General features: G+C 56.5%; 113 protein-coding genes, 1 other RNA gene and 1 other annotated feature (2 of these 115 running past the window's edge). Of the genes, 65 read left to right on the forward strand and 49 right to left on the reverse strand.

Going from position 1 to position 111,939, the window contains the following annotated elements; genetic code table 11:
- Positions 1-837: the 5' portion of a sensor domain-containing diguanylate cyclase gene (locus tag ELK40_RS09195; protein ID WP_127732765.1), read on the reverse strand. 192 nt of this gene lie to the left of the window's left edge; only the first 837 of its 1,029 coding nucleotides appear in the window; it begins with the start codon at positions 835-837; the stop codon falls past the left edge of the window.
- A 309-nt stretch (positions 838-1,146) separates the two neighbouring features.
- Here ELK40_RS09195 and ELK40_RS09200 point away from each other — a divergent pair, with 309 nt between their 5' ends.
- Both ELK40_RS09200 and ELK40_RS09205 read left to right on the forward strand, forming a co-directional pair.
- The gene (locus ELK40_RS09200; RefSeq protein ID WP_111965569.1) at positions 1,147-1,401 is read left to right on the forward strand and encodes a DUF333 domain-containing protein; all 255 of its coding nucleotides are present in this window, start codon (positions 1,147-1,149) and stop codon (positions 1,399-1,401) included.
- Between the two features lie 80 nt (positions 1,402-1,481).
- Positions 1,482-1,787, forward strand: a complete 306-nt coding sequence (locus ELK40_RS09205; protein WP_045401563.1) for a periplasmic protein — start codon at positions 1,482-1,484, stop codon at positions 1,785-1,787.
- On the opposite strand, the gene ELK40_RS09210 is transcribed toward ELK40_RS09205, so the two are convergent.
- Complete coding sequence (locus ELK40_RS09210) at positions 1,788-2,132, reverse strand: DUF488 domain-containing protein (RefSeq protein ID WP_115874786.1); 345 nt, start codon at positions 2,130-2,132, stop codon at positions 1,788-1,790.
- Between the two features lie 101 nt (positions 2,133-2,233).
- Between ELK40_RS09210 and ELK40_RS09215 the strand changes: the two genes are divergently transcribed.
- Positions 2,234-2,941 (forward strand): CTP synthase, encoded by a 708-nt coding sequence (locus ELK40_RS09215; RefSeq protein ID WP_127730432.1) that lies wholly within the window; start codon positions 2,234-2,236, stop codon positions 2,939-2,941.
- 31 nt (positions 2,942-2,972) lie between these two features.
- Here ELK40_RS09215 and ELK40_RS09220 read toward each other — a convergent pair whose 3' ends face one another.
- Positions 2,973-4,160: a CynX/NimT family MFS transporter gene (locus tag ELK40_RS09220; protein WP_115874788.1), complete on the reverse strand. Its 1,188-nt coding sequence runs from the start codon at positions 4,158-4,160 to the stop codon at positions 2,973-2,975.
- Positions 4,161-4,259: 99 nt separating this feature from the next.
- Here ELK40_RS09220 and ELK40_RS09225 point away from each other — a divergent pair, with 99 nt between their 5' ends.
- A complete protein-coding gene (locus tag ELK40_RS09225) occupies positions 4,260-5,051 on the forward strand; it encodes a helix-turn-helix transcriptional regulator (RefSeq protein ID WP_127730434.1) in 792 nt (263 codons plus the stop codon).
- Here ELK40_RS09225 and ELK40_RS09230 read toward each other — a convergent pair.
- Positions 5,035-5,481 carry a DUF441 domain-containing protein gene (locus tag ELK40_RS09230; RefSeq protein WP_024908579.1) on the reverse strand — a complete coding sequence of 149 codons (447 nt, stop codon included), beginning with the start codon at positions 5,479-5,481 and terminating at the stop codon, positions 5,035-5,037. The genes ELK40_RS09225 and ELK40_RS09230 overlap by 17 nt on opposite strands.
- A gap of 144 nt (positions 5,482-5,625) precedes the next feature.
- On the opposite strand from ELK40_RS09230, the gene yoaI reads away from it, so the two are divergent.
- The gene (gene yoaI, locus ELK40_RS09235) at positions 5,626-5,730 is read left to right on the forward strand and encodes a small membrane protein YoaI (protein ID WP_111965575.1); all 105 of its coding nucleotides are present in this window, start codon (positions 5,626-5,628) and stop codon (positions 5,728-5,730) included.
- 20 nt (positions 5,731-5,750) lie between these two features.
- Here the strand turns inward: yoaI and ELK40_RS09240 are convergent, their stop codons facing one another.
- From ELK40_RS09240 to yeaG, 3 genes are all read right to left on the reverse strand, one after another.
- Positions 5,751-6,251 carry a YbaK/prolyl-tRNA synthetase associated domain-containing protein gene (locus ELK40_RS09240; protein WP_111965576.1) on the reverse strand — a complete coding sequence of 167 codons (501 nt, stop codon included), beginning with the start codon at positions 6,249-6,251 and terminating at the stop codon, positions 5,751-5,753.
- Positions 6,252-6,349: 98 nt separating this feature from the next.
- Complete coding sequence (locus ELK40_RS09245; RefSeq protein ID WP_127730435.1) at positions 6,350-7,633, reverse strand: YeaH/YhbH family protein; 1,284 nt, start codon at positions 7,631-7,633, stop codon at positions 6,350-6,352.
- A gap of 74 nt (positions 7,634-7,707) precedes the next feature.
- On the reverse strand, positions 7,708-9,642 hold the full coding sequence (gene yeaG / locus ELK40_RS09250) for a protein kinase YeaG (protein ID WP_008500713.1): 1,935 nt from the start codon (positions 9,640-9,642) through the stop codon (positions 7,708-7,710).
- A 430-nt stretch (positions 9,643-10,072) separates the two neighbouring features.
- Between yeaG and ELK40_RS09255 the strand changes: the two genes are divergently transcribed.
- A complete protein-coding gene (locus ELK40_RS09255; RefSeq protein ID WP_115874791.1) occupies positions 10,073-10,819 on the forward strand; it encodes a MipA/OmpV family protein in 747 nt (248 codons plus the stop codon).
- Positions 10,820-10,897: 78 nt separating this feature from the next.
- On the opposite strand, the gene ELK40_RS09260 is transcribed toward ELK40_RS09255, so the two are convergent.
- Both ELK40_RS09260 and gapA read right to left on the reverse strand, forming a co-directional pair.
- Positions 10,898-11,782 carry a D-hexose-6-phosphate mutarotase gene (locus tag ELK40_RS09260; RefSeq protein ID WP_127730437.1) on the reverse strand — a complete coding sequence of 295 codons (885 nt, stop codon included), beginning with the start codon at positions 11,780-11,782 and terminating at the stop codon, positions 10,898-10,900.
- Positions 11,783-11,855: 73 nt separating this feature from the next.
- Positions 11,856-12,851 carry a glyceraldehyde-3-phosphate dehydrogenase gene (gapA, locus tag ELK40_RS09265; RefSeq protein ID WP_014831506.1) on the reverse strand — a complete coding sequence of 332 codons (996 nt, stop codon included), beginning with the start codon at positions 12,849-12,851 and terminating at the stop codon, positions 11,856-11,858.
- A 340-nt stretch (positions 12,852-13,191) separates the two neighbouring features.
- On the opposite strand from gapA, the gene msrB reads away from it, so the two are divergent.
- Complete coding sequence (gene msrB, locus ELK40_RS09270; RefSeq protein WP_008500710.1) at positions 13,192-13,605, forward strand: peptide-methionine (R)-S-oxide reductase MsrB; 414 nt, start codon at positions 13,192-13,194, stop codon at positions 13,603-13,605.
- A gap of 41 nt (positions 13,606-13,646) precedes the next feature.
- The gene (locus tag ELK40_RS09275) at positions 13,647-13,925 is read left to right on the forward strand and encodes a YeaC family protein (RefSeq protein ID WP_111965579.1); all 279 of its coding nucleotides are present in this window, start codon (positions 13,647-13,649) and stop codon (positions 13,923-13,925) included.
- Between the two features lie 45 nt (positions 13,926-13,970).
- Here ELK40_RS09275 and pncA read toward each other — a convergent pair whose 3' ends face one another.
- The 3 genes from pncA to sppA all read right to left on the reverse strand — a co-directional run bounded on the left by pncA (position 13,971) and on the right by sppA (position 17,557).
- Entirely contained in the window at positions 13,971-14,612 is a 642-nt protein-coding gene (gene pncA, locus ELK40_RS09280; RefSeq protein WP_127730439.1) for a bifunctional nicotinamidase/pyrazinamidase, read from the reverse strand.
- A gap of 9 nt (positions 14,613-14,621) precedes the next feature.
- Positions 14,622-15,638, reverse strand: a complete 1,017-nt coding sequence (gene ansA / locus ELK40_RS09285) for an asparaginase (RefSeq protein ID WP_127730441.1) — start codon at positions 15,636-15,638, stop codon at positions 14,622-14,624.
- A gap of 62 nt (positions 15,639-15,700) precedes the next feature.
- Positions 15,701-17,557, reverse strand: a complete 1,857-nt coding sequence (gene sppA, locus ELK40_RS09290) for a signal peptide peptidase SppA (protein WP_127730443.1) — start codon at positions 17,555-17,557, stop codon at positions 15,701-15,703.
- Between the two features lie 167 nt (positions 17,558-17,724).
- Between sppA and ELK40_RS09295 the strand changes: the two genes are divergently transcribed.
- The 3 genes from ELK40_RS09295 to ELK40_RS09305 all read left to right on the forward strand — a co-directional run bounded on the left by ELK40_RS09295 (position 17,725) and on the right by ELK40_RS09305 (position 21,348).
- Positions 17,725-18,276 (forward strand): NAD(P)H nitroreductase, encoded by a 552-nt coding sequence (locus ELK40_RS09295; RefSeq protein ID WP_127730445.1) that lies wholly within the window; start codon positions 17,725-17,727, stop codon positions 18,274-18,276.
- Between the two features lie 116 nt (positions 18,277-18,392).
- On the forward strand, positions 18,393-19,436 hold the full coding sequence (gene selD / locus ELK40_RS09300) for a selenide, water dikinase SelD (RefSeq protein WP_008500702.1): 1,044 nt from the start codon (positions 18,393-18,395) through the stop codon (positions 19,434-19,436).
- A gap of 4 nt (positions 19,437-19,440) precedes the next feature.
- Positions 19,441-21,348 (forward strand): DNA topoisomerase III, encoded by a 1,908-nt coding sequence (locus ELK40_RS09305; RefSeq protein WP_111965584.1) that lies wholly within the window; start codon positions 19,441-19,443, stop codon positions 21,346-21,348.
- Between the two features lie 25 nt (positions 21,349-21,373).
- On the opposite strand, the gene gdhA is transcribed toward ELK40_RS09305, so the two are convergent.
- Positions 21,374-22,717 carry an NADP-specific glutamate dehydrogenase gene (gene gdhA / locus ELK40_RS09310; protein ID WP_115874799.1) on the reverse strand — a complete coding sequence of 448 codons (1,344 nt, stop codon included), beginning with the start codon at positions 22,715-22,717 and terminating at the stop codon, positions 21,374-21,376.
- A 229-nt stretch (positions 22,718-22,946) separates the two neighbouring features.
- Between gdhA and ELK40_RS09315 the strand changes: the two genes are divergently transcribed.
- Positions 22,947-23,225 (forward strand): DUF1496 domain-containing protein, encoded by a 279-nt coding sequence (locus ELK40_RS09315; RefSeq protein WP_115874800.1) that lies wholly within the window; start codon positions 22,947-22,949, stop codon positions 23,223-23,225.
- Here ELK40_RS09315 and ELK40_RS09320 read toward each other — a convergent pair.
- On the reverse strand, positions 23,185-23,601 hold the full coding sequence (locus tag ELK40_RS09320) for a pyrimidine (deoxy)nucleoside triphosphate diphosphatase (protein ID WP_115874801.1): 417 nt from the start codon (positions 23,599-23,601) through the stop codon (positions 23,185-23,187). The genes ELK40_RS09315 and ELK40_RS09320 overlap by 41 nt on opposite strands.
- 75 nt (positions 23,602-23,676) lie before the next feature.
- Between ELK40_RS09320 and ELK40_RS09325 the strand changes: the two genes are divergently transcribed.
- Both ELK40_RS09325 and ELK40_RS09330 read left to right on the forward strand, forming a co-directional pair.
- On the forward strand, positions 23,677-24,246 hold the full coding sequence (locus ELK40_RS09325; protein WP_127730447.1) for a carboxymuconolactone decarboxylase family protein: 570 nt from the start codon (positions 23,677-23,679) through the stop codon (positions 24,244-24,246).
- Positions 24,239-24,856 (forward strand): CDP-alcohol phosphatidyltransferase family protein, encoded by a 618-nt coding sequence (locus ELK40_RS09330; protein WP_127730449.1) that lies wholly within the window; start codon positions 24,239-24,241, stop codon positions 24,854-24,856. Before ELK40_RS09325 ends, ELK40_RS09330 begins: the two co-directional genes overlap by 8 nt.
- Here ELK40_RS09330 and ELK40_RS09335 read toward each other — a convergent pair.
- The 6 genes from ELK40_RS09335 to xthA all read right to left on the reverse strand — a co-directional run bounded on the left by ELK40_RS09335 (position 24,853) and on the right by xthA (position 31,028).
- Entirely contained in the window at positions 24,853-26,160 is a 1,308-nt protein-coding gene (locus ELK40_RS09335; RefSeq protein ID WP_127730450.1) for a rhodanese-like domain-containing protein, read from the reverse strand. The two genes, ELK40_RS09330 and ELK40_RS09335, sit on opposite strands and share 4 nt — an antisense overlap.
- 73 nt (positions 26,161-26,233) lie before the next feature.
- A complete protein-coding gene (locus tag ELK40_RS09340; protein WP_127730452.1) occupies positions 26,234-26,854 on the reverse strand; it encodes an ATP-binding cassette domain-containing protein in 621 nt (206 codons plus the stop codon).
- Positions 26,854-28,383 carry a thiamine ABC transporter permease gene (locus ELK40_RS09345; protein WP_127730454.1) on the reverse strand — a complete coding sequence of 510 codons (1,530 nt, stop codon included), beginning with the start codon at positions 28,381-28,383 and terminating at the stop codon, positions 26,854-26,856. The genes ELK40_RS09340 and ELK40_RS09345 overlap by 1 nt, the downstream gene beginning before the upstream one ends.
- Entirely contained in the window at positions 28,356-29,525 is a 1,170-nt protein-coding gene (locus ELK40_RS09350) for an ABC transporter substrate-binding protein (protein ID WP_127730456.1), read from the reverse strand. Before ELK40_RS09350 ends, ELK40_RS09345 begins: the two co-directional genes overlap by 28 nt.
- 6 nt (positions 29,526-29,531) lie before the next feature.
- Complete coding sequence (locus tag ELK40_RS09355; protein WP_127730458.1) at positions 29,532-30,215, reverse strand: TVP38/TMEM64 family protein; 684 nt, start codon at positions 30,213-30,215, stop codon at positions 29,532-29,534.
- Positions 30,216-30,221: 6 nt separating this feature from the next.
- Positions 30,222-31,028: an exodeoxyribonuclease III gene (xthA, locus tag ELK40_RS09360; protein WP_111965595.1), complete on the reverse strand. Its 807-nt coding sequence runs from the start codon at positions 31,026-31,028 to the stop codon at positions 30,222-30,224.
- Between the two features lie 433 nt (positions 31,029-31,461).
- Here xthA and ELK40_RS09365 point away from each other — a divergent pair, with 433 nt between their 5' ends.
- From ELK40_RS09365 to ves, 7 genes are all read left to right on the forward strand, one after another.
- Positions 31,462-32,682 carry an aspartate aminotransferase family protein gene (locus tag ELK40_RS09365; RefSeq protein ID WP_029742016.1) on the forward strand — a complete coding sequence of 407 codons (1,221 nt, stop codon included), beginning with the start codon at positions 31,462-31,464 and terminating at the stop codon, positions 32,680-32,682.
- On the forward strand, positions 32,679-33,713 hold the full coding sequence (astA, locus tag ELK40_RS09370) for an arginine N-succinyltransferase (RefSeq protein ID WP_008500686.1): 1,035 nt from the start codon (positions 32,679-32,681) through the stop codon (positions 33,711-33,713). The genes ELK40_RS09365 and astA overlap by 4 nt, the downstream gene beginning before the upstream one ends.
- Positions 33,710-35,197 carry a succinylglutamate-semialdehyde dehydrogenase gene (gene astD / locus ELK40_RS09375; protein ID WP_127730460.1) on the forward strand — a complete coding sequence of 496 codons (1,488 nt, stop codon included), beginning with the start codon at positions 33,710-33,712 and terminating at the stop codon, positions 35,195-35,197. Before astA ends, astD begins: the two co-directional genes overlap by 4 nt.
- The gene (gene astB / locus ELK40_RS09380) at positions 35,184-36,509 is read left to right on the forward strand and encodes an N-succinylarginine dihydrolase (RefSeq protein WP_127730462.1); all 1,326 of its coding nucleotides are present in this window, start codon (positions 35,184-35,186) and stop codon (positions 36,507-36,509) included. The genes astD and astB overlap by 14 nt, the downstream gene beginning before the upstream one ends.
- Before the next feature lie 10 nt (positions 36,510-36,519).
- On the forward strand, positions 36,520-37,485 hold the full coding sequence (gene astE / locus ELK40_RS09385; RefSeq protein ID WP_127730464.1) for a succinylglutamate desuccinylase: 966 nt from the start codon (positions 36,520-36,522) through the stop codon (positions 37,483-37,485).
- 338 nt (positions 37,486-37,823) lie between these two features.
- On the forward strand, positions 37,824-38,318 hold the full coding sequence (gene spy, locus ELK40_RS09390) for an ATP-independent periplasmic protein-refolding chaperone Spy (protein ID WP_047651943.1): 495 nt from the start codon (positions 37,824-37,826) through the stop codon (positions 38,316-38,318).
- Between the two features lie 297 nt (positions 38,319-38,615).
- Complete coding sequence (gene ves, locus ELK40_RS09395; RefSeq protein ID WP_115874816.1) at positions 38,616-39,173, forward strand: environmental stress-induced protein Ves; 558 nt, start codon at positions 38,616-38,618, stop codon at positions 39,171-39,173.
- Here ves and cho read toward each other — a convergent pair.
- Both cho and nadE read right to left on the reverse strand, forming a co-directional pair.
- Entirely contained in the window at positions 39,151-40,029 is an 879-nt protein-coding gene (gene cho, locus ELK40_RS09400; RefSeq protein WP_115874817.1) for an excinuclease Cho, read from the reverse strand. The genes ves and cho overlap by 23 nt on opposite strands.
- A gap of 114 nt (positions 40,030-40,143) precedes the next feature.
- The gene (nadE, locus tag ELK40_RS09405) at positions 40,144-40,971 is read right to left on the reverse strand and encodes an ammonia-dependent NAD(+) synthetase (protein WP_111965602.1); all 828 of its coding nucleotides are present in this window, start codon (positions 40,969-40,971) and stop codon (positions 40,144-40,146) included.
- Positions 40,972-41,203: 232 nt separating this feature from the next.
- On the opposite strand from nadE, the gene osmE reads away from it, so the two are divergent.
- From osmE to chbG, 7 genes are all read left to right on the forward strand, one after another.
- The gene (gene osmE / locus ELK40_RS09410) at positions 41,204-41,548 is read left to right on the forward strand and encodes an osmotically-inducible lipoprotein OsmE (RefSeq protein WP_010430142.1); all 345 of its coding nucleotides are present in this window, start codon (positions 41,204-41,206) and stop codon (positions 41,546-41,548) included.
- Between the two features lie 281 nt (positions 41,549-41,829).
- Positions 41,830-42,147 carry a PTS N,N'-diacetylchitobiose transporter subunit IIB gene (gene chbB, locus ELK40_RS09415; protein WP_008500676.1) on the forward strand — a complete coding sequence of 106 codons (318 nt, stop codon included), beginning with the start codon at positions 41,830-41,832 and terminating at the stop codon, positions 42,145-42,147.
- A gap of 79 nt (positions 42,148-42,226) precedes the next feature.
- Positions 42,227-43,585 (forward strand): PTS N,N'-diacetylchitobiose transporter subunit IIC, encoded by a 1,359-nt coding sequence (chbC, locus tag ELK40_RS09420; RefSeq protein ID WP_032657878.1) that lies wholly within the window; start codon positions 42,227-42,229, stop codon positions 43,583-43,585.
- A gap of 47 nt (positions 43,586-43,632) precedes the next feature.
- Positions 43,633-43,980, forward strand: coding sequence for a PTS N,N'-diacetylchitobiose transporter subunit IIA (gene chbA, locus ELK40_RS09425; protein WP_111965604.1), 348 nt, complete (start codon positions 43,633-43,635; stop codon positions 43,978-43,980).
- 29 nt (positions 43,981-44,009) lie between these two features.
- Entirely contained in the window at positions 44,010-44,828 is an 819-nt protein-coding gene (chbR, locus tag ELK40_RS09430; protein WP_127730466.1) for a transcriptional regulator ChbR, read from the forward strand.
- Positions 44,829-44,937: 109 nt separating this feature from the next.
- Positions 44,938-46,293 carry a 6-phospho-beta-glucosidase gene (locus ELK40_RS09435; protein WP_127730468.1) on the forward strand — a complete coding sequence of 452 codons (1,356 nt, stop codon included), beginning with the start codon at positions 44,938-44,940 and terminating at the stop codon, positions 46,291-46,293.
- A gap of 11 nt (positions 46,294-46,304) precedes the next feature.
- Positions 46,305-47,054, forward strand: coding sequence for a chitin disaccharide deacetylase (chbG, locus tag ELK40_RS09440; protein WP_127730470.1), 750 nt, complete (start codon positions 46,305-46,307; stop codon positions 47,052-47,054).
- A gap of 88 nt (positions 47,055-47,142) precedes the next feature.
- Here chbG and katE read toward each other — a convergent pair whose 3' ends face one another.
- Positions 47,143-49,392: a catalase HPII gene (gene katE / locus ELK40_RS09445; RefSeq protein WP_127730472.1), complete on the reverse strand. Its 2,250-nt coding sequence runs from the start codon at positions 49,390-49,392 to the stop codon at positions 47,143-47,145.
- A 203-nt stretch (positions 49,393-49,595) separates the two neighbouring features.
- Between katE and cedA the strand changes: the two genes are divergently transcribed.
- Positions 49,596-49,835 carry a cell division activator CedA gene (cedA, locus tag ELK40_RS09450; RefSeq protein ID WP_024909438.1) on the forward strand — a complete coding sequence of 80 codons (240 nt, stop codon included), beginning with the start codon at positions 49,596-49,598 and terminating at the stop codon, positions 49,833-49,835.
- A 49-nt stretch (positions 49,836-49,884) separates the two neighbouring features.
- On the opposite strand, the gene ELK40_RS09455 is transcribed toward cedA, so the two are convergent.
- From ELK40_RS09455 to hxpB, 3 genes are all read right to left on the reverse strand, one after another.
- Complete coding sequence (locus ELK40_RS09455) at positions 49,885-51,276, reverse strand: L-cystine transporter (protein ID WP_111965608.1); 1,392 nt, start codon at positions 51,274-51,276, stop codon at positions 49,885-49,887.
- 127 nt (positions 51,277-51,403) lie between these two features.
- On the reverse strand, positions 51,404-51,994 hold the full coding sequence (locus ELK40_RS09460) for a metal-dependent hydrolase (protein WP_115874823.1): 591 nt from the start codon (positions 51,992-51,994) through the stop codon (positions 51,404-51,406).
- Between the two features lie 101 nt (positions 51,995-52,095).
- Positions 52,096-52,767, reverse strand: a complete 672-nt coding sequence (gene hxpB / locus ELK40_RS09465) for a hexitol phosphatase HxpB (protein ID WP_127730474.1) — start codon at positions 52,765-52,767, stop codon at positions 52,096-52,098.
- A gap of 148 nt (positions 52,768-52,915) precedes the next feature.
- Here hxpB and ELK40_RS09470 point away from each other — a divergent pair, with 148 nt between their 5' ends.
- Complete coding sequence (locus ELK40_RS09470; RefSeq protein ID WP_023311291.1) at positions 52,916-53,452, forward strand: YniB family protein; 537 nt, start codon at positions 52,916-52,918, stop codon at positions 53,450-53,452.
- 36 nt (positions 53,453-53,488) lie between these two features.
- Here the strand turns inward: ELK40_RS09470 and ELK40_RS09475 are convergent, their stop codons facing one another.
- From ELK40_RS09475 to pfkB, 3 genes are all read right to left on the reverse strand, one after another.
- The gene (locus tag ELK40_RS09475; protein WP_024909435.1) at positions 53,489-54,349 is read right to left on the reverse strand and encodes a fructosamine kinase family protein; all 861 of its coding nucleotides are present in this window, start codon (positions 54,347-54,349) and stop codon (positions 53,489-53,491) included.
- 105 nt (positions 54,350-54,454) lie between these two features.
- Positions 54,455-54,745 carry a type V toxin-antitoxin system endoribonuclease antitoxin GhoS gene (gene ghoS / locus ELK40_RS09480; protein ID WP_115874825.1) on the reverse strand — a complete coding sequence of 97 codons (291 nt, stop codon included), beginning with the start codon at positions 54,743-54,745 and terminating at the stop codon, positions 54,455-54,457.
- 106 nt (positions 54,746-54,851) lie between these two features.
- Positions 54,852-55,784: a 6-phosphofructokinase II gene (gene pfkB, locus ELK40_RS09485; protein ID WP_127732767.1), complete on the reverse strand. Its 933-nt coding sequence runs from the start codon at positions 55,782-55,784 to the stop codon at positions 54,852-54,854.
- A gap of 295 nt (positions 55,785-56,079) precedes the next feature.
- Between pfkB and ELK40_RS09490 the strand changes: the two genes are divergently transcribed.
- Entirely contained in the window at positions 56,080-56,838 is a 759-nt protein-coding gene (locus tag ELK40_RS09490) for a YdiY family protein (RefSeq protein WP_111965612.1), read from the forward strand.
- An 80-nt stretch (positions 56,839-56,918) separates the two neighbouring features.
- Here the strand turns inward: ELK40_RS09490 and yniD are convergent, their stop codons facing one another.
- A complete protein-coding gene (gene yniD, locus ELK40_RS09495) occupies positions 56,919-57,026 on the reverse strand; it encodes a small membrane protein YniD (protein WP_008500658.1) in 108 nt (35 codons plus the stop codon).
- Positions 57,027-57,124: 98 nt separating this feature from the next.
- Positions 57,125-57,325, reverse strand: a complete 201-nt coding sequence (gene yncL / locus ELK40_RS22995) for a stress response membrane protein YncL (protein ID WP_348523114.1) — start codon at positions 57,323-57,325, stop codon at positions 57,125-57,127.
- A gap of 214 nt (positions 57,326-57,539) precedes the next feature.
- Here yncL and thrS point away from each other — a divergent pair, with 214 nt between their 5' ends.
- The 14 genes from thrS (at position 57,540) to selO (ending at position 70,178) form a co-directional block, all read left to right on the forward strand.
- Entirely contained in the window at positions 57,540-59,468 is a 1,929-nt protein-coding gene (gene thrS / locus ELK40_RS09505; RefSeq protein ID WP_008500657.1) for a threonine--tRNA ligase, read from the forward strand.
- Positions 59,469-59,471: 3 nt separating this feature from the next.
- Positions 59,472-60,014 (forward strand): translation initiation factor IF-3, encoded by a 543-nt coding sequence (infC, locus tag ELK40_RS09510; protein ID WP_014069901.1) that lies wholly within the window; start codon positions 59,472-59,474, stop codon positions 60,012-60,014.
- A gap of 97 nt (positions 60,015-60,111) precedes the next feature.
- Complete coding sequence (rpmI, locus tag ELK40_RS09515; RefSeq protein ID WP_003030583.1) at positions 60,112-60,309, forward strand: 50S ribosomal protein L35; 198 nt, start codon at positions 60,112-60,114, stop codon at positions 60,307-60,309.
- Between the two features lie 50 nt (positions 60,310-60,359).
- Complete coding sequence (gene rplT / locus ELK40_RS09520; RefSeq protein WP_000124850.1) at positions 60,360-60,716, forward strand: 50S ribosomal protein L20; 357 nt, start codon at positions 60,360-60,362, stop codon at positions 60,714-60,716.
- A 117-nt stretch (positions 60,717-60,833) separates the two neighbouring features.
- Positions 60,834-60,958 (forward strand) — a sequence feature (Phe leader region).
- On the forward strand, positions 60,839-60,883 hold the full coding sequence (pheM, locus tag ELK40_RS22680) for a pheST operon leader peptide PheM (protein ID WP_001386830.1): 45 nt from the start codon (positions 60,839-60,841) through the stop codon (positions 60,881-60,883). Its footprint overlaps the feature before it by 45 nt.
- Before the next feature lie 62 nt (positions 60,959-61,020).
- The gene (pheS, locus tag ELK40_RS09530; protein WP_020884406.1) at positions 61,021-62,004 is read left to right on the forward strand and encodes a phenylalanine--tRNA ligase subunit alpha; all 984 of its coding nucleotides are present in this window, start codon (positions 61,021-61,023) and stop codon (positions 62,002-62,004) included.
- Positions 62,005-62,019: 15 nt separating this feature from the next.
- Positions 62,020-64,407, forward strand: coding sequence for a phenylalanine--tRNA ligase subunit beta (gene pheT / locus ELK40_RS09535; RefSeq protein WP_127730476.1), 2,388 nt, complete (start codon positions 62,020-62,022; stop codon positions 64,405-64,407).
- Between the two features lie 4 nt (positions 64,408-64,411).
- The gene (gene ihfA / locus ELK40_RS09540; protein ID WP_003857805.1) at positions 64,412-64,711 is read left to right on the forward strand and encodes an integration host factor subunit alpha; all 300 of its coding nucleotides are present in this window, start codon (positions 64,412-64,414) and stop codon (positions 64,709-64,711) included.
- A gap of 103 nt (positions 64,712-64,814) precedes the next feature.
- A complete protein-coding gene (btuC, locus tag ELK40_RS09545) occupies positions 64,815-65,795 on the forward strand; it encodes a vitamin B12 ABC transporter permease BtuC (RefSeq protein WP_127730478.1) in 981 nt (326 codons plus the stop codon).
- 22 nt (positions 65,796-65,817) lie between these two features.
- The gene (locus tag ELK40_RS09550; protein WP_111965614.1) at positions 65,818-66,369 is read left to right on the forward strand and encodes a glutathione peroxidase; all 552 of its coding nucleotides are present in this window, start codon (positions 65,818-65,820) and stop codon (positions 66,367-66,369) included.
- A complete protein-coding gene (gene btuD / locus ELK40_RS09555; RefSeq protein WP_127730480.1) occupies positions 66,369-67,124 on the forward strand; it encodes a vitamin B12 ABC transporter ATP-binding protein BtuD in 756 nt (251 codons plus the stop codon). Before ELK40_RS09550 ends, btuD begins: the two co-directional genes overlap by 1 nt.
- Before the next feature lie 74 nt (positions 67,125-67,198).
- Positions 67,199-67,663, forward strand: a complete 465-nt coding sequence (locus tag ELK40_RS09560) for an NlpC/P60 family protein (protein ID WP_111965616.1) — start codon at positions 67,199-67,201, stop codon at positions 67,661-67,663.
- 294 nt (positions 67,664-67,957) lie between these two features.
- Entirely contained in the window at positions 67,958-68,674 is a 717-nt protein-coding gene (locus ELK40_RS09565) for an EAL domain-containing protein (RefSeq protein WP_111965617.1), read from the forward strand.
- A 61-nt stretch (positions 68,675-68,735) separates the two neighbouring features.
- Entirely contained in the window at positions 68,736-70,178 is a 1,443-nt protein-coding gene (gene selO, locus ELK40_RS09570) for a protein adenylyltransferase SelO (protein WP_127730482.1), read from the forward strand.
- Positions 70,179-70,222: 44 nt separating this feature from the next.
- On the opposite strand, the gene ELK40_RS09575 is transcribed toward selO, so the two are convergent.
- The 5 genes from ELK40_RS09575 to ELK40_RS09595 are packed head-to-tail and all read right to left on the reverse strand — an operon-like array spanning position 70,223 to position 74,997.
- Complete coding sequence (locus ELK40_RS09575; RefSeq protein WP_127730484.1) at positions 70,223-70,993, reverse strand: 3-hydroxybutyrate dehydrogenase; 771 nt, start codon at positions 70,991-70,993, stop codon at positions 70,223-70,225.
- A gap of 10 nt (positions 70,994-71,003) precedes the next feature.
- Positions 71,004-72,395, reverse strand: a complete 1,392-nt coding sequence (locus ELK40_RS09580) for a GntP family permease (protein WP_127730486.1) — start codon at positions 72,393-72,395, stop codon at positions 71,004-71,006.
- Between the two features lie 44 nt (positions 72,396-72,439).
- A complete protein-coding gene (locus ELK40_RS09585; RefSeq protein ID WP_127730488.1) occupies positions 72,440-73,621 on the reverse strand; it encodes an acetyl-CoA C-acetyltransferase in 1,182 nt (393 codons plus the stop codon).
- A gap of 9 nt (positions 73,622-73,630) precedes the next feature.
- Entirely contained in the window at positions 73,631-74,287 is a 657-nt protein-coding gene (locus tag ELK40_RS09590; protein WP_045910272.1) for a CoA transferase subunit B, read from the reverse strand.
- A 2-nt stretch (positions 74,288-74,289) separates the two neighbouring features.
- Complete coding sequence (locus ELK40_RS09595) at positions 74,290-74,997, reverse strand: CoA transferase subunit A (protein ID WP_115874835.1); 708 nt, start codon at positions 74,995-74,997, stop codon at positions 74,290-74,292.
- Between the two features lie 140 nt (positions 74,998-75,137).
- Between ELK40_RS09595 and ELK40_RS09600 the strand changes: the two genes are divergently transcribed.
- A complete protein-coding gene (locus tag ELK40_RS09600; RefSeq protein WP_164850621.1) occupies positions 75,138-76,040 on the forward strand; it encodes a LysR family transcriptional regulator in 903 nt (300 codons plus the stop codon).
- Positions 76,041-76,059: 19 nt separating this feature from the next.
- Here the strand turns inward: ELK40_RS09600 and aroH are convergent, their stop codons facing one another.
- Positions 76,060-77,106 (reverse strand): 3-deoxy-7-phosphoheptulonate synthase AroH, encoded by a 1,047-nt coding sequence (aroH, locus tag ELK40_RS09605; protein WP_008500645.1) that lies wholly within the window; start codon positions 77,104-77,106, stop codon positions 76,060-76,062.
- Between the two features lie 152 nt (positions 77,107-77,258).
- Positions 77,259-78,092, reverse strand: coding sequence for a pyruvate, water dikinase regulatory protein (locus tag ELK40_RS09610; RefSeq protein WP_023311315.1), 834 nt, complete (start codon positions 78,090-78,092; stop codon positions 77,259-77,261).
- Between the two features lie 335 nt (positions 78,093-78,427).
- On the opposite strand from ELK40_RS09610, the gene ppsA reads away from it, so the two are divergent.
- The 3 genes from ppsA to ELK40_RS09625 all read left to right on the forward strand — a co-directional run bounded on the left by ppsA (position 78,428) and on the right by ELK40_RS09625 (position 84,819).
- Positions 78,428-80,806 (forward strand): phosphoenolpyruvate synthase, encoded by a 2,379-nt coding sequence (gene ppsA, locus ELK40_RS09615; protein WP_023311316.1) that lies wholly within the window; start codon positions 78,428-78,430, stop codon positions 80,804-80,806.
- 233 nt (positions 80,807-81,039) lie between these two features.
- On the forward strand, positions 81,040-82,440 hold the full coding sequence (locus tag ELK40_RS09620; RefSeq protein ID WP_127730490.1) for an MFS transporter: 1,401 nt from the start codon (positions 81,040-81,042) through the stop codon (positions 82,438-82,440).
- 3 nt (positions 82,441-82,443) lie between these two features.
- Positions 82,444-84,819 (forward strand): glycoside hydrolase family 3 N-terminal domain-containing protein, encoded by a 2,376-nt coding sequence (locus tag ELK40_RS09625; protein WP_127730492.1) that lies wholly within the window; start codon positions 82,444-82,446, stop codon positions 84,817-84,819.
- A gap of 5 nt (positions 84,820-84,824) precedes the next feature.
- On the opposite strand, the gene rprA is transcribed toward ELK40_RS09625, so the two are convergent.
- Both rprA and ydiK read right to left on the reverse strand, forming a co-directional pair.
- An RNA gene (gene rprA, locus ELK40_RS09630) (antisense sRNA RprA) lies at positions 84,825-84,932 on the reverse strand.
- Positions 84,933-85,140: 208 nt separating this feature from the next.
- Positions 85,141-86,256, reverse strand: coding sequence for an AI-2E family transporter YdiK (gene ydiK / locus ELK40_RS09635; protein WP_045910283.1), 1,116 nt, complete (start codon positions 86,254-86,256; stop codon positions 85,141-85,143).
- A gap of 199 nt (positions 86,257-86,455) precedes the next feature.
- On the opposite strand from ydiK, the gene ELK40_RS09640 reads away from it, so the two are divergent.
- The 3 genes from ELK40_RS09640 to ELK40_RS09650 all read left to right on the forward strand — a co-directional run bounded on the left by ELK40_RS09640 (position 86,456) and on the right by ELK40_RS09650 (position 90,199).
- Complete coding sequence (locus ELK40_RS09640) at positions 86,456-89,512, forward strand: FAD-binding and (Fe-S)-binding domain-containing protein (protein ID WP_127730494.1); 3,057 nt, start codon at positions 86,456-86,458, stop codon at positions 89,510-89,512.
- On the forward strand, positions 89,509-89,919 hold the full coding sequence (gene menI / locus ELK40_RS09645; protein ID WP_023311321.1) for a 1,4-dihydroxy-2-naphthoyl-CoA hydrolase: 411 nt from the start codon (positions 89,509-89,511) through the stop codon (positions 89,917-89,919). Before ELK40_RS09640 ends, menI begins: the two co-directional genes overlap by 4 nt.
- 85 nt (positions 89,920-90,004) lie before the next feature.
- Positions 90,005-90,199, forward strand: coding sequence for a YdiH family protein (locus ELK40_RS09650; protein ID WP_003857766.1), 195 nt, complete (start codon positions 90,005-90,007; stop codon positions 90,197-90,199).
- A gap of 135 nt (positions 90,200-90,334) precedes the next feature.
- Here the strand turns inward: ELK40_RS09650 and ELK40_RS09655 are convergent, their stop codons facing one another.
- The 5 genes from ELK40_RS09655 to ycgZ form a co-directional block, all read right to left on the reverse strand.
- Positions 90,335-90,973: a winged helix-turn-helix transcriptional regulator gene (locus ELK40_RS09655; protein WP_127730496.1), complete on the reverse strand. Its 639-nt coding sequence runs from the start codon at positions 90,971-90,973 to the stop codon at positions 90,335-90,337.
- Between the two features lie 302 nt (positions 90,974-91,275).
- Complete coding sequence (gene fdhF, locus ELK40_RS09660) at positions 91,276-93,426, reverse strand: formate dehydrogenase subunit alpha (protein WP_127730498.1); 2,151 nt, start codon at positions 93,424-93,426, stop codon at positions 91,276-91,278.
- A 191-nt stretch (positions 93,427-93,617) separates the two neighbouring features.
- On the reverse strand, positions 93,618-93,896 hold the full coding sequence (locus ELK40_RS09665; RefSeq protein ID WP_023311323.1) for a biofilm/acid-resistance regulator YmgB/AriR: 279 nt from the start codon (positions 93,894-93,896) through the stop codon (positions 93,618-93,620).
- A gap of 29 nt (positions 93,897-93,925) precedes the next feature.
- Positions 93,926-94,246 (reverse strand): hypothetical protein, encoded by a 321-nt coding sequence (locus ELK40_RS09670; RefSeq protein WP_127730500.1) that lies wholly within the window; start codon positions 94,244-94,246, stop codon positions 93,926-93,928.
- 4 nt (positions 94,247-94,250) lie between these two features.
- Positions 94,251-94,490, reverse strand: a complete 240-nt coding sequence (gene ycgZ, locus ELK40_RS09675; RefSeq protein ID WP_029739771.1) for a regulatory protein YcgZ — start codon at positions 94,488-94,490, stop codon at positions 94,251-94,253.
- A gap of 337 nt (positions 94,491-94,827) precedes the next feature.
- Between ycgZ and ELK40_RS09680 the strand changes: the two genes are divergently transcribed.
- From ELK40_RS09680 to ELK40_RS09725, 9 genes are all read left to right on the forward strand, one after another.
- Complete coding sequence (locus ELK40_RS09680) at positions 94,828-96,048, forward strand: diguanylate phosphodiesterase (protein ID WP_127730502.1); 1,221 nt, start codon at positions 94,828-94,830, stop codon at positions 96,046-96,048.
- 188 nt (positions 96,049-96,236) lie between these two features.
- A complete protein-coding gene (locus tag ELK40_RS09685) occupies positions 96,237-96,965 on the forward strand; it encodes a MerR family transcriptional regulator (RefSeq protein WP_127730503.1) in 729 nt (242 codons plus the stop codon).
- Positions 96,966-97,277: 312 nt separating this feature from the next.
- Positions 97,278-97,646: a Fe-S cluster assembly scaffold SufA gene (gene sufA, locus ELK40_RS09695; RefSeq protein ID WP_127730505.1), complete on the forward strand. Its 369-nt coding sequence runs from the start codon at positions 97,278-97,280 to the stop codon at positions 97,644-97,646.
- A gap of 8 nt (positions 97,647-97,654) precedes the next feature.
- Positions 97,655-99,145, forward strand: coding sequence for a Fe-S cluster assembly protein SufB (gene sufB, locus ELK40_RS09700; protein ID WP_111965634.1), 1,491 nt, complete (start codon positions 97,655-97,657; stop codon positions 99,143-99,145).
- A gap of 9 nt (positions 99,146-99,154) precedes the next feature.
- Positions 99,155-99,901, forward strand: coding sequence for a Fe-S cluster assembly ATPase SufC (sufC, locus tag ELK40_RS09705; RefSeq protein ID WP_127730507.1), 747 nt, complete (start codon positions 99,155-99,157; stop codon positions 99,899-99,901).
- Positions 99,876-101,147: a Fe-S cluster assembly protein SufD gene (gene sufD / locus ELK40_RS09710; RefSeq protein ID WP_127730509.1), complete on the forward strand. Its 1,272-nt coding sequence runs from the start codon at positions 99,876-99,878 to the stop codon at positions 101,145-101,147. Before sufC ends, sufD begins: the two co-directional genes overlap by 26 nt.
- Positions 101,144-102,364 carry a cysteine desulfurase SufS gene (gene sufS, locus ELK40_RS09715; protein WP_127730511.1) on the forward strand — a complete coding sequence of 407 codons (1,221 nt, stop codon included), beginning with the start codon at positions 101,144-101,146 and terminating at the stop codon, positions 102,362-102,364. The genes sufD and sufS overlap by 4 nt, the downstream gene beginning before the upstream one ends.
- A 14-nt stretch (positions 102,365-102,378) precedes the next feature.
- Positions 102,379-102,795, forward strand: a complete 417-nt coding sequence (gene sufE / locus ELK40_RS09720; RefSeq protein WP_115874847.1) for a cysteine desulfuration protein SufE — start codon at positions 102,379-102,381, stop codon at positions 102,793-102,795.
- Between the two features lie 97 nt (positions 102,796-102,892).
- Positions 102,893-103,906, forward strand: a complete 1,014-nt coding sequence (locus ELK40_RS09725; RefSeq protein ID WP_115874848.1) for a L,D-transpeptidase family protein — start codon at positions 102,893-102,895, stop codon at positions 103,904-103,906.
- 60 nt (positions 103,907-103,966) lie between these two features.
- Here ELK40_RS09725 and lpp read toward each other — a convergent pair whose 3' ends face one another.
- The 4 genes from lpp to ELK40_RS09745 all read right to left on the reverse strand — a co-directional run bounded on the left by lpp (position 103,967) and on the right by ELK40_RS09745 (position 108,839).
- The gene (lpp, locus tag ELK40_RS09730) at positions 103,967-104,203 is read right to left on the reverse strand and encodes a murein lipoprotein Lpp (RefSeq protein ID WP_010430241.1); all 237 of its coding nucleotides are present in this window, start codon (positions 104,201-104,203) and stop codon (positions 103,967-103,969) included.
- 309 nt (positions 104,204-104,512) lie between these two features.
- The gene (pykF, locus tag ELK40_RS09735; RefSeq protein WP_115874849.1) at positions 104,513-105,934 is read right to left on the reverse strand and encodes a pyruvate kinase PykF; all 1,422 of its coding nucleotides are present in this window, start codon (positions 105,932-105,934) and stop codon (positions 104,513-104,515) included.
- A 377-nt stretch (positions 105,935-106,311) separates the two neighbouring features.
- Positions 106,312-107,457, reverse strand: a complete 1,146-nt coding sequence (locus ELK40_RS09740) for a PLP-dependent aspartate aminotransferase family protein (RefSeq protein WP_127732769.1) — start codon at positions 107,455-107,457, stop codon at positions 106,312-106,314.
- Between the two features lie 11 nt (positions 107,458-107,468).
- Positions 107,469-108,839, reverse strand: a complete 1,371-nt coding sequence (locus tag ELK40_RS09745) for a cystathionine beta-synthase (protein WP_127730513.1) — start codon at positions 108,837-108,839, stop codon at positions 107,469-107,471.
- A gap of 400 nt (positions 108,840-109,239) precedes the next feature.
- Between ELK40_RS09745 and ELK40_RS09750 the strand changes: the two genes are divergently transcribed.
- The 4 genes from ELK40_RS09750 to fumD form a co-directional block, all read left to right on the forward strand.
- Entirely contained in the window at positions 109,240-110,262 is a 1,023-nt protein-coding gene (locus tag ELK40_RS09750) for an ATP-binding cassette domain-containing protein (RefSeq protein WP_045910313.1), read from the forward strand.
- Positions 110,255-110,923: a methionine ABC transporter permease gene (locus ELK40_RS09755; RefSeq protein WP_008500617.1), complete on the forward strand. Its 669-nt coding sequence runs from the start codon at positions 110,255-110,257 to the stop codon at positions 110,921-110,923. Before ELK40_RS09750 ends, ELK40_RS09755 begins: the two co-directional genes overlap by 8 nt.
- A 23-nt stretch (positions 110,924-110,946) precedes the next feature.
- Entirely contained in the window at positions 110,947-111,759 is an 813-nt protein-coding gene (locus tag ELK40_RS09760; RefSeq protein WP_008500616.1) for a MetQ/NlpA family ABC transporter substrate-binding protein, read from the forward strand.
- Between the two features lie 110 nt (positions 111,760-111,869).
- Positions 111,870-111,939 carry the 5' end (the start) of a fumarate hydratase FumD gene (gene fumD, locus ELK40_RS09765; RefSeq protein ID WP_023343959.1) on the forward strand. 140 nt of this gene lie beyond the right edge of the window, so 70 of the gene's 210 nt are visible here — the first part of the coding sequence; the start codon lies at positions 111,870-111,872; its stop codon lies beyond the right edge, outside the window.

Genomic DNA, 111,939 nt, shown 5'->3' on the forward strand with positions numbered 1-111,939 from the left:
CGTTTTGAGCAGCGTAACCTGCGCGTTATCTCCGTCCTCGTGGAGCTGGCTCAGCGATGCGACCAGAAATTCATCACCGCCCAGTCGGCCGATAATATCGTCCTCCTGTTTCTCTTCCGTCAAACGCTTGCCCACTTCTATCAGGAACTGGTCGCCAGCCTCATGGCCGTAACGATCGTTAATCAGTTTGAAATCATTCAGATCGATGAACGCGATGATGGCGTTACGCTTAAGGTGCCGGGCCAGAGAAAACAGCGTGGTCAGATCTTCAAAAATGGCGCGACGGTTGGGTAAACCGGTAAGGGCATCCGTGTAGGAGTGCGCGATGAGGGCCGCATTGGCTTCGCGAAGCTGGGTTACCAGCGACTCTTTCTGAATGGACTGGGCGATCAGCCCGGCGAAGAGCTTCAGAACCTGTTCCCCGCGCTCGCTAAGCGGCTTTCTGGCCGTGCTGGTGGCGCAGAGCGTACCGTAGAGTGAACCATCCGCAAGATGGACAGGAATACTCATGTAGGTCGTAATGCCAAGCGCTTTTGCGGCTTCACACTCGGGCCAACGTTCGGGTACGTCATTGCTGAATAACGTGTCACTGTCCAGCGCACGCTTGCACAGCGTCTCGTCCCATGGGACGCTCAGACCCTCCGGGATCGTCATCTGCTTGCTGTTGCGGGCGTAGAGGATGTGCTGCAGCCGCGCCTCGATATCGACCTTCGTCAGGTAGGTCGACTCCATGTCGGTGACAATCTCCAGCATCTCCAGCAGCTGGCGAACGAGGCTTTCAAGGGACTGCTCGGTGGCAAGGGTTTCTGAAACGCGAGCGAGGATAAGATCCGACATGACGTAGAATGACTCCCAGGCAGAAGACGTCTGCATCTGCATGTTATGCTGAGTTTTGAGGCTTCAGGCATAGTAAAACATGAATACAGAAAATTTAATATATGCAGGGAGAGGGCAGCATGCGTGAAAAAAAGCCCCGTTGTTGAGAACGGGGCAAAGACATCTTGATTACGGAATGATGTTCTCTGGTCATATCGAGAACATGCCACACTATAGTGCTGAAAAGTGCAGTTAAAATGGAGAAATCATGGAGAACGCGGCGATGACCCGTTACCCTTAGGGTGTAATGACGTCAAAAGGATCAATGAGATGAGATTTCTGCTTCTGGCGCTGGCGCTTCCCCTGACCGCCTGTACCGCAAAACCCACGCCACCCGATGCGCCGAAACCGCCGCACGTTATTGGTATGGCGAACCCGGCCTCCGTCTACTGCCTGGAGAAAGGCGGGGAACAGATCCCGGTTCAAAGCCCGCAGGGCGTTCGCACCGAGTGCAAATTACCGGGCGGGGAAGTGATCGATGAATGGACGCTCTATCGTCGCGATCGTCCGCAACCCACCAGGTGACAGACGGATACCGCCTGCGATACACTTCTCTTTAGGATTAATCTTAGCCAGTTTCTGGCATTCGTTTCCGCGAGAGAAGTATGTTTCAGCTAAAACCGGGCAGCATGGCGATGATCGTGGGTGCCCGCACGGCGTCAGGCCGTCGCAATATTGGTAAATCTGTTGAACTATTTGGCCTCTGCCAGCCTGGTCTGCGTTTTGTTAACCCGGTCAACGGCGTGATGACGCAATTACCGGCCACCGCAGATCGCGCGCTTTGGCTGGTGACGGGTGATGTCTACGCCTTTGACAACCAGCACGGCTTTGCGTTTGTACGCGCCGAACATCTGATGCCGCTCACCCCGGATGAAGCGCCGCAAATTCTGGATGAACTGACGATCGGCTGATCACAGATGACGCAGCCAGTCGGCTAAGATCAGGGCGTGATTTTGCTCCGTGTTTTTGGCAGCAAAGAGCAGGGTGACGGTCTGCCTGCGCGCCAGCGTCGCCAGACGCACTCCCTCGTTAGCATGCTGCGCAAGCTCTTCCCGATAGGCCTTACTGAAGGCGGTGAAATCAATGGTTTCGCTATGAAAGGCCTTGCGTAGTTCATTCGAGGGCGTGAGCGCTTTACACCATTCGTCATAAACGAGGTCCGTTTTTTTAACCCCGCGAGGCCAGAGCTTGTCCACCAGCACCCGATAGCCGTCGTCCGGAACTGCCTGTTCGTAAACGCGTTTGCACTGAATCATGATTTCACCCTCCCAATTTAAGGTATTGTGATAATTGCAAAAGATCGGTAGTCTGAGGTTCCTTATGTTATCTGATAATACTCTGGCATAAGGAACCTTTCATGGAACACCTCCCGGTTAAAACGACGCTGCGCATTGCGCTTGTTGGCGATTACAATCCCAATGTTATTGCGCATCAGGCGATCCCGCTGGCCATTGATGACGCCGCCGCAGTCCTTGACCTCACCGCCGATTACGACTGGCTGGCCACGACGGAGCTGACTAGCCCTGAAGATCTGGTGGGCTACGATGCCATCTGGCTGGTTCCTGCCAGCCCCTACAAAAACACCGAGGCCGCTTTTATCGCCGCGCGCTACGCCCGTGAAAACAGCATTCCGTTCCTGGGCACCTGCGGCGGGTTCCAGCATGCGCTGATTGAGTATGCCCGAAACGTGCTGGGCTGGGCCGATGCGGCACACGCTGAGACGGATACCGAAGGCACCATGGTGATTGCGCCGCTGACCTGCTCGCTGGTGGAAAAAACCGATGCGATTGAACTGCGCAAAAATACGCTGATCGCCAAAGCGTACGGCAAACCGGAAATTGAAGAGGGGTATCACTGTAACTATGGCGTGTCGCCGGCGTTTGCACAGGCGCTGGAAAGCGGTGATATGCATGTTACGGGCTGGGACGATCGGGGGGAAATTCGCGCCGCGGAGCTGGTTACGCACCCGTTCTTCGTGATCACCTTATTCCAGCACGAGCGTGCCGCGCTCGAAGGGCGTCCGGTCGTGCTGGTGCAGGCGATGCTGCGCGCCGCTCGCGGGTAAAAAAGGCAGACCCGAGGGTCTGCCACACTGTTTAACGGGGCGCGATCTCCCGGTCTCGCCCGGCTAAGATGCCGCAGAGGGCCATTATCACGGCGGCCAGGGCGCAGCCCAGAAGCGGGATTTGCCAGTCTCCCGCGCTATCGTGAATTTTCCCCATCAGCGGGGGACCGCAGGCGGCGAGCAGATAGCCAATCGACTGCGCCATGCCGGACAACGCCGCCGCCTGGTGTGCAGAACTGGCGCGCAGACCGATGAACGTCAGGCCGAGGATCATCGTTGCCCCTGTGCCAAAGCCAAACACCAGCGTCCACATCACCGCCATGCCCGGCATAAACCATAATCCCGCCGCGCTTATCGCGCACATCAGCGCCACCGCGCCTGCGATCGCCCGCTGGTCTTTCAGACGGTGAAGGATCAGCGGAACGGCGAGTCCCGGCACGGCCGTAGCCAGCTGCAACAGACCGTGCACCGAGCCGGCCTGCGCTTCGCTGTAGCCGTGGCTCAGCAGTATCGCCGGCAGCCAGCCGATGATGACGTAGTAAATCAGCGAGTTTATCCCCAAAAAGAGCGTGACCTGCCAGGCGAGGGCCGAGCGCCAGATCGCGCGGTTATGTAGCGCGCCTGCGGCCGTTACCGTTGCGACGTGTTTCTGACGCCACTGGGGCAGCCAGAGCAGCAGCGCGACCAGCGGAAACGCCATCAGCATCAGCAGCGCGCCATGCCAGCCGGCGCTACCCTGTGCCAGGGGAACGATCATTGCCGAACCGAACGCCGCCGAGACGCCCATCGTCAGGGAATAGGCGCCGGTGAGCTTCGCCACCTGGCCGGGAAAATCACGCTTAATTAATCCGGGTAACAGCACGTTCCCGAGCGCAATACCGCAGCCGACGATCGCCGTTCCGGTGAAAAGCAAAGCGGCGGAAGGCAGGGAGCGAACGGCAATCCCGACGCAAATCAGCAGCAGGGCGATAAACAGGCTGCGCTCCATGCCGATACGCCGGGCAACGCCCGCGGCGAGCGGCGAGACAATGGCGAAAGCCAGCAGGGGCAGGGTGGTCAGCAGACCGGTTTGCGCCGTACTTAAGCCATAATCAAGACGAATGGTATCGAGCAGCGGCGCTGCGCCGGTAAAGGTGACGCGAAGCGTAGTGGCAATCATCAGGATGCCTGCAACCAACAGCGCGCCGTGTTTTCCTGAGGTGCGAATAGCAGTAGTCATTATGTTCTCATACGTTCAAGCGAGCGCACACAATACCCATTTTATCAGCGGTTGAAATCAGGCTAAAATGACAGTTTATCGCTAATATCGGACAAACTGATGATTGGTCTGGGACTGGAAGGCTACGATCCAGATAGCCAGTACGATGCGGCCGTCGCATTTCGCATCCGCGTGGTGGCGGAGGAACAGTATATTCCCCGACATCATCACCGTAAGGGGCAGCTGATTCTGGCCCTCGGCGGCGCAATCACCTGTGAAGTGGAAAATGCGATGCTGATGGTTCCACCTCAGTATGCCGTCTGGATCCCCGGCCAGATGCCGCACAGCAACAGGGCCACGCCGGGCGCGCAGCTCTGCTTTTTGTTTATTGAGCCGGGGGCCGTCAGCCTGCCCGAGCGCTGCTGTACCCTGAAAATCTCCACCCTGGTGCGGGAGCTGATTTTATCGCTCGCGGAAAAATCTCGTGAACAGCTGCAGCTCGCGGCCACATCGCGTCTGGTGGACGTCCTGTTTGACGAGCTGCCGCTCCAGCGTCAGGAGCATCTGCAGCTGCCCGTCTCGCCCCATCCCAAAATTCGGCTGATGAGCGAGAAAATGGCGGAAGAGCCCGCCGCCTGGCAGACGCTGGCGCAGTGGGCGAGCCACTTCGCCATGAGCGAACGCAGCCTGGCGCGGCTGGTGGTGAAAGAGACCGGTTTAAGCTTTCGCCGCTGGCGTCACCAGCTGCAGCTGATTATGGCATTACAGCACCTGATCGGCGGGAAATCGGTACAGCAGGTGGCCCAGTCACTGGGCTATGACTCTACCACCGCGTTTATCACCATGTTCAGAAAAGGACTGGGCCAGACGCCAGCGCGTTATATGGCCAGCCTGACTACGACTTCCCGATAAACAGAGAGACAAGGCCTGCCGCAATCAGCGGGCCGACCGGTACGCCACGAAAGAGCGCCACGCCCAGCACGGTGCCCACCAGCAGACCCGCCACCAGCGAGGGCTGGCTGCTCATCAGCGTGACGCCGCGTCCCCCCAGCCACGAAACAAAAATCCCCACCGCGATCGCCACCAGCGATTTCCAGTTTACGAACGAGTGCAGCAGGGTTGATGCGGGCAGCGTGCCGCTGGCGATCGGCGCCATTACCCCAATGGTCAAGATAATGATCCCGATGGTGAGGCCTTGTTTTTCTATCCACGGGAAAAAGGTATTTAACGGGGTCACGCGTACAATAATCAGCACCAGAATCGAGATGGCGACGGTGGTGTTATGGCTGACAAAGCCGAGCGCGGCCAGTGCCAGAAGAATGAGCAGAGTAGGGTCAAACATAAGGAATCCTTGCCAGAAAAATTGTTCTGTTTACTGTACGCGCAAACGCGGCAGAGAAAAGGGTTAAAAAGATTTTGTCGTTGTCATAACCTTGTCATTTACGCGGATTAAAACGAAAGCAGATATCGCAAAAGGGTCGCCATCATGAACGATCACATGTTTGTTGAAACGCTGATTATCTCCTCATCGTTTTTCGCTATTGCCGCTATTCTCGTTGCCTCCGTGCTGTTTCTGGAACGAAAAGGCTGACAGGGCGTCAGCCATCGCAGTTACGCTTTATGGAAGGTGACAAGCTCAGGACGGGCGATGCGCAGGTAATCCTGGGTATCCATAATCACGGATTTCTCCAGCAGGCCGGCGTTAAACGCGATTTCGTCAAAACGCTCGAACAGCAGCGGGTCGGCAACCAGTGCCAAATCAGGATGGAAGCTAAAGGGCGGGATAGCGCCGAAAACGCAGGCGGTCAGGGCATCGACTTCCGCCGGGCTGGCGAGGGAGGCTTTTAGCCCGCCAAAATGGCTTGCAAGCTGGCTCAGGTCAGCCTGCAGATCGGCGGCGAGGATCGCCAGAACGTGTTTTTTTACGCCGTTTCCCTTCACCTTGCAGACCAGGGCTTTTGCGCCTTGCCGCAGGTCGGTCCCGCGAATTTCACTTACCGCTTCACATTTCCCGACCGCCTCGTGCTCCATGACGCGAAACCGCGCGCCCTGCTCGGTGAGTAAGGTAATCAGTTGCTGGTGGGTTCCTGCCCCAATAACGTCATCAGTCATAACGATTTCCCGGTGATAATCCAGTATGCAGCGTTCTACATTAGCACGGGATGAGCGGGGTCGAAAGAAAACAGCCAGCGGGCTCGCTGGCTGTTGGATTATGCGTTGCTGGTAGCAGACTGCTTGTGGAACAGCTCCCTGAACACCGGATAAATATCATCCTGGTCACGGATATGCTGCATGGCAAAATTGTCGAACATCGCCTGCAGATGCTCATATTCTCGCCACAGGGTCTGGTGCGCGCGGCGGGTGATTTCGATATAGCTGTAGTAACGCACCACAGGCAGAATTTTCTTCGCCAGAATCTCGTGACACAGCGGTGAGTCGTCGGCCCAGTTATCGCCGTCCGACGCCTGCGCAGCATAAATATTCCACTGCGCCGGGTCGTAGCGCTCTTTGACCACTTCATCCATCAGCTTCAGCGCGCTCGAGACGATGGTCCCCCCGGTTTCCTGAGAGTAGAAGAACTCATGTTCATTCACCTCCTTCGCCTGGGTGTGGTGGCGGATATAGACCACCTCCACGTTCTTATAGGTTCTGCTCAGGAAAAGGTAGAGCAAAATATAAAAACGCTTCGCCATATCCTTGGTTGCCTGGTCCATCGAGCCGGACACGTCCATCAGACAGAACATCACCGCCTGGCTGGAGGGCTCAGGGCGTTTTTCGTAGTTCTTGTAGCGCAGGTCAAAGGTGTCGATAAACGGGACCCGTTCGATCTTCGCCCTCAGCTCTGCAATCTCTTTACGCAGGCGCTCCTCTTCCAGCAGTTGCGCCGGTTCCGTGTTTTCCACCACCTTCAGGCTGCTCTCCAGCTCGCGCAGCTCGCGCCGTTTTCCTGCCGTCATGGCCGTGCGTCGCGCCAGCGAATTCTGCAGCGAACGTACGACGCTGATGTTGGCGGGTACGCCGTTGGCGGTGTAGCCCGCGCGGTGGGTTTTATATTCATTAAGCTGACGATGCTGATTCTTTTTCAGATTCGGCAGCGCCAGGTCTTCGAACAGCAGGTCGAGATATTCATCTTTTGAAATCTGGAAGACAAATTCGTCCTGACCTTCACCGTCCTGGCTGGCCTGTCCCTGACCGCTTCCTGAACCACCTCCGCCGCCCTGAGGGCGCTCAATTCTGTCGTTCTGAACGAAGTGGTCATTACCTGGGTGTACGCGATGGCGCAGGCCGCCTCGCCCCTGATGAAACATCGGTTCGCTGATGTCATCGGTGGGGATGGAGACAGACTCGCCGCTGTCGACGTCGGTCACCGAGCGTTTGTTGATGGCCTCGGAGATAGACTGTTTAATTTGCGCTTTATAACGACGCAAGAAGCGCTGGCGGTTCACCGTGCTCTTGTTTTTGCCGTTAAGACGCCGGTCAATAAACCAGGTCATATACCCCCCGTACTGCATTTGCCAACTTGCATTTTGTAGGCCCGGCAGGCTCTAAGCGCCGCCGGGCACTTGTTTTAAGACGATTTACGCACGCGCAGGTACCATTCGCAGAGCAGGCGCACCTGTTTGCGGGTGTAGCCTTTTTCCATCATACGGTCGACAAAATCGTCGTGTTTTTTCTGTTCATCGGTTGAGGTTTTGGCGTTAAACGAGATCACCGGCAGCAGCTCTTCGGTATTGGAGAACATTTTCTTCTCAATGACCGTGCGCAGCTTCTCGTAGCTGGTCCAGTTCGGATTGCGCCCGTTGTTATGCGCTCTGGCGCGCAGGACGAAGTTCACAATCTCATTACGGAAGTCTTTCGGGTTGCTGATCCCGGCAGGCTTCTCGATTTTTTCCAGCTCCGCGTTCAGGGATTCACGGTCAAACAGCTGGCCGGTATCCGGGTCGCGGTACTCCTGATCCTGGATCCAGAAGTCAGCGTAGGTGACGTAACGGTCAAAAATGTTCTGCCCGTACTCTGAATAGGATTCCAGGTAGGCCGTCTGGATCTCTTTGCCGATGAACTCGGCGTATTTCGGGATCAGGTAACCTTTCAGGAACTCAAGATAGCGTTCAGCCTGCTCCTGCGGGAACTGTTCGCGTTCAATTTGCTGCTCCAGCACGTAGAACAGATGAACCGGGTTGGCCGCCACTTCCGCATGGTCGAAGTTAAATACGCGGGAGAGGATCTTAAACGCGAAACGCGTGGACAGACCGTTCATCCCCTCATCAACCCCGGCATAGTCACGGTATTCCTGATACGATTTCGCTTTCGGATCGGTATCCTTCAGGCTCTCACCGTCATACACGCGCATTTTCGAGTAGATGCTGGAGTTTTCCGGCTCTTTCAGGCGCGAAAGGATGGAGAAGCGTGACAGCGTTTCCAGCGTGCCGGGCGCGCAGGGTGCATGCACCAGCTCACTGTGGTTAAGCAGTTTCTCGTAAATTTTGATCTCTTCGGAGATCCGCAGGCAGTAAGGCACCTTGACGATGTACACGCGGTCAAGGAAGGCCTCATTGTTTTTATTGTTACGGAAGGTCACCCATTCAGATTCGTTCGAGTGGGCGAGAATAATCCCGTTAAACGGCAGGGCGGAGATACCTTCCGTCCCGTTGTAGTTGCCTTCCTGGGTAGCCGTCAGCAGCGGATGCAGCACTTTAATCGGTGCTTTAAACATCTCGACGAATTCCATAATCCCCTGGTTAGCCCGGCAGAGCGCGCCTGAGTAACCGTAGGCATCCGGGTCGTTTTGCGCGAAGTTTTCCAGCTTACGGATGTCAACTTTACCCACCAGCGCCGAGATATCCTGGTTGTTCTCATCACCGGGTTCAGTTTTGGCGATGGCGATCTGTTCAAGGATAGATGGCCAGACCTTCACCACGCGGAATTTGGTTATGTCGCCACCAAACTCGTGCAGGCGTTTTGCCGCCCACGGCGACATGATGGTGCCGAGATAGCGACGCGGGATGCCATACTCTTTGTCCAGAATCTGCGCATCTTCCTGCGGATTGAACAGGCACAGCGGATGGTCATTCACCGGGCTGCGCTCGCCGTTGGCGCTCAGCACATAGATAGGCACGCGCTGCATCAGCGACTTCAGGCGTTCCGCCAGCGAGGATTTACCGCCGCCCACGGGGCCGAGTAAATAGAGGATCTGTTTCTTCTCTTCCAGACCCTGAGCGGCATGTTTCAGATAGGAGACAATCTGTTCGATGGCATCTTCCATACCATAGAACTCTTCAAACGCCGGATATCGGGCGACCACCCGATTCGAAAAGAGACGGGAAAGCCGGGGTTCCAGGGCAGTGTCAACCATGTTTGGCTCACCAATAGCCATCAATAGCCGTTCTGCCGCATTGGCATAGGCACTGCGATCTTGCCGACAGATGGTAAGAAACTCCTGCAGTGTGAACTCTTCGTCCTTGGCAGCTTCATAGCGCTGGCGATAGTGATCGAATATATTCATGGCATGCCGTCCTTTCGTTTTTTAGCACAGGATAAGAGCCGTTCGTATGAGTAGTGGAGGCTCCCGGAAGAGAATCTCTCGCACCTCACTGCCAGAGCAGCAACCTGTGTGCCAGGTCAGACGCTAAGAACCGCAGGTGTTCAGGAAAACTCTTCTTAAATTAAAGCGTAGATGGCATTTGCAAAACTTGCATGCCCACAAAATCTACTTTCAATGACATATCAATAACTCATCCAAAAATTTCCACTGTCGTTATAAGACAAATGCACGTTTTTCATTCAGCGGTCATATAAATGAAAGCGTGTTGTCATCTGAAAAGTTAAAAATAACGGGTTAATCAGACTGATTAGCAGGCAAAAAATTTTGGGATGTACGGGAATGGCGGTTACACTTCACCCGCTGATTATTTGACTACAGGAAAGAATGGATTGTGACCAAACTCAAACTTCTGGCATTAGGCATCCTTGCCGCGACCGCAGTAAGCACCGCACAGGCGGAAAGTCAGTGGACGCTTGGCGCGGGTGTTGGCGTCATTAACAGCCCGTACAAACAGTATGACCGTGATGTGTATCCTGTTCCGGTTATCACCTATGAAGGGGATAACGTCTGGTTCCGCGGGCTCGGCGGCGGCTACTATCTCTGGAACGACAAGGCCGATAAGCTCTCCATCATGGCCTACTACGACCCAACGCACTTCAAGCCGGGTGACAGTGATAGCCACGCGCTTCGCCAGCTCGACAAGCGTAAAAGCTCGATGATGGCCGGCCTCTCATACGTGCATAACACCCAGTATGGCTTCCTGCGTACGGCCCTGGCGGGCGACACGCTGGATAACAGCAACGGCTTTATCTGGGACCTGGCGTGGCTGTACCGCTATACCAACGGTGGGCTGACTCTGACGCCGGGTATTGGTGTGCAGTACAACAGCGAGAACTACAACGACTATTACTACGGCGTCTCTAAAAACGAGTCCCGCCGCAGTGGTCTGAAAAGTTATAGTGCAGATGACGGCTGGGATCCTTACCTGGAGCTGACAGCGAGCTACAACTTCCTTGGCGACTGGAGCGTGTACGGTACCGGCCGCTACGAGCGTCTGAGCGACGAAGTGAAGGATAGCCCGATGGTCGATAAGTCCTGGGCAGGCATCTTCTCTGTGGGTGTGAGCTACAAGTTCTGATTGTGCATTAATTTAGTGCAATCTATGCATCAAAACGGGGCGCTTGCGCCCCGTTTGCTTTAGCGTGGTGCAGAGAAATTATCGCTTCACAATGCGAATCGTCTGCCCTAAACGAGACGGCTTTTCTTCACTCGCTTTCTGCGGGGTGGTCACACAGGCTGTTTCCACGCAGACAAACGTTTTATAACCCTCATCCGTCATGTCGGCCATGCTGACGGACAGCGCAGGACCCGGGTTCCAGCCCACCACGTCGCTGTGATGATGGTGGACCACTTCAATGCCGCGGTTCAGGGCAGCGTCGTGGATCACGCTGCACGCTTCCGGGTGCAGGTAGACGCGGTCGGTACGGTCAGGGAATGCCTGAACGCCGTCGCTCAGTTTGCCTTCTTTCGCGTTATCGACTTTATCGATATAGGTATCGCCCAGACCGCTCACCTTCACTGCGCTGATATCACCCACGTTGAAATAGGTGTGCAGGGCAGAGGTGGTCTCGAACTCGCCGTGAGCTTCCAGTTCGATTTCGCAGGTTTTACCCAGCTTGAAGCGGGCATACAGGGTGAAATCGTGCGGCCACAGGGCGCGGGTTTCATCATTAGCCTGCAGCTCAAAGGTCAGCACGGCGCCGTTATCGTCTTCGTTGTGCGCTTTCAGGGTCCACTGCTGGTTACGGGCAAAACCGTGAGAAGGCAAACCCTGCTGGGCTGACGGGCCGAACCACGGCCAGCAGATAGGCACGCCACCGCGGATCGCAGCCCCTTTTTTGAAGGAGGTCGCATCGCTCAGCCACAAACCTTCGGCTTCGCCTTCCGGTTTCCAGGAGAGCAGGTGAGCGCCATTCAGCGCCACGGACGCTTTAACACGCGGATGGTCAACGACGATGATATCAGCACCGTCAATCTGACGGCGGGAGAGCACAGGGGTAAGCTGTTCGACTACCGGAAGTGCAAAAATTTTATTAATCATTAAGCAATCCTCTGTCTTATAAATAAAAAAAGGCGACCGAAGTCGCCTTTTTGGATCAAGCACTCATCTCAACTTATTTGGAGATGTGAGCGATCAGGTCCAGTACTTTGTTAGAGTAGCCAGTTTCGTTGTCGTACCAGGAAACCAGTTTAACGAAGTTGTCGTTCAGTGCGATACCTGCTTTAGCATCGAACACGGAAGTGCACACTTCGCCGTTGAAGTCGGTAGAAACAACGTCGTCTTCGGTGTAGCCCAGAACGCCTTTCATTGCGCCTTCGGAAGCAGCTTTGATTGCTTTCTTAATTTCTTCATAAGAAGCAGCTTTTTCCAGACGAACGGTCAGGTCAACAACAGATACGTTTGGAGTTGGAACGCGGAACGCCATACCAGTCAGTTTGCCATTCAGTTCTGGCAGTACTTTACCTACAGCTTTAGCAGCACCGGTAGAGGATGGGATGATGTTCTGAGCCGCGCCACGGCCGCCGCGCCAGTCTTTGTGAGACGGGCCATCAACGGTTTTCTGAGTAGCGGTGGTCGCGTGAACGGTAGTCATCAGACCTTCGATGATGCCGAAGTTGTCGTTGATAACTTTAGCCAGCGGTGCCAGGCAGTTGGTGGTGCAGGATGCGTTAGAGACGATATCCTGGCCAGCGTAAGTTTCGAAGTTTGCACCACGAACGAACATTGGGGTGTTGTCTTTGGAAGGACCAGTCAGAACAACTTTTTTCGCACCAGCGGTGATGTGTTTACGCGCAGTTTCGTCGGTCAGGAAGATACCGGTTGCTTCAGCAACAACGTCAACACCGATTTCGTTCCATTTCAGGTTAGCTGGGTCTTTTTCAGCAGTAACGCGGATGGTTTTGCCATTAACAACCAGGTGGCCGTCTTTCACTTCAACGGTGCCGTCGAAACGACCGTGAGTTGAGTCGTACTTCAGCATGTACGCCATGTATTCAGCGTCCAGGAGATCGTTGATACCAACGATTTCGATGTCAGAACGTTTCTGAGCAGCACGGAAAACAATACGGCCGATACGGCCAAAACCGTTGATACCTACTTTGATAGTCATATATTCCACCAGCTATTTGTTAGTGAATAAAAGGTTGCCTGTAAAATTACAAAAACCTTACGCAGCGTCAAGCGGAATCGTGTCAATCATTGCGACAAATCAATCCTGTGACTAACGTTTGTGCGACTGACTCGCCTCACTTTCCCTTTGAGCTTGCACTCATATGGGGGCTGCGCCGGGATTTTAAAGTCCTCGCAGGATAAAAATGTGAACGTGATCACAATTGCCTGACCGCTTATTCGCGACACATAAGTTTAGATCAAAAGTGCACGCAAGGGTGTTAATGTTTTGTTAGAATCCGGGTTGAAAGATGTCTGTTTCTACAGCGAGATGTAAGCATATGTCGAACCAACGTAACCCTGACGATTTGAAAAAAAACCTCACAGAAATGCAGTTTTACGTGACGCAGAATCACGGAACGGAACCGCCGTTCACCGGGCGTTTACTGCACAACAAGCGGGACGGCGTCTACCACTGCCTGGTCTGTGATGCCCCGCTGTTTAATTCACAAACGAAATTTGATTCTGGCTGCGGCTGGCCGAGTTTCTATGAGCCGGTGAGCGATGAGGCAATCCGCTATCTGACCGACTCGTCGCACGGCATGGTGCGTACGGAAATTCGCTGCGGCAACTGCGACGCGCACCTTGGGCACGTTTTCCCGGATGGACCTCAGCCTACCGGCGAGCGTTTCTGCGTAAATTCAGCCTCAATGAGCTTCACCGATGATGAAAACGGTGACCAGATTAAGGGTTGAAAAAACGATTCAGCAAATTATTCCTTTGAAAGGGCGCGAGTGTGAATATTGATGACATGATTAGCGGCATGACGCCGGAGATTTATCAGCGTCTGGTGACCGCCGTGGAGCTTGGAAAATGGCCCGACGGCGTTGCGCTGACGCCGGAGCAAAAAGAGAACAGTTTGCAGCTGGTGATGCTGTGGCAGGCGCGCAACAACACCGACGCACAGCACATGACGATCGACACCAAAGGCCAGATGGTGATGAAGAGCAAGCGCGAGCTGAAAGAGGACTTCGGTATCACGCCGAAGCCGATTGCGACGATTAAAATGCAATAATGGTGCGGGTTGATGCCCTCTCCCACAGGGAGAGGGCGTAAAAGACTATGCCTGCGTTTCCAGCCAGTCTTCGAGCGTATACAGGGTTGCGCCTTCCGCAGCCATAACCATAAACGCCTGAGCGCTGTCCTGTGGTTGAATGTTCACCCCGCGGCAGCCGTCGGTGATGACGCTGACGGTGTAGCCAAGCTGAAGCGCATCCAGCACGGTGAACTTCACGCAGTAGTCCGTCGCCAGGCCCAGTACGATCAGCTCCGTGATTTCGTGGTGACGCAACCAGGCGTCCAGCGCCGTTTTCTGGCGATGCCCGTTATCAAAAAACGCGCTATAGCTGTCGATAGCCGGGTTTTCACCTTTATGGAACACCGCATCGATGGCCTTTTGATTCAGAAGCGGATGCAGCGCCGCGCCTTCCGTTTGCTGTACGCAGTGATCCGGCCAGAAAGTTTGCGCCAGCCCGTCGAGTTCACCCCGGGTGAAGGGCTCGACATTGTGCTGGCTGGCAAAGCTGCCGTGATTTGCCGGGTGCCAGTCCTGGCTTGCGACAACCGCTTCACCACGGGCTTTGCACCAGTCAATGAGCTTGTTGGCCACGTCAACGGTGCTGTCACCTTCGGCGACGGCCAGCGCACCGCCCGCGCAGAAATCATTTTGCAAATCGACCAGTAGCAGGGCGCGTTGCTTCATGAGACCTCCTTATTCGTCCGGGGTCAGTTCGCCGCGCAGGTTTTGCATCATCGCGCTGCGAATGGACTGAATGTCCAGATCCTGACTCAGTAAATAGTGAAGTTTAGTCAGCGTTGCCTCAACGGTCATATCGAAGCCGCTGATCACACCCGCATGCGCCAGCGCGTTGCCGGTGGCATAGCCCCCCATATTCACTTTACCGGACATACACTGGGTCAGGTTCACTACCACAATTCCGCGCTCGCTGGCTTCCTGAAGCTCTTTCAGGAACTCGCCGTTCTGCGGCGCATTGCCAACGCCGTAGGAGCGCAGGATAAGCGCTTTCACCGGCTGGCGCAGAAAGTTACGCACCACGTCCGCAGAGATACCCGGATAAATGGTCACCACGCCAATCGGTTGCGGGGTAATCGGATGCACAATCAGCTCGCCCGCGGTGTTCGGCGCAGGAGGGGTTCCCAGACGACGGATATGAATCCCGGCCTCCAGCAGCGGCTGCAGGTTGGGTGAGGCAAAGGCGTCAAAGCCGTCGGCGTGGGCTTTGGTGGTGCGGTTCCCGCGATACAGACGGTTGTTAAAGAACAGCGACACTTCGTTAATCGGGTAATTCGCCGCCACGTACAGGGAGTTCAACAGGTTGATCTGCCCGTCCGAGCGCAGCTCCGCCAGCGGAATTTGCGACCCGGTGACGATAACCGGCTTGCTCAGGTTCTCCAGCATGAAGGAGAGCGCCGAGGCGGTAAACGCCATGGTGTCGGTGCCGTGCAGGATCACGAAGCCGTCGTAATGGTCGTAATGGGCTTTAATATCATCCGCGATGTGCTGCCAGTCTTCCGGCGTCATGTCAGAGGAGTCCATCAGCGGCTCGTATTCGTGGATGGTAAAGTCAGGCATTTCCGGACGGTGGAATTCGGGCATCAGCGCAAGCTGACGCTGCAGGTGGCCGGAGACGGGGATATAGCCGTTTTCGGAGCGCTGCATACCGATGGTACCGCCAGTGTAGGCTACATAAATCGATTTCTTCTGCATGGTAGTGAATTCTTGTTCTTCAAAAGAAAAAAATCCCCTCTTCGCGGGAAGAGGGGACGGTTTTAACGGACGTTCGCGCAGGTCAGGCAAAACGCGTAACGACTCTGTGGATCGTTAAAGGCCGCAAACTTATCGCTTTCTGCCTTCATCGCTTTTGCCGCCGTGGCGACCGGCGCAGGCAGGTAAGCCTGCAGCGCCTCCGGCAGCATGGCACGTACCGAGCCGGACATGCTGTCCATGACCATATCGAAGAACGACGGTTCGTCCTGGTAATACTCGATATGCCACTGCTTCAGCTTCGCCAGTTCGGCGGCTTTCTTCACCGCGTCATCGAAGTCACCCAGGCTGTCGACCAGACCGTTGCTCTTCGCATCCTGGCCGGTCCAGACGTGGCCCTGTGCAATCTGGTCGATCTGCTCAGGCGTCTTTTTACGCGAGTCCGCGACCAGGGTGATAAAGCGATTATAGCCGTTCTCAATGCTGAGCTGCATCATCTCAGAAACTTCCGGCGGCAGGGATTTGGTCACCGACACATCCGCCAGCGGAGAGGTTGCTACACCATCGGTATGCACGCCCAGAGAATCCAGGCTGTTTTCCACGGTGTTGATCACCCCGAAGATGCCAATCGAGCCGGTCAGCGTGCTTGGGTTAGCCACGATGTAGTTGGCTGGCGTGGAGATCCAGTAACCTCCGGAGGCGGCCATTCCGCCCATTGAGACGACGACCGGCTTGCCTGCGGCGCGGGCCGCGGCCAGTTCAGCACGGATCACCTCTGAGGCGCTGACGCTGCCGCCAGGGCTGTTGACCCGCAGGACAATTGCCTTCACTTTCGGATCGAGACGAGCATCGCGGATTTGCGACGCGGTAGTATCGCCGCCCACGTTTCCCGGGGTCTCCTGACCGTCCATGATCGCACCGTTGGCAAAGACCACCGCGACGCTGTCACCATTCTCATCCGGTTTTTTCGTCGAGTAATCATACATGCTGATGGCGCTGTAATTTTTGTCCTCTTTGCTCCAGCCAAACTGTTTGCTCAGGGATTTTTCAATCTCGGCGCTGGTGCCCAGGGCATCAACCAGTTTGTTATCGAGCGCATATTTTGCGGTATCACCGTCAACCTTACGCAGGCCTTCGAGCACGCCCTGCGCGCCAGGGAACACCTGCTCAGGCGTAATCTGACGGTTAGCGGCAACGGTGCCGAGATAGTTCTGCCACAGCTCGCCAATCCAGCGGCTATCTGCTTCGCGGGCGGCAGGGGACATATCGTCGCGGATAAACGGCTCCACGGCAGATTTGTACGTACCGACGCGGAAGACGTGGGTGGTGACCTTCAGCTTGTCGAGCAGCGATTTATAGTACAGGCCGTTGGTGGCAAAGCCGTGCAGATCGACCGTGCCCTGCGGGGAGAGCCAGATCTTATTGGCGAAGCTCGCCAGATAATATTGCCCCTGGCTGTAGCTGTCGCCCACGGCAATCACCGGCTTGCCGCTGTCGCGGAACTCGCGCAGCGCTTTACCGATGTACTGCATGGAAGGCTGATCGCCACCGGCAAAATCTTTCAGATCCAGCACGATGCCGGTGATGTTGCGGTCATCTTTGGCCTGACGGATGGTATCGACGATATCGAACAGGGAATTTTCCTGCAGGCGGTCTGATGTCGCGCCAAACAGCTGACGGCTGATTACGCCCAGACGGCTGCTGGCGGAAGGTTTATCAACAATAACGCCGGTGATATCGAGTAACAGCGCCCCGCGAGTCGAATGCTGCGCCTGATTCGCGTTGCTGATGTGCATCCAGATTCCCGCGCAAACCAGAACCAGAAAAATGAAGAAGATGTTCATCACCAGGTTGCGGACGAAGTTGAGCAGTCGCCACGTCCATTTAAAGAAACCGGCAATGATTCGCCAAAGGGTTCGCATGTATTCTCCCTAACCAGAAAATGACTGTTTCCGTCGCCACTGGACGGTAATGTTGGGTTATCGTAATGACCCAACCGCCACTTGTCAGCAGGAATCGCCTGCCAGGCTGTAACAAAATCTGCCGTCGTGTTAATTTTGTGAGTAAATTTCAAGAAAGGAGTTAACCAATGGACGCACTCGAACTGCTTGTTAACCGCCGTAGCGCTTCCCGTCTGGCCGAACCTGCCCCGGCAGGCGAGCAGCTGGAGAACATTCTGCGTGCCGGCATGCGTGCCCCCGATCATGGCACACTGCAGCCGTGGCACTTCTTTGTAATTGAAGGCGAAGGCCGCGATCGTTTCAGCCAGCTGCTGGAGCAGGGTGCGGTGGCCGCCGGGCAGGATGAGAAGGGCATCGACAAGGCGCGCAATGCCCCGTTCCGTGCACCGATGATTATTGCTGTCTTGGCGAAATGCCAGGCCGACCATAAGGTGCCGGTCTGGGAGCAGGAAATGTCCGCGGGCTGTGCGGTAATGGCGATGCAAATGGCCGCCGTCGCGCAGGGCTTCAACGGCATCTGGCGCACCGGGCCGCTGACGGAGAGCGTAGCCGTACGGGAAGGATTCTCCTGTGGCGAGCATGACAAAATTGTCGGCTTCCTCTATCTCGGTACTCCGCAGCTTAAAGCCTCCAGCACCATCAGCGTGCCGGACACCACGCCTTTCGTCAGCCGTTTCTGATAACGCGCGCTAAACTGTCTGGATTCTGAGCATCTGCCGCAGAATTCAGACAGTCATACTTACCTCTTTATGGAATGAGCGCTACCATAGCGCGATTGAGATGACAGGAGACGTCCATGAGCGAGCAAACCATTCGTTTAACGCAGTACAGCCACGGAGCCGGTTGCGGTTGTAAAATTTCCCCGAAAGTGCTGGAGACCATCCTGCACAGCGAACAGGCGAAGTTTGTCGACCCGAACCTGCTTGTCGGCAACGAAACGCGTGACGATGCAGCGGTTTATGACTTAGGTAACGGCACCAGCATTATCAGCACCACCGACTTCTTTATGCCGATTGTCGACAACCCGTTCGACTTCGGACGCATTGCGGCCACCAACGCCATCAGCGATATCTTCGCAATGGGCGGTAAGCCGATTATGGCGATCGCCATTCTGGGCTGGCCGATCAACACCATCCCGCCGGAAGTGGCCCGTGAAGTGATTGATGGCGGCCGTTTCGCCTGCCAGCAGGCGGGAATTGCGCTGGCCGGCGGTCACTCTATTGATGCGCCGGAGCCTATCTTCGGCCTGGCCGTTACCGGCGTGGTGCCGACCGAACGCGTGAAGCGCAACAGCACCGCGCAGGCGGGCTGCAAGCTGTTTCTCACCAAGCCGCTGGGCATTGGCGTGCTGACCACCGCCGAGAAAAAATCCCTGCTGAAACCGGAGCACAAAGGGCTGGCAACCGAAGTCATGTGCCAGATGAACCTCGCCGGTGCGGCGTTTGCCAATATCGACGGCGTGAAGGCGATGACCGACGTGACCGGTTTTGGTCTGCTGGGACACCTCTCCGAGGTGTGTCAGGGCGCGGGCGTGCAGGCGCAGGTCTGGTATCAGGACGTGCCGAAGCTGCCGGGCGTGGAAGAGTATATTGCTCAGGGCGCGGTTCCGGGCGGTACCCAGCGTAACTTCGCCAGCTACGGTCACCTGATGGGCGAAATGCCTGAGGAGTGGCGCAACCTGCTGTGCGATCCGCAAACCTCCGGCGGCCTGCTGCTGGCGGTGACGCCGGAATCCGAAGCCGAGGTTCAGGCCACGGCCGCCGAGTTCGGCATTACCCTGACGGCGATCGGCGAGCTGGTGACCGCGCGCGGCGGTCGTCCGATGATTGAGATCCGTTAATTCGATGCGGTTGTTTATTGCCGAAAAGCCGAGCCTGGCCCGTGCCATCGCCGATGTGCTGCCTAAGCCGCATCGCAAAGGCGACGGCTTTATCGAATGCGGTAACGGGCAGGTGGTTACATGGTGTATTGGTCACCTGCTTGAGCAGGCGCAGCCGGATGTCTACGACAGCCGCTACGCCCGCTGGAACCTGAACGATCTGCCCATCGTGCCTGAAAAATGGCGCCTGCAGCCCCGACCTTCGGTGACCAAACAGCTCAACGTGATCAAGCGCTTCCTGCATGAAGCCGATGAAATCGTGCACGCGGGTGACCCGGACAGGGAAGGACAGCTGCTGGTGGATGAGGTGCTGGACTATCTGGAGCTCGCGCCGGAAAAGCGTCAGCAGGTGCAGCGCTGCCTGATCAACGACCTCAACCCGCAGGCGGTGGAGCGTGCGATCTCGCGCCTGCGCGCCAACAGCGAATTTATCCCGCTGTGCGTCTCGGCATTAGCCCGCGCCCGCGCGGACTGGCTGTACGGTATCAACATGACCCGTGCCTACACCATCCTCGGGCGCAACGCGGGCTATCAGGGCGTGCTCTCCGTGGGGCGCGTGCAGACGCCGGTGCTGGGGCTGGTCGTGCGTCGCGATGAAGAGATTGAAAACTTCGTCGCCAAAGATTTCTTTGAGGTGAAAGCGCATATCGTCACGCCTGAAGACGAGCGTTTTACCGCCGTCTGGCAGCCGAGCGATGCCTGCGAATCGTATCAGGATGAAGAGGGGCGTCTGCTGCACCGTCCGCTGGCGGAGCACGTGGTTAACCGCATTACCGGACAGCCCGCTATCGTCACCAGCTATAACGATAAACGGGAATCAGAACCCGCGCCTCTGCCGTTCTCGCTGTCGGCCCTGCAGATTGAGGCCGCGAAGCGCTTTGGCCTCAGCGCGCAGAACGTGCTGGATATCTGCCAGAAGCTCTATGAAACCCACAAGCTGATCACCTATCCGCGTTCGGACAGCCGCTATCTGCCGGAAGAGCACTTTGCCGGTCGTCATTCGGTGATGAACGCCATCAGCGTGCACGCGCCGGATCTGCTCCCGCAGCCGGCGGTGAATCCGGATACCCATAACCGCTGCTGGGACGACAAAAAGGTGGACGCCCACCACGCGATTATCCCGACGGCGCGCGCCAGCAGCGTCAACCTGACGGATAACGAAGCGAAGGTCTACAACCTGATCGCCCGTCAGTACCTGATGCAGTTCTGCCCGGACGCGGTGTTCCGCAAATGCGTGATCGAGCTGGAAATCGCGAAAGGAAAGTTTATCGCCAAAGCCCGTTTCCTCGCGGAAGCAGGCTGGCGTACCCTGCTGGGGAACAAAGAGCGTGACGAGGAGAACGACGGCACGCCGCTGCCCGTCGTCGCTAAAGACGATGAGCTGCTGTGTGAAAAAGGGGAAGTGGTGGAACGCCAGACCCAGCCGCCGCGCCATTTCACCGATGCGACGCTGCTGTCGGCGATGACCGGGATCGCCCGGTTCGTGCAGGATAAAGATCTGAAGAAGATCCTGCGCGCCACCGACGGTCTGGGTACGGAAGCGACGCGAGCGGGGATCATCGAGCTGCTCTTTAAGCGCGGTTTTCTTGAGAAGAAGGGGCGCTATATCCATTCGACCGAGCCGGGACGCGCGCTGATTCATTCCCTGCCGGAGCTGGCCGCCAGGCCGGACATGACCGCGCACTGGGAATCGGTGCTGACGCAGATCAGCGAGAAGCAGTGTCGCTATCAGGACTTTATGCAGCCGCTGGTCGGGACGCTTTACCAGCTGATCGATCAGGCGCGCAGCACGCCGGTGAAAACGTTCAGAGGGATGGTTGCACCCGGTGGTGGCGCGAAGAAACCGTTTAAAAAGAAAAAGAGCGCGGCCTGATACACCCGGCCGCACGCTATAAACCTTAAATCACACCCTGCCCAATCATCGCATCCGCCACCTTCACGAATCCGGCGATATTCGCCCCGCGCACGTAGTTGGTTTGCGATGCCTCGCCGCCGTACTCCACGCAGGCATGGTGAATATCCAGCATGATGTGATGCAGGCGGGCATCCACTTTTTCCGCCTTCCAGCCGAGACGCGCGGCGTTTTGCGCCATCTCCAGGCCGGATGTCGCCACGCCACCCGCGTTGGCGGCCTTGCCCGGTGCAAACAGTACGCCCGCTTCCTGGAACAGATCCGTCGCTTCGATAGTGGTCGGCATGTTCGCCCCTTCGGCTACCGCCTTCACGCCATTGTTAATCAGCGTACGCGCGGCGTCCACGTCCAGCTCATTCTGAGTGGCGCACGGCAAGGCGATATCCACCGGCACGCCCCACGGCTGTTTGCCTTCAAGATAGGTCAAGCCAAACTCCCGGGCGTAATCCGCCACGCGTCCATCGCGGCTAGCTTTGATTTCACACAGGCGAGCCAGCTTCTCTGCCGTGAAGCCCGCTTCATCCACCACCGTTCCGCTGGAATCAGAGGCGGTCACTACGCGAGCGCCAAACTGCATCGCTTTCTCAATCGCGTACTGCGCCACGTTACCGGAGCCGGACACCGCGACGCGCATGCCTTCAAAGCCTAAACCGTGGCGCTTGAGCATGGCCTCGGTGAAGTAAACCAGGCCGTACCCGGTCGCTTCCGGGCGGATCAGGCTCCCGCCAAACGACAGCCCCTTACCGGTAAAGACGCAGGCGCTGTTGTTGGAGAGCTTTTTCATCATCCCGGCCATAAAGCCCACTTCACGTCCGCCGACGCCGATATCACCGGCAGGCACGTCGGTATCAGGACCAAGATGGCGATAGAGTTCGGTCATCAGCGCCTGGCAGAAACGCATGATTTCACCTTCGCTTTTGCCTTTCGGGTCGAAATCGCTGCCGCCTTTCCCGCCGCCCATGGGCAGCGTGGTGAGGGCGTTTTTAAAGGTCTGCTCGAAGCCGAGGAATTTCAGAATCGACAGGTTCACGGACGGATGGAAACGCATGCCGCCCTTAAACGGGCCGATGGCCGAGTTGAACTGTACGCGCCACGCGCGGTTAACCTGCACCTGATTGCGATCGTCAACCCACGTCACGCGGAACTGGATCACGCGCTCTGGCTCGACCAGGCGTTCGAGCAAAGACATCTGGCGATAGCGCGGGTTTTGTTCAAGGAAGGGCCACAGGGTGGTCATCACTTCACGCACGGCCTGCGCGAACTCGCTTTGGTGCGGGTCGCGCTGCTGAACGTGGGCAAGGAAACTTTCCAGAGAGCGTGTCTGATCCATAGATATAAGAACCTCTTATAATAATGTTTGTATATGACTTATGCGATTTGTGTTGTTTTTTTGACTATACCACCCGTACTGCTTTGTCTGGCAAGCAGAAATTTAGGGCGAAAGGGAAATTAATGAGAGCGCGGGCGTCATAACCAAAAGCGATGACGAGATAAATTAAAGGTTCCGCGCGGGTTTACCGTTATAGTCATTATCAAGGGAACAACAGGAAGATGTGTCTATGAAACGTTATCTATTAACCGCGTTATGTCTGATCTTCACCGCTGGCGCGCAGGCTGACCGCATTCGTCCGGACGTGGAAGTGAATGTGCCGCCGGAAGTGTTTAGCTCCAGCGGCCAGAATCAAACGGTGCAGCCCTGTAATCAGTGCTGCATCTATCAGAATCAGAACTACTCGGAAGGCGCCGTGGTGAAAGCGGACGGCATTCTGCTGCAGTGCCAGCGCGACGAGCGCGCCATCAGCACGAACCCGCTGGTCTGGCGTCGCGTAAAACAATAAACGCTTCCAGCAGGGGAATATCCGCGGGGGCTAAGGCGTAGCCGAACGCCTCTTCCGGCGTACACCACGCCAGCGCGCTGTGGTAGTGCGCCGTGAGCGCACCGCTAAACGCAGGAACGTGCCAGGCATGCAGGTTGATTAACCGCTGCGAGACCTCGCGCTGGTGGCTTGCCACGTATTGCGCGGGCAGCGCTTCAATACCCAACTCTTCACGCAGCTCGCGGATAAGCGCCTCGGGCTGGGTTTCACCCGCCTCGACTTTGCCGCCTGCAAATTCCCACATGCCCGGCTGGTCGGCGTGGGCAGGGCGCTGTGCCAGTAAAATTTTGTCGTCTTTTTCGATGATGGCGGCAACGACATCGAGTGTTTTCAGCATGGTCGTCAATAATTGATGGCGAAAAAAGACATATTATCGTGCCCTTTCTCAGAGTCCAGCTATCAGGAGAAGCAGGTGAAAGAGACTACCGCCTGGGTTGCCCCTATCGAATCCCTTCCCGCCAGCCTTAAACCCATTGCCGTGATGCAAAAAAAGCATTTTGGCACCGTGCTAAATCCCACGCGCTGGTGGGGGCGCATGCCGCGTCTGTTCTGGCTGGTGGCGCTGTTCGTCGGTTTTCTGGAGCGTCGTCGCGCGCGCCTGACGCCCGTTCTGCGTTCGCTGCTCATGACGCGGGTATCCCAGCTCTGCCATTGCGCTTTCTGTATTGATGCCAACAGCCTGCGGCTGGCCGAGCGCAGCGGGGCGCTGGATAAGGTGCAGGCCGTGAGCGACTGGCAGGATTCAGCCTTGTTCACGGAGCAGGAGCGCGCGGCGCTGGCCTACGCCGAGGCGGTGACCGCCACGCCGCCCCGGGCGGATGAGGCCATCAGAGCGGCGCTGAAGCGCCACTTTACGGATGACGCCATCACCGAGATGACGGCGCTCATTGCCTTTCAGAATCTCTCCGCCCGCTTTAACGCCGCGCTGGATATTCCGGCGCAGGGGCTGTGCGCCACAGTTAACGAGACGCCTCATGCTTGACCGCCATCTTCACCCGCGGATAAAACCCGCTCTGAATCGTCTGGTTTCCGTGCTGGACAGGCAGGGCATTACGCCCGACGGATTAACCCTTACCGGGTTTGCGATTGGCGTGCTGGCGCTGCCGTTTCTGGCCCTCGGCTGGTATCCGGCGGCGCTGGTCGCCATCGTGCTTAACCGCCTGCTGGATGGGCTGGACGGGGCGCTGGCGCGCCGCAGAGGGCTGAGCGATGCGGGGGGATTTCTCGATATCGCGCTCGATTTTCTTTTCTACGCCCTGGTGCCGTTTGGCTTTACGCTGGCTGCTCCGGCAGAGAATGCGCTGGCGGCTGCCTGGCTGCTGTTTGCGTTTATCGGGACCGGCAGCAGTTTTCTGGCGTTTGCGGCGCTGGCCGCAAAGCACGACATCGACAACCCCGGCTATGCGCACAAGTCGTTTTATTACATCGGTGGGTTAACGGAAGGGACGGAGACCATCGCGCTGTTCGTGCTGTGCTGCCTCTTCCCGGCGCACTTTACGCTGTTCGCGTGGGTATTCGGCGCGCTGTGCTGGCTGACCACCACAACGCGCGTCTGGAGCGGCTATGTGACGCTGAAGTCACTCAACCCTTAGAGAGCGCTCTCTGGACCGCGCTCTCCGCTGGTGACCGGGTTCTGCGGGTGACTGCTCCATTCGTACCAGCCGCCGTCATAGACGGCGACATTCTTCCAGCCCATCGCCCGGGCGTACATAAAGGTTTCGGACGCCCGCCAGCCGGTGCCGCAGTAAAACGCGACGTGCTGTTCCGGCAGAATATTCCAGCGCTTCCACTGGGCGGCGATATCGTCCGCGCTGCGCATGGTGCCATCCGGGTTATGGAAATCCTCCATGTGGGTCGCATCGCTGCCCGCGTGGCCCCAGCGGGCACCGGCAATTTCACCTTTTGGTTTGATGTAGCTGTAGCCGCTGGTTTCGCCGATGAACTCCGGCCACGAGCGAATGCTGACCAGGGAGGCATCCTGACGGTGCAGCATGCCGCGCGCCTGTTCCATATCCACCATCAGCTGCGGCTGGCCGGGGATCGGCGCGCCAAAATCGGGGGCGGGTTTGACGGGGCCGGGCACTCCGCCCTGTACCAGCAGTCCCGAATCAGACCATGCCTTCCAGCCGCCGTCCAGAAGACGTACATCTTTCACGCCGGCGTAGAGCATTATCTGGGCCACACGGGCGGCGGCGTAAACGTCGCGACCATACAGAATAACGGTAGTATCATGGCGGATCCCGTGTTTCTCCAGCATCGCTTTCAGCTTGTCGTCAGAGACTTTATTCCACAGCGGTTCGCTTTCAACCTCGTTAGTATCGATGTAGCCCGCCCCGGGAATATGGCCGAGCAGATAAAATTTAGGCGCCCCCCAGCCGGCTTCTATAATCTTCCAGTCGGCTGATGGTGCCGCGGTGATACGTTCCCCTTGTTGCAGGCGATGGATCCACTCCGGGTAAACCAGCTGTTCAAAGTGCGGCAGACGCTGAAGACGGCCGGGGGTCTGCAGAGCATCGCTGAGCAGCGAAACGTGGCGATATCCTGCTTTCTCCAGACGGGCTTTCACCGCCTGGTTATCCCTATCGTCACCGTACAGAGCGATGGCCGTCGTAGGGGTCAACTGATGCTGTTTTGCCCAAAGCGCAAGCTGCTCGTCGCTCATGCTGTCAAGCCAGGCGGCAGCCAGGTTGATTGCGGCGGGTTCATGCCCGGAAGGCGCGCGAAAAGTCTGTGGCCAGCCGTTATAGAAGGCGCTGGGCCGGGTATCGACAGGCGTGCCGTGCTGCGCCTGAAGCTGAGACAGCGTCATCGCGTTGGGCATATCAGCCGCCAGAGAGGAAAAGGACGCGAGGCCGCAGAGCAGAGCCAGCGCGGTCAGTTGAGAAACACGTTTCATCGAATAACCTGACGTCAATAAAAGAGGGGGGCATTGTCGTCTCTCCCGAAACGGAAAACATTGCGTTAGCACATTATTGCCAGCGAGAAATCTCAATCAGCTTGCCGCCGGGTGGAATATCGTCCTCATCGTGCGTGACCAGCACCACCGGGATATTGCGCGAGCGGACGGCGTCAAAAACCCATGCCCGAAACGAGGCCCGCAACGCTTTATCGAGGCGGCTGAACGGTTCATCCAGCAGCAGCGCCTGCGGCTCCGCGAGCAGGGCGCGCAGCAGGCTCACCCGGGCGCGCTCCCCGCCGGAAAGGGTGGCCGGGTCGCTGGCGTAATGACCGCTCAGCCCCGCGGAATTCAGAGCCTGCTCGACCGCTTCCCGACGCGCGCGTCCGGTGATGCGCTCGGGCAGCGCCAGCAGCAAATTCTGCCCGACGCTGAACTGTTCGAACAGCAGCGCGTCCTGAAAGAGAATACCCAGCCCGCGGGATTCCACGGGGAGACCGTCGCAGCGACGCGCGTCCAGCCACAGTTCGCCCCGCGCCTGGAAATCGTCTGACAGCGCGCCGACCATCCAGGCAAAAAGGGTCGATTTGCCGCTGCCGGACGGCCCCATCAGGGTGACGATCTCCCCGCGGGGCACGCAAAAACTAACCTCGCGGAAAAGCGGTTCGATGGTGAGATTGTTTACCTTCAGCATTAACGTAATCCTTGTCGATAGCGGCCCACGAGCTGGGATAGCAGGGCAGCAAGACCAAACACCGTGCCCGTGACCAGCAGTAGTCCCAGCGCCCGGTTAGCGAGGATCGGGATGCTGCCCCCGCTGCTGAGCGCGACGGTTTCGGTGGTAAGGGTGGCGAACCGCCCCGCGCCCAGCCACAGCGTCGGCATGTATTGCGCCATGCTGACGGAAAAACCGGTAGCAAAGGCCAGCAGCGCAGGGCGCACCAGCAGGGGACATTTCAGCAGCAAGAAGATTTTTGCCCGTCGCCAGCCGAGCGTTCTGGCGGTAAGGATAAGCCGGGGATCGATCCGCCGCCAGGCGGGCTGCAGCACCAGCAGCATCCACGGCAACACCCAGAGCAGATGGCTCCAGAGCACGGCGGCGTAGTGCCCGTCGACGCCCAGGTGAAGCGCAATCGCGTACTGGCCGGTGACGAGCGGGAGGGCCGGAAGGGCGAGCGGTAGCCACACCCACAGTGCGCCGCGCTGCGGCCCCCATTCCAGCCAGAGCAAGCCGACGACCAGGGCGATCAGGCCTGAAAGCAGACCGAAGGAAAGGCTGCTTCCCACCGGGCCAACGTCATTCCTTTGCGCCAGCATCAACAGCACCACGGCGCACAGCACGCCGCACGCGGGGAGGAACCCGCTCAGTGCTCGCTCAGGCAGGATGCGCTGAGACCGGGGACGCGTCCCCGCGACTTCCGGAATTGTGCGACGCCATGCCTTCCAGAGGCCGTACCCGAGGGCGGCAAGCGCGGACAGCAGCAGAAGGAGAAGCAGGCACAGCAGCGTCCCTTTTGCCTGCTGATGCGCGTCGCCCTGGCTCAGCCACTGCCAGGCCAGCACGGCCAGGGTAGGCGGGTTGCCGGGCCCGAGAACGATCGCCACATCCACGACCGAGAGCGACCATGCCAGCACCGCCAGCATCACTGCGCCGAGGACTGGCGCGATGGCCGGGAGAATCAGCCAGCTGAGCGTCTGAAAACGCCCGTAGCCAAAGGTTTGCAGGGCGATCTTCTGCTGCGCGAGCCGCTTCTCCGGCAGCACGGCGTAAATCGCCCACAGCACAAACGCGCTCTCTTTGACCGCGAGCGTCAGGCCCAGCCCGGCGCCGTATCGGTCAAACGGCGGCGAACAGACGGTGCAGATCTGATAAAACAGACCGCCCTCGGCAAAAAGCAGTAATGCGCCGGTGGCGAACGCCACATGGGGGATCGCCAGTAGCCACGGCAGGCGGGTAGTGAGACGGCGCCAGCGCTTACCGGGCCATAAAAGGCTGACGAGGAAAAGGGCAATCAGCAACGCCCCCAGCGTGGCGATGAGCGTTGAGACCAGCGTGGCGACGGTCGCCTGCGGGAGTTGCGGATCGTTCACCAGCCGCTGCCAGTTTGTCAACGAAAACGCCGGTGCCAACAGCATGGCGCCTGCGGGCAGGAGCGGTAGATAAATTACCGCCATCGCCAGCCAGACTAGCCCGCTCAGCGGGTGCCGTAACGACGCAGCCATTCCTGCTCCAGCGCGTTCACCCAGTCGGACTGCGGCTCTGCAAGCACCTTCGGCAACCCCTGAGGCGTATGGGCCAGCAGCTGTTTGGCTTCACCTTCGGGCAGCGTTTTGGCATCCAGCACGCTCGGATCGCCCCAGATGGCCGGGTCAGCCTTGCGGATCTGCGCCTGCGGTGACAGCAGGAAATTAGCGACCACTTTTGCACCCGCGCTGGCGCCGGCATTGGCCGGAATCGCCACAAAATGGACGTTACCTAGCATCCCACTCTGGAAACCAAAGCTGTAGCTGTCGGCAGGCAGTTCGCCGCTCGCTATTTTTTGCTGACCATGGGCCGGGTTAAAGGTCAGCGACAGGTTCAGACTGCCGCTGGCAAGCAGGGCATCCATCCGTGCAGGGGAAGGGGGGAAATCTTTTCCTTCGCGCCACAGCAGCGGGTGGAGTTTGTCCAGATAATCCCAGAGCGGTGCCGTCACCTCGGCAAAGGTGCTATCGGGGGCCTTTTGCAGCGCGTCCGGGTGAGCGGTCAGCATCAGCAGCAGCTGCTCAAGAAATGCCGTGCCGGTAAAATCGGGCGGGCGCGGATAGCTGATCTTGCCGGGGTGCTGCTGCGCGTAAGCCAGCAGCGCCTGAGGATCCACAGGCGGCGTCGGCATGCTGGCCTTGCGGGCGATAAAGGTCAGCTGCGCGCCGCCCCATGGCGACTCCGCCCCGTCGGTTGGGACGGCAAAATCTTCCGTGACCGGTTTGCGGGTATCAACATAGCGCCAGTTTGGCAGCGTCTGCGCCCATCCGGTTTGCAGCAGGTTCGCCTCTTTCAGCGTGCGGAAGTTTTCGCCGTTAATCCACAGCAGGTCAACCGAGCCGTTGGTCTTACGCCCCGCGGCGGCTTCGGTCTGAATACGTTTTACGGCGTCGGCAGCATCCGCCAGCGGGACGATTTTTAGGGTAATGGCATAGTGCGTTTGCATCTCGCCGCTGACCCATTCCAGATAGCGGTTGACCGCCGGATCGCCGCCCCAGGCGTTAAACCAGACGGTCTGGCCTTTAGCCTGTTGCTGAATGGCCTGCCAGCCGTCGGCGGCAAATAGGGGGGCTGCCAGCAGCAGACCGGTCAGAAACGTGCAAAAACGCACACGGCGCATAATGCCTCACTTTTTAGCAGACGGGAGAAAACGGGAAAACAGCCAGCGGGTGACCAGCGGTAATAACCCCAGTAGTGTAAAGGCGAATACCATGCCAGGCGACAAAATATCGCGCAGCGAGGTCACTTTCCCCAGCTCGCGCCCGGCGTTCAGAAAGATAATCGTGGCGGGCAGCATGGCTGTCTGGCTGACCCACCAGTAGCGGCAGACGCCAATGCGGGTCAGCCCCATAAGCAAATTCACCAGGAAAAACGGTAACAGCGGCATCATGCGCAGGGCAAAAAGATAGCCCGCTCCGTCGCGCGCCATGCCAGCGTTTACCGTTTTCATCTGCTGAGCAAACCGCTGCTGAACCCAGTCGCGCAGCAGATAACGGCTTGCGAGCATCGCAAGCGTCGCCCCGAGGGTGGAGGCAAACGAGACCAGCACGGTGCCTTCCCACAGGCTAAACAACGCCCCGCCCAGCAGGGTAAGGATCGCTGCGCCGGGAATCGAGAGGGCGGAGACCGCCACATAGACCGCAAAAAAGATCAGCGCGCTGCGCAGCGGCGCGTGGTCAACATGGGAGAGGAGTGCCTGCTGGTGGGTTTTAATCCCTTCCAGGGAGAGGGTTCCCGGGGAAAGAATGACAAACGTCAGAATAAATGCGCCCAGAAGGGCGCACAGGAAGAGTGTTTTTCGAATGTTCACGCGTCATTACAGCTTGAATTTAGCCCACACCGGCGCGTGGTCAGACGGTTTTTCCATGCTGCGGATGTCGTAGTCGATCCCGGTTTCGATGCAGCGCTCTGCCAGCGGCGAACTGGCCAGCAGCAGGTCGATACGCAGGCCGCGGTTGTCGTCAAAGCCTTTTGAGCGGTAGTCAAACCAGGAGAAGCGATCCTGCGTTTCCGGGTTGGCGTTGCGGAACGTGTCCACCAGGCCCCAGCCCAGCAGGCGCTCCATCCACTCACGCTCTTCCGGCAGGAAGGAGCATTTGCCGGTGCGCAGCCAGCGTTTGCGGTTCTCTTCGCCGATACCGATATCCAGATCCGTCGGGCTAATATTCATATCGCCCATGATCAGCACCGGATTCTCTTTTTTGAGTTCGGTGGTCAGGTAGTCCTGCAGATCCTGATAAAACTTGGCTTTTGCCGGGAATTTTGTTTCATGGTCACGGCTCTCACCCTGCGGGAAATAGCCGTTAATGACCGTGATATTTCCGAGCGCGGAAGGGACTTCCGCCATGATGATGCGGCGCTGCGCTTCTTCACCGTCGCCGGGGAAGCCGCGACGCACGGAAACCGGCGGCGCTTTGGTCAGCAGCGCGACGCCATAGTGACCTTTCTGGCCGTGATAAAAGACGTTGTAGCCGAGTTTCGCCACCTCTTCGAGGGGGAACATGTCGTCGTGAACCTTTGTCTCCTGCAGGCCGATCACATCTGGCTGATGTTGCTCAACGATAGCTTCAAGCTGATGAGGGCGGGCACGCAGGCCGTTGATATTAAAAGAGACAAATTTCATAGTCGCTGCCAGTGCAAGGTGAATAGTGCAAGGATGGTAGCAGAATTTGCGTCAACTGTTACCGGCTTCGGCCAATAACTGCAACAGATAATGCCGGTGGTGCAATATTTGCACCATTCTGACGCGCCTCGCCCTCAAACAGGGCGTAAATGACCGATAAATTTCGCGAGCGATCACAATTCCAGAATTATATTTGGCCTGTGCATACTCTTTCTGATTTTCATGCGGCAAAGCGCCGCTTGTCGTAAAAATATTCACTTTTTATGCACTAAATGTGAATAACTCCATATTGTAACTTATTGATATTCTGTTACCTCAACCCGTTTATGCAATTTTATCGCTGGCTGGCACGAAGGCTGCAATCTACATTCACAGTGCAAACACTCAATTATTTAACATTCAAATAACTTTTTATTTACCGGATGAGGTCGCTATGTCTCTGTCAATTACGCGTGAAAATTTCGATGAATGGATGATGCCGGTTTACGCTCCGGCGGCTTTTATTCCGGTTCGTGGGGAAGGCTCGCGCCTGTGGGATCAGCAGGGTAAAGAGTATATCGACTTTGCAGGTGGGATTGCGGTGAACGCGCTGGGTCATGCGCACCCGGCGCTGCGTCAGGCGCTGAACGATCAGGCGGCGAAGTTCTGGCATACCGGCAACGGCTTCACCAACGAGCCCGCGCTGCGCCTGGCCAAAAAACTGATCGACGCGACGTTTGCGGAGAAGGTCTTTTTCTGTAACTCGGGGGCGGAAGCCAACGAGGCGGCGCTGAAGCTGGCGCGCAAATATGCGCACGATAAATTTGGAACCCACAAGAGCGGTATCGTTGCGTTCAAAAATGCCTTCCACGGACGCACGCTCTTTACCGTCAGCGCAGGCGGGCAGCCTTCCTACTCGCAGGATTTCGCGCCGCTGCCGCCGGATATTCGTCACGGTATTTATAACGATCTGCAGTCCGCCAGCGAGCTGATTAACGACACCACCTGCGCGGTGATCGTCGAGCCGATGCAGGGCGAGGGCGGCGTGCTTCCTGCGCAAAAAGCGTTCCTGCAGGGGCTGCGTGAGCTGTGCGATCGTCACAACGCGGTGCTGATTTTCGACGAAGTGCAGACCGGCGTGGGCCGCACCGGCGAGCTGTATGCCTATATGCACTACGGCGTCACGCCGGACGTGCTGTCGACCGCCAAAGCGCTGGGCGGCGGCTTCCCGATTGGCGCGACGCTGACCACCGATAAATTCGCCAGCGTGATGACCGTCGGCACCCACGGCACCACCTACGGCGGCAACCCGCTGGCCACCGCCGTCGCCGGACAGGTGCTCGACATCATTAACACCCCTGAGGTGCTGAAGGGCGTTAAGCAGCGCCACGACTGGTTTGTTGAGCGTCTGAACGCCATCAACGGCAAAACGGGGCTGTTTAAAGAGATCCGCGGCCTGGGGCTGTTAATCGGCTGCGAGCTCACAGCTGAGTTTGCCGGGAAAGCTAAACTTATTTCACAGGAAGCGGCAAAAGTGGGCGTGATGGTGCTGATTGCCGGTGCCAACGTAGTGCGTTTTGCTCCCGCGCTGATCGTCAGCGAGGAAGAGGTGCAAACCGGTCTGGACCGCTTTGCGCTGGCGTGTGAAAAAGTGAAATCCGGGGTGTCATCATGATGGTCATCCGTCCCGTTGAGCGCGGCGATCTCGCCGGGCTCATGCAGCTTGCCGGTAAGACGGGAGGCGGGCTGACCTCGCTTCCTGCCGATGAAAAAACGCTGTCGGCGCGCATTGAGCGCGCCCTGCAAACCTGGCAGGGGACGTTGCCAAAAAGCGAACAGGGGTATGTGTTCGTGCTGGAAGACACCGACACGGGGACCGTAGCCGGGATCTGCGCCATTGAAGTGGCCGTCGGGCTTAACGACCCGTGGTACAACTACCGCGTGGGTACCATGGTTCACGCCTCGAAAGAGCTGAACGTCTATAACGCGCTGCCCACGCTGTTTCTCTGCAATGACCACACGGGCGCCAGCGAGCTTTGCACGCTGTTCCTCGATCCTGCGTGGCGCAAAGAGGGCAACGGCTATCTGCTCTCCAAATCGCGCTTTATGTTTATGGCCGCCTTCCGCGATCGCTTTAACGAAAAAGTGGTTGCGGAGATGCGCGGCGTGATCGACGACACCGGCTACTCGCCGTTCTGGGAGAGCCTGGGCGAGCGCTTCTTCTCAATGGAGTTCAGCCGGGCGGACTATCTCTGCGGCACCGGCCAGAAAGCCTTTATTGCCGAACTGATGCCGAAGCATCCTATCTATACCCATTTCCTCAGCCCGGAAGCGCAGGCGGTGATCGGCGAAGTGCATCCGCAAACCGCACCCGCCCGCGCGGTGCTGGAGAAAGAAGGCTTCCGCTACCGCAACTATGTCGACATCTTTGACGGCGGGCCTACGCTTGAGTGCGATATCGACCGCGTGCGCGCGATCCGTAAGAGCCGGCTGGTTGAGGTCTCTGAAGGCCAGCCCGCGCCGGGCGACTGGCCGGCGTGCCTGGTGGCGAACGAAAATTATGCCAACTTCCGCGCCATGCTGGTGCGGACCAACCCGAAATGTGAACGTCTGGTGCTGACGGCTGCAGAACTGGATGCCCTGAAATGTAACGCCGGCGATAAGGTTCGCCTGGTGCGTCTCTGCCCTGAGGAGAAAACAGCATGACATTATGGATTAACGGTGACTGGATCACGGGCGAAGGCGAACAGCGCGTAAAGACTAATCCGGTAGGAAAAGAGGTGCTCTGGAAGGGGCATGACGCCAGCATCGGGCAGGTAGAACAAGCCTGCCGCGCCGCCCGCCGCGCGTTTCCGGCGTGGGCAAAACAGCCTTTCGCCGTGCGCCAGGAAATTGTTGAAAAGTTTGCCGGGCTGCTGGAGGCAAACAAGGCCGAACTGACGCGCATCATCGCGTCTGAAACCAGTAAACCGCGCTGGGAAGCGACAACCGAAGTGACGGCGATGATCAACAAAATCGCCATTTCGGTGAAGGCGTACCACACCCGTACCGGCGAACAGCACACCGACATGCCGGACGGCGCGGCCACGCTGCGCCACCGTCCGCACGGCGTGCTGGCGGTGTTTGGTCCGTACAACTTCCCGGGGCATCTGCCGAATGGGCACATTGTGCCCGCGCTGCTGGCGGGCAATACCGTCATCTTCAAACCGAGCGAGCTCACGCCATTAACCGGCGAAGCGGTGGTTAAGCTGTGGGAACAGGCAGGCCTGCCGCCGGGCGTGCTGAACCTGGTGCAGGGCGGACGGGAAACCGGTCAGGCGCTGAGCGCGCTGAGCGATATCGACGGCCTGCTGTTTACCGGCAGCGCCGGGACGGGCTATCAGCTGCACCGCCAGCTGGCTGGGCAGCCGGAAAAAATTCTGGCGCTGGAGATGGGGGGCAATAACCCGCTGATAGTGGAAGACCCTGACGATATCGACGCCGCGGTGCACCTGACTATTCAGTCCGCCTTTATAACCGCCGGACAGCGCTGCACCTGTGCCCGCCGTCTGCTGGTGAAAAGAGGTGCGCAGGGTGATGCTTTCCTGAAACGTCTTGTAGAGGTAAGCGCGCGCCTGGTGCCAGCCGCGTGGGATGCCGATCCGCAGCCGTTTATCGGCGGACTGATTTCCGAACAGGCCGCGCTGAACGTGCTGAAGGCCTGGCAGGACCACGTCGCGCGCGGCGCGAAAACCCTGCTGGAGCCGAAGCTGGTTCAGCCAGGAACCTCGCTGCTGACGCCGGGCATCGTAGAGATGAGTGGCGCGAGCAACGTCCCGGATGAAGAGGTCTTTGGTCCGCTGCTGTGCGTCTGGCGTTACGACGATTTTGATGCGGCGATTGCGATGGCGAATAACACCCGCTACGGCCTGTCGAGCGGGCTGATTTCGCCTCATCGCGAGAAGTTTGATCGACTGCTGCTGGAAGCGCGCGCCGGGATCGTGAACTGGAATAAACCGCTGACCGGGGCCGCGAGCACCGCGCCGTTCGGCGGCGTGGGCGCATCGGGCAACCATCGCGCCAGCGCGTGGTATGCCGCCGATTACTGTGCCTGGCCGATGGCGAGCCTGGAAACCCCGGCGCTGACGCTGCCGGAGACGCTTAATCCGGGGCTGGACTTTACCGGAGGGGATCGCCATGAAAGCGCGTGAAGTCAACTTTGACGGGCTGGTGGGGCTGACGCACCACTACGCCGGTCTCTCTTTTGGTAATGAAGCCTCCACGAAGCACCGCTTTCAGGTTTCCAACCCGAAGCTGGCGGCGAAGCAGGGGCTGCTTAAGATGAAAGCGCTGGCGGATGCCGGTTTCCCGCAGGCGGTGATCCCGCCGCAGGAGCGTCCGAACGTGGCGGTGCTGCGTCAGCTCGGCTTTAGCGGCACCGATGAGCAGGTGGTTGAAAAAGCGGGTACGCAGACGCCGCACCTGCTCTCGGCGGCAAGCTCGGCCTCTTCGATGTGGGTCGCCAACGCGGCAACCGTCGCGCCGTCAGCCGATACGCTGGATGGCAAAGTCCACCTGACGGTGGCGAACCTGAATAACAAGTTTCACCGCGCCACCGAAGCGGAAACCACCGAGCGCGTGCTGCGCGCCATTTTCAACCAGGACGCCCTTTTTGCGGTGCATCAGGCCCTGCCGCAGGTGGCGATGTTTGGCGACGAAGGCGCGGCCAACCATAACCGCCTGGGGGGCGATTATGGTGACCCGGGCCTGCAGCTGTTTATCTACGGGCGAGAAGAGGGGGGCCACGCCGCGCCAACCCGTTACCCTGCGCGTCAGACGCTGGCGGCCAGCCAGGCGGTTGCCCGCCTGAATCAGGTCAATCCTTCCCAGGTGGTTTTTGCCCAGCAAAACCCGCATGTGATTGACCAGGGCGTATTCCATAACGACGTGATCGCCGTTTCTAACCGCCAGGTGCTGTTCTGCCACGAGCAGGCGTTTGCCCATCAGGAAAAGCTGCTCGCCACGCTGCATGAGCGCGTGCGTGGCTTCACGCCAATCCAGGTGCCAACGGCGGCGGTAAGCGTGCAGGACGCGGTCGAAACGTATCTGTTCAATAGCCAGCTGCTCAGCCGCGATGACGGCAGCATGATGCTGGTTCTGCCGCAGGAGTCCCGGGATCATCAGGGCGTGTGGCGCTACCTGACCGAGCTGGTGAAGGCCGATAACCCGATTGACGAACTGCGCGTGTTTGACCTGCGTGAAAGTATGGCCAACGGCGGTGGTCCAGCCTGTTTACGTCTGCGCGTGGTCTTGACTCAGGCCGAAATGCAGGCGGTTAACCCGGCGGTCATGATGAACGATACGCTCTTTACGCGCCTGAATGACTGGGTCGATCGCTACTATCGCGACCGTCTAACGCAGGCCGATCTGGTTGACCCGCAGCTTCTGCGCGAAGGTCGCGAGGCGCTGGACGCGTTGTCGACAATCCTGCAGCTGGGATCGGTTTATCCGTTCCAGCGCTAAAGGAGTGGGTATGGAAAATTTACTGGCGCTGACCCTGGCCGATGAAACGCCGGAACAGAAAGAGGGGGATGGCCCCTCATTTCGCTGGCGGTGGCTGGGGCGCGGGGTGCTTGAGCTGACGCCGACAGCAAAGAGCGATCTCTCGCTGCTGCTTTCAACGGGCATTCACGGGAATGAAACGGCGCCCGTTGAGATTGTCGATCTGCTGCTGCGCGCGCTGTATCGCAATGAAATTGCCCTGAAGTGCCGCGTGCTGGTGGTGCTCGGCAATCCCCCTGCGCTGGCGCAAAACAAGCGGTATCTGGTGAGCGACATTAACCGCATGTTCGGCGGGCGCTGGTCGCAGTTTCCGCAGAGTGACGAAACGGCGCGGGCACAGTGGCTGGAGAACGTGGTGACCGCGTTCTTTGCCGCTGCGGGTCCCGTGCGCTGGCATCTGGATCTGCATACGGCCATCCGCGCGTCCTACCATGTCCGCTTTGGCGTTCTGCCGCAGCGCAATCAGCCGTGGGAGGAAGATTTCCTGAGCTGGCTGGGAGACGCCGGGCTGGAGGCGCTGGTGTTTCACCAGTCGCCGGGCGGAACCTTTACGCACTTCACCTGTGAGCACTTTGGCGCGTTGTCCTGTACGCTGGAGCTGGGGAAAGCGCTGCCGTTTGGGCAAAACGATCTCACCCGCTTTGCGCCAACGCATCTCGCCCTTCGGGCGCTGCTGGGCGGAACGGCTCTCGAGCATACGCATCTGCCCGTCGAGCGGTATCGGGTCGTACAGCAGATCACGCGCCGCAGCGACGCCTTCCTGCTCCATATGGCCGCGCATACTCTAAACTTCACGCCGTTTCGCAAAGGGGCGCTGCTGGCCGAGGATGGCGAGGAGCGTTACGAGGTGCAGAAAACCACCGAGTATGTTTTATTCCCTAACCCGAGCGTGGCGTTTGGCCTGCGTGCCGGACTGATGCTGGAAAAAATATCCTGAACCTTTCCCCTCTCTTCATCCGGGAGGGGAACTAAAATACCTTTTCTTAACAATTAAAGCGCCGGTGCCTGTTTTGCAGAATATTCCTGGTGAATTGCTTTATTATTCATCTTCACTCCGTTATACTTCTGCTAAATCGCTTTTAAATCATCGTATTAAATATTTTTCGTTGCAACTCTCCACGCTTTATCCTTATTTCCTCCACATTTGGCGAAAATTTGTTTTTTACACTTTCATTGTTTTACCGTTGCTCTGACTAATTGACGATAAACCCCGTAAAGTTAATCTCGTCAACACGGCATAGCGCCGAAGAATAACTGAAAGAAAGGAAATAAATTATGCGTAAGTTTACTGCACTGTTTGTTGCTTCTACCCTGGCTCTGGGCGCTACCAGCATGGCGTTCGCCGCAGATACTGCGACCACTGCACCTGCCGCGCCTGCTGAAGGCAAAATGATGATGCATCATAAAGGTCCGGGTATGCACAACGAGATGATGATGTTCAAGGATCTCAACCTGACGGATGCGCAGAAGCAGCAGATCCGCGATATCAGAAAAGGCGAACGCGACCAGATGAAACGTCCACCGCTTGAAGAGCGTCGTGCGATGCATGACATCATCGCCAGCGACAGCTTCGATAAGGCGAAAGCCGAAGCGCAGATCGACAAAATGGCCGAGCAGCACAAAGCCCGCATGCTGGCTCACATGGAAACCCAGAACAAGATCTACAACATTCTGACCCCGGAACAGAAAAAACAATTTAATGCGAATTTTGAGAAGCGTCTGACAGAACGTCCGGCGATGGAAGGTAAAATGCCAGCACCAACCGAATAATCGGTTCACTCTCTTAAGACCGCCGGGATCCTGTCCACAAAAGCGCAATCGCTGTGGACAGGACCGGCGGTTTTTCTTTCTTGCCCTCTTGCCTGCCGCCGCCAGCGCGGTATGCTCCTGTAGTCGCATTAGAGAATGTTTGTAGAGTCATGGCGTTAGAATTTTTATTAACGTTCCGCTAAGGCCTGCCCGCTCTGCTGCCGATACTGTTTCTGTGAATACCCAACGATAACAAACAAGACAGCAACGATAGCGATATCCTTGCCCTGGCACGGGTTGTGCCATTCAGGAGTGGTGATGGAGTTCTTTGATATCCGTAAGATGCCGGTCAGCCTCTGGCGCAATGGTGCGGGTGAAACGCGTGAGATTTGTTGTTTCCCTCCCGCGACGCGGGATTTTCAATGGCGAGCCAGTATCGCGACTATTGCCAGCAACGGCGAATTTTCCTCGTTTCCCGGCGTCGACCGGGTGATCACGTTACTTGAAGGAGGGGAGGTGACGCTGGATGCCGGTCAGGCATTCTTCCATACCCTCAAGCACCATCAGCCCTACAGCTTTGCCGGCGATCTGCCGGTGAAAGCGCTGCTGTCCGATGGGCGGATGGCGATGGACTTCAACATCATGACCCGGCGCGACTGCTGCCGGGCGAAGGTGCGCGTGGCTGACCGTACCTTTACCACCTTTGGCTCACGCGGGGGCGTGGTGTTTGTGTTAAGCGGGGCGTGGCAGCTGGGTGATAAATTGCTGACGGCCGATCAGGGCGCCAGCTGGGAGGAGGGTACCCATACGCTGCGTCTGCTGGAAGCTCAGGGCACCTTATTGTTCAGCGAAATCACGTGGCTGCCAGGCCATTGAGTTCAATGATCTCAAACTTACCGGCCAGGACAGGTTTACAGAGAATTTTGTAGCCATCGTGGTCAAATCCAGCGGGCGTGCGCAGCAGGGTTGCCGCGTCGTTGATGTCGTCCACAGCGCCCAGCCAGAGCCAGTTATTGACGATGTGATACTGGGTCATCGCGTCACCCACTTCTTTTAGCGCAACGGCGCTTTCCCAGGGCCAGCACTTCACGCTGATGGCCCCCAGACCGGAGAGGAGCCGGGCGTGGTGCGCCTCAACGCTCTCTTTCCCGCAGCAGGCACCGGCGCAGCGCTTCAGCGCGGATCGGAAACAGGCGCGTCCGCGGGTGGTTGCCTCCAGACCTAAAAGGCTGTAGCAAAGCTGCAGCTCGTCTGCCAGCGTCTGCAGCGCCTGGAGCGCGGCGCGTTTATTGGCGAACAGCCCATAGAGATTGGGGGCATGTGAAAAATCGACCTCGCGCGCATAGACGACCTGCGGCTTGCCATCGTTGATCTGCAGGGAGCAGAGCTGACGGTTGCGGCGCAGGCGCTTGTTGAACAGCGGCTGCTGCTCTTTAATCAAACGCGCTTCCAGCAATAGCGCGCCCATTTCTCCGGCCGTCTGGAACCAGGTAATGCGTCGCGACTGGCGCAGCATGGCGGCCTCGTCCGGCGTACGCAGATGGGATAACACCCGACTGCGAATGTTAACGCTCTTGCCGATGTAGAGCGGCAGCGTGTCGCTTTCGCCGTGAAAGATGTACACGCCCGGCTGTTTAGGCAATGCTTCAAGCCAGGGGCGAAGGTGCTCGGGATATTCGTAGATTGCCGCCGCTTCAAACTCAAGACGCGGGGCGGATTGACGCCTGCTCACATACTGCTCCATATACTGTTCAGCTATACAGTGTAGCAGGAGTGTGGTGGTTAAAAAAGAGCCGGGTGGCGGCGACGCCTTACCCGGCCTACTAAACGGGGTTACCGTTTTGCTTTATTTTTTCCAGAAGTCGTCAAACACCGTAATGGGCGTGTGGCGCTTGTGCTCGGTTTTCAGATACCAGCCTTCGATGATTTTCGCGGTACGTTCATCCAGCTTTTTGCCTTCCAGATAATCATCAATGTTGTCATAGGTGACGCCAAGCGCTGCTTCATCCGGCAGGGAAGGGCGATCGTCCTCCAGATCGGCTGTCGGCGCTTTCTTATACAGATGCTCAGGACAGCCCAGCGCGGCAAGCAGCTGCTTGCCCTGACGCTTGTTCAGGCGGAAGATCGGGTTAATGTCGGTGCCGCCGTCGCCGTACTTGGTGAAGAAGCCGGTGATCGCTTCGGCCGCATGGTCGGTGCCGACCACGACGCCTTTGGTCATCCCGGCGATGCTGTACTGTGCTTTCATACGTTCGCGGGCTTTCTCGTTGCCGCGGACAAAATCGCTCAGCTCAATGCCCGCTTCGCGAAGCGCCTGCTCGCTTGCCAGCACCGAGCCCTTAATATTCACGGTGAGCACGCGGTCAGGCTGAATGAAGGCAATGGCATCCTGGCAATCCTGCTCGTCCGCCTGTACGCCGTAAGGAAGGCGCACAGCGATAAACTGCAGCGTCTCATCGCCCGTCTCTTCGCGAAGCTCTGAAATCGCCATCTGGCAGAGTTTACCGGTCAGGGTAGAGTCCTGGCCGCCGCTGATGCCCAGCACCAGGGATTTCAGGAAAGCGTTCTTTTTTAAATACGATTTTAAAAAATCCACGCTGCGGCGGATCTCTTCATGTGCATCTACCGTAGGCTTCGCGCCCAGTGCCTGAATAATCTCTTGTTGCAGAGCCATCACGCCCTCCATATGCAGTACATAAACAGAATGTGTTAGCTGTTAAAACTAACCCTTTGGGCGAGAAACGACAAGGATCACAGTTTCGAGTGCGCTAATTTGCGCCGATTTAGCAGCTTATCGTTGTTTTATTAGAATTTTCCGAAATTCGTCTGGCGTAACTCACAAAGTTGAACAATAGTACTTTTTATCCCATGCTTAGATAACACGCTGATAAACAAGAGGACGGAATATGAACAAGAACGTAGCAGGAATTCTTAGCGCAGCGGCGGTACTGACTATGCTGGCAGGGTGTACGGCTTACGATCGCACTAAGGATCAGTTTACGCAGCCCGTAGTAAAAGACGTTAAAAAAGGGATGACCCGTTCGCAGGTGGCTGCGATTGCCGGTAAACCTTCTTCTGAAGTGACCATGATTCATGCGAAAGGGACCTGCCAGACCTATATCCTGGGTCAACGTGATGGTAAGGCAGAAACCTACTTTGTCGCCCTGGATGATACCGGCCATGTGATTAACTCCGGCTATCAGACCTGTGCTGAATACGATACCGATCCGCAGGCACCTAAGGCGCAGTAACCCTGCTTGCCTGAGGATGTAAAAAACCGGCCCCCAGGGCCGGTTTTTTTATGCATCAGAAAATCTTATTTCTTTGCGCGAATTATTTGCCCGAAATGTGAAGGGAGTCAACAAGCCAGGTCAATGAGAGACAATTTGAGTCTATCCAGAATTATCCCCTGTCTGTACCATTGCGTATACTCACTCCAACGATAAACAACAGTACGCGAGCTACCTGTCTGCTGGGACAGCGAGTCGAGTGATAGCGCGATGGCAGGTAGTCATACAAGAGGGAAATCACGATGGAAAAGAAACATATCTACCTGTTCTGCTCAGCGGGCATGTCAACCTCGCTTCTGGTTTCAAAGATGCGTGCGCAGGCTGAAAAGTATGAAGTCCCTGTGGTGATTGAAGCGTTCCCCGAGACGCTGGCGGGCGAAAAAGGTCAGACAGCCGATGTCGTTTTACTGGGACCGCAAATTGCCTATATGTTGCCCGAAATTCAACGACTGTTACCGAATAAACCGGTCGAAGTGATCGACTCGGGGCTGTACGGCAAAATTGATGGTTTAGGTGTTCTTAAAGCTGCTGTGGCAGCCATTAAAAAAGCTGCTAATTAATTTTTATTTTTCCCGTCAAAGAGTTATTTCACACACAATACGCCGTAACATGCGTTACGGCATTTAAGGGTATTTTCCTATGAGTAAAGTCATCGCTTCACTTGAAAAGGTACTCCTTCCTTTTGCTGTTAAAATAGGAAAGCAGCCTCACGTTAATGCCATCAAAAACGGCTTTATTAAATTAATGCCGTTGACGCTGGCCGGGGCCATGTTCGTTTTAATTAACAACGTTTTTCTGAGCTTTGGTGAAGGTTCCTTCTTTTATTCATTAGGAATTCGGTTAGACGCTTCTACTATTGAAACCCTTAATGGTTTTAAAGCCATCGGCGGCAACGTCTATAACGGTACGTTGGGGATTATGTCGCTGATGGCGCCTTTCTTTATTGGGATGGCACTGGCAGAAGAGCGTAAGGTGGATCCGCTGGCCGCCGGGTTATTATCCGTCGCCGCCTTTATGACCGTAACGCCATACAGCGTGGGTGAAGCCTATGCCGTCGGCGCCAACTGGCTGGGCGGGGCCAACATCATCTCCGGTATTGTTATCGGCCTGGTGGTGGCAGAGATGTTCACCTTTATTATCCGCCGCAACTGGGTTATCCGCCTGCCGGATAGCGTACCGGCTTCTGTTTCTCGTTCATTTTCCGCGTTGATTCCGGGCTTCATTATTCTCTCCATCATGGGGATTATCGCCTGGGCGCTCTCCCACTGGGGCACAAACTTCCACCAGATCATCATGGACTCTATCTCTACGCCGCTGGCGTCGATGGGTGGCGTGGTCGGTTGGGCGTATGTGATTTTCACCTCTCTGCTGTGGTTCTTTGGCGTGCATGGTTCACTGGCACTGGCCGCGCTGGACAGCGGAATTATGACCCCATGGGCACTGGAAAACGTTGCGCTTTACCAACAGTACGGCTCCGTTGACGCGGCGCTGGCAGCGGGTAAAACCTTCCATGTGTGGGCGAAGCCGATGCTTGACTCCTATATCTTCCTGGGCGGTACCGGGGCGACCTTGGGTCTGATCATCGCGGTCTTTATTGTCTCTCGCCGTGCTGACTACCGTCAGGTCGCGAAGCTGGCGCTGCCATCAGGCATCTTCCAGATTAACGAACCGATTCTGTTCGGTCTGCCAATCATCATGAACCCGGTAATGTTCATTCCGTTCATCCTGATTCAGCCGCTGCTGGCCGCTATCACCCTGACGGCGTATTACATGGGCATCATCCCACCGGTCACCAACATTGCGCCGTGGACCATGCCGGCGGGTCTGGGCGCCTTCTTCAACACCAACGGCAGCGTCGCGGCCTTCCTGCTGGCGATATTCAACCTCGGGGTTGCCACCCTGCTGTACATGCCGTTCGTGGCGATTGCCAACAAAGCCGCCACCATCATTGATGAAGAAGAGAGCGAAGAGGATATTGCCCTCTCACTGAAATTCTAAGATTGACCGGCGCGGGGAAACCCGCGCCAGCCACAAGGAGCTTAAACATGTTAGATTTGGATAGTATTGTCGCAGACGAAGCCGTTGAGAACGATCTCGAAGAAGTGGTGATGGGGCTTATCATCAACTCAGGGCAGGCCCGCAGCCTGGCCTATGGCGCACTGAAGCAGGCCAAGCAGGGGGATTTCGCCGCGGCAAAAACCATGATGGAACAGTCCCGCACGGCGCTGAACGAAGCGCATCTGGTGCAAACAAAGCTGATTGAAAGCGATCAGGGCGAAGGAAAGATGAAGGTCAGCCTGGTGCTGGTCCACGCGCAGGATCACCTGATGACCTCGATGCTGGCGCGCGAGCTGGTGGCGGAGCTCATTGAGCTTCACGAGAAGATGCAGTAAGTCAGACTGAGTAGCAGGAGGTCAGCACGATGGAAATCAAAACCGCGCTTGAACAGCAGCTGTTTAACGGCAAAAATTTTCACGTGGTTATCTACAACAAAACGGAGAGCGCCAGCGGTCTGCACCAGCATGACTACTACGAGTTCACGATTGTTCTGACCGGTCGCTACTTTCAGGAGATCAACGGTAAGCGCGTCCTGCTTGAACGAGGGGATTTTGTCTTCCTGCCGATGGGGTCTTACCACCAGAGCTTTTACGAATTTGGTGCCACCCGTATTCTGAACGTGGGCGTCAGCAGACGATTCTTCGAGAAGCACTATCTGCCGCTGGTGCCGTTCTGCTTTGTGGCCTCCCAGGTCTATCGGGTCAAAAACGAATTCATGACGTGGATTGAAACGGTTATCGCCTCGCTTAACTTCCGCGACAATGAATTTGATGAGTTTATTGAAACGGTGACCTTCTACGTGATGAACCGGTTGCGCCATCATCGTGAAGAGCAGCAGGTGACGGATGATATTCCACAGTGGCTGCGCAGCACCGTTGAGCTGATGCACGATAAAGGCCAGTTCAGCGAAAATGCGCTGGAAAATATGGTCTCCCTGTCGGGGAAATCCCAGGAATATCTGACCCGTGCAACGCAGCGCTACTATCGTAAAACGCCCGTGCAAATTATTAATGAAATCCGCATTAATTTTGCTAAAAAACAGCTGGAAATCACCAACTATTCTGTCACCGATATTGCATACGAGTCAGGATACAGCAGCCCCAGCCTGTTTATTAAAACCTTTAAGAAATTGACGTCATTCACACCGAACAGTTACCGGAAAAATTTAACGGTAATTAATTAACTGTCGGCGGATTACCCGCCACGAATATTGCTTTAATGGCTTGCCCAAATAGCGGGAAGAGCACGCTATACCTTGCAGGCGATTAACCTGATACGCTAAGGGAGATATTATGCAGAAGAAATTAAAAGTCGTAACCATTGGTGGCGGCAGCAGCTATACCCCGGAATTACTGGAAGGCTTTCTGAAACGTTATCATGAATTACCGGTCAGCGAATTATGGCTGGTGGACGTTGAGGAAGGTCAGGAAAAGCTGAATATTATTTTCGACCTGTGCAAGCGCATGGTGGAAAAAGCCGGCGTGCCTCTGGCCGTGCATAAAACTCTGGACCGTCGTCTGGCGCTGAAAGATGCGGATTTTGTGACTACCCAGCTGCGCGTCGGCCAGTTGAAAGCGCGTGAGCTGGACGAACGTATTCCCCTGAGCCACGGCTATCTCGGGCAGGAGACCAACGGCGCGGGCGGCCTTTTTAAAGGCCTGCGTACCATCCCGGTCATTTTCGACATCGTCAATGACGTGCAGGAGATCTGCCCGAACGCTTGGGTGATTAACTTCACCAACCCGGCCGGGATGGTGACCGAGGCGGTCTATCGGCATACGAACTTCAAACGTTTTATCGGCGTCTGTAATATTCCGATCGGCATGAAGATGTTCATCCGCGACGTGCTGGAGCTGACCGACAGCGACGACCTCTCCATCGACCTGTTCGGCCTGAATCACATGGTGTTCATTAAAGACGTTATCGTGAACGGTAAATCGCGGTTTGCCGAACTGCTGGACGGCGTGGCTTCCGGTCGCCTGACGGCGGCATCGGTGAAAAACATCTTTGACCTGCCGTTCAGCGAAGGGTTGATCCGCTCGCTGAATCTGCTGCCTTGCTCGTATTTGCTTTACTACTTCAAGCAGAAAGAGATGCTGGCCATCGAAATGGGAGAGTACTATAAGGGCGGCGCGCGTGCGCAGATCGTTCAGAAGGTCGAGAAGCAGCTGTTCGATTTGTATAAAGATCCGAACCTGAACGTCAAACCGAAAGAGCTGGAGCAGCGTGGCGGGGCGTACTACTCCGATGCGGCGTGCGAAGTGATCAACGCCATCTACAACGACAAGCAGGCGGAGCACTATGTGAATGTGCCGCATCATGGCCATATCGACAATATTCCGGCTGACTGGGCGGTTGAGATGACCTGCATCCTGGGACGCGATGGTGCTAAACCGCATCCCCGTATCACCCGCTTCGATGACAAGGTCATGGGCCTGATTCATACCATCAAAGGCTTTGAAGTGGCGGCAAGCAATGCGGCGCTAAGCGGCGAGCTCAATGACGTGCTGCTGGCGTTGAACCTTAGCCCGCTGGTGCATTCCGACCGCGACGCGGAGCAGCTGGCCAGCGAGATGATCCTGGCGCATGAGAAATGGTTGCCAAACTTTGCCGCTACGATCGAGAAGCTGAAGTTCAAACAGCAATAAGAGGACGCACAATGGAAAACCTGCTGATCGTTAATGCTGATGATTTTGGCCTCTCGAAAGGCCAGAACTACGGCATTATTGAAGCCTGTCGCCGGGGTGTGGTGACCTCTACCACGGCGCTGGTTAATGGTGAGGCGGTTGAACACGCGGCGCAGCTGAGCCGCGAGGTGCCGGAGCTGGGCGTCGGCATGCATTTTGTACTGACGCTCGGGATGCCGCTTTCTCCAATGCCGGGCCTGACGCGCGACGGCCAGCTGGGCAAGTGGATTTGGGAACTGGCAGAGCAGGGTGCTCTGCCGCTCGAAGAGATTGCCCGCGAGCTGGAGAGTCAGTTCAACCGCTTTGTTGATGTGTTTGGTAGGGCGCCGACGCACATCGATAGCCATCACCACGTGCATATGATCCCGGCGATTTTCCCGCTTGTCTCCGGGTTTGCACAGCGCAACGGCGTCGCGATGCGCGTGGATCGCGAGGTGCACGGATTGCCGGACTGCGCTGTCACCACCACTGAGGGGTTCAGCAGCGCATTTTACGGAGAAGAGATCAGCGACGCGCTGTTCCTGACGGTGCTGGATGATTCCGCCGCGCGAGGGGAACGGTCGCTGGAGGTCATGGCGCATCCTGCCTTTGTCGATAACACCGTGCATAAAAGCGCCTACTGCTGGCCGCGCCTGACGGAGCTGGATGTCCTGACGTCGCCGTCGTTGAAATACGCGATTGCCGAGCGAGGGTATCGTTTGGGGACGTTCGGGGATCTTTGAAATAAAGCCCGGTGGCGGCTTTGCCTTACCGGGCCTACAAAACCAATCGAATGTAGGCCGGGTAAGCGCAAGCGCCACCCGGCTTTTTTTACGCCGGTATCTGGTCAATCTTGCTGCTTCGCGACCAGACGCGGTGCGCGGCGAGCAAATCAAACAGCTTCGTCATAAAGGCATCGTCAACGTTATCGCCCTCGACAATCCCGTCCTCACCCTGATCGGCTACCTTCAGCTGCGCCTTAAACTGTCGCGCGTCGCCGGACAGCGCGATCGGCTTCAGGTGCTTATAGGCTTCCAGCAGATAATAGACGGCGTCGCCGTTGGTCAGCAGGCTGGCAAGATCTCCGCCCGGCACAATTACCGCATCGACTGTGAGCGATGGCGCACCGGCAAAGGTCGCCGCGACCGGCAGCACAGAACCATCGTCGGCCGTCACTTCACCCATGCGGGAATAGAGCAGTTTGGCATGCACGCCCTGGGTTTTAAGCGCCTGCATAATTCCCAGCACGTCGCTGGCGCGGGTTCTGTCGTTCAGCAGAATGGCGACCACGCGGCCTTTTATCGAGCCGCCCGGCACCGCATACAGGCTCAGAGACGGATCTTTCTTCACCCCGTTAACCTCTTTCGGCGGGGCAAGATTGCGCTGCTCGTCGGTCAGCGTAATGCCCAGGTTGTCCGCAACGCTCTGGGCTAGCTGAATATCAATATGCGCCAACTGATCGACTACCCGCTCGCGGATGTAGCTGCGCACCACTTTGCTCAGCTCAAAGCTGAAGCCGCCGATGATGTGCTGTTGCTCGATCGGCGTCTGGCTGTTCCAGAACAGGCGAGGGTGGGCGTAATATTCGCCGAACGAGGGGCTACGCTCGCGAATTTTGTTGCCATCGATACGCTCCTGGTACGATTCGAAGCCACCGCGTTTCGGCCCGGGAGGGGTTTCACGCGGCCAGTTATCGTTGATGGAGTTCGGCTCATAGTTAGCCGGGTTGGTATCAATATCCTGACGGTGCATCCCGTCGCGCTGGAAGTTGTGGTACGGGCAGGTTGGGCGGTTAATCGGAATTTCGTGGAAGTTCGGCCCGCCGAGTCGGCTGATCTGCGTATCGGTATAGGAGAACAGGCGTCCCTGCAGGAGCGGATCGTTGGTGAAGTCCAGCCCCGGCACGATATGTCCCGGGTGGAACGCGGCCTGCTCGTTTTCGGCAAAGAAATTATCCGGGTTGCGGTTGAGCACCATTTTACCTACCAGCTGCACCGGTACCAGCTCTTCCGGGATCAGCTTCGTCGGGTCCAGAAGATCGAAATCGAACTTAAATTCGTCCTCTTCCGGAATGAGCTGCAGACCCAGCTCGTACTCCGGGAAGTCGCCCGCTTCAATGGACTCCCACAGCTCGCGGCGATGGAAGTCTGGATCGCGCCCGGTCAGCTTCTGCGCCTCGTCCCATACCAGCGAGGCTTTACCCGCCACCGGCTTCCAGTGGAAACGGACAAACGTGGCTTTCCCCTCGGCGTTGATCATCCGGAAGGTGTGGATGCCAAACCCTTCCATAGTGCGGTAGCTGCGGGGGATGCCTCGGTCTGACATCGCCCATATCACGTTGTGTAAGGTTTCAGGCTGCAGGGAGACATAGTCCCAGAAGGTGTCGTGCGCGCTTTGTCCCTGCGGTATGGCCCAGTGGGGCTCCGGTTTTACCGCATGGACAAAGTCAGGAAATTTATGCGCATCCTGAATGAAGAACACCGGGGTGTTGTTGCCGACCAGATCGAAAATCCCCTCTTCGGTATAAAATTTGGTGGCAAAGCCGCGGATATCCCGGACGGTATCTGCCGACCCCGCACCGCCCTGCACGGTGGAGAAACGCACAAACACCGGGGTGATTTTATCCGGGTCGGAGAGGAAATCCGCTTTAGTGATCGCTTTCAGACTCTTATAGGGCTGGAAGTAGCCGTGCGCAGCGGAACCGCGCGCGTGGACGATACGTTCCGGTATCCGCTCGTGGTCGAAGTGGGTAATTTTTTCCCGCAGGATAAAGTCTTCCAGCAGGGTAGGCCCGCGCGCGCCTGCGCGAAGGGAGTTCTGATCGTCAGCAATGCGTACGCCCTGATTGGTGGTGAGCGCAAAACCTTCGCCGCCTTTACGGTGTGGCTCAAGAGATTTCAGCTTCTCGTTTCCCGTATCCGGCGATTTCATGCTTCCCGGTGCGGTAGGCTGTTCTCCCGGCGCGGAAGGGCCAGGGGAGGGGCGGTGAGAGCCGTCAGCAGGGGCGAGAGAGTCCATACCCGGTTGAGATTCTTCAGTGCCATGAATCGGTGATTGATGTGTTTTATCTTTGTTCGACATTGCACGCTTCTCCTTTATCCATTGCTAAAAACCCTATTAAGGATAGAACAATGTCGCGACATGGTTCGCGAACTAAGAGTTTTCACATGACGTGATTAACGAAAGGAGCCCTCTCACCCACTCGGGGCGCGACGGAAGGCAGCAGGATCGGCTATCATAGAGTTTTCCTGCTTCAAGAATTTGCTTTAGTGAACCAGTCGCTTATGAAACCTCTTCGTCAACAAAACCGCCAGGTTATTAGCTATGTGCCCCGCGTTGAGCCCGCGCCGCCTGACCATGCCCTGAAAGTGGAGGGTTTTCGCGATGTCTGGCTGCTGCGGGGGAAATACGTGGCCTTTGTGCTGATCGGCGAACATTTCCGTCGCTCACCCACCTTTACGGTGCCGGAGTCAGCGCAGCGGTGGGCGATGCAGATCCGCCAGGATGAAGAGGTTGAGGAATAACAGCCATAAAAAAACCGCCATCAGGCGGTTTTTTTATTTCAGACGGTGATTAACGGTGCGCCAGCTCGGCGTCGTCTTCACTTTCCAGAATCGTTTTGTCGGTCTGCTTCAGCCACTGGCTGGTCAGCGTGCCGGCGGTCATGGAGCCGCTCACGTTCAGCGCGGTACGACCCATGTCGATCAGCGGTTCAACGGAGATCAGCAGGGCGACCAGCGTCACGGGCAGACCCAGCGCAGGCAGCACAATCAGCGCGGCGAAGGTTGCGCCACCGCCAACACCCGCAACGCCTGCGGAGCTTACGGTAACAATCCCGACCAGCGTGGCGATCCAGACCGGATCAAGTGGGTTGATGCCGACTGTAGGAGCAACCATCACCGCCAGCATCGCCGGGTACAGACCCGCACAGCCGTTCTGACCAATGGTAGCACCAAAGGAGGCAGAGAAGCTGGCGATGGATTCAGGCACGCCCAGACGACGGGTCTGCGCTTCCACGTTCAGCGGGATAGACGCGGCGCTGGAACGGCTGGTGAAGGCAAAGGTCAGTACCGGCCAGACTTTACGGAAGTACTTCAGCGGGCTGACGCCGTTCACGCCCAGCAGGATGCCGTGCACCACGAACATAATGCCCAGGCCCAGATAAGAGGCGACAACGAAGCTGCCCAGCTTAATGATGTCCTGCAGGTTAGAGCCGGCAACCACTTTGGTCATCAGCGCCAGAACGCCGTAGGGGGTGAGCTGCATGACCAGACGAACCAGCTTCATCACCCAGCTTTGCAGGGTGTCAATCGCGGTCAGCACGCGTTCGCCTTTAGGCGCGTCGTCTTTCAGCAGCTTCAGCGCCGCTACGCCCAGGAACGCGGCGAAAATAACCACGCTGATGATCGAGGTTGGGCTCGCACCGGTCAGGTCAGCAAACGGGTTCTTCGGAATGAAGGAGAGCACCATCTGCGGCACGGTCAGATCAGCCACTTTACCAACGTAGTTGGTTTGAATCGCGGTCAGACGCGCCGTTTCAGCGGTACCCTGAACCAGGCCTTCTGCGGTCAGGCCAAACAGGTTGGTGACCAGCACACCCACCAGCGCGGCAATCAGCGTGGTGAACAGCAGCGTACCTATGGTCAGGAAGCTGATTTTTCCCAGCTGAGTCGCGTTATGCAGGCGGGCAACGGCGCTCAGAATAGAGGCGAACACCAGCGGCATAACGATCATCTGCAGCAGCTGGACATAGCCGTTACCGACGATGTTGAACCACTGAATGGAATCTTTAAGAACTGGATTATCGGAGCCATAAATTGCCTGTAATGCCAGACCAAATACGACACCCATGGCCAGACCAACCAGCACCTTTTTCGCCAGGCTCCACTGTTTGTGGCGCGCCTGCGCGAGAAGCAATAGCAATACAGCGAACACAACGACGTTCGCGATGAGTGGAAAATTCATCCCCGTTCTCCTGATTTATTATCGGGTCGGTTTTTACCGATCCTGTTGGCGGAAGGTTAGCAGAAGTGTGATGTAGCGCTTATATCCAAATGGAATGGGTTATGACAAATGGGATAAATTTGTTGGTTTACTGTTCAATCTGGTGATGAATAAAGCGATTAAACTGAAATTGCAGCGAATTAATCATCTGGGAAGACCAGCGGACTGCACTGTTTTCGGGCAACGTTTGCGGCATCCAGACGGCGTAAGCAAACAGCGCCATGCACAATACCCGCTCAAGCTGGTTACCTTTTTGCGGCACCAGGATGGGAAAACGGAAACGCCAGCGGCAGGGCCAAAGTAGCGGCACGCCCGCAGGCGTCAGCATATCGGCAAGGATATGGCTTAAATAGCCCAGCACCATCCCCTGGATAGCGTCAGCGGGGACGATCCAGCTTTCGGGCACCTTTAAATAGAACAGCGTCAGCAGGCCAAACACGGCCAGCAGGCTGTGCGTAAACCCCCGGTGGCCGAACGCGCGGGCGATGGGTTTAGACACCCACTTCAGGCGCTGTCCGAGAAAGGACTTGGGGTGGTCGATGTCGGGCAGCAGACAGGTCAATACGGCGGAAGGAACAATATGCCACCAGTCCCCCTGTGCCAGCACGGGGGTGAGTTCAGCGTTTTTGGCAAATACTGCGCACGCGATTGAAAAAAGCAGGTGGCCTTCCGCCGTCATGATAAAACCCACAAAACTGTCAATTCATACAGTATAGGGTTTTTATACAGTAGGCGGAAGAGGTGACGGTGTAACTGTTTGTCACAAACCGGAGGAGGGCGTTAACCGCCCTGCAGATGATGCGCCGTGAGTTCTGCCAGTGAATTTAGCTTCACATCGGCGAGGGCAAACCGGGGATCGTGGCGGCCTTCTTCCGCAGGCACCACAATGGAGCGCATCCGCGCGGCTTTAGAGGCGACCATGCCGTTAACGGAGTCTTCCAGCGCAACGCAGTTGAGGGGATCCAGGCCGAGCTTAGCGGCGCAGTCCAGATAGACCTGCGGGTGCGGCTTGCTGTAAGGCAATTTTTCAGCGGACGCCAGCGCGTCGAAACTGTCGCGCAGTTCAAACATGACGAGCACTTTTTCCAGCATATGCAGCGGTGAAGCCGAGGCCAGTCCGACCTTCAGCCCCTGGGCTTTACACAGCGCGACGGCCTCACGTACGCCGGGCAGCAGCGGCTTGTTCTCTTCCACCAGCGAAATGGCACGGCTGATAATGCGTGCGGTCACCTCGTCTCGACCCGGTCCAGTCCATGGCTGTTGGGCAAACCACAGGTCAACCACCATGTCGATGCGTAGGCCCAGCGTATCGGGTAGTTCATTACGGCGGCTGATATCCACGCCCAGGCTGGCCATAACGTCCAGTTCGGCGCGATCCCACAGCGGTTCGGAATCGATCAGTAATCCATCCATGTCAAAAATTGCGGCAAGTATTTGGCGCGGTGTCGACATCACAACGTCTCCTTATCCAGGGTGTACGACAGACGATAAGTGCTAAGCACAATCTGCAATTTAGCATATTGCTTTTAAAGAGCGGGCGAAATTGATGACCAGCAGGTAGACTTAGGCACAAATAACGCGTCTTTATGAAGAGGAACTGATGACGTATCAACAAGCTGGACGCATTGCGGTCTTAAAACGTATTGCAGGCTGGGTGATTTTTATTCCTGCCGTCATTTCTACGCTGATTTCTGTACTCAAATTTATGTACGACCACAGCGAAAAACAGCCGGGTATCAATGCGGTAATGCTTGATTTTGCGCATGTTATGATTGAGATGATGCGTTTCAATACGCCATTTTTGAATGTCTTCTGGTTTAACTCACCCACCCCGGATTTTCATCAACAGCTGAATATCGGCTTTTGGGTGATATACGCCCTGATCTTTGTCGCGCTGGCACTGCAGGCCTCTGGGGCGCGAATGAGCCGTCAGACGCGCTTTTTACGCGAAGGCGTTGAGGATCAGTTGATTCTGGAGCAGGCCAAAGGCCCGGAAGGCATGAGTCGGGAGCAGATTGAATCCCGCATTGTTGTGCCGCGTCACACCATTTTCCTGCAAATTTTCCCGCTCTATATCCTTCCCGTAATCATCATTGTGGCGGGGTACTTCTTCTTCTCACTGCTCGGTTTTCTGTAAGCGATAAGGGTGGCGGCAAGGCCACCCGTTCTCTACTCAGGCGGCAAGCATACGCTCAAGTGCCCGCTGGGCGTTAACAAGGTGTTCTCCGCCAAAAAGAATGGCTCGGTTCATCAGGGTATAAAGCTGATACACCGGCTGGCGGTCGAGGAAACCGGGCGGCAGGGGGGAAACAGACTGGTATCCGTCATATATTTGCGGCGGCTGCTCGGGATGAAGCGGCAGCATGGCAAGATCGCACTCTCTGTCACCCCAGTAGCAGGCCGGGTCGAAGATGTAGGGACCGTTTGGACCCAGCGCGCAGTTATCGGACCATAAGTCGCCGTGAAGCAGAGACGCCTGAGGCTGGTGGGATGCCAGGCGCTGCTGAACATGCTCGACGATGGCATCTATATTGCCAAACTCCAGCCCTTTCTCGGCGGCAAGTTCTAGCTGCCAGCCAATGCGCTGCTCGGCAAAAAAAGTCGACCAGCGACGCTGCCAGGCATTGGGTTGTGGCGTGGTGGAGAGGTCGTTGTCAAAATCGAGGCCAAACTGCGGCTGGTCGCTCCACTGATGGAGGCGCGCTAGCTGCTGGCCAAGAATGAATGCATTATGCGCGTCCAGCGGACGGGCGGGGAGGTACTCCATCACCAGGAAACTGTAATCGCGGTCGCTACCTACGGCCAGAACCTGTGGGACCGTCACCGTTTTACTGCGCGACAACAGCTCCAGCTGATCGGCTTCGGCGGTAAATATCGGAAGCAGCTCTCGTTCATCGCATTTAACGAAAAGATCGCGCCCTGCGTAGCGTAAATGCCACGCGGCGTGGATCTCACCGCCTGGCAGTTCGTTACGCAGTTCAATTTCACCTTCACCCAGTTGCTCACGTAAAAGATGACTGATAGCCTGCCACATGTTCACTCTCCCATGTTGTCTGCCAGATCATAAAGTTAGCGCATAATTGCGGTGAAAAAATACGAACTAACGCACACCTGAGCGGTTTAAATTCATGCAGCGCACTTATTGTTCTTTTTTTCGCCAGTTTTCCCAGGTATCCACGTTAATTTCGCCAGGCTTGTCGGTCACGCTCTCCACCAGACTGGCGGCCAGCGCTTGAACCTCTTCCTGACTCAGGGCGCCGATCAGACCAAATGTCAGGGTGCCTAAATCATGAATATTGCCTTCGTCATCCGTCAGCGTGAGGAGAAAATTAGCCCGGGTAAACGCATTGTTGAGCTCATTCAGCTCGGTCAGCGATGCCTCATGAAGGTTGATGGTCACGACGTAGCGTGTGATGTCACCACTGCTCATAATTCACCTCATTGTTATCATGGAAGTTTTCTTAGCATAGTCGATAGTTTGCGTTTGGCGACTCGGTGATGACATTCCCCTCCGTAAAGACGAAGGGGAACAGGCGTTAATTTCGGGACAGGTAATCGACGATTTTTTGCGTATCGGCAAGTGAGCAGAGACGCGTGCCCTGGTTGATGGTGGCGGCGCTACCCGCCGCTACGCCGTAGCGTGTCATTTCGAGCAGAGACGCGCCCTGCGCCAGTTTGAGCGTCATCGCGCCCACCATGCTGTCACCCGCGCCAACCGTGCTCTGACTCTTCATCGGCGGCGGAACAACCTGAACGGATGACGATTCATCGACTGCAAGCGCCCCCTGAGGGCCAAGGGAAACCACCACGCGCCGCGCTTTGCCGCTGCGCACCAGCTCCTGCGCGGCGGTGCGAACATCGTCAGGCTGCGTCAGTTCGCGGTTGACCAGCGCGCTTAACTCTTTCTGGTTGGGTTTGACCAGTTCAAGATTGCCCGGCACCAGTGCCGCCTGCAGGGCCTCACCGCTGCTGTCAACGATGCAGCGGATACCGCGTTGCTGTGCAGCCTGAATCAGCGCCGTCAATTTTTCCGTGCTGACGCCAGGCGGCAGGCTGCCGCTTACCACCAGCAGCGCGCCGCTTTCTATCGTCAGCACTTTTTCTTCAAGCTGACGGAACTCGTCATCGGTAAGTTTCGCGCCCGGCATGACAAACCGGTACTGTTCGCCGCTGGATCCCACGTGGACATGCAGGTTTTGCCGCGTCCAGTCTTTCGCCTCGACGGTGTCTACGGCCACCTGTTCATCGGCCAGCAGAGAGACCAGGTGTTCACCGGTAGCACCACCTGCGGGAAAAATGGCCGTGGCTTTGCCGCCGAGGTGGGTAATAGCGCGCGCCACGTTGATCCCGCCGCCGCCAGGCTCAAAGACCGGGGCGCTACAGCGCAATTTACCTTCCGGGTAAATCTGCGGCGTCAGGGTGGCGGAATCAAGGGAAGGGGAGAGCGTCAGGGTGTAGATAGAAACCATCATTACCTCCTTTTAGCATGGGTTCCTTTTAGTCTGGCACCATTTGTCAGGAAGGCAATGTAAATAACAGTATGATTTTAAATATGAATACTCAATAAAAGTCAGGCCGGAGATATATAAAATAAAACGCTTTTTGAGATCGTTCTTATTCAAAAAATGAAATAAGAAAACATTGCTATGTTATTTGCGGCTTTTTATAATTTGTTACCTTTCTCTGGACGCCTTGTCATTGATCCTCAAGAAAGATTCCGGGACCGTGTGGTCTCTTTTTTTGTTGTACGGACTCCTTAATAAAATGAAGCTTTTAAAGACAGTGCCCGCTGCACTGATGCTGGCGGGTGGCGTGTTTGCGGCTATGAACGCGACCGCCGATGATTCCGTTTTTACTGTCATGGACGATCCATCCACCGCGAAAAAACCGTTTGAAGGTAACCTGAATGCTGGGTACCTGGCACAATCCGGTAACACGAAAAGCTCTTCTCTGACGGCGGACAGTACGCTCACATGGTACGGTAATACTACCGCCTGGTCTCTGTGGGGTAATGCCAGCAACACTTCCGCTAACGACGAACGTTCTTCCGAGAAATATGCGGTAGGCGGACGTAGCCGTTACAACATGACCGACTATGACTATCTGTTTGGTCAGGGGAGCTGGTTAACCGACCGTTACAACGGTTATCGCCAGCGCGATGTCTTCACCGCCGGTTATGGTCGTCAGTTCCTGAACGGACCGGTACACAGCTTCCGTTTTGAATTCGGTCCGGGTGTGCGTTATGACGAATACACCAATGGCGATACCAAAACTCAACCGCTCGGTTACGCTTCCGGTACCTATGCCTGGCAGATGACTGACAACACCAAATTTACCCAGGGTGTTTCTGTATTTGGTGCCGACGATACGACGTTGAACTCTGAGACGGCGCTTAACGTGGCTATCAACGAACACTTTGGTCTGAAACTCGCCTACAACGTGACCTGGAACTCTTCACCACCAGAATCTGCGCCGGATCATACCGACCGCAGAACCACGGTTTCACTGGGTTATAGAATGTAATAAAAGCGGGCCGATGATGATGTCGGCCCGTTTATTGTCTGTGACTTTTTGATGTCCCTTCTGATGACCTGCATTCGCCCCTAGCCCCAAATCATTGCCGCCCAACGGAGTAGCAGCATTGCGCCGCAGATGGCAATCAGCACCAGCACCATTTTCCAGTGTTTTACGGCAAATCGTTTTGTTGGCATAACCTAATCCTTGTTCGTTAATATCCACAGTCTACCAAACAGGGCCGAAATATGCCCCTTTTCAGGATCGATTGGGTTATGCCAGCGTAGGGATTGGCTCAGAACCAGTGGAATCGTTCGGCGAGAATCAACAATAAACCTGTGGCGGAAAGGATGTTCAATATCACAACCGTTCTACTGGATACGTTCATGGTATGCACCTTTGGGTTTAAGGACCTGTTCAAGAGTAGCCCAGCATCATCGAAATGCGAGCGCAGGGGAGAAGCAATCTGCAAATTCGTGCGAAAGTGCCAGCCCATCAATCTGGCCGCAGAGGGTGCAATCTCCTTTCCGTTAGTGTTAACATTACGTCGCTTGCCGTAAACCCGAATTAATCTGAATTCGGCAGGTGAATGATGACGAACCAATTTGACGATTGTTGGTCAGATGGTGTCGTAATCTATTGTCAAATCACGATTATTTTCTTTGTATATGCTCTTATGTGTGGGGCATCACTGCAAATAAGGATATAAAATGCCTGTAATTACTCTTCCTGATGGCAGCCAACGCCATTTCGACCGTGCTGTTAGCCCAATGGATGTTGCCCTGGACATTGGTCCTGGTCTCGCGAAAGCGACTATTGCTGGCCGTGTTAACGGTGAGCTGGTGGATGCCTCCGATCTGATTGAAAACGATGCGACGCTTGCCATCATCACCGCGAAAGACGAAGAAGGTCTGGAGATCATTCGTCACTCCTGCGCGCACCTGTTAGGTCATGCCATCAAACAGCTGTGGCCAAACACCAAAATGGCGATCGGTCCGGTTATCGACAATGGTTTCTACTACGACGTTGACCTTGACCATACTCTGACTCAGGAAGATATCGACGCGCTCGAAAAACGTATGCACGAGCTCGCCGAAACGAACTATGACGTCATCAAGAAGAAAGTCAGCTGGCACGAAGCGCGTGAAACCTTCGTGAAGCGCGGCGAGAGCTATAAAGTCTCTATTCTTGACGAAAATATTTCCCATGATGACAAGCCTGGCTTGTACCATCACGAAGAATACGTCGACATGTGCCGTGGACCGCACGTGCCGAACATGCGCTTCTGTCATCACTTTAAGCTGATGAAGATCGCGGGCGCCTACTGGCGCGGTGACAGCAACAACAAGATGTTGCAGCGTATCTATGGTACCGCGTGGGCCGATAAAAAAGCCCTGAACGCGTACCTGCTGCGCCTGGAAGAGGCGGCGAAGCGTGACCATCGTAAAATCGGCAAGCAGCTTGACCTGTACCACATGCAGGAAGAAGCGCCGGGTATGGTGTTCTGGCATAACGACGGCTGGACCATCTTCCGTGAACTGGAAACGTTCGTACGCTCCAAGCTGAAAGAGTACCAGTATCAGGAAGTAAAAGGCCCGTTCATGATGGACCGTGTGCTGTGGGAAAAAACCGGCCACTGGGACAACTACAAAGATGCGATGTTCACCACCTCGTCTGAGAACCGTGAATACTGCATCAAGCCAATGAACTGCCCGGGTCACGTTCAGATCTTTAACCAGGGTCTGAAATCCTACCGCGACCTGCCGCTGCGTATGGCGGAGTTCGGTAGCTGCCACCGTAACGAACCATCAGGTGCGCTGCACGGCCTGATGCGTGTTCGTGGCTTTACTCAGGATGATGCGCATATCTTCTGTACTGAAGATCAGGTCCGTGACGAAGTTAACGCCTGTATTCGTATGGTCTACGATATGTACAGCACCTTTGGCTTCGAGAAGATCGTGGTCAAACTCTCAACGCGTCCGGAAAAGCGTATCGGCAGCGATGAGACCTGGGATCGCGCAGAAGCGGATCTCGCCGTGGCGCTGGAAGAGAACGGCATTCCGTTCGAATACCAGCTGGGTGAGGGCGCATTCTACGGTCCGAAAATTGAATTTACCCTGTATGACTGCCTCGATCGCGCATGGCAGTGCGGTACTGTACAGCTGGACTTCTCCCTGCCGCAGCGTTTAAGCGCCTCTTATGTTGGCGAAGACAACGAACGTCAGGTACCAGTAATGATTCACCGCGCTATTCTCGGTTCTCTGGAGCGCTTCATCGGCATCCTGACCGAAGAGTTCGCTGGCTTCTTCCCAACCTGGCTTGCGCCAGTGCAGGTCGTGGTGATGAACATTACCGATTCTCAGGCGGATTACGTTAAAGAATTGACGCAGAAACTACAAAATGCGGGCATTCGCGTAAAAGCAGACTTGAGAAATGAGAAGATTGGCTTTAAAATCCGCGAGCACACTTTACGTCGTGTCCCGTATATGTTGGTCTGTGGTGATAAAGAGGTGGAAGCAGGCAAAGTTGCCGTTCGCACCCGCCGTGGTAAAGACCTGGGCAGCCTGGACGTAAGTGAAGTGATTGAGAAGCTGCAACAAGAGATTCGCAGCCGCAGTCTTCAACAACTGGAGGAATAAGGTATTAAAGGCGGAAAACGAGTTCAAACGGCACGTCCGAATCGTATCAATGGCGAGATTCGCGCCCAGGAAGTTCGCTTAACAGATCTTGAAGGTGAACCACTGGGGATTGTGAGTCTGAGAGAAGCGATCGAAAAAGCTGAAGAAGCTGGAGTAGATTTAGTTGAAATCAGCCCTAACGCCGAACCGCCAGTTTGTCGTATCATGGACTACGGCAAGTTCCTTTATGAAAAGAGTAAGTCTTCTAAGGAACAGAAGAAGAAGCAAAAAGTTATCCAGGTTAAGGAAATCAAATTCCGTCCTGGTACCGACGATGGCGATTATCAGGTAAAACTCCGCAGCCTGATTCGCTTTCTGGAAGATGGCGATAAGGCCAAGATCACACTGCGTTTCCGCGGTCGTGAGATGGCCCACCAACAGATTGGTATGGAAGTGCTTAACCGCGTCCGTGACGATCTGAGTGAACTGGCAGTAGTCGAATCCTTCCCTACGAAGATCGAAGGCCGCCAGATGATCATGGTGCTCGCTCCTAAGAAGAAACAGTAAGGCCTTCAAGCAGCAAAATCTGTGGAGCCTTCGGGTTTCATAGGTTTTGTTCGCCTATGTTTCGTTTATTTAACAATGCGAAGTGGAAGTTATTAAGATGCCAAAAATTAAGACCGTACGCGGTGCTGCTAAGCGCTTCAAAAAAACCGGTGGTGGTGGATTTAAGCGTAAGCACGCAAACCTGCGTCATATTCTGACCAAAAAATCTACTAAGCGTAAACGTCACCTGCGTCCAAAAGGCCTCGTTTCTAAAGGCGATCTGGGTCTGGTTATCGCGTGCCTGCCGTACGCATAAGCCGTTAACGTTTAATTTTTTACTAAGAATATAGATACAGGAGAGCACATATGGCTCGCGTAAAACGTGGTGTAATTGCACGTGCACGTCACAAGAAAATTTTGAAACAAGCTAAAGGCTACTACGGTGCGCGTTCACGCGTTTACCGCGTTGCCTTCCAGGCTGTTATCAAAGCAGGTCAGTACGCTTACCGTGACCGTCGTCAGCGTAAGCGTCAGTTCCGTCAACTGTGGATTGCGCGTATCAACGCAGCAGCACGTCAGAACGGTATTTCTTACAGCAAATTCATCAACGGCCTGAAAAAAGCCTCTGTTGAAATCGACCGTAAGATCCTGGCTGACATCGCAGTATTCGACAAAGTAGCGTTCACCGCTCTGGTCGAAAAAGCGAAAGCAGCACTGGCATAAGCCAGTTGAGAGAGGGGGCCTGGCTCCCTCTTTTCATATAACCCTGTAAGAAGATTGACATTTACCCGTGCAGGCTTTTCAATAAGGTCTTAACGGTTTTTACCAGACAAGGTAACGCAAGCATGAATGCTGCTATTTTCCGCTTCTTCTTTTACTTTAGCACCTGATTTCAGGAGGCTAGCGCGTGAAAGATGAAACGAAAAACAGCGCCAGATAAGCCTCCCGATGGAGGCTTTTTTTGTGCCTGAATTTGAGAGAATAACTCCACCAAATCGGTGTCTGCACCGACATAATGAGGAAAATCATGTCACATCTCGCAGAGCTGGTTGCCAGTGCAACAGCCGCCATTAATCAGGCCTCAGATGTTGCCGCGTTAGACAATGTCCGCGTCGAATATCTTGGGAAGAAAGGGCACCTGACCCTTCAGATGACAACCCTGCGTGAGCTGCCGCCAGAAGAACGTCCGGCAGCGGGAGCGGTGATAAACGAAGCCAAGGAGCAGGTACAGCAGGCGCTTAACGCACGTAAAGCCGAGCTGGAAAGCGCGGTGCTGAATGCGCGTCTGGCCGCAGAGACGATCGACGTCTCTCTGCCGGGTCGCCGCATCGAGAACGGCGGTCTGCACCCGGTTACCCGCACCATCGATCGCATTGAAAGTTTCTTCGGTGAGCTCGGCTTTACCGTGGCGACTGGCCCGGAAATCGAAGATGATTACCATAACTTCGACGCCCTGAACATTCCTGGCCATCATCCGGCACGCGCTGACCACGACACTTTCTGGTTCGACGCAACGCGTCTGCTGCGTACTCAGACCTCCGGCGTTCAGATCCGTACCATGAAGGAGCAGGAACCGCCGATCCGTATTATCGCGCCGGGCCGCGTCTATCGTAACGACTACGATCAGACCCACACCCCAATGTTCCACCAGATGGAAGGCCTGATTGTTGATAAAAACATCAGCTTCACCAACCTGAAGGGCACGCTGCACGATTTCCTGAACAACTTCTTTGAGGAAGATCTGCAGGTTCGTTTCCGTCCGTCCTACTTCCCGTTCACCGAACCGTCTGCGGAAGTTGACGTGATGGGTAAAAACGGCAAATGGCTGGAAGTGCTGGGCTGCGGCATGGTGCATCCAAACGTGCTGCGCAACGTAGGTATCGATCCGGAAGTTTACTCCGGCTTTGCCTTCGGTATGGGCATGGAGCGTCTGACCATGCTGCGCTACGGCGTGACCGACTTACGTGCATTCTTCGAAAACGATCTGCGTTTCCTCAAACAGTTTAAATAAGGGCAGGACAGAACAATGAAATTCAGTGAACTGTGGTTACGCGAGTGGGTGAACACCACGCTGGACAGCGACGCGCTTTCTAACCAGATCACCATGGCGGGTCTGGAAGTGGACGGCGTTGAGCCGGTTTCCGGTGCCTTCAACGGCGTGGTCGTCGGCGAAGTGGTAGAGTGCGGCCAGCACCCTAACGCGGACAAACTGCGCGTGACAAAAGTGAACGTGGGCGGAGATCGTCTGCTGGATATCGTCTGCGGTGCGCCAAACTGCCGTCAGGGCCTGAAGGTGGCCGTGGCGACCGTCGGTGCGGTACTGCCGGGCGATTTCAAAATTAAAGCGGCTAAGCTGCGTGGCGAGCCGTCTGAAGGCATGCTGTGCTCCTTCTCCGAGCTGGGTATCTCCGACGACCACAACGGCATCATTGAGCTGCCGCTGGATGCGCCAGTCGGCACCGATATCCGTGAATACCTGAAGCTTGACGACAACACTATTGAAATCAGCGTCACGCCAAACCGTGCCGACTGCTTAGGTATCATCGGCGTGGCGCGCGACGTGGCCGTGCTTAACCAGACTGAACTGAACGCGCCGGAGATCGCGCCGGTTCAAGCGACCATCAGTGACGTGCTGCCTATTCAGGTTGACGCTGCGGATGCCTGCCCGCGCTACCTCGGTCGCGTGGTGAAAGGCATCAACGTGAAAGCGCCAACTCCGCTGTGGATGAAAGAGAAGCTGCGCCGCTGCGGTATTCGCTCTATCGACGCCGTGGTCGACGTGACCAACTACGTCCTGCTGGAGCTGGGCCAGCCAATGCACGCGTTCGATAAAGATCGTATCGACGGCGGCATCGTTGTGCGCATGGCGAAAGAGGGCGAAACCCTGGTTCTGCTGGACGGCAGCGAAGCGAAACTTAACGCCGACACTTTGGTGATTGCTGACCATAGCAAAGCGCTGGCAATGGGCGGTATTTTCGGAGGCGAGCATTCAGGCGTCAACGACGAGACGCAAAACGTGCTGCTGGAATGTGCGTTCTTCAGCCCGCTCTCCATCACCGGTCGCGCACGCCGTCACGGCCTGCATACCGATGCCTCTCACCGCTACGAGCGCGGCGTTGACCCGGCGCTGCAGTATAAAGCGATGGAACGTGCGACCCGCCTGCTGATCGACATCTGCGGCGGTGAAGCGGGCCCGGTTATCGACGTCACCAACGAAGCGACGCTGCCGAAGCGTGCGACCATCACCCTGCGCCGCAGCAAGCTGGATCGTCTTATTGGTCACCACGTTGCCGATGCGCAGGTGACCGATATCCTGAAGCGTCTGGGCTGTGAAGTAACCGAAGGCCAGGACGAATGGAAAGCCGTTGCGCCGTCATGGCGTTTCGATATGGAAATTGAAGAAGATCTGGTGGAAGAAGTGGCCCGTGTTTATGGCTACAACAACATCCCTGACGAGCCTGTGCAGGCAGGTCTGGTGATGGGCACCCACCGTGAAGCCGACCTGTCCCTGAAGCGTGTGAAAACCATGCTGAACGACAAAGGCTACCAGGAAGTGATCACCTACAGCTTTGTTGATCCAAAACTGCAGCAGCTGATCCATCCGGGCCAGGAAGCGCTGATCCTGCCAAGCCCAATCTCCAGCGAAATGTCCGCGATGCGTCTGTCCCTGTGGACGGGCCTGCTGGGTACTATCGTTTATAACCAGAATCGTCAGCAAAACCGCGTGCGAATTTTCGAAAGCGGTTTGCGCTTTGTACCGGATAATCAGGCAAATTTAGGCATCCGTCAGGATCTCATGCTGGCTGGCGCCATCAGCGGTAACCGCTATGAAGAGCACTGGGACCTGGCAAAAGGGACGGTTGATTTCTACGATATGAAGGGCGATCTGGAAGCGATTCTGGATCTGACCGGTAAATTATCTGAAATTGAATTCCGCGCAGAAGTCATCCCGGCCCTGCATCCGGGCCAGAGCGCAGCCATCTATTTAGACGGCAAACGCGTTGGTTTTATTGGGGTTGTTCACCCTGAGCTGGAGCGTAAACTGGACCTGAACGGCCGTACCATCGTGTTCGAGCTGGAATGGAACCCGGTGGCTGACCGCGTGATTCCTCAGGCTCAGGACGTCTCCCGCTTCCCGGCAAACCGCCGTGATATCGCGGTTGTGGTCGCGGAAAATGTGCCCGCAGCAGATATTTTGGCCGAATGTAAGAAAGTTGGCGTAAATCAGGTAGTTGGCGTAAACTTATTTGACGTGTACCGCGGCAAGGGCGTAGCAGAAGGTTTCAAGAGCCTCGCTATTAGCCTTATCCTTCAGGATACCAGCCGTACACTCGAAGAAGAGGAGATTGCCGCTACCGTCGCCAAATGTGTAGAGGCATTAAAAGAGCGATTCCAGGCATCATTGAGGGATTGAACCTATGGCGCTTACAAAAGCTGAAATGTCAGAATATCTGTTTGATAAGCTTGGGCTTAGCAAACGGGATGCCAAAGAGCTGGTAGAGCTGTTTTTCGAAGAGATCCGTCGTGCTCTGGAAAATGGTGAGCAGGTAAAACTCTCCGGTTTTGGCAATTTTGATTTGCGAGACAAAAACCAACGTCCGGGCCGCAACCCGAAGACGGGGGAAGATATTCCCATTACAGCCCGCCGCGTGGTGACCTTCAGACCCGGCCAGAAGTTAAAAAGCCGTGTCGAAAACGCAACGCCTAAAGCAGAGTAATATGAACTAACTAAAAAGGCCGCCCATGCGGCCTTTTTTCTTTGCGCTCTTCGGCAAACCCGCCGTAAAATCAATTACATCTCACGCTACTAAAACCGTACACATGCTTGATTATGCCCATTACCAGCACCGTTCCGATCGGCGTCACCTGCTTTTGCTGGTGCTGTTGCTAATTGCCTCCGTGGGCGTGAGCCTCTGCGCGGGCGACAAATGGATTGGGCCTGAAAGCTGGTGGGGGCCTGACGGGCAGCTCTTCGTCTGGCAAATTCGCCTGCCGCGGACCGTCGCGGTGGTTCTGGTCGGCGCCGCGCTGGGGCTATGCGGCACCATAATGCAGGCGTTGTTTGATAACCCTCTGGCGGAGCCGGGGCTGCTCGGCGTGTCGAACGGAGCGGGCGTAGGCCTGATTGCGGCGGTAATGCTGGGAGGAGGAGAACTCTCGGGATGGCGTATTAGCCTGAGCGCTATTCTCGGTGCACTGCTGATCACAGCGATCCTTCTTCGTTTCGCCAGACGGCACTTATCGACCAGCCGTCTGCTGCTTGCCGGCGTGGCGCTGGGGATCATCTGTAGCGCGTTGATGACCTGGGCGGTCTACTTCTCAACATCCTTTGACCTGCGACAGCTCATGTACTGGATGATGGGCGGTTTTGGCGGCGTTGACTGGCACCAGGGCTGGCTGATGGCGCTGCTGGTACCGGTCATCGTGTGGGCTGCCCTGCAGGCGCAGCCGCTGAATATGCTCGCGCTGGGTGAAACCTCTGCCCGCCAGCTCGGTATGCCGATTGGATTCTGGCGCAATGTGCTGGTAATAGCCATTGGCTGGCTGGTCGGCGTCAGCGTGGCTCTGGCGGGCGCGATCGGTTTTATCGGGCTGGTGATCCCGCACATGCTGCGTCTGTGTGGCCTCACGGACCACAGAACCCTGCTTCCGGCCTCGGCGGTTGCCGGGGCCGTCACGCTGCTGGTGGCCGACGTCATCGCCCGGCTTGCCCTGACGGCCGCAGAGCTGCCCATTGGCGTGGTGACCGCCACGCTGGGCGCGCCGGTATTTATCTGGCTACTATTAAAAGCTGGACGTTAAATCGACAACCTGAGGAAATGCTATGCAGTCAGATATCCTGAATACTGAAGTGACCACCATTGATGGCGATAAAACCACGCTGGAACGCTACAAAGGCAACGTGCTGCTTATCGTCAACGTGGCATCCAAATGTGGCCTGACGCCGCAGTACGAGCAGCTGGAAAATATTCAGAAGGCCTGGGAGAAAGACGGTTTTACCGTGCTGGGCTTCCCGTGCAACCAGTTCCTGGGCCAGGAGCCGGGCAGCGAAGAAGAGATTAAAACCTTCTGCAGCACCACCTATGGCGTGACGTTCCCGATGTTCAGCAAAATCGATGTCAATGGCGAAGACCGCCATCCGCTGTATGCGAAGCTGATCGCTGCCGCGCCGAAGGCCGTTGCGCCTGAAGGGAGCGGTTTTTATGAACGCATGGCCAGCAAAGGCCGCGCGCCGCTTTACCCGGACGATATCCTGTGGAATTTTGAAAAATTCCTGATTGGTCGCGATGGCCAGGTCGTTCAGCGTTTTTCGCCCGATATGACCCCAGAAGATCCGATCGTCATGGAATCGATCAAGCTGGCGCTGGCGAAATAATGTCTTTGCTGATGCAGCTCATGGACGTTGCCGAGAGGGGACGTCTTGAGCCGATGACCGGCGCCGTCAATGCGGGAGAAATCCTGCATCTTGTCGGGCCGAACGGCGCAGGAAAGAGCACGCTGCTGGCCCGGATGGCAGGCATGACTGACGGAGAAGGGCAGATAACGCTGCTTGAGCATACGCTCGCCGACTGGTCACCGGTCTCGCTGGCGCATAGGCGCAGTTACCTCGTGCAGCAGCAGGTGCCGCCCTTTGCGATGCCGGTCTGGCATTATCTGATGCTGCATTTGCACGACAAACAACATACGGCACTGCTGACTGACGTGGCCGCGGCCCTCGGGCTGGAAGATAAACTGTCCCGGCACGCCAGCCAGCTTTCCGGCGGAGAGTGGCAGCGGGTGCGACTGGCGGCTGTCATCCTTCAGATCCACCCGGCAGGCAATCCTCACGGGCGGATGCTGCTTCTCGATGAACCCATGAGCGGTCTGGATGTGGCACAGCAGGCAGCACTGGATACGCTTTTAAGCGCCCTGAGCCGACAAGGCATCGCCGTGGTGATGAGCAGTCATGACCTCAATCACACGCTGCGTCATGCCCACCGGGTGTGGCTACTGTCGCAGGGAAAGATGGTCGCCAGCGGTACGCGGGATCAGGTGCTTACGCCGCCCCATCTTGCCCGCGCATACAACATGTCGTTCCGCAGGCTGGATATAGAGGGACATAAGATGCTGATTTCTACCGGGCAAACGTAACCGTTTCTTGCCTCTTAGCACAATTGCACGCTAAATTACGAAAAGAATAAAAAAAGCAGAGGATTCGTCTGAAAATGCGATTCTGGTTTATCCTGATGGCCGCACTCTTTCTTGCGGGATGCAGTAGCCATCGTGCGCCGCCGCCTAACCCACGGCTTTCAGATTCGATCACCGTCATTGCCAGCCTCAACGACCAGCTGAGCAACTGGCGCGGTACGCCTTATCGCTACGGTGGCATGAGCCGCGGCGGCGTAGATTGCTCCGGCTTCGTTCTGATGACGTTTCGCGACAAGTTTGATTTACAGCTTCCTCGCGAAACGCGCAAGCAGGCCGAAATTGGTACTGAAATTGATAAAGACGATCTACTGCCCGGGGACCTGGTTTTCTTCAAAACCGGCTCGGGTGAAAGTGGTCTGCACGTGGGCATTTATGATACAGACAATCAGTTCATTCACGCCTCGACCAGCCGCGGCGTGATGCGTTCTTCTCTTGATAATGTTTACTGGCGTAAAAATTTCTGGCAGGCACGCCGTATATAGTCTTTGTCAGAAACTTCTCTTATGGCGGCATGGTAACTAATAAATCATGCCGTTTTTTCTCAAATAAGATGCTTAAAGTTAAATTTATCTAAAATTATCGAATCCTGCATGTGTCTGTTTTATCTAAAACTGGCTATTATTTTGCAACCAGGATAAAATTATTTTAGATTCAGGGATAAATCTGAAAATAAATACGGAACTAATGAAATTATTCTTATTAAAATCAAGACAGTGGAATTGTGTCGGCAATTGCTCCAGGATGTCCTCTCTCATCTTTAATGTGGAGCGAGTGCAATGATTATTACGCTAGATAATGCTTACCAGTCTGAACTGCTGCTTCTGCCCGCCCGTAATAGCGCAGGGGAGCTTAAAGGTTTAGAGGTTCTGGTTAACTTTACTGGCGTCGGCAGCGATGTGAGGATCCCCACTGAACTCGTTATCCCTCGGCTTTCAGCAGCTGAAGAGTTAGTGCTTTTTAACGAAAAACTGCAATTGCTTGATACCTGTAAACTGTTTTTTATTCAGCATCAGTTAATTGCATGGATCAATATTACACCTGCAATAGTTGAATTTTTATTAAGTAATGGAAACGCTGTTTCAATTCTTGAGCGTTATCCGTTTCTTGAGTTTACTGTTAATGAGAATTATCCAGGTTTAAATAACGGCAAGGACGATCTGCAGCTGGCGAGAATGGCAATCCATTTCCCGTTGGTGCTGGCAAACTTTGGCGCAGGCGCCGCCTCGCTCAAAGCTGTCTATGATGGATTATTTAAACGGGTTATCCTCGATAAAGGATTCATTCAGCAGCGCGCACCGGAGCTCTCTTTTGAGCCTTTTATGCGCGCCATCCTCTGGCAAATCACACCGCATTGCCAGTCAGTGATCGTCTCGGGCATTGACGATCACAGCCTGTTGCAACGCGTGTTGTCCTTCAATTTTGGCGCCATGCAGGGCGCACTTTGGCCAGCCGTCTCTGCCGAGCACGTTACAACGCTGGTTCAGCAGCGATAACCCTTGCTTTCGCCCGTGTTTAACTCCGGGTAAACCCTCTACACTAAAAGCAGGAGGACCTATGACCCTGTCTTTTACTGCTCAATGGCATGACGAGTTGCCCGGCTTTTACACCGCACTCAAACCAACACCGTTACAAAATTCACGCCTTATCTGGCATAACGATTTGCTGGCAGAAGAACTGGCCATTCCGCCTGAGCTGTTTCAGCGTTCAGAGGGCGCTGGCGTCTGGGGAGGTGAAACGTTACTCGCCGGAATGCAACCACTGGCGCAGGTTTATAGCGGACATCAGTTTGGCGTCTGGGCGGGTCAACTGGGCGACGGCAGGGGGATCCTGCTCGGTGAACAACGGCTTCCCAACGGAGAGACGGTTGACTGGCACCTGAAAGGCGCGGGCCTGACGCCCTATTCGCGAATGGGCGACGGGCGTGCGGTTCTGCGTTCAACGATCCGCGAATGCCTGGGCTCCGAAGCGATGCATGCCCTGGGGATCCCCACCACCCGCGCGCTGTCGATCGTTACCAGCGATACGCCGGTTGTGCGCGAAACCGTGGAAAAGGGCGCAATGCTGATGCGTATCGCGCAAAGCCATCTGCGCTTCGGTCATTTTGAGCACTTTTACTATCGTCGCGAGCCGGAAAAGGTGCGCCAGCTGGCAGACTTTGCCATTCGCCACCACTGGGCGCATCTGATGGACGAGGCGGATAAATACGTGCTCTGGTTCAGGGATGTGGTGGCCCGTACCGCAACCCTGATTGCCCGCTGGCAAACGGTAGGCTTTGCCCATGGCGTTATGAATACGGACAACATGTCGCTTCTCGGGTTGACCTTCGACTACGGCCCGTTTGGTTTCCTGGATGATTATCAGCCGGGGTATATCTGCAACCACTCCGACTATCAGGGGCGCTACAGCTTTGACAATCAGCCCGCGGTGGGCCTGTGGAACCTGCAGCGGCTTGCGCAAACCCTGTCGCCGTTTATCGACGTTGATGCCCTGAATGATGCGCTCGACAGCTATCAGGACATATTACTGCGGGAATATGGCACGCTGATGCGCAACAAGCTGGGGCTGGTGACGCAGGAGAGGGGCGATAACGACATCCTCAATGGCCTGTTTGCCCTGATGGCGCGCGAGGGCAGCGATTATACGCGCACCTTCCGGATGCTGGGGCAGACGGAGCAGCGCAGCGCCGCCTCGCCGCTGCGCGATGAGTTTATTGACAGACAGGCGTTTGACGACTGGTTTGCATCGTACCGCGCGCGGCTGCAGCAGGAACAGGTAGATGATGCGACTCGCCAGACGCAGATGAACGCCACGAACCCGGCGATGGTGTTGCGCAACTGGCTGGCGCAGCGGGCGATTGAGCAGGCGGAGCAGGGCGAGTACGACGAGTTACACCGTCTGCACGTGGCGCTGCGCACGCCGTTTGCCGACCGGGATGATGATTACGTCAGCCGCCCGCCTGACTGGGGCAAGCGGCTGGAGGTCAGTTGCTCAAGCTAGAGATTTTTTGCCGGGAGGCGGCTTTGCCTTACCCGGCCTGAACGTCACTGCGCGACCCAGCCGCCATCCATATTCCACGCGGCGCCGCGAACGTTAACGGCGCTGTCGCTGCACAAAAACAGCGCCAGTTCGCCCAGCTGCTCCGGGGTAACAAACTCGCCCGAAGGCTGTTTCTCCGCCAGAAGCTGTTCCCGAGCCTGCTCCGGCGGAATGCCGTCGGCGATACGCTTGTCGATTTGCTGTTGCACCAGCGGCGTCAGTACCCAGCCGGGACAGATCGTATTGGCGGTAATGCCGGTGCGCGCGGTTTCCAGCGCCAGCGATTTCGTAAAGCCCACTACGCCATGCTTGGCAGCCACGTAGGCCGACTTCTCTTTTGACGCGACCAGCCCGTGAACGGAGGCGATATTAATGATGCGCCCCCAGTTTTTCTCGCGCATGGCAGGCAGCGCCAGCCGGCTGGTGTGAAACACCGACGAGAGGTTAATGGCGATAATGTCGTTCCATTTCTCTACCGGAAACGCGTCAACCGGCGCCACGTGCTGTATGCCCGCGTTGTTAACAAGAATGTCCACGCCGTCAAACTGCGATTCGGCGTAGCGCATCATGGCTTCAATTTGCAGCACGTCACGCAGGTCCGCATCGTGATAGCCCGGCTTTTTGCCCAGGTGCGCAATATCTTCTCTTGCTGATTCGCTATCGCCGAAACCGTTGAGGATAAGCTGCGCCCCGGCCTTCGCCAGTACGCGGGCGATCCCAAGGCCAATGCCGCTGGTCGAGCCGGTGACCAGGGCGGTTTTACCGTTCAGATTCATCTTTCTCTCCTTACACAATGCCGGTCAGATAGAACACGGCAATGACAAAAAGCACTGCCAGACTTTTAATGATGGTGATAGCGAAAATGCCGCCGTAGGCCTGGCGATGGCTCAGGCCTGTAATCGCCAGCAGGGTAATCACCGCGCCGTTATGGGGAAGGGTATCCATCCCCCCGCTCGCCATTGACGCCACGCGGTGCAGCACCTCAAGGGGGATATTGGCGGCGTGGGCGGCGGCGACAAACGAGTCGGACATAGCGGCGAGCGCAATACTCATCCCCCCGGACGCCGAGCCGGTGATCCCCGCAAGCACCGTCACGCTGATGGCCTCATTCAGCAGCGGATTCGGAATAGCCGCCAGCGCGTGGGATAACACCAGAAAACCGGGCAGGGCGGCGATAACCGCGCCGAAACCATACTCCGAGGCGGTATTCATCGCCGCAAGAATGGCGCCGCTTACCGCGGTCCGGCTGCCTTCAGCCAGACGCCCCCGGATGTTGCGAAAGCCAAAAATCAGCACCAGCAAAATACCGGCGATCAGCGCCACTTCCACGGCCCAGATGGCGGTGATCTTGCCCACCTCGGTCACAATCGGTTTCGCCAGACCGGGCAGGGTCAGCTCGTGGGTCGTGCCGTACCAGACGGGGATCCAGCGGGTAAACAGCAGGTTCAGTATGCCCACCACCAGCAGCGGGGAGATAGCAATAAGCGGGTGAGGAAGGTTAATGTTGTCCGGCGTTTCGGGCTCATTTTTCAGATCCGTGCCGTAACCTTCTTTGTTATTGAACGCCTTACGCCGCTGGCGCTCCAGCCAGAGCAGGCCAAAGACGATAATAAACAGAGAGCCGATAAGCCCCAGCCACGGGGCGGCCCAGGCGTTGGTACCAAAGAAGCTGGTGGGGATGATGTTTTGGATCTGCGGCGTACCGGGCAGGGCATCCATGGTAAACGAGAAGGCCCCCAGCGCCACGGTGGCCGGGATCAGCCGTTTAGGGATGCCGCTCTGGCGGAACAGCTCCGCGGCAAACGGGTAAACCGCAAACGCCACCACGAACAGCGACACGCCGCCGTAGGTTAACAGCGCACACACCAGGACAATTACCGGGATGGCGTGGCGACGGCCCAGGATCTGAATCGCGGTGGCGACGATGGATCGCGAGAAGCCGGAGAGCTCAATCAGTTTGCCAAACACCGCACCCAGCAGGAACACCGGGAAGTAGAGCTTGACGAAGCCCACCATCTTTTCCATGAACAGGCCGGTAAAGGTCGGGCCGACGGCGCCCGGGTCGGTCAGCAGTACGGCACCGAGCGCCGCAATCGGCGCAAACAAAATCACGCTATATCCGCGATAGGCCGCCAGCATCAGCAGCCCCAGCGCCGCCAGGGCAATTAACACGCTCATTACGACTCCTCACTTTAATTATTATTCGGGTACTAACGAGATGCTTAACGTTCAACGGTGAGGGCGATGCCTTGCCCGCCGCCTACGCACAGGGTGACGAGTCCTTTTTTAACGTCACGGCGCTGCATTTCGTGCAGCAGCGTCACGAGGATGCGGCAGCCGGAGGCGCCAATCGGATGGCCCAGGGCGATAGCGCCTCCGTTAACGTTCACCTTTCGCTCATCCCAGCCGAGCTGCTTACCCACCGCCAGCGCCTGCGCGGCAAAGGCTTCATTGGCTTCAATGAGGTCCACGTCATCGAGCGTCCAGCCCGCTCGCGCCAGCGCGGTCTGGCAGGCGCTGACCGGACCGATGCCCATCACCGCCGGATCAACGCCCGTCACGGCGTAACTCACGATGCGGCCCAGGATCGGCAGTCCGCTCGCCCGTGCGTTTTCGCCGCTCATCAGCAGCACCGCAGCGGCACCGTCGTTGAGCGTGGAGGCATTTCCGGCCGTGACCGTGCCTTCCTCCTGCAAAAAGGCGGGGCGCAGCTGCGCAAGCTGCTCGGCGGTGGTGCCTGGCCGGGGCTGCTCGTCACGGCTGACAATAAGCGGAGGCTTTTTACCCTGTTTCACCGTCACCGGCGCAATCTCCGGGTCAAAACGACCCGCTTCGGCGGCGGAAGCCGCTTTCTGCTGCGACCGGGCAGCGAAGGCGTCCTGCTCTTCGCGGGAAACGCCAAACTGCCGGGCGACGTTTTCAGCGGTGATCCCCATGTGGTAATCGTTGAACGCGTCCCACAGGCCGTCCGTAATCATGCTGTCCTGCAGGCCCGTATGGCCAAAACGCAGCCCTGAACGCGCGCCGTCCAGTAGATAGGGGGCGTTGCTCATGCTCTCCTGACCGCCTGCGATAATCGCGTCCGCGTCGCCGCAGCGGATCGCCTGCGCGGCGAGCTGAACCGCTTTCAAGCCCGCGCCGCAGACCAGGTTGACCGTTGTCGCCGGCGTGCTGACGGGCAATCCGGCGGCGATGGCCGTCTGGCGCGCAGGGTTTTGTCCGCATCCCGCCGTCAGCACCTGGCCGAAAATCACCTCGTCTATCGTCTCTGCTGGAAGACCGTTGCTTTCAAGCAGACGATGAACCGCGACGGCTCCCAGCTCGGCCGCAGAGAGGGGCGCGAGCGATCCGCGAAAACTGCCAATGGGGGTTCGCGTGGCCCCGACAATCATGACCTCTTTCATGGTGAGTCCTCAGCTAAAGCGCATCTCGCGAACGTCGTCCGCCACAATCATTTTCCCGGCCGTTTTCGCCGCGATTTCATCGATACTGACGCCGGGGGCGTATTCCCGCAGGATGAACGCGCCGTCCGCGATCTCGAGCAGCGCGAGGTCGGTTAAGACCCGGCGGATACAGCCCGCCCCCGTGAGCGGCAGCGTGCAGCGCGACAGTAGCTTTGACTCACCGCTTTTCGACGCGTGGGTCATCACCACAATGATGTTCTGCGCTCCGGCGACGAGATCCATCGCGCCGCCCATACCCTTCACCATCTTTCCGGGGATCATCCACGAGGCGATATTGCCTTCGACATCCACCTCAAACGCGCCCAGCACCGTCAGGTCAACATGGCCGCCGCGGATCATGGCAAACGACTGGGCCGAGTCGAAAATGGCCGCGCCCGTCCGTGCGGTCACGGTCTGTTTACCGGCGTTGATCATGTCCGCATCAAGGCTCTGTTCGTCAGGAAACGCGCCCATCCCCAGCAGTCCGTTTTCCGACTGAAGCATCACGTCCATTCCTTCCGGAATGTAGTTCGCCACCAGGGTAGGAATACCGATCCCCAGGTTGACGTAATATCCGTCCCGCAGCTCGCGGGCGACGCGCATGGCCATCTGTTCACGGGTTAACATCGTCACACTCCTTCCGCGCGCAGGGTGCGCTGTTCAATACGTTTTTCAAACTGGCCGACAATCAGCCTGTCGACGTAAATGCCCGGGGTATGAATGGCCGACGGGGGCAGCTCGCCCGGGGGAACAATCTCTTCCACCTCGACGACCGTTATCCGGCCCGCCGTTGCCATCAGCGGATTAAAATTTTGCGCGGTATGCCGGTAGACGACGTTGCCGTACCAGTCAGCTTTCCAGCCCTTGATCAGTGCGAAATCACCGGTAATGGCCTCTTCGAGGATGTAGTGCTTACCGGCAAACTGGCGCACGTCTTTGCCGGTAGCCACGGGCGTGCCGTAGCCGGTGGCCGTATAAAATGCCGGGATACCTGCACCGCCCGCGCGCACCTTTTCCGCCAGCGTGCCCTGAGGCGTGAGTTCAATCTCCAGTTCGCCGCTCAATACCTGCTGCTCGAACAGGGCGTTCTCGCCGACGTAAGAGGCCACCACTTTGCGAACCTGCCGCGTCTCAAGCAGAAGCCCGAGACCGAAGCCGTCCACGCCGCAGTTGTTTGATACCACCGTCAGATCTTTCACCTGACGGCGTCTGACCTCTGCAATCAGGTTCTCCGGAATACCGCACAGGCCGAAGCCGCCCGCCAGCAAAGTCATTCCGTCCGTCAGCCCATCCAGCGCCTGCGCATAGCTGTCGACGCGCTTATCCAGTCCCGCCATCGTCATTCCTCCTCTTAACCGTGGCGGTATCATTAGGGGCGGCAACTCATTTGTTAATTTTGAATTTGTGACCCACTCATTTGGTTTTTTTATTAATTTTCTGTTAACTAAATTTTTTCAATTAGTTAACAGGATGAAAAATGAGAATGAGTGTCAAACAGTTACGCGCGTTTTTAGCGGTAGCTCACACTCTCAATTTCGCGCACGCCAGCGAACGGCTGAATCTTTCCCAGCCGGCCCTGAGCCTGACGATTAAAGCGCTGGAGGACGCGCTCGGCGGACCGCTGCTGCAGCGGAGCACGCGCAAGGTTGCGCTGACGCAGGAGGGCGAGACGTTTTTGCCGATGGCGCGCCAGCTGCTTGCCGACTGGGATAACGTCGAAGAGGCGATGCACCAGTGCTTTACCCTGCAGCGCGGTAAAATTTCAGTTGCGGCCATGCCGTCGTTTGCCGCGAACGTCCTGCCCGAGGTGCTGAAAGCGTTTCGCGATCGTCATGCCGGGATTAACGTCACCGTGCATGACGTTATCAACGAGCAGGTAATAGAGATGGTGCGGGAAGGGCGCGTGGAGATGGGCATCGCCTTTGAGCCCGCGCCCACGCACAACCTGCTGTTTACGCCGCTGGGCCTCGACAGGTTTGTAGCCATTGTGCCGAAAGATTCCCCGCTGGCAGGCAAAAAGCGCCTGACATGGGAAGCGCTGCTGACGCTGGATTTCATCACCCTGCAGCGCCCCTCAGCGGTACGTCTGATGATGGAGGAGGAGCTGGCGCGAAGCGGCAGAAAGCTGGACGTCGCGCTGGAGAGCCATCAGCTGGTTACGGTCGGGCGAATGGTCGCGAGCGGGCTGGGCGGCAGCGCCGTCCCGGCGCTCTGCGAGGCCCAGATGACGGCGCTGGGCGCGGTCTGTATTCCGCTGGATAACCCGCCGATTGAAAAGTGCATTGGGGCGATCCATCCCGGGCACACGCAGCTCTCTAAAGCGGCGCATGCCCTGCTGGAAACGCTGAAGGATTTTTATCAGCCGGGTCAGGCGGTGTGACCCGGCTGACCCGCATGCTTCAGAAGCGGGTATCTACTGCTGCAGCCAGCTTTTCCAGCAGCAGCTCGCTGTCTTCCCAGCTCAGGCACGGGTCGGTGATCGACTGGCCGTAAACCATCTGCTGTCCGGCAACGATTTTCTGCGTGCCTTCCTTGATGAAGCTTTCCGCCATAATCCCGGCAACGGCGGTCGAGCCGCTGCGGATCTGCTGGCAGATCTCATCGCAGACGTCCAGCTGGCGGCGATGCTGCTTCTGGCAGTTGCCGTGGCTGAAATCCACTACCAGATGTTCCGGCAGGTCGAATTCGGCCAGCGTTTCACAGGCTGCCGCAATATCTTGTGCATGGTAATTGGGTTTCTTCCCGCCGCGCATAATGATGTGCCCGTAAGGGTTACCGCTGGTCTGGTAGATGGTCATATGACCGCTTTTATCCGGCGACAGGAACATATGGCTGGCACGGGCAGCGCGGATGGCATCAACCGCAATACGGGTGTTGCCATCGGTCCCGTTTTTAAAGCCGACCGGGCAGGAGAGGGCGGAGGCCATCTCGCGGTGGATTTGGCTTTCGGTGGTGCGTGCGCCAATTGCGCCCCAGCTGATCAGATCGGCGATAAACTGCCCGGTCACCATATCGAGAAACTCGGTCGCCGTCGGCACGCCCAGCTCGTTGACCTGCAAAAGCAGCTTCCGCGCCAGCTCGATGCCGTGGTTCACGCGATAGCTGCCGTTGAGGTCAGGATCGGAGATCAGCCCTTTCCAGCCCACCACGGTCCGCGGTTTTTCAAAGTAGGTGCGCATAACAATCTCAAGGCGGTGCTGATACTTATCCCGCAGGCCCTGAAGCCGTTTTGCATAATCCATCGCGGCATCCAGGTCGTGGATGGAGCAGGGACCAATCACCACCAGAAGACGCTTGTCTTCACCATTGAGGATTTTTTCAATGCGGCGGCGGGAGGCCGTCACGTGTTCCGCAACGGCAGCGGAAACAGGATGCCGCTGGGCCAGTTCAGCCGGCGTAACCAGGCTGTCAATGCGCGCAGTGCGGAGTTCATCGGTTTTATTCATGGAATGTCTCAGAAAATTTTTGCTTCATCGGCAGACTACCGGGAAGTGATGGGCATCACCTTAAACCAATCCCTGCTGATTTCAAGTTCGGGGCGACACCGCCCCGTGGTTGCCGATGATGATACCTGAATCTGAGTTAATGTACTAGCATATTAGTACATGCGGCGGTTAAGGCCCATGATGTCGAGAATTTTGGTGGCAATTTCTTCCACCGAATAGTTGGTGCTGTTCAGCCATGGGATCTGATTTTTGCGGTACAGGGCTTCCACTTCGGAGACCTCCATCCGGCACTGGCGCATGGAGGCGTAGCGGCTGTTCTCGCGGCGCTCTTCGCGGATAGCGGCAAGGCGCTCCGGATTAATGGTCAGCCCGAACAGCTTGTGCTGCAGCGGCTTGAGGGCGGCGGGCAGCACCAGGTTATCCATATCGTCAGCGATAAACGGGTAGTTGGCGGCGCGAATGCCGAACTGCATCGCCAGGTAGAGACTCGTCGGGGTTTTGCCGCAGCGCGACACGCCAAGCAGGATCACCTGCGCCTGGTCGAGATTGCGCAGCGAGATACCGTCGTCGTGCGCGAGGGTGTAATCGATGGCGGCGATACGGGCATCGTACTTGGTCAGGTTGCCGGGGTTCAGCCCGTGGGTACGGTGGGCGATAGGGGTCGGGTCGAGCTTCAGCTCGCTTTGCAGCGGAGCCACCAGCGCCTGCACAATATCCTGGCAGAAGCCTTCACTCTGCAGAATGATGGAGCGAATCTCGGGGATAACGATGGAGTAGAACACCAGCGGGCGGACGCCGGTCTGCTGGTAAATGGCGTCGATCTGGTCCTTCACCGCTTTGGCGCGGCTCTCATTTTCGACAAACGGCAGCGTAATGCTGTTGATCGATACGGGAAACTGCGACATCACCGCGTGGCCCAGCACCTCGGCGGTAATCGCCGTACCATCAGAAATATAAAAAACGTGACGATCGACAGCACTATCCATTTTACCCACCCTGAATATCAGACGTAATTGTCTGAAAGCATAAATTAAAAAAGTAATTTACACAGCAAAGAACTTATCCTAATTATGAGTGAAACACTGTTTTTGATTTTCCTGAAAAGTGGATTTCATTTTTCAAATAGCGACTTTATTTTTGGGGTTTCTGGCTGAATATAGAGGAATCATCGGGTTAATCGTTGATGGGAAAGTATCCGAAAAGTTGAAATTTTAAATTGCTTACACGATTCACCGTTTTTTTAGCGGAAATAAATATGCCAGTATAAAAACGTAGTCAGGTGTTACTTACTCCGATCAAATATCACAAAAGGATTGTTTCGATGTCCAACAATGGCTCGTCACCGCTGGTGCTTTGGTATAACCAACTCGGCATGAATGATGTAGACAGAGTTGGGGGCAAAAATGCCTCCCTGGGTGAAATGATTACAAACCTCTCGGGTATGGGTGTCTCCGTACCGAACGGGTTTGCCACCACCGCCGATGCCTTTAACCTGTTTTTAGACCAGAGCGGTGTTAACCAGCGCATTTACGACCTGCTGGATAAAACGGATATTGATGACGTCACCGAGCTTGCCAAAGCCGGGGCGCAGATCCGCCAGTGGATCATCGACACACCTTTCCAGCCGGAACTGGAAAAAGCCATTCACGACGCGTACAACCAGCTCTCCGCTGACGATGCGCAGGCCTCCTTTGCCGTACGTTCCTCTGCGACCGCGGAAGATATGCCGGACGCCTCGTTTGCCGGACAGCAGGAAACCTTCCTGAACGTCCAGGGTTACGATGCGGTGCTGGTGGCGGTGAAGCACGTGTTTGCTTCCCTGTTCAACGACCGTGCCATCTCCTATCGCGTGCATCAGGGCTACGACCATCGCGGCGTGGCGCTCTCCGCTGGCGTACAGCGCATGGTGCGCTCGGACGTGGGTTCATCCGGCGTGATGTTCTCCATAGATACTGAATCCGGCTTCGACCAGGTAGTGTTTATCACCTCTGCGTGGGGTCTGGGTGAGATGGTTGTGCAGGGTGCGGTTAACCCTGACGAATTCTATGTTCATAAGCCTACGCTGGCCGCTGGCCGTCCGGCGGTGGTGCGCCGCACCATGGGTTCAAAGAAAATCCGCATGATCTATGCCCCGACGCAGGAGCATGGCAAGCAGGTTAAAATTGAAGACGTACCGCAGGAACAGCGCGACCGCTTCTCCCTGACCGACGCTGAAGTTCAGGAGCTGGCGAAGCAGGCGGTGCAGATCGAAAAACACTACGGCCGTCCGATGGACATCGAATGGGCGAAAGACGGTAACACCGGCAAGCTGTTTATCGTGCAGGCGCGTCCGGAAACCGTCCGCTCTCGCGGTCAGGTGATGGAGCGTTATACGCTGCACGCCCAGGGCAAAATCGTGGCGGAAGGCCGTGCTATCGGTCACCGAATCGGTGCCGGTCCGGTCAAAGTGATCCACGACATCAGCGAGATGAACCGTATTGAGCCAGGCGACGTGCTGGTGACCGACATGACCGACCCGGACTGGGAACCGATCATGAAGAAAGCGGCGGCTATCGTCACCAACCGCGGCGGTCGTACCTGTCATGCGGCGATCATTGCCCGCGAACTGGGTATTCCTGCGGTTGTCGGCTGCGGTGATGCCACCGAGCGCATGAAGGACGGCCAGAACGTGACCGTTTCCTGTGCCGAAGGCGATACCGGCTACGTGTATGCCGATATCCTCGACTTCAGCGTGAAGAGCTCCAGCGTGGACACCATGCCGGATCTGCCGCTGAAGATCATGATGAACGTCGGTAACCCGGACCGCGCGTTCGACTTCGCCTGCCTGCCGAACGAAGGCGTAGGCCTGGCGCGCCTGGAATTTATCATCAACCGTATGATCGGCGTTCACCCGCGTGCGCTGCTTGAGTTTGACGACCAGGATCCAAAGCTGCAGAACGAAATCCGCGAGATGATGAAAGGCTACGACTCGCCGAAAGAGTTCTACGTCGGCCGTCTGACCGAAGGGATCGCGACGCTCGGCGCCGCTTTCTATCCGAAACGCGTGATTGTGCGTCTGTCTGACTTTAAGTCTAACGAATACGCCAACCTGGTAGGCGGCGAGCGTTACGAGCCGGAAGAAGAGAACCCGATGCTGGGCTTCCGCGGGGCCGGACGCTACGTGTCCGACAGCTTCCGCGACTGTTTCGCGCTGGAGTGCGAGGCGGTGAAGCGCGTGCGCAACGACATGGGGCTGACCAACGTCGAAATCATGATCCCGTTTGTGCGTACCGTCGATCAGGCTAAAGCCGTTGTTGACGAGCTGGCGCGTCAGGGTCTGAAGCGCGGCGAGAACGGGCTGAAGATCATCATGATGTGCGAAATCCCGTCCAACGCCCTGTTGGCCGAGCAGTTCCTGGAACATTTCGACGGCTTCTCTATCGGCTCGAACGACATGACGCAGCTGACGCTGGGTCTGGACCGTGACTCCGGCGTGGTCTCCGAGCTGTTCGACGAGCGCAACGAGGCGGTGAAAGCGCTGCTTTCTATGTCCATCCGCGCGGCGAAGAAGCAGGGCAAATACGTCGGGATTTGCGGTCAGGGTCCATCCGACCATGAAGACTTTGCCGCCTGGCTGATGGAAGAGGGGATCGATAGCCTGTCCCTGAACCCGGATACCGTGGTGCAAACCTGGCTGAGCCTGGCGGAACTGAACAAGTAACGCCACGCTGACCCGAAAAGGCGAGGATATTATTCCTCGCCTTTTTTATTTCATTTGTTATTTGCTCCCCATCACAAATAAAGTAAAAAACTAAATATCATAATTTGCCTGTTAATTTAGACAATTGTTAGCGCGCAACGCGTTGCTAATACTTGAGCCTTACTGCGCATTTCTCTTTCAGTGATGCGCAACTGGTTGAAATACGTTTTAACCTGATAAAAAGGCAAATAACAATGACACTCTCCTCTGTATTGCGTACCAAAGATAAAATAGGTTATGGCTTAGGTGATATGGCCAGCGCGCTGGTCTGGCAAACGGCAACGTTATTTCTCGCTTATTTCTATACGGACGTTTTTGGGCTTCCCGCCGCGATTATGGGCACCATGTTTTTAGTGGTGCGCGTGGTCGATGCGTTTGTCGACCCGTGCATTGGCGCGCTGGTTGACCGCACACATACGCGTCACGGACGTTTCCGTCCCTGGCTGCTGTGGTTCGCCATCCCGTTTGGCGTAAGCTGCCTTATCACTTTTTATGTACCGGACGTGGGGCCGACGGCGAAAATCGTCTATGCCTGCGTGACCTACGCAATTTTAAGCCTGATTTACTCCGCGATTAACGTGCCTTACTGCGCCATGCCCGGCGCGCTGACGTTGGACCCGCGCGAGCGTCACTCCCTGCAGTCGTGGCGTTTTGGCCTGTCGTTTATCGGCGGGTTGATTGTGACGGTTATTGCCCTGCCGCTGGTCTCATTGTTAGGCCAGGGCAACGTGCAGAAAGGCTATTTCTATGCCATGAGTCTGATGGGCCTGCTGGGAATCGTTCTGTTCTTCTGCTGTTTCCTGATGACCCGCGAGCGCTATTCGCCGCGCAATGATACCTCCGGCTCGATGCTCACCGATTTAAAACTGCTGGCCGGGAACAGCCAGTGGCGTATTGTGTTCCTGTTTAATATTTTGCTGTTAACGGCGGTGGTGACGCGCGGTTCCGCCACGATGTATTACGTGAACTATGTGCTGTTGCGCCCGGATCTGGTTTTTGCCTTTATTGTTTCCGGCATGGTGGCCTCCTTAAGCGGCGCATTATTATCTGAACGGCTGCTGGGAAAATTTGACCGCGTGCGCGCCTATCAGTGGACGATAATTTCCTTCGTGATTTTTGGTGCGCTGATTTTCTTCCTGCCGCCTTCGCAGGTGTGGCTGATCTTTGGCCTCAACATCGTCTTTAGCTTTATTCAAAACCTCACCACGCCGCTGCAGTGGACCATGTTCTCCGATGTGGTCGACTACGAGGAGCATCGCAGCGGCCGCCGCCTGGACGGGCTGGTCTTCTCCACCGCGCTGTTTGCCATCAAATTCGGCCTGGCGCTGGGCGGCGCGGTCGTCGGCTGGGTGCTTGGCATGGTGGATTACGCGCCGGGACAGGCAACCCAGGCGCCAGGCGTTCTCTCGACCATCAACGCACTGTTCACCCTTATCCCTTGCGCGCTGTTCCTCTGCATGGTCGCGCTGCTTGCCATCTACAAGCTCAACAGCCGGCTGGTTGATTCCATCGCCCGTGAGCTGGCCAGCAAACGTGAGGTCAGACCCGAAGCGGGGCAGCTCAGCCCGGCAACCCCTTCCGCACTACAGGAGTAAAACATGACAGCTATCTATAAGGACGCGGGACGTCCCGTGCACGAGCGCGTCGCCGATTTACTGGCGCGTATGACCCCGGAAGAGAAGTTCGCCCAGATGCATGCGTACTGGCTGATCCTCGATGAAAACGGCAACCACCGCGAGCGCAGCGACCTCAGCGATGAATTCGCGGGCGTGAGCGAGCAGGCAGCGCTAGGCGAACGGTTAAAACTGGGCGTCGGGCAGATCACCCGTCCGCTCGGTACCCACATCGTTGACGCGAAAACCGGCGTGCGCGCCGCGAACCGCCTGCAGCGGATGATGATGGAGGAGACGCGTCTCGGCATTCCGGCCTTGTTCCATGAAGAGTGCCTGGTGGGGCTGCTGTGTAAAGACGCCACGCTGTTCCCGTCGTCGCTGAACTACGGTTCGACCTGGGATCCTGAACTGGTACAGCGCGCGGCAGAGCAGATCGGTAAAGAGGCGCGATCCGTCGGCTGTCAGCAGGGGCTGGCGCCGGTGCTGGACGTTTCCCGCGACGTGCGCTGGGGGCGAACCGAAGAGACCTTCGGGGAAGATCCCTGGCTGGTGGGGGTGATGGCAACCGCCTGGGTGAAAGGCTTACAGGGCGATAATCGCGACCTGCTGGCGACGCTCAAGCACTACGTGGGCCACTCGTTCAGCGAAGGGGCGCGCAACCACGCGCCGGTACACCTGGGGTTCAGCGAGCTGAACGACACCTTCCTGCTGCCGTTTGAAATGGCGGTGAAGCTGGCCAATGCCGGGTCGGTGATGCCCGCCTATCACGATATCGACAATCAGCCGGGGCACAGCGACAGCTTCCTGCTGACTACCGTCCTGCGCGAACAGTGGGGATTCGACGGGATTATTGTCGCGGACTACGGCGGCATCAGCCTGCTGCACCAGCATCACGGGATTTCCCACGATGCGGCGGAATCCGCCGCGCTGGCGTTCAACGCGGGGCTGGACGTTGAGCTGCCGAAAGACGACTGCGCGCGGCATCTGGCAGACGCCGTTGAGCGCGGGCTGATCTCTATGGCGAAAGTGGATGAGATCGTGGCGCGCGTGCTGACGGAAAAATTCCGTCTGGGGCTGTTTGAAAACCCGTACGCGGATGAGAACGGTATCGATCTGCAAAACGACATGACCCGCCAGGTCGCGCGGGAGGTGGCGACGAAATCGCTCACGCTGCTGGAAAATAACGGTATTTTACCGCTCGGCGGTAAGCCCCGCGTGGCGGTGGTGGGGCCGACGGCAGACGATCCGCTGGCGTTACTCAGCGGCTACAGCTTCCCGGTGCATCTGATCATCAGCGATATGGTTGAAGAGACCTCGCAGGTGACGACCCCGCGCGCGGCTTTGGAACACTACCTCGGCGCGTCGCAGGTCCGTTACGCCAAAGGGTGTCACATTATCGAGAAACGGATGGCGGGTGCGCCGGTCTTCCCGGGCGACAGCGGCGGCAAGCCGATGCAGCAGTCGCCGGTGTCGCAGAGTACCGCCCTGATCCCCGAGGCCGTGGACGCGGCGCAGGAGAGTGACGTGGTGGTCGCCTGCGTGGGCGATCTCGCCGGGCTGTTCCAGAGCGGCACCGTGGGGGAAGGTTCCGATACCGATTCCCTGAACCTGCCGGGCGTGCAGCAACAGCTGCTGGAAGCGCTGGTGGCGACGGGCAAACCGGTGATTGTCGTGATGACCGGCGGGCGCCCGTACAACCTTCAGGGGCTGGAGGATAAGGTCGCGGCGCTGCTGGTGGCGTGGGCGCCGGGGCAGGAAGGGGGCTGGGCGATTGCGGACGTGCTAACGGGACGCGCAGAGCCGCAGGGCCGTCTGGTGGTGAGCGTGCCGAAAAGCGCCGGGGCCATGCCGTATTACTACAATCACAAGCTCAAAAGCGGCGGCACGCCGTTTGCTTTCCACTTCGGTTCACGTTATCCGTTTGGCTTCGGCCTCGGCTGGACGACCTTTAGATGGGGCGCAGCCCGCCTCGCCGAAAGCAGCGTGCCGGTTGACGGCGAGGTGACGCTGAGCGTAGATATCGCCAATACCGGGGAACGCAGCGGCAGCGAGGTGGTGCAGGTTTACGTCAGGGATAAGGTCGCCACCCAGGTACGGCCGCTTCAGGAGCTGAAGGCGTTCCAGCGCGTCACGCTCTCGCCGGGCGAATCCGCCACGCTCAGCTTTACGCTACCGGTTGAGATGTTCAACTTTACCCGCCGGGACGGGAAGCGCATCGTTGAGCCGGGCGAGTTTGAACTGCAGGTTGGCGCATCGTCGGCGGATATCCGCGAGGCGGTGACGGTCAATGTGTCCGGGGAAACGCGGGTGCTGCCAGCGGAGTGGCGGATGCTCAGTGCCTGTGAGATTAAGCGCGCGTAGTCAGGATAAAAAAAAGCCCATCGTGGGAGATGGGCAAAGACTACACACAGCAATTCGTTGTTTCACTCAGGGGATTTCCATGCTTATAAATCAAGGTGTTGATTTATAACCGTGTGCTAATAGTAGGCATGTCATCTTTGAGCGTCGATCGGATTCGTCTCAATAGTTAAAGAGACGTAAAGATTTCTTGAGGTTAAGAGCAGAATGAGTGCATGAATAGCGGGTCTGACCAGTGTGCAACGAATAAATACTTTAGCAGCGTTAAAGTATTGTGAGGGGGAATGTAGGCCGGGTGCGCGTTAGCGCCACCCGGCATAAAACTTAATGCGTGTTTTTCTCTTCCAGCTCTTCCAGTTCGCTCAGGATCACGTCCGGGTCGGTTCCCGGCGGCGGAATTTCATGCACCCAGGCGGAGAACAGACGCCATGTGACGGCGAGCAGCACCGGGCCAATAAACAGGCCGATCATGCCAAAGGCAATCAGTCCGCCAATGACTCCGGATAGGATCAGGATCAGCGGCAGGTCTGCACCCATGCGGATGAGGATCGGACGAATGACGTTATCCATGGTGCCGACCACGCAGCTCCAGACCAGCAGCACCGTTCCCCACGTGGTGTCACCCGTCCAGTAGAGCCAGATAATACTAGGGACCAGCACCAGCAGCGGTCCCAGTTGCGCAAGACAGGTCATCAGCATGACAACGGTGAACACGGTGGCGTACGGTACGCCGGAAATCGCCAGACCGATACCGCCCAGCACCGCCTGCACCAGCGCGGTCACCACCACGCCCAGCGCAACCGCGCGCACGGCCTGCGCAGCCAGCAGTACCGCAGCGTCACCGCGTTTGCCCGCCAGGCGGGTGGCGAAGTGACGAACGCCTAATGCCACCTGCTCGCCGCGCCAGTAGAGCAGGGCGCTGAAGAGCAGCATCAGGGTACAGTGCATCATAAAGCGGCCGATATGCGCCGCCTGACCCACAAACCAGGTGGTGGTAGTGCCAATATACGGGCGGACTTTTGCCATCAGCGCGCTGCCGCCCATCTCCAGCAGGCTATGCCAGCCGCTGTAGAGCTTGGCGCCCACCACCGGAATGCTGTTCAGCCAGGCGAGATCCGGCAGCGTCAGGTCACCGCTGCTAATGGCGCGAATAACGGGGCCGCTGGAATCCACCAGGCTATTGACCAGCAGAGCAATCGGAATAATAAACAGCAGGAACAGCAGGAGCGTCATGACCAGCACGGCTAACCCGCGGCGGCCGAACAGCAGCTTCTGCAAGCGCAGCAGCAAAGGCCACGTGGCAACGACAACGGTCGCAGCCCACGCGAAGCCGAGAATAAAGGGTTGAACAATCCACAGACACGCAATAATCATGAGGGCCAGAAACAGCACCGACAGCAAAATTTGCGCAACATCCCTGGGCTGGCGAAGATTGACCATAAATGAAACTTTCCTTAAAAGAACGCCAGTACAACTGGCGGGAACGGAAAACCGCGTCTCTTTAATCATTAATGATCTCAGCGGTTTTTGACAGGCGGATTTTGCCTGTAATTCAGCAGAGATTATAAGAAAAAAATGTGATAAAACTTTTAAGATACACGCAAACGATTTCATACAACTCTAATTAGGGTCGACAGTCATGATCCCACAGATTTCTCAGGCACCTGGCGTCGTTCAGCTGGTGCTTAATTTTTTGCAAGCACTGGAGCAACAGGGTTTTACAGGTGATACCGCCACGAACTATGCCGACAGGCTGACGATGGCGACCGATAACAGTATTTACCAGCTTCTTCCCGATGCCGTGGTTTTCCCTCGTTCCACGGCCGACGTCGCGCTTATCGCCCGGCTGGCAACGCAGGAGCGCTTTGCCTCGCTGGTCTTTACGCCGCGCGGCGGCGGCACCGGGACCAACGGTCAGGCGCTGAACCAGGGCATCATTGTTGATATGTCGCGCTATATGAACCGCATCATTGAAATCAACCCGGAAGAGGGGTGGGTGCGGGTCGAAGCGGGCGTTATCAAAGATCAGCTTAACCAGTACCTCAAGCCTTACGGTTACTTTTTTGCCCCGGAGCTTTCCACCAGTAACCGCGCGACCCTCGGCGGGATGATCAACACGGATGCCTCCGGTCAGGGCTCGCTGGTCTACGGCAAAACCTCCGATCACGTGCTGGGCGTGCGTGCCGTTCTGCTGGGCGGCGATATTCTCGATACGCAGCCGATGCCGGTCGAACTGGCGGAAACGCTGGGCAAAGATAAGACCGCCAGCGGACGCATCTATCGTACCGTGCTGGAGCGCTGCCGCGACAACCGCCAGCTTATTCTCGATAAGTTCCCCAAACTGAACCGCTTCCTGACCGGGTACGACCTGCGTCACGTCTTTAACGACGACCTGACCCAGTTTGATTTAACCCGCGTGCTAACCGGTTCCGAAGGGACGCTGGCGTTTATCACCGAGGCGCGGCTGGATATCACCCGCCTGCCGAAGGTGCGTCGTCTGGTGAACGTCAAATATGACTCCTTCGACTCTGCGCTGCGCAATGCGCCGTTTATGGTGGAAGCTAAAGCGCTCTCGGTGGAAACGGTCGACTCCAAAGTGCTCAACCTGGCCCGGGAGGATATTGTCTGGCACTCCGTCAGCGATCTCATTACCGACGTGCCGGATAAAGAGATGCTCGGCCTCAATATCGTGGAGTTCGCCGGCGACGATGAGGCGCTGATTGAGAGCCAGGTCACCACGCTCTGCCAGCGGCTGGATGAGCTGATTGCGCAGGGCGAAGGCGGCGTGATCGGCTGGCAGCTCTGTAACGATCTGGCCGGGATTGAGCGTATCTATGCGATGCGTAAAAAAGCCGTGGGCCTGCTCGGCAATGCGAAAGGGGCGGCGAAGCCGATTCCCTTTGCCGAAGATACCTGCGTGCCGCCTGAGCATCTGGCGGATTATATCGTCGAGTTTCGCGCCCTGCTGGACAGCCACGGCCTGAGCTACGGCATGTTCGGCCACGTCGATGCCGGGGTACTGCACGTGCGTCCGGCGCTGGATATGTGCGACCCGCAGCAGGAGATCCTGATGAAGCAGATCTCCGACGATGTGGTGGCCTTAACCGCCAAATACGGCGGCCTGCTCTGGGGGGAGCACGGGAAAGGGTTCCGCGCGGAATACAGCCCGGCGTTCTTCGGCGAACAGCTCTACGCGGAGCTGCGCAAGGTGAAAGCGGCGTTTGACCCGCATAACCGCCTCAACCCGGGCAAAATCTGCCCTCCTGAAGGCGTGGACGCGCCAATGCTGCAGGTGGATGCCGTCAAGCGCGGCACGTACGACAGACAGATCCCGATTGCGGTGCGCTCCTCCTGGCGCGGCGCGATGGAGTGCAACGGCAACGGACTGTGCTTTAACTTTGATGTGAAAAGCCCGATGTGTCCGTCGATGAAAATCACCAGCAACCGCATCCACTCGCCGAAAGGGCGGGCGACGCTGGTGCGGGAATGGCTGCGTCTGCTGGCCGATCGCGGGGTCGATCCGCTCAGGCTGGAGCAGCAGCTCCCGGAAAAACGGGCCAGCCTGCGCTCGCTGATTGAGCGCACCCGCAACAGCTGGCATGCGAATAAGGGCGAGTATGATTTCTCCCATGAGGTGAAAGAGGCGATGTCCGGCTGTCTGGCCTGTAAAGCCTGCTCCACCCAGTGCCCGATTAAAATCGACGTGCCGGAATTCCGCTCGCGCTTCCTGCAGCTGTATCACACCCGCTACCTCCGCCCGGTGCGCGACCATCTGGTGGCAACGGTAGAAAGCTACGCGCCGCTGATGGCGCGCGCGCCGAAGACCTTTAACTTCTTTATCAACCAGCCGCTGGTGCGCAAGCTCTCCGAAAAACATATCGGTATGATCGATCTGCCGCTGCTGTCGGTGCCGTCTCTGCAGCGCCAGCTCGTCGGTCACCGCTCGGCGAACATGACCCTGGAGCAGCTGGAGGCACTCACGCCTGAGCAAAAAGCGAAGGTGGTGCTGGTGGTGCAGGATCCGTTTACCAGCTACTACGATGCGCAGGTGGTCGCGGATTTCATCCGCCTGTCGGAAAAGCTAGGGTATCAGCCGGTGGTTCTGCCGTTCTCACCCAACGGCAAGGCGCAGCACATCAAGGGCTTCCTGACGCGCTTTGCAAAGACCGCGCAGAAAACGGCTGACTTCTTAAACCGCGTGGCGCAACTCGGGATACCGATGGTCGGCGTCGATCCGGCGCTGGTGCTTTGCTATCGCGATGAATACAGGCAGACGCTCGGCGACAAGCGCGGTGATTTCAACGTGATGCTGGTGCACGAGTGGCTGCCGGTGGCGCTGGAAGATAAGGCGGTTCAGGATGTCAGCGGGGAACCATGGTATCTGTTCGGACACTGCACGGAAGTCACCGCGCTGCCGGGCGCGCCCGCGCAGTGGGCGTCCGTCTTTGCCCGCTTCGGCGCGAAGCTGGAGAGCGTCAGCGTAGGCTGCTGCGGAATGGCCGGCACCTACGGACACGAAGTGAAAAACCACGCCAACTCGCTCGGCATCTATGAGCTGTCCTGGCATCAGGCGATGCAGCGTTTACCGCGAAACCGCTGTCTGGCGACGGGCTACTCCTGTCGTAGCCAGGTGAAGCGAGTAGAAGGTAACGGCGTACGTCACCCATTGCAGGCTTTACTGGAGATAATTGGATGATCTGGAAACGTGCCGTGACGCTGCAGGCGCTGAACGCCATGGGCGAGGGGAATATGGTGGGGCTGCTGGATATCCAGTTCATCCGCATTGGCGACGATGAGATTGAAGCCACCATGCCCGTCGATAGTCGCACCCATCAGCCGTTTGGTTTATTGCACGGCGGAGCGTCCGTCGTGCTGGCCGAAACGCTGGGCTCGGTGGCGGGCTATCTCTGTACCGAAGGGGAGCAGAAGGTTGTCGGACTCGAGGTGAATGCTAACCATATCCGCTCGGTGCGCAGCGGGCGCGTGCGCGGTGTATGCCGCGCGCTGCACGCCGGTAGCCGCCATCAGGTGTGGCAGATAGATATTCTCGATGAGCAGGATCGCCTGTGCTGCTCGTCGCGGCTGACCACGGCGGTTGTGTAAAGTTTTCAGATGTTTTGCCTTTGGTCAAAAACTAGCCAGATGGTTGTGATATACTGGTCAGGTTTTGTACATAAGCGAGGACATCATGGATACTGAAATAACCCCAACGCAGCTGGCAATTGAATATTTACGTCGCGATAAGAGCAACCTGTCTCCGGCGCAGTACCTGAAAAAGCTGAAACAGCTTGAGCTGGAGTTTACAGATTTGCTGGCGCTCTCTTCGAATGAACTAAAAGAAGAGATCTACTTTGCCTGGCGGTTGGGCGTTCACGTCCATTGAGTACATGAGAATAAAAGGGCCGCAAGTGCGGCCTTTTTTGTGTCTGAAATTCAGTATCGGGGGACTCGTTGTTAAAAGACGGCTGTAGTGTCCGGGTCAGCTCATTTTCCGTCCGGCCATCACCTGCCGGTGAGATTAAAATCTTTCAGGCAATTTCCCTATATTGATTAGCACACCTCTTTCAACTTCGATATAACCCCCTTCTTTTAAAGCTGAAAGAATACGCATGACGCCGCTACGGGACAGGTGGGTTTTATCCCGGATATACCTTTCTGCAGTAATGTTCTGCCTGAATGATTCTTCTTCGTTTGAGAGTGCATAAAGCTGGGCGCGGACAATATTGTATGCGGAAGGTCCGGTTATATCTTCGTAGCTATGAAATAGCTTACCTGCAAGGGCCATCAGGTGATATGACAGCGGCTCCCATAGTTCGTGATGCTTGATAATGTCATAAACAGCATCCATTTTAAGGGTTACGATCTCACAGTGATTAAAGGTTTTGATGTAACCGAACATCTGAGCGTAATGCAGATTACTGAGACCGAGCAAAGCGGGCGCCTTAACCGTTGCCATGGCTAAATCGTCGTTGTTACGGTGAATCATGACGCGACCGTTGAGGAGGATATAACAGAGGCGTTCGTTGCCAGCTACAAAATTTAATCGACGGCGGGGGAGCACTTTCTTCAGATTTGCACCCTGTTTTAGATAATCGATCAGCAGTTGTGTGGATGAAGAACAATCGAATATTAACGTCTGGGACATCTCATCAGCCATGTGCACGCCTATCCATTTAACCTGTCAGTAGTGATGCGGTTCAGTATAGCGTGGATCCTGCTGAGGCTGTTTCATGCAGCCCTGCTGCGAAGTATTTCAGCGGTAAATGTTTGATTAAAATCAAGAACCCTCGTTGAAGTTCAACATATCCAGCAACTCTCACAGGAGGACATCTGCATTATCAGCGGCACTGCGGATATGCAGGATGTCACGGCATGAAAAGCAAAGTATTTCGAAATGCTGGAGATAGTGAGAGATGCGTTAACTATTACCGGGTACGCATAGCGCACCCGGCATTTTCCTCAGACGTTCGCCGCACTCATCAACCGAGACTTCATGGACTGATATGCAGACGCTGCATAGTCCTCCGCCCAACGCTGATCCTCTATCGCCTCCAGTTGCACCGCGCAGTACTTCGTTTCCGGCGTTTTGGAGATGGGATCGAGGTTATCCTGTGTCAGCTCGTTGCAGGCGCCAATCCACCACTGATAGGTCATGTAAACGGCTCCGGTGTTGATACGCTCGCTGATGCTGGCGCGGGTAATCACTTTGCCGCGGCGTGAACGTACCCAGACCAGCTGCCCGTCAGTAATGCCCAGCTTTTCTGCATCGGCAGGGTTCATTTGCACCCGGCCCGGCTCGTCGGCCAGGCTTTGCAGCGCGGCGCAGTTCCCGGTCATGGAGCGACAGGAATAATGTCCCACCTCGCGTACCGTACACAGCACCAGCGGGAAATCTGCATCCGGGGTTTCAGCCGGCGCGCGCCACGGTGCGGCAAAGAGTTGCCCTTTACCGCTCGGGGTGTCGAACTGATTGTCTTTGTACAGGTACGGCGTGCCGGGGTGATCCAGCGTCGGGCACGGCCATTGCACGTGGCCCATCTCGCCCATTTTTTCATACGTCACGCCGTAGAAAAGCGGGCACAGCTCGCGCATCTCATCCCAGATCTGCTGGTTGGAGTCATAATGCATCGGGTAGCCCATCTCGGTGGCGAGCAGGCTGATGATTTCCCAGTCGCGCTTCACGTTGCCGCTGGCCTCGATGGCTTTGCCAAAACGCTGGAAGCCGCGATCGGCACAGGTAAAGACGCCGCCGTGCTCACCCCAGGATGTGGCCGGGAGCAGAACGTCCGCCACCTCTGCCGTTTTGGTCATAAAGATGTCCTGAACCACAACAAAGTCGAGCGCCTCAAAACCGCTGCGCACCAGGCCGAGATCGGCTTCGGTCTGAAGCGGATCCTCCCCCATGATGTAGTAGGCCTTTACCTTGCCTTCCAGCGCCAGGTGGGGCACCTCGGTAATGCGCGTCCCGACCCGATCGTCCATTTTGTTGACGTCAATCCCCCAGGCATCGGCGAACTTCTGCCTGACCGCAGGATCGGTAACATCCTGATAGCCGGGGAACATATTCGGCAGAACGCCCATGTCGCAGGCGCCCTGGACGTTGTTTTGACCGCGTACCGGCCCGACGCCGACGGCAGGGCGGCCGAGGTTGCCGGTCAGCAGCGCCAGGCTGGAAAGTCCTTTGACCACATCAACGGCCTGACCAAACTGGGTCACGCCCATCCCCCACATCACGGTAGCGGAAGGGGCCGCCGCGAAGGTCCGCATCGCCTGGCGGACGTCACGGGCGGGGATGCCGGTGATATGTTCGACTTTCTCCGGCGCATAGTCTTTTACCGTTTGTCGGTAGGCCTCAAGCCCTTCCGTAAAGCGCGCCACGTAGCTTTTGTCATACAGCTCCTCTTCCAGCAACACATAGCCAAAGGCGTTAACCAGCGCCATGTTGCTGCCGTTTTTCAGCTGCAGATGTTGGTCGGCAATGCGTGCCGTTTCAATGCGCCGCGGATCGCAGACGATAATTTTTGCGCCGTTCTCACGCGCTTTCAGCACGCGGCGGGCAACGATAGGGTGGGAGTCCGCGCAGTTATAGCCAAACACCAGCAGGCATTTTGAGTTTTCAATATCATTGATTGAGTTGCTCATTGCGCCATTGCCGAGCGTTTCCTGTAAACCGGCGACGGACGGGCCATGACAGACGCGCGCACAGCAGTCCACATTGTTGGTGTTCAGCACCGCGCGGGCAAATTTCTGCATCACGTAGTTGGTTTCATTGCCGGTGCCGCGAGAGGAACCGGTGGTCATGATCGACCGCGGCCCGTGCTGCGCTTTAATACTGCTGAGCCTGTGGGCGGTGTAGCGGATCGCCTCTTCCCAGGTAACGGGGGTGAATGCTTCGCCTTTGCGGTAGCGGATCATGGGCTGGGTGAGGCGAGGGGTGAGCAGACGGGTATCGTTGAGGAAGTCCCAGCCGTAAAAGCCTTTCAGACATAAGGTGCCCTGGTTTGTGACGCCCTCTGCCGCTTCGGCACGGATGATACGGTTATTTTCAACGACAAGGTTCAATTTACAGCCTGCACCGCAGTACGGGCAGACGCTGGCGATCTTTTTCATCAATAACAGACCTGTTAAGAAATGAAGCAAAGTTGACTGGAAAACCCAGTCCCGTATGCGGAGGTAAGCAGGAAGCGTGCCAGGTTGTCTTTGCGTGTATTACAGGGAGTTATGCGGGGAGGGCACGTGTCATCGTCAAGCTGTTCGTCAGTTTTGACGATGACACGTCAGGAGGCGCGGCGACCTGGAACTTAGAGATCGTCCATCGTGTAACCCACCACGATTTCCAGCGTCTTGCGAATCACATCCGCCTGAACCACGTCGTGAGTGGCTTCCAGCGTCTGAATGAGCCAGAGGATGATCGCCTTATTAGACAGATGCCCCTCGGAGGCCAGAACACAGCGTACTGCAGTAGAAAAAACAGCGGACTCTTCAGCAAAACGATCGCCTGCGTGACGGAAGTATTCCGACAGCGCACTGTCTAAAAAAGCAGAGTGGTATTCGGGTTGAAGCTGAATATTTTGTCTCATTTGTTCTCACCGTAGCTGTAAAATTGCAGTCAATGTATTTTTTTGGGGTCGGACGGTTTTCCACTTCCAAATAACGGCACTACATTGTCTCTGTTATCGTTGAGAGGTCCCTCTCTTTTCGTTCGTCCTTGCGCGGTTCTGCGACGTGTAAAGGCGATGCTGTTTGAGCCAATTTCGGCAATCACCGCCTCAAGTGTCTCCCGCCGCCGGGGATCCTTTTCATGTTCTTTCATGCTCCGCAGACGCTGCAGCAAGCCTTCGGTTGTCACTGGCCCCCGCTCTTTCAGAAGAGAAAGAACGGCTTCACCGATAAGCGTGTCAATCAGTCGGTTTGCGTCACTGCTATTCATAACCTTACCGTTCGAAGAGCAGACCAAGCAGCATGTGGTAATGCTCTTCCTCTTCTGGCCCATCGGCTCTTTCGAGGCGGCTGAGCAGTTTGGTACAGAGCGATTTGCGATTGAGGTTTCGCCCGTCGCTGAGAATTTCGACAACTACCTGGCCCAGCGTCTCTTGTTGAGTAGGTAGGGCGGCCTTTTCGAAGTACTGTGCGATCGCTGCTGCGGAATCTGTGGCGTAACCTTTCTGCTGCATATTTCGCTCCTGTAAAATTTTGTAATCAGTAACGTTACATTTAAGGTATACACAATTCCTAAATCTGTACATATAAAATGTACAAATTTTTAATATTTTTATGATATATTTTATAAAATCCTTTATTTTCAGTGAGTTGACTGGCTGACATGAACCGGTAATGTTACAGGATATATTGTACAAAAAGGTCTGGCACTGGTAAGTTGTACAGCGCAGAAAAATATTTCATTAACTGCCGTAAATGATTGAGATGTAAATTATTTGTCAGGCAATGAATGTGCTATAAATGATACTTATCCACCTTTTTTGTGGCCAAAACCCTAACCCCAGGAATCGCATGCTCACAACCATCATTTACCGCAGCCATATCTGCGAGGACGTTCCAGTGAAAGCGCTGGAAGCCATGGTCGCTGCAGCAAATAGTAAAAACCGGCAATCCAACGTCACGGGGATCCTGCTGTTTAACGGCACTCATTTTTTTCAGCTGCTTGAAGGGCCAGTGGAACACGTCTCTGCTATCTATGAGCAGATCTGCAACGATCCGCGCCACCATAACGTGGTCGAGTTAATGCGCGATCACGGGCCTGTCCGGCGTTTTGGCAACGTGGGTATGGAGCTTTTTGATTTGCGCCACTTCGACAGGGACGAAGTGCTGCAGCAGGTGCTCAATAAGAGTACGACACGCTATCAGCTAGCCTATAACGATCGCCCTCTGCAGTTTTTCCGCACCTTTGTCGAGGCCACGGAAAAAGCGAACTATTTTGAACTGCCGCCTGCGGATTCATGGGAATTCGTTCGCGAAGAAACACACTTGTCCGGGCAGCCTGAGGTAGTCGCGAAAGGGGCGGACTGCAGCTTCGCGTTCCAGCCGATAGTCGATCCGTTTATGCAGCAGGTTGTCTCCTGGGAGGCGCTTTTGCGCACCCCGTCCGGCGACTCGCCAGGGGCTTATTTCGCCAGCCTTCCGAATGAGGAAGTGTACGCGTCTGATTTGCAAAGCAAGCAGGTGGCGCTCTCCATGGCCAGCGCGCTGGGGTTACAGGACCAGACGTTATCCCTGAACCTGCTGCCTATGACGCTGGTTAACATTCCCAACGCCGTGGACTTTCTGCTCACCGCGATTGAAGCAAATGGGTTTGTACCCGAGCAAATCGTGGTTGAGTTCACCGAGAGCGAAGCCATTTCCCGTTTTGATGAATTCACGGATTCGGTCAGGCAGTTAAAAAGCGCGGGTATCAGCGTGACGATCGATCACTTTGGCGCCGGTTTTGCCGGGCTGCAGCTGCTGGCCCACTTCCAGCCTGACAGAATTAAGATTAATCGCGATCTGGTGGCGAACGTGCATAAAAGTGGCCCCCGACAGGCCATTATTCAGGCGATTATCAAATGCTGTTCCTCGCTTGAGATCCAGTTCTGCGCGGTAGGAGTAGAGAAGGCTGAAGAGTGGATGTGGCTGGAATCCGCGGGTATTTCCCAGTTCCAGGGACATCTTTTTGCCAGCCCGCGACACGGCGGTATTCCGGCTATAGCGTGGCCGGAGAAAAAATTCGAGTTCTGATAAAGCTGTACACAATCGGACAGAGTTAGCTGTACGAACGGCAAATTTTATACAACAATGTATTAACAGGTGAACGGAGGAGCAGCCCGTTCACCCGTTCAAAATGCGGTCTTAGTTATACAAATGGTGTGTACAATCTGATAAGGTTGGTGCAGTTAGGTATGGAAGTTCTGAGCGTGAGGGAGTTAATGGCCTATTACAGTATCGGCGAAGTGGCCGAACGATGCGGTATCAACCCCGTTACGCTGCGTGCCTGGCAGCGCCGTTATGGATTGTTGAAGCCGCAGCGCAGCGAAGGGGGCCATCGTCAGTTTGACGATGAAGATATCCTGCGTATTGAAGAGATCAAACGCCTGATGAAAAGCGGCGTCTCGGTCGGAAAAGTTAAAGCCTTGCTGGAAAACAAAGAAGTATTGACTCAGGGCAACTGGGTCTCGTTCCAGGAAGAGATGATGACCGTTCTGCGCTATGCCAGCCCGGCAAAGCTGCGCGCCAAAATCGGCGAATTCCGCCGCGATCACGCGATAGATGCGCTGATTGACAATATTCTCTCTCCCGTCCGGCAGCGCATGAATCAGGATCAAAACACCGTGCGTCACATGGCGAGCCTGTTTGACGGCGTCCTGATCGAATTCGCGATAGCAAGCCTGGCGGAATCCCGCAAAAAAGCCGGTAAAGACGCGCTTCTTATTGGCTGGGAATGCGATGACCGCACCCACCTGTGGCTGGAAGCCGCGCGCCTATCGCAGAAGGGCTGGCACATAGACGTCCTGGCGGAACCTATTGATTCGCCGCGTCCTGAACTTTTCCCGGGGCAAAAAATCTTCGTCTGGACGGGGAAATCCCCAACGCCACGCCAGCAGGAACAGCTCGACCACTGGCGTGAGCAGGGGTTTGCTGTCTCATTTCATCACTGAGTGTAAGAGGCCTTGAGGGCCTTTTTTGTTTTTATCACTTTCTGCGCAAAAGCTATCTCAAAAATAGGCATTTCCGATGCATATTTTACTTTTCTCCTCTGCGTTATAAACGCTGCGATGAAATGCATTATTAATCAATGCATTGAACAAATACATCCATCCTGACTGCATCCTCTCACAGGGTCTATGCTTAATAAAAGTAGGCAAAAAGGGCGGTTAAGCCGAATGCCCCTGCTGACAGAGGGTTGAAGTGATAATCGTTATCACTAACATGGTGTTATGCCCTGATGGCTTATCAGATGAGGTGGACCTATGGAACTGCATTCAGAAACCTTTAATCCTGCCGATTTCGCCTGGCGCGGGTTAGCGCTCACGCCAGCGGCGGCGGCACATATTCATGAGCTGGTGGCGAAAAAGCCCGAGATCCTCGGCGTGCGTTTGGGTGTCAAACAGACAGGTTGCGCAGGTTTCGGCTACGTGCTCGATACCGTCACCGAACCCGAAAAAGATGACCTGGTGTTCGAGACTGACGGTGCGAAATTGTATGTGGCGCTGCAGGCAATGCCGTTTATTGACGGCACCGAAGTGGACTACGTCCGCGAGGGCTTAAACCAGTTATTCAAATTTCATAACCCGAAAGCCCAGAACGAATGCGGCTGCGGCGAAAGCTTTGGGGTATAGGCGGTACTATGTCTCGTAATACTGAAGCAACGAGTGAAGTAAATACCTGGAGCGGTGGGCACCTCAACTATAAAGAGGGGTTCTTCACCCAGCTGCAGACCGATGAGCTGGCAAAAGGCATTAACGAAGATGTCGTGCGGGCGATCTCGGCGAAACGTAACGAGCCCGAGTGGATGCTGGAGTTTCGTCTGAGCGCATTCCGCGCCTGGCTGGAGATGGAAGAGCCGCACTGGCTGAAAGCGCATTATGACAAGCTGAACTATCAGGACTATAGCTACTACTCCGCGCCCTCATGCGGTAGCTGCGACGACACCTGCGCCTCACAGCCCGGCGCGGTGCAGCAAACCGGCGCGGAAAACAGCTTCCTCAGCAAAGAGGTTGAAGAAGCCTTTAACCAGCTGGGCGTGCCCGTGCGTGAGGGGAAAGAGGTGGCGGTGGACGCCATTTTCGACTCCGTCTCGGTGGCAACCACCTACCGCGAGAAGCTGGCAGAGCAGGGGATCATTTTCTGCTCCTTTGGCGAAGCGATTCACGATCATCCGGAACTGGTGAAAAAGTACATCGGGACCGTGGTGCCCTCTAACGACAACTTCTTTGCGGCGCTCAACGCGGCGGTAGCCTCGGACGGCACCTTTATTTACGTGCCGAAAGGCGTGCGCTGTCCGATGGAGCTCTCGACCTATTTCCGCATCAATGCCGAAAAAACCGGTCAGTTCGAACGTACGATTCTGGTCGCGGATGAAGGCAGCTACGTCAGCTACATCGAAGGATGCTCGGCCCCGGTCCGCGACAGCTATCAGCTGCACGCGGCGGTGGTGGAGGTCATTATCCATAAAGACGCCGAGGTGAAATACTCGACGGTGCAAAACTGGTTCCCGGGCGACGGCAATACCGGCGGCATCCTGAACTTCGTAACCAAGCGTGCGCTGTGCGAAGGCGAAAACAGCAAGATGTCGTGGACCCAGTCCGAAACCGGCTCGGCCATCACCTGGAAATACCCGAGCTGTATCCTGCGCGGCGATAACTCCATAGGCGAGTTTTACTCGGTGGCGCTCACCAGCGGCCATCAGCAGGCGGACACCGGCACCAAGATGATCCACATTGGTAAAAATACCAGGTCAACCATCATCTCGAAAGGGATCTCTGCCGGGCACAGCCAGAACAGCTATCGCGGGCTGGTGAAAATCATGCCGACGGCCACCAATGCACGAAACTTTACCCAGTGTGACTCGATGCTGATTGGCGCAGACTGCGGGGCGCATACCTTCCCGTACGTTGAGTGCCGCAACAATACGGCCCAGCTTGAGCACGAGGCGACGACGTCACGGATTGGGGAAGATCAGCTCTTCTACTGCCTGCAGCGCGGGATCAGCGAAGAAGACGCCATCTCGATGATCGTTAACGGCTTCTGTAAGGACGTGTTCTCTGAACTGCCGCTGGAATTTGCCGTTGAAGCCCAGAAACTCCTCGCCATTAGTCTTGAACACAGCGTCGGTTAAGGAAAGCACATGTTAAGCATTAAAGATTTAAAGGTCAGCGTAGAAGACAAAGCCATCCTGCGTGGCCTCAATTTTGACGTCAAGCCGGGCGAAGTCCACGCCATCATGGGGCCGAACGGTTCCGGGAAAAGTACGCTTTCTGCCACGCTGGCCGGACGCGAAGATTATGAAGTAACCCACGGCTCGGTCGAGTTTAACGGCAAAAATCTGCTGGAGATGTCGCCGGAAGATCGTGCGGGAGAGGGCATTTTTATGGCCTTCCAGTACCCGGTCGAAATTCCAGGCGTCAGTAATCAGTTCTTCCTGCAAACTGCGCTCAACGCGGTGCGCAAATACCGTGGGCTGGAGGCGCTCGACCGCTTCGACTTCCAGGACCTGATGGAAGAGAAGATCAAGCTGCTGAAAATGCCGGAGGATCTGCTGACCCGCTCGGTGAACGTTGGCTTTTCCGGCGGCGAGAAAAAGCGTAACGACATTCTGCAGATGGCGGTGCTGGAGCCCGAGCTGTGCATTCTGGATGAGACCGACTCCGGTCTGGATATCGACGCCCTGAAGATTGTCGCTGACGGCGTCAACTCCCTGCGCGACGGCAAGCGTTCATTCATCATCGTCACCCACTATCAGCGCATTCTGGACTACATCAAGCCGGATTACGTCCACGTGCTTTACCAGGGGCGCATTGTGAAATCCGGTGATTTCACGCTGGTTAAACAACTGGAGGAGCAGGGCTATGGCTGGCTTACCGAACAGCAGTAATGCGCTCCAGCAGTGGCACCGGCTGTTTGAAGCCCAGGGCGGCACGCGCTCGGCGCAGGCGCAGCAGCATCTGCAGCAGATGCTGCGTCTTGGTCTGCCGACGCGTAAGCATGAGAACTGGAAATATACTCCGCTCGATGGCCTGCTAAACGCCGAGTTTGTGACTCGTCTGGCGGATCTCACCCCAGCACAGCGCGACGCGCTGGCCTTGCGTGTCGATGCCCTGCGCCTGGTGTTTGTCGACGGTCAGTTCCGTCCGGAGCTGAGCGACGCTCTTCAGGCGAGCGGATTTGAGATTGAGATAAACGACGATCGCCAGCCCCTGAGCGCCCCGGTTCAGCCTGAGGTTTTCCTGCACCTGACCGAGAGCCTGGCCCGCAGCGTGACGCACATCCACGTGAAGCGTAACCAGCGTCCGGCTAAGCCGCTGCTGCTGATGCACATCACTCAGGGTCTGGACGGCGACGAAATCAATACCGCGCACTATCGTCACCATCTTGAGCTGGCGGAGGGCGCCGAGGCCACGATCATCGAACATTACGTCAGCCTCAATGAGACGCGTCACTTTACCGGGTCGCGTCTGACGATGAACGTGGCGGCTAATGCCCAGCTACACCACATCAAGCTGGCGTTTGAGAATGCGCAGAGCCACCACTTTGCCCATAACGACATTGTCCTGGGCCAGGATGCGGCGGCGTACAGCCATAGCTTCCTGCTCGGCGGGTCGGTGCTGCGCCACAACACCAGCACGCAGCTTAACGGTGAAAACACCACGCTGCGCATCAACAGCCTGGCGATGCCGGTTAAATCTGAGGTGTGCGACACGCGCACGTGGCTGGAGCACAACAAAGGCTACTGCAACAGCCGCCAGCTGCACAAAACCATCGTGAGTGATAAAGGGCGAGCGGTGTTTAACGGTCTGATTAACGTGGCGCAGCACGCCATTAAAACCGACGGGCAGATGACCAACAACAATCTGCTGTTGGGCCGACTGGCGGAGGTGGACACCAAACCGCAGCTGGAGATCTACGCCGACGACGTGAAGTGCAGCCACGGTGCGACGGTCGGGCGAATCGACGACGAACAGATGTTCTACCTGCGTTCCCGCGGTATCGACCAGCAGGCGGCGCAGAAAATGATTATCTATGCGTTTGCCGCCGAACTGACGGAAGCGCTGCACGATGGTCAGTTAAAACAGCAGGTGCTGGCGCGTATCGGTCAGCGTCTGCCTGGAGGCGAAGCATGAGTTTTCCCGTTGAGAAAGTACGGGCAGATTTCCCGGTTCTGACCCGTGAAGTGAACGGTCTTCCTCTGGCCTATCTGGACAGCGCGGCCAGCGCGCAGAAGCCGAATCAAGTGGTGGATGCCGAAGCCGAGTTTTATCGCCACGGCTATGCCGCCGTGCATCGCGGTATTCATACCCTGAGCGCCGAGGCGACCCAGCGGATGGAAAACGTGCGCACGCAGCTTGCCGCTTTTCTTAACGCCCGCTCGCCGGAAGAGCTGGTCTTCGTGCGCGGAACCACCGAAGGGATCAACCTTGTCGCTAACAGCTGGGGCAACGCGCAGGTCCACGCGGGGGATAACATCATCATCACCCAGATGGAGCATCACGCCAATATCGTGCCGTGGCAGATGCTCTGCGAGCGCGTTGGTGCGCAATTGCGGGTCATTCCGCTCAACGTTGACGGGACGCTTCAGCTTGAGCAGCTCGATGCACTGCTGGATGGCCGCACGCGGCTGGTGGCGGTTACTCAGGTTTCCAACGTGCTGGGGACTGAAAACCCGGTGGCAGCGATTGTGGAAAAAGCCCGTCAGGCGGGCGCAAAGGTCCTGATTGACGGCGCCCAGGCGGTAATGCACCACGCGGTTGACGTTCAGGCGCTGGACTGTGATTTCTACGTCTTCTCAGGCCACAAGCTCTATGGGCCGACCGGGATCGGCGTGCTCTACGTGAAGGAAGACATTCTGCAGGCGATGCCGCCGTGGGAAGGGGGCGGCTCGATGATCGCCACCGTCAGCCTGACGGAAGGCACCACCTACGCGCGTGCGCCGTGGCGTTTTGAGGCGGGTACGCCCAATACCGGCGGGATTATCGGTCTGGGGGCGGCGGTCTCCTACGTCTCCGCAATCGGCCTTGAAAGCATTCAGGAGTATGAACGACTGCTGATGCACTACGCGCTTGCGGAGCTTGCCAGCGTGCCGGATTTGACCCTCTACGGGCCTGCCGATCGTCAGGGGGTGATCGCGTTCAATCTCGGGAAACACCACGCCTATGACGTGGGCAGTTTCCTTGATAACTACGGCGTGGCTGTCCGCACCGGGCACCACTGCGCCATGCCGCTGATGGCGTTTTACCAGGTGCCGGCAATGTGCCGCGCATCTCTGGTGATGTACAACACGACGGAAGAGGTCGACAGGCTGGTGGCGGGGCTTAAGCGCATTCACCAGCTGCTGGGTTAACGGAGAGGCAAACGATGGCAGAACTGCCGGACAGAGACAAATTGCTGCGCAACTTTGGGCGTTGCGCAAACTGGGAAGAGAAGTACCTTTATATCATCGAGCTGGGGCAGCGTCTGCCGCCGCTCGGTGAAGAGGCGCATAGCCCGGAAAATATTATTCAGGGCTGTCAGAGCCAGGTCTGGATTGTGATGACGCAGTCTGATGACGGCACGATAGAATTGCGCGGCGACAGCGATGCCGCCATTGTAAAAGGGCTTATTGCGGTCGTCTTTAGCCTTTATCAGCAGATGTCGGCGCAGGATATTGTCGCGTTCGATGTCCGCCCGTGGTTTGAAAAAATGGCCTTAACCCAACACCTCACCCCGTCCCGTTCTCAGGGACTGGAAGCGATGATTCGCGCCATCCGCGCCAAAGCTGCAATCCTTAGCTAGACTTACAGAACAGCATTCATTCTGTTTCGCGAGGTGGTTCCCGCCTCGCTGGTTTTTCAGCTTTCTGGCGTTCTGTCAGTGAATAAGGAATCTCAGCATGAAGCGCGCGTCTCTCATAACTCTATTACTCCTCAGTTCGCTCGGTGCCCTTAATTCGGCCCGCGCGATGGACTATCCGTTGCCGCCCGCAGGCAGTCGTCTGATTGGGCAAAATCAAACCTACACGATACAGGAAGGGGATAATAAGCTGCAGACCATCGCCCGTCGGTTTAATACGGCGGCGCAGGTGATCCTGGAAACCAACAATACCATTGCGCCGGTTAACCCTGCGCCGGGAACCGTCATTACCATTCCGTCGCAAATGCTGTTGCCGGATACGCCGCGCGAGGGGATTGTGGTGAATCTCGCTGAGCTTCGGCTCTACTACTTCCCGCCGGGGCAAAACATTGTTCAGGTTTTCCCGCTGGGTATCGGACAGCTGGGGCTGGAAACGCCGGTGACGACCACGCGGGTGAGCCAGAAGATCCCTAATCCCACCTGGACGCCCACGCCGGGCATCAGAGCACGTTCTCTGGAGCAGGGCATCAAATTGCCTCCGGTGGTTCCTGCCGGGCCAAATAACCCCCTGGGACGCTTCGCGCTGCGTTTAGGCGTGGGGAATGGGGAATATCTTATCCACGGCACCAGCGCGCCGGACAGCGTCGGCCTGCGGGTCAGCTCCGGCTGTATGCGGATGAACGCCCCGGACATTAAGGCCCTGTTCGAACAGGTGCGGGTGGGCACGCGGGTGCAGATTATTAATGAACCCGTGAAATTCTCCGTTGAGCCGGATGGTAAACGCTATATTGAAGTCCACCGTCCGCTTGCGCAGGTAGAAGGGGAGAATCCGCAGGTCTCGCCCATTACCCATTCCGCTGACTTTGCGACCTTTGTTTCTCAGGCGGGAAGCGATAAGGCGCTGATTGATAAAGCCCTGTCACGTCGCGCCGGGATCCCGGTTATCGTGTCGTCCGGTAGCGGCCCGTCAGCCAGCAATAGCGTGTTGTCGGTGCAGAACAGCCGGGTATCTGCTGCGGTAGCGGAAGATGAAGGAGAGAAGGTGACGCAGTAGCCGTTTGACGCAGGCAAAAAAAATGGCGCACAATGTGCGCCATTTTATTAACAGGTACTATTACTTACGGTATTTAGTAGCCTGGTTGTCCAGACGCTGGTTAGCGCGAGCTGCGTCGTCTTTAGCAGCCTGAACGTCGGAACGGATTGCGTTCACGTCGTTGCTCAGCTGGTCAACTTTAGCGTTCAGAGTCTGAACGTCAGAAGACAGCTGATCGATTTTAGCGTTGCTGGAGCAACCAGCCAGCAGAGTAGAACCCAGGATTACCGCGCCCAGTACCAGTTTAGTACGATTCATTATTAATACCCTCTAGATTGAGTTAATCTCCATGTAGCGTTACAAGTATTACACAAAGTTTTTTGGGTTGAGAATATTTTTTTGATGGGAATACACCTATTTTTGATCGTTCGCTCAAAGAAGCATCGAATCAGCCCTTTTCGGGCAAAAATCTAAGGAAAAAAAGGCATTTATCATCGGATTCATCTTAGATAATTCGCAATTAAATAGAAAAACCCGATTTGCATTTTGAATGCGTTTGGCTAATGCCAGGAATAAAAAAAGCGCCCGGAGGGCGCTTTTTATCCAAATTAATTCGTTCAGGAATTATTACAGCACGTGAACAGATGCGGTATTGGTAGTGCCGCTTGGTACCAGTGCGCCAGAAACCATGACCACAACGTCACCTTTCTGTGCCAGACCACGATCAACCAGCTCCAGAGCCACTTCTTTACCCAGACGGTAGAAATCATCCGTAGACGCGATCTCTTTCACCAGGTGTGGGATCACGCCTTTGCTCAGCACCAGCTGACGGGCAGTGGTTTCGTTGGTGGTCAGCGCCAGGATAGTCGCATCCGGGAAGTATTTACGCACGGCGCGAGCAGATTTACCGCCCTGGGTGGCAACCACGATCAGTGGGGCTTCCAGTTTCTCAGCCGTTTCTACCGCACCGCGGCATACCGCTTCGGTGATGCGCAGCTTGCGGCTGTCGTTGTTGTAGTCCAGACGGCTTTTCATCACGCGGTCGGTACGTTCGCAGATGGTGGCCATGATGGACACCGCTTCCAGCGGATATTTACCTTTGGCGGATTCACCGGACAGCATAACCGCATCAGTACCGTCGAGGATGGCGTTTGCCACGTCGCCTGCTTCAGCGCGGGTAGGGCGTGGGTTTTTGATCATGGAGTCCAGCATCTGCGTTGCGGTGATAACCACTTTACGCGCGCGCACGCATTTCTCGATCATCATCTTCTGCGCGAAGATCACTTCTTCAACCGGGATTTCTACACCCAGGTCGCCACGTGCAACCATGATGCCGTCAGACGCTTCGAGGATTTCGTCGAAGTTGTTCAGGCCTTCCTGGTTTTCAATTTTGGAGATGATCTGGATCTTCTCGCCGCCGTGCGCTTTCAGGTGCTCACGAATTTCAACTACGTCAGAACGCTTACGGATGAAGGATGCCGCAACAAAGTCAACGCCTTGTTCGCAACCGAAGATCAGGTCCTGTTTGTCTTTTTCAGCCAGCGCTGGCAGTGCGATAGAGACGCCTGGCAGGTTAACGCCTTTGTTTTCGCCCAGGTCGCCGTTGTTCAGCACTTTACAGATAACCTTGTTGCCTTCGATCGCGGTGACTTCCATACCGATCAGACCATCGTCTACCAGCACGGTGTTACCGACGGACAGGTCGTTGGTGAAGCCTTCATAGGTCACTGCAACGATTTCGCTGTTGCCGACAACGGATTTGTCGGTGGTGAAGGTGAAGGTCTGGCCTGCTTTCAGAGAGACATCGTTACCGCCTTCCAGTTTGATAGTACGGATTTCTGGACCTTTGGTATCCAGCAGGATCGCGGCTTTTTTACCGGTCTTGCTCATCACGTTGCGCAAGTTCTGGATACGCTGACCGTGTTCTGCGTAGTCACCGTGGGAGAAGTTCAGACGCATCACGTTCATGCCGGCATCCAGCATTTTGCTCAGCATCTCTTCAGATTCGGTTTTCGGGCCGATAGTACAAACAATTTTCGTCTTTTTCATGACAGTCTTAGTCTTTAAGTTGGGAAGGATATGGAAATCTCGCTCCGGGGGCGCACCGCCGCGGAGTCAAACCTGTGTTGCAAAAGAGTATATGACACGCACTAAGGATAGGAGACATCAAATGAGCGTGCAGAAGAAAGTGTGCCTGAGTGACAGCCCAACGAAGGAGAGGAGAAGTTGTACGTTGTTTTTTGTATTCCAAGCGCTGAAACCATTCACCAGGGATTAGGCGCGCATTATACGCTGATTTGAAGATAAAAGGAAAATGGAAACGGTGTTTCAGAAATAATCTGTGCAGTTTCACATAATATTGTTATCAATGCGTTAAGCCATGATGACAACTTGTGGCGGCAGGTGAGGGACCTGCCGCATTTTGCTTATTTTTGCAGCGCCTGGCTGAGGTCGGCAATCAGGTCTTTGGGATCTTCAATCCCGACTGACAGGCGGATCAGCTGCGGCACAATGCCGTTTGCCAGGCGTTGCTCGAGCGGAATCGACGCGTGGGTCATGCTGTAAGGCTGGCTCACCAGACTTTCCACGCCGCCCAGGCTCTCCGCGAGGGTGAACAACTTCAGGTTGCGAATCACCTCGGCGGCGCGTTGCGCATCGCCTTTTACCACGACGGAAATCATGCCACCGGGCAGGGCCATCTGGGTGCGGGCAAGCTGATATTGCGGATGCGACTCCAGGCCGGGATAGAACACCTTTTCGACCAGAGGGTGTTGCTCCAGCCATTGCGCAATCGCCAGCGCGTTGGTGCTGTGCTTTTCGACCCTCAGCGCGAGCGTGCGAATACCGCGCAGCGTCAGGAAACTGCTGAACGGATCCAGAACGCCGCCCACCGCGTTTTGCAGATAGCCCAGCTTGTCCGCCAGTTCCTTGTTATCCCCGACAATCGCCAGCCCGGCGACCACGTCAGAGTGGCCGTTAAGGTATTTGGTGGCGGAGTGCACCACGATATCGAAACCCGACTCCAGCGGACGGTGGATCACCGGCGACGCGAAGGTGTTATCCGCCACGCTGATGACGTTATGACGACGGGCGATTGCCGCGATGGCCGCCAGATCCGCCAGCTTCAGCAGCGGGTTGGTCGGCGTCTCGACCCACACCATTCGCGTATCAGGGCGGATGGCGGCCTCGAGCCCGGCGAGGTCGTCCGGTTTAACCCAGCTGACCTGCAGGCCGGTGCTGCGCTTGCGCACGTTTTCGATCAGGCGGTACGTCCCGCCGTAAACGTCATCAATGGCAACGATATGGCTGTCTTTATCCAGCAGTTCGAGCACCGTGGAGATGGCCGCCAGACCGGAGGCGAAGGCGTAGCCGCGCGCGCCGCCCTCCAGTTCGGCGATCGCGGTTTCCAGCGCGTGGCGGGTAGGGTTGCCGCTGCGCGAATACTCATAGCCGGTATGCTCGCCGGGTGACGGTTGCGCAAACGTCGAGGTGGCGTAAATCGGCGGCATGACGGCGCCGTGCTGGTCGTTGAACTCGCCGCTGTGGACGCTCAGGGTAGCCAGGTTTTTCATCATCTGTTCCTTTATTGCTGAAGACGGTTGCGCCAGGCGGTCAGAACGTCGCTGCGCGTAATCAGACCGAGAAAACGGTCGTTGTCATTAATGACGGCCACCAGGCCGCGGTCGAAGATGGCGTGCAGGGCGCTTTCCGGGGCGTGTTTATCAAGAAACTCCACCTGACGCGTCATGGCTGCCGTCACCGGCAGCGCGAAGCGATCGCCGTCGCCGCCGATATGCCGCAGGAGATCCCACTCGTCGATAATGCCGACCACCTTGCCGTTCTCCAGCACCGGCAGCTGGGAGATGTCATACAGACGCATGCGTGCCAGAACGGTGGAAAGCGTGTCGTCCGGGCCCGCGGTAACGGTGGCGCCTTCATCGTGGCGCAGGGCGATGTAGTCAGAGAGGTCGCCGGCCTGAGGACGCGTGATGAGCCCCTGCTGTCGCATCCAGTCGTCGTTGAACATCTTCGAGAGATATTTATTGCCGCTGTCGCAGGCGAAGGTCACCACGCGCTTCGGCGTGGTCTGCGCCTGGCAATACTTCAGCGCGGCCGCCAGCAGCGTGCCGCTGGAGGAACCCGCCAGAATGCCCTCCGTTTTCAGCAGCTCGCGCGCGGTGGTGAAGGCTTCGCGGTCGGTGATGCGCCAGGCGCGATTCACCCCTTCAATGTGGGCCAGCGGCGGAATAAAGTCTTCACCAATTCCCTCAACCAGCCAGGAGCCCGCGTCGTGGTAGCGTCCGGTTTCCACCTGGTCGGCCAGAACGGATCCGGCCGGGTCTGCCAGGACAAATTCAGTATGCGGAGAGTGCTCGGCGAACCACGCCTGCAGGCCGCCCAGCGTGCCGCCTGAGCCGACGCCCACGACGATGGCATCGATCCGGCCGTCAAGCTGTTCATACAGTTCCGGCGCCGTGGTGGTGCGGTGCGCCAGCGGGTTGGCTTCGTTGTTGAACTGGTCGATGTAAAACGCGCCGGGCAGCTCACTGGCCAGGCGCTGGGCGTAATCCTGGTAATAGGCCGGGTGGCCCTTATTGACGTCGGAGCGGGTCAGCACCACCTGGGCACCCAGCGCGCGCAGGTGGAAAATCTTCTCGCGGCTCATTTTGTCCGGCACCACCAGAATCAGCGAGTAGCCTTTCTGGGCGGCGATCAGGGCCAGGCCGAGACCGGTATTGCCCGCCGTAGCCTCAATTATCGTGCCGCCAGGCTTCAGCCTACCGGTACGTTCCGCTTCGTTAATCATTGACAGCGCAACGCGATCCTTAATCGAACCGCCCGGGTTCTGGTTTTCCAGCTTCAGAAAGAGCGAGCAGGGACCGGTATCAAGCTTATGCAGCTGGATCAGCGGGGTACGACCAATCAGTTCGGTGACGGAGTGATAAATCGTCATGATGTTTTCCTTTCTGGATGTCATGACGGGATGATAGGGCGGTGAAATTTTCTCAATAAAGAACCATTCACTGCCGTTTAGAACAGAAAGGAATATAAATGCCATTTCTGGATGGCAGGACAGCAAGACGTAAAGTTGTCTGGATGTGAGGATGGCTATATCGGGATAAAATGCTGCAAAAATGACCGTTTTTTGCGCCCGTCCGCCAGCAGATATGCATCCGGCAGATAATCATTGCTGAAATTGGTCTAAATGCTTCCCACCCGGTAAATCCGCTGTTTATTTCGGAAAGTTATAACACATTCTTTTTTGTTCATTTAAAAGCGGGTAACGGCTGTTTACTATCGTTTGGACATCCATACTGCTAAACCGCCACGGGCGGCACGGATAATGAATAAGAATGATTGTACTGAGCAATATTTCGAAGGTTTTTGACAACGGAAAGGTGGCACTCACAGCCGTTGATAACGTCAATTTGACGATAGCACAGGGACAGATATACGGGATCATTGGTTACAGCGGCGCAGGTAAAAGTACGCTTATCCGCCTGCTCAACGGGCTGGAAAAACCGAGCAGCGGCAGCGTAACCATCAACGGGCAGAACATTTCTGCCGCAAAAGGTGAAGCGCTGCGCCAGGCGCGTCTGAAGATCAGCATGGTGTTTCAGCACTTTAACCTGCTGTGGTCGCGCACGGTCAGCGAGAATATTGCGTTCTCGATGCAAATTGCCGGCGTACCGAAAGCCGAAATTAAGGCCCGCGTGGCCGAGCTTATTGAACTCGTTGGCCTGAAAGGCCGCGAGCATGCCTATCCGTCGCAGCTGAGCGGTGGTCAAAAGCAGCGCGTGGGTATTGCGCGTGCGCTGGCTAATCGCCCGGATGTGCTGCTCTGCGATGAAGCCACCTCCGCGCTTGACCCGCAGACCACCGATCAGATCCTCGATCTGCTGCTGGATATTAACCGCCGCTTTAAGCTGACCATCGTGCTCATCACGCACGAGATGCACGTGGTGCGCAAAATCTGCGACCGCGTGGCGGTAATGGAGAACGGTAAGGTGGTGGAAGAGGGAGACGTGCTGAGCGTCTTTACCCATCCGCAGCAGCCGATTACGCAGCAGTTTGTGCGTCAGGTGAGCCAGTACGCTGAAGAAGAAACGTTCAATACCGAACTGGCAAACGATCTGGAAGGGACGGTCATCAGGCTGACCTTTACCGGGCACAGCACGCATAAGCCGATTGTGGGCGAACTGACGCTGCGCTACGGCCTGCCGTTTAACATCCTGCACGGAAAAATGACCCAAACCGCTCACGGCGTGTTTGGTCAACTCTGGGTGCACGTCGTGGCATCTGACGAACAACTGAACAATATCCTCGCCGACCTGCAGCACAGCGATATTGAAGGCGAGGTGATTAAACATGGCTGAGAATCTCTTTCCGCACCTCAAGTGGGATCAGCTCTGGGCGGCGACGCTTGAGACGCTGTACATGACCGCGCTGTCCGGCGTGGCGACCTTTGTGCTGGGCATCGTGCTGGGTCTGGCGCTGTTTTTAACCGCGCGCGGCGGTCTGTTCCATAACCGCACGGTCTACAGCGTGATTTCGATTGTGGTGAACGTGTTCCGCTCGATTCCGTTCATCATTTTGATTGTGCTGCTGATCCCGTTCACCAAGACCGTCGTCGGCACCATTCTTGGCGCCAACGCGGCGCTGCCGGCCCTGATAGTGGGTGCCGCACCGTTCTACGCACGCCTGGTGGAGATCGCCCTGCGTGAAGTGGATAAAGGCGTGATTGAAGCGACGCGCTCGATGGGCGCACGACTGAGCACGCTCGTGTTTCGGGTTTTACTGCCGGAATCATCACCCGCACTGGTATCAGGTATTACGGTGACGCTGATTGCGCTGGTGAGCTACAGCGCAATGGCGGGGGTGATTGGCGCCGGTGGTTTGGGAAATCTGGCTTATCTGGAAGGATTCCAGCGCAACCATGGTGACGTCACGCTGGTGGCAACGGTGACCATTCTGATCATCGTTTTCATTATCCAGTTCTGCGGCGATGTCATTACTTCACTGTTAGATAAACGCTAATAAATACACACAGGAACCACATCATGAAAAAGACACTGACACTGATCGCCGCAGCAACCCTGAGCGCCCTGAGCTTCGCCTCCTGGGCCGACACCCTGACCGTGGGTGCATCCAACACGCCGCATGCGGAAATTCTGGAGCAGGCAAAGCCGATTCTGGCGAAGCAGGGTATCGACCTGGAGATTAAACCGTTCCAGGACTACATTCTGCCGAATACCGCGCTGGCGGGTCATGACATCGACGCGAACTATTTCCAGCATATTCCTTACCTGAACAGCGTGCTGAAAGATCATGCGGGCGATAAGGACTACGATTTTGTCAGTGCGGGCGCGATCCACATTGAGCCAATCGGCATCTACTCCAAAAAATACAAGTCGCTGAAAGACCTGCCGGAAGGCGGCAAGATCATCATGCGTGACGCGGTTTCTGAAGAGGGCCGTATTCTTTCCATCTTCGAGAAAGAGGGCGTGATCAAGCTGAAGCCGGGCATCGATAAAGTGACCGCGCGCATCAGCGACATCGTCGAGAACCCGAAAAAGCTGAAGTTCACGCCTAACGTTGAAGCGTCTCTGCTGCCGCAGATGTACAACAACAACGAAGGCGATGCGGTGGTGATCAACGCCAACTACGCGATTGACGCCGGTCTGGATCCGGTTCACGACCCGATTGCGGTAGAGAGCGGTGAAAACAACCCGTACGCCAACATCATTACCGTACACCGCGGTGACGAGAAGAAGAAAGATATCGTCGCGCTGGTGAACGTGCTGCACTCGAAAGAGATTCAGGACTGGATCCGCACCAAGTACAAAGGCGCGGTTATTCCTGTAAACAACTAATTTACTGATTTTACTGATGAAGCCCGGCGAGTCTCTCGCCGGGCTTCTTTTTTGTATCCGGCTGGAGAATCATTTAAGCTCAACGTTTAAAAGGCAATGGAGTGATGACGATGGGTAACGTGACCAAAGATGAAGCGCTGTACCAGGAGATGTGCCGGGTGGTCGGGAAGGTCGTGCTTG

Source organism: Enterobacter sp. N18-03635 (genome assembly GCF_004006055.1).
GTDB classification, from domain to species: Bacteria; Pseudomonadota; Gammaproteobacteria; order Enterobacterales; family Enterobacteriaceae; genus Enterobacter; species Enterobacter vonholyi.

Bases quoted from the DNA above. Each gene is read 5' to 3' on its own strand.
- ELK40_RS09200 (WP_111965569.1), top strand. From the start codon at position 1,147: ATGAGATTTCTGCTTCTGGCGCTGGCGCTTCCCCTGACCGCCTGTACC.
- ELK40_RS09205 (WP_045401563.1), top strand. From the start codon at position 1,482: ATGTTTCAGCTAAAACCGGGCAGCATGGCGATGATCGTGGGTGCCCGC.
- ELK40_RS09210 (WP_115874786.1), bottom strand. From the start codon at position 2,132: ATGATTCAGTGCAAACGCGTTTACGAACAGGCAGTTCCGGACGACGGC.
- ELK40_RS09215 (WP_127730432.1), top strand. From the start codon at position 2,234: ATGGAACACCTCCCGGTTAAAACGACGCTGCGCATTGCGCTTGTTGGC.
- ELK40_RS09220 (WP_115874788.1), bottom strand. From the start codon at position 4,160: ATGACTACTGCTATTCGCACCTCAGGAAAACACGGCGCGCTGTTGGTT.
- ELK40_RS09225 (WP_127730434.1), top strand. From the start codon at position 4,260: ATGATTGGTCTGGGACTGGAAGGCTACGATCCAGATAGCCAGTACGAT.
- ELK40_RS09230 (WP_024908579.1), bottom strand. From the start codon at position 5,481: ATGTTTGACCCTACTCTGCTCATTCTTCTGGCACTGGCCGCGCTCGGC.
- yoaI (WP_111965575.1), top strand. From the start codon at position 5,626: ATGAACGATCACATGTTTGTTGAAACGCTGATTATCTCCTCATCGTTT.
- ELK40_RS09240 (WP_111965576.1), bottom strand. From the start codon at position 6,251: ATGACTGATGACGTTATTGGGGCAGGAACCCACCAGCAACTGATTACC.
- ELK40_RS09245 (WP_127730435.1), bottom strand. From the start codon at position 7,633: ATGACCTGGTTTATTGACCGGCGTCTTAACGGCAAAAACAAGAGCACG.
- yeaG (WP_008500713.1), bottom strand. From the start codon at position 9,642: ATGAATATATTCGATCACTATCGCCAGCGCTATGAAGCTGCCAAGGAC.
- ELK40_RS09260 (WP_127730437.1), bottom strand. From the start codon at position 11,782: ATGATTAATAAAATTTTTGCACTTCCGGTAGTCGAACAGCTTACCCCT.
- gapA (WP_014831506.1), bottom strand. From the start codon at position 12,851: ATGACTATCAAAGTAGGTATCAACGGTTTTGGCCGTATCGGCCGTATT.
- msrB (WP_008500710.1), top strand. From the start codon at position 13,192: ATGTCGAACCAACGTAACCCTGACGATTTGAAAAAAAACCTCACAGAA.
- pncA (WP_127730439.1), bottom strand. From the start codon at position 14,612: ATGAAGCAACGCGCCCTGCTACTGGTCGATTTGCAAAATGATTTCTGC.
- ansA (WP_127730441.1), bottom strand. From the start codon at position 15,638: ATGCAGAAGAAATCGATTTATGTAGCCTACACTGGCGGTACCATCGGT.
- sppA (WP_127730443.1), bottom strand. From the start codon at position 17,557: ATGCGAACCCTTTGGCGAATCATTGCCGGTTTCTTTAAATGGACGTGG.
- ELK40_RS09295 (WP_127730445.1), top strand. From the start codon at position 17,725: ATGGACGCACTCGAACTGCTTGTTAACCGCCGTAGCGCTTCCCGTCTG.
- selD (WP_008500702.1), top strand. From the start codon at position 18,393: ATGAGCGAGCAAACCATTCGTTTAACGCAGTACAGCCACGGAGCCGGT.
- ELK40_RS09305 (WP_111965584.1), top strand. From the start codon at position 19,441: ATGCGGTTGTTTATTGCCGAAAAGCCGAGCCTGGCCCGTGCCATCGCC.
- gdhA (WP_115874799.1), bottom strand. From the start codon at position 22,717: ATGGATCAGACACGCTCTCTGGAAAGTTTCCTTGCCCACGTTCAGCAG.
- ELK40_RS09315 (WP_115874800.1), top strand. From the start codon at position 22,947: ATGAAACGTTATCTATTAACCGCGTTATGTCTGATCTTCACCGCTGGC.
- ELK40_RS09320 (WP_115874801.1), bottom strand. From the start codon at position 23,601: ATGCTGAAAACACTCGATGTCGTTGCCGCCATCATCGAAAAAGACGAC.
- ELK40_RS09330 (WP_127730449.1), top strand. From the start codon at position 24,239: ATGCTTGACCGCCATCTTCACCCGCGGATAAAACCCGCTCTGAATCGT.
- ELK40_RS09335 (WP_127730450.1), bottom strand. From the start codon at position 26,160: ATGAAACGTGTTTCTCAACTGACCGCGCTGGCTCTGCTCTGCGGCCTC.
- ELK40_RS09340 (WP_127730452.1), bottom strand. From the start codon at position 26,854: ATGCTGAAGGTAAACAATCTCACCATCGAACCGCTTTTCCGCGAGGTT.
- ELK40_RS09345 (WP_127730454.1), bottom strand. From the start codon at position 28,383: ATGGCTGCGTCGTTACGGCACCCGCTGAGCGGGCTAGTCTGGCTGGCG.
- ELK40_RS09350 (WP_127730456.1), bottom strand. From the start codon at position 29,525: ATGCGCCGTGTGCGTTTTTGCACGTTTCTGACCGGTCTGCTGCTGGCA.
- xthA (WP_111965595.1), bottom strand. From the start codon at position 31,028: ATGAAATTTGTCTCTTTTAATATCAACGGCCTGCGTGCCCGCCCTCAT.
- ELK40_RS09365 (WP_029742016.1), top strand. From the start codon at position 31,462: ATGTCTCTGTCAATTACGCGTGAAAATTTCGATGAATGGATGATGCCG.
- astA (WP_008500686.1), top strand. From the start codon at position 32,679: ATGATGGTCATCCGTCCCGTTGAGCGCGGCGATCTCGCCGGGCTCATG.
- astD (WP_127730460.1), top strand. From the start codon at position 33,710: ATGACATTATGGATTAACGGTGACTGGATCACGGGCGAAGGCGAACAG.
- astB (WP_127730462.1), top strand. From the start codon at position 35,184: ATGAAAGCGCGTGAAGTCAACTTTGACGGGCTGGTGGGGCTGACGCAC.
- astE (WP_127730464.1), top strand. From the start codon at position 36,520: ATGGAAAATTTACTGGCGCTGACCCTGGCCGATGAAACGCCGGAACAG.
- spy (WP_047651943.1), top strand. From the start codon at position 37,824: ATGCGTAAGTTTACTGCACTGTTTGTTGCTTCTACCCTGGCTCTGGGC.
- ves (WP_115874816.1), top strand. From the start codon at position 38,616: ATGGAGTTCTTTGATATCCGTAAGATGCCGGTCAGCCTCTGGCGCAAT.
- nadE (WP_111965602.1), bottom strand. From the start codon at position 40,971: ATGGCTCTGCAACAAGAGATTATTCAGGCACTGGGCGCGAAGCCTACG.
- osmE (WP_010430142.1), top strand. From the start codon at position 41,204: ATGAACAAGAACGTAGCAGGAATTCTTAGCGCAGCGGCGGTACTGACT.
- chbB (WP_008500676.1), top strand. From the start codon at position 41,830: ATGGAAAAGAAACATATCTACCTGTTCTGCTCAGCGGGCATGTCAACC.
- chbC (WP_032657878.1), top strand. From the start codon at position 42,227: ATGAGTAAAGTCATCGCTTCACTTGAAAAGGTACTCCTTCCTTTTGCT.
- chbA (WP_111965604.1), top strand. From the start codon at position 43,633: ATGTTAGATTTGGATAGTATTGTCGCAGACGAAGCCGTTGAGAACGAT.
- chbR (WP_127730466.1), top strand. From the start codon at position 44,010: ATGGAAATCAAAACCGCGCTTGAACAGCAGCTGTTTAACGGCAAAAAT.
- ELK40_RS09435 (WP_127730468.1), top strand. From the start codon at position 44,938: ATGCAGAAGAAATTAAAAGTCGTAACCATTGGTGGCGGCAGCAGCTAT.
- chbG (WP_127730470.1), top strand. From the start codon at position 46,305: ATGGAAAACCTGCTGATCGTTAATGCTGATGATTTTGGCCTCTCGAAA.
- katE (WP_127730472.1), bottom strand. From the start codon at position 49,392: ATGTCGAACAAAGATAAAACACATCAATCACCGATTCATGGCACTGAA.
- cedA (WP_024909438.1), top strand. From the start codon at position 49,596: ATGAAACCTCTTCGTCAACAAAACCGCCAGGTTATTAGCTATGTGCCC.
- ELK40_RS09455 (WP_111965608.1), bottom strand. From the start codon at position 51,276: ATGAATTTTCCACTCATCGCGAACGTCGTTGTGTTCGCTGTATTGCTA.
- ELK40_RS09460 (WP_115874823.1), bottom strand. From the start codon at position 51,994: ATGACGGCGGAAGGCCACCTGCTTTTTTCAATCGCGTGCGCAGTATTT.
- hxpB (WP_127730474.1), bottom strand. From the start codon at position 52,767: ATGTCGACACCGCGCCAAATACTTGCCGCAATTTTTGACATGGATGGA.
- ELK40_RS09470 (WP_023311291.1), top strand. From the start codon at position 52,916: ATGACGTATCAACAAGCTGGACGCATTGCGGTCTTAAAACGTATTGCA.
- ELK40_RS09475 (WP_024909435.1), bottom strand. From the start codon at position 54,349: ATGTGGCAGGCTATCAGTCATCTTTTACGTGAGCAACTGGGTGAAGGT.
- ghoS (WP_115874825.1), bottom strand. From the start codon at position 54,745: ATGAGCAGTGGTGACATCACACGCTACGTCGTGACCATCAACCTTCAT.
- pfkB (WP_127732767.1), bottom strand. From the start codon at position 55,784: ATGGTTTCTATCTACACCCTGACGCTCTCCCCTTCCCTTGATTCCGCC.
- ELK40_RS09490 (WP_111965612.1), top strand. From the start codon at position 56,080: ATGAAGCTTTTAAAGACAGTGCCCGCTGCACTGATGCTGGCGGGTGGC.
- yniD (WP_008500658.1), bottom strand. From the start codon at position 57,026: ATGCCAACAAAACGATTTGCCGTAAAACACTGGAAAATGGTGCTGGTG.
- yncL (WP_348523114.1), bottom strand. From the start codon at position 57,325: ATGGGCTGGCACTTTCGCACGAATTTGCAGATTGCTTCTCCCCTGCGC.
- thrS (WP_008500657.1), top strand. From the start codon at position 57,540: ATGCCTGTAATTACTCTTCCTGATGGCAGCCAACGCCATTTCGACCGT.
- rpmI (WP_003030583.1), top strand. From the start codon at position 60,112: ATGCCAAAAATTAAGACCGTACGCGGTGCTGCTAAGCGCTTCAAAAAA.
- rplT (WP_000124850.1), top strand. From the start codon at position 60,360: ATGGCTCGCGTAAAACGTGGTGTAATTGCACGTGCACGTCACAAGAAA.
- pheS (WP_020884406.1), top strand. From the start codon at position 61,021: ATGTCACATCTCGCAGAGCTGGTTGCCAGTGCAACAGCCGCCATTAAT.
- pheT (WP_127730476.1), top strand. From the start codon at position 62,020: ATGAAATTCAGTGAACTGTGGTTACGCGAGTGGGTGAACACCACGCTG.
- ihfA (WP_003857805.1), top strand. From the start codon at position 64,412: ATGGCGCTTACAAAAGCTGAAATGTCAGAATATCTGTTTGATAAGCTT.
- btuC (WP_127730478.1), top strand. From the start codon at position 64,815: ATGCTTGATTATGCCCATTACCAGCACCGTTCCGATCGGCGTCACCTG.
- ELK40_RS09550 (WP_111965614.1), top strand. From the start codon at position 65,818: ATGCAGTCAGATATCCTGAATACTGAAGTGACCACCATTGATGGCGAT.
- btuD (WP_127730480.1), top strand. From the start codon at position 66,369: ATGTCTTTGCTGATGCAGCTCATGGACGTTGCCGAGAGGGGACGTCTT.
- ELK40_RS09560 (WP_111965616.1), top strand. From the start codon at position 67,199: ATGCGATTCTGGTTTATCCTGATGGCCGCACTCTTTCTTGCGGGATGC.
- ELK40_RS09565 (WP_111965617.1), top strand. From the start codon at position 67,958: ATGATTATTACGCTAGATAATGCTTACCAGTCTGAACTGCTGCTTCTG.
- selO (WP_127730482.1), top strand. From the start codon at position 68,736: ATGACCCTGTCTTTTACTGCTCAATGGCATGACGAGTTGCCCGGCTTT.
- ELK40_RS09575 (WP_127730484.1), bottom strand. From the start codon at position 70,993: ATGAATCTGAACGGTAAAACCGCCCTGGTCACCGGCTCGACCAGCGGC.
- ELK40_RS09580 (WP_127730486.1), bottom strand. From the start codon at position 72,395: ATGAGCGTGTTAATTGCCCTGGCGGCGCTGGGGCTGCTGATGCTGGCG.
- ELK40_RS09585 (WP_127730488.1), bottom strand. From the start codon at position 73,621: ATGAAAGAGGTCATGATTGTCGGGGCCACGCGAACCCCCATTGGCAGT.
- ELK40_RS09590 (WP_045910272.1), bottom strand. From the start codon at position 74,287: ATGTTAACCCGTGAACAGATGGCCATGCGCGTCGCCCGCGAGCTGCGG.
- ELK40_RS09595 (WP_115874835.1), bottom strand. From the start codon at position 74,997: ATGGCGGGACTGGATAAGCGCGTCGACAGCTATGCGCAGGCGCTGGAT.
- ELK40_RS09600 (WP_164850621.1), top strand. From the start codon at position 75,138: ATGAGAATGAGTGTCAAACAGTTACGCGCGTTTTTAGCGGTAGCTCAC.
- aroH (WP_008500645.1), bottom strand. From the start codon at position 77,106: ATGAATAAAACCGATGAACTCCGCACTGCGCGCATTGACAGCCTGGTT.
- ELK40_RS09610 (WP_023311315.1), bottom strand. From the start codon at position 78,092: ATGGATAGTGCTGTCGATCGTCACGTTTTTTATATTTCTGATGGTACG.
- ppsA (WP_023311316.1), top strand. From the start codon at position 78,428: ATGTCCAACAATGGCTCGTCACCGCTGGTGCTTTGGTATAACCAACTC.
- ELK40_RS09620 (WP_127730490.1), top strand. From the start codon at position 81,040: ATGACACTCTCCTCTGTATTGCGTACCAAAGATAAAATAGGTTATGGC.
- ELK40_RS09625 (WP_127730492.1), top strand. From the start codon at position 82,444: ATGACAGCTATCTATAAGGACGCGGGACGTCCCGTGCACGAGCGCGTC.
- ydiK (WP_045910283.1), bottom strand. From the start codon at position 86,256: ATGGTCAATCTTCGCCAGCCCAGGGATGTTGCGCAAATTTTGCTGTCG.
- ELK40_RS09640 (WP_127730494.1), top strand. From the start codon at position 86,456: ATGATCCCACAGATTTCTCAGGCACCTGGCGTCGTTCAGCTGGTGCTT.
- menI (WP_023311321.1), top strand. From the start codon at position 89,509: ATGATCTGGAAACGTGCCGTGACGCTGCAGGCGCTGAACGCCATGGGC.
- ELK40_RS09650 (WP_003857766.1), top strand. From the start codon at position 90,005: ATGGATACTGAAATAACCCCAACGCAGCTGGCAATTGAATATTTACGT.
- ELK40_RS09655 (WP_127730496.1), bottom strand. From the start codon at position 90,973: ATGGCTGATGAGATGTCCCAGACGTTAATATTCGATTGTTCTTCATCC.
- fdhF (WP_127730498.1), bottom strand. From the start codon at position 93,426: ATGAAAAAGATCGCCAGCGTCTGCCCGTACTGCGGTGCAGGCTGTAAA.
- ELK40_RS09665 (WP_023311323.1), bottom strand. From the start codon at position 93,896: ATGAGACAAAATATTCAGCTTCAACCCGAATACCACTCTGCTTTTTTA.
- ELK40_RS09670 (WP_127730500.1), bottom strand. From the start codon at position 94,246: ATGAATAGCAGTGACGCAAACCGACTGATTGACACGCTTATCGGTGAA.
- ycgZ (WP_029739771.1), bottom strand. From the start codon at position 94,490: ATGCAGCAGAAAGGTTACGCCACAGATTCCGCAGCAGCGATCGCACAG.
- ELK40_RS09680 (WP_127730502.1), top strand. From the start codon at position 94,828: ATGCTCACAACCATCATTTACCGCAGCCATATCTGCGAGGACGTTCCA.
- ELK40_RS09685 (WP_127730503.1), top strand. From the start codon at position 96,237: ATGGCCTATTACAGTATCGGCGAAGTGGCCGAACGATGCGGTATCAAC.
- sufA (WP_127730505.1), top strand. From the start codon at position 97,278: ATGGAACTGCATTCAGAAACCTTTAATCCTGCCGATTTCGCCTGGCGC.
- sufB (WP_111965634.1), top strand. From the start codon at position 97,655: ATGTCTCGTAATACTGAAGCAACGAGTGAAGTAAATACCTGGAGCGGT.
- sufC (WP_127730507.1), top strand. From the start codon at position 99,155: ATGTTAAGCATTAAAGATTTAAAGGTCAGCGTAGAAGACAAAGCCATC.
- sufD (WP_127730509.1), top strand. From the start codon at position 99,876: ATGGCTGGCTTACCGAACAGCAGTAATGCGCTCCAGCAGTGGCACCGG.
- sufS (WP_127730511.1), top strand. From the start codon at position 101,144: ATGAGTTTTCCCGTTGAGAAAGTACGGGCAGATTTCCCGGTTCTGACC.
- sufE (WP_115874847.1), top strand. From the start codon at position 102,379: ATGGCAGAACTGCCGGACAGAGACAAATTGCTGCGCAACTTTGGGCGT.
- ELK40_RS09725 (WP_115874848.1), top strand. From the start codon at position 102,893: ATGAAGCGCGCGTCTCTCATAACTCTATTACTCCTCAGTTCGCTCGGT.
- lpp (WP_010430241.1), bottom strand. From the start codon at position 104,203: ATGAATCGTACTAAACTGGTACTGGGCGCGGTAATCCTGGGTTCTACT.
- pykF (WP_115874849.1), bottom strand. From the start codon at position 105,934: ATGAAAAAGACGAAAATTGTTTGTACTATCGGCCCGAAAACCGAATCT.
- ELK40_RS09740 (WP_127732769.1), bottom strand. From the start codon at position 107,457: ATGAAAAACCTGGCTACCCTGAGCGTCCACAGCGGCGAGTTCAACGAC.
- ELK40_RS09745 (WP_127730513.1), bottom strand. From the start codon at position 108,839: ATGACGATTTATCACTCCGTCACCGAACTGATTGGTCGTACCCCGCTG.
- ELK40_RS09750 (WP_045910313.1), top strand. From the start codon at position 109,240: ATGATTGTACTGAGCAATATTTCGAAGGTTTTTGACAACGGAAAGGTG.
- ELK40_RS09755 (WP_008500617.1), top strand. From the start codon at position 110,255: ATGGCTGAGAATCTCTTTCCGCACCTCAAGTGGGATCAGCTCTGGGCG.
- ELK40_RS09760 (WP_008500616.1), top strand. From the start codon at position 110,947: ATGAAAAAGACACTGACACTGATCGCCGCAGCAACCCTGAGCGCCCTG.